General features: G+C 65.7%; 107 protein-coding genes and 1 pseudogene (1 of these 108 only partly in view). 62 read left to right on the forward strand and 46 right to left on the reverse strand.

The features are described from left to right. Together P8R42_29960 and P8R42_29965 are read right to left on the reverse strand one after the other, a co-directional pair. On the reverse strand, nt 1–137 hold the 5' end (the start) of the coding sequence (locus P8R42_29960) for an MFS transporter (protein ID MDG2308828.1). 1,081 nt of this gene lie to the left of the window's left edge; 137 of the gene's 1,218 nt are visible here — the first part of the coding sequence; it begins with the start codon at nt 135–137; its stop codon lies beyond the left edge, outside the window. 77 nt (nt 138–214) lie between these two features. Then, nucleotides 215–760 (reverse strand): HAD family hydrolase, encoded by a 546-nt coding sequence (locus P8R42_29965; protein ID MDG2308829.1) that lies wholly within the window; start codon nt 758–760, stop codon nt 215–217. A gap of 67 nt (nt 761–827) precedes the next feature. Here P8R42_29965 and P8R42_29970 point away from each other — a divergent pair, with 67 nt between their 5' ends. The 3 genes from P8R42_29970 to P8R42_29980 all read left to right on the forward strand — a co-directional run bounded on the left by P8R42_29970 (nt 828) and on the right by P8R42_29980 (nt 2,597). Continuing rightward, nucleotides 828–1,421 (forward strand): TIGR00730 family Rossman fold protein, encoded by a 594-nt coding sequence (locus P8R42_29970; protein ID MDG2308830.1) that lies wholly within the window; start codon nt 828–830, stop codon nt 1,419–1,421. 102 nt (nt 1,422–1,523) lie between these two features. Then, a complete protein-coding gene (locus P8R42_29975; protein ID MDG2308831.1) occupies nt 1,524–2,303 on the forward strand; it encodes a hypothetical protein in 780 nt (259 codons plus the stop codon). Nucleotides 2,304–2,315: 12 nt separating this feature from the next. Beyond that, entirely contained in the window at nt 2,316–2,597 is a 282-nt protein-coding gene (locus P8R42_29980; GenBank protein ID MDG2308832.1) for a hypothetical protein, read from the forward strand. A 38-nt stretch (nt 2,598–2,635) separates the two neighbouring features. Here P8R42_29980 and P8R42_29985 read toward each other — a convergent pair whose 3' ends face one another. From P8R42_29985 to P8R42_30005, 5 genes are all read right to left on the reverse strand, one after another. Beyond that, complete coding sequence (locus P8R42_29985; protein ID MDG2308833.1) at nt 2,636–3,610, reverse strand: isocitrate lyase/PEP mutase family protein; 975 nt, start codon at nt 3,608–3,610, stop codon at nt 2,636–2,638. Nucleotides 3,611–3,661: 51 nt separating this feature from the next. After that, entirely contained in the window at nt 3,662–4,081 is a 420-nt protein-coding gene (locus P8R42_29990) for an EVE domain-containing protein (protein MDG2308834.1), read from the reverse strand. Between the two features lie 507 nt (nt 4,082–4,588). Further along, nucleotides 4,589–4,738 carry a hypothetical protein gene (locus P8R42_29995; GenBank protein MDG2308835.1) on the reverse strand — a complete coding sequence of 50 codons (150 nt, stop codon included), beginning with the start codon at nt 4,736–4,738 and terminating at the stop codon, nt 4,589–4,591. Nucleotides 4,739–4,794: 56 nt separating this feature from the next. After that, on the reverse strand, nt 4,795–6,186 hold the full coding sequence (locus tag P8R42_30000) for a sulfatase (GenBank protein ID MDG2308836.1): 1,392 nt from the start codon (nt 6,184–6,186) through the stop codon (nt 4,795–4,797). Between the two features lie 154 nt (nt 6,187–6,340). Beyond that, a complete protein-coding gene (locus P8R42_30005; protein MDG2308837.1) occupies nt 6,341–6,496 on the reverse strand; it encodes a hypothetical protein in 156 nt (51 codons plus the stop codon). Between the two features lie 112 nt (nt 6,497–6,608). Between P8R42_30005 and P8R42_30010 the strand changes: the two genes are divergently transcribed. Next, nucleotides 6,609–7,496: an NAD(P)-dependent oxidoreductase gene (locus tag P8R42_30010; protein MDG2308838.1), complete on the forward strand. Its 888-nt coding sequence runs from the start codon at nt 6,609–6,611 to the stop codon at nt 7,494–7,496. 163 nt (nt 7,497–7,659) lie between these two features. Here the strand turns inward: P8R42_30010 and P8R42_30015 are convergent, their stop codons facing one another. After that, on the reverse strand, nt 7,660–8,856 hold the full coding sequence (locus tag P8R42_30015) for a thiolase family protein (protein ID MDG2308839.1): 1,197 nt from the start codon (nt 8,854–8,856) through the stop codon (nt 7,660–7,662). A gap of 146 nt (nt 8,857–9,002) precedes the next feature. On the opposite strand from P8R42_30015, the gene P8R42_30020 reads away from it, so the two are divergent. From P8R42_30020 to P8R42_30030, 3 genes are read left to right on the forward strand one after another with little or no spacing between them, the layout of a single operon-like run. Further along, nucleotides 9,003–9,176: a hypothetical protein gene (locus P8R42_30020; protein ID MDG2308840.1), complete on the forward strand. Its 174-nt coding sequence runs from the start codon at nt 9,003–9,005 to the stop codon at nt 9,174–9,176. Nucleotides 9,177–9,184: 8 nt separating this feature from the next. Beyond that, the gene (gene dtd, locus P8R42_30025; GenBank protein MDG2308841.1) at nt 9,185–9,622 is read left to right on the forward strand and encodes a D-aminoacyl-tRNA deacylase; all 438 of its coding nucleotides are present in this window, start codon (nt 9,185–9,187) and stop codon (nt 9,620–9,622) included. Between the two features lie 12 nt (nt 9,623–9,634). Beyond that, nucleotides 9,635–10,147, forward strand: coding sequence for a dual specificity protein phosphatase family protein (locus P8R42_30030; protein MDG2308842.1), 513 nt, complete (start codon nt 9,635–9,637; stop codon nt 10,145–10,147). Between the two features lie 6 nt (nt 10,148–10,153). Here the strand turns inward: P8R42_30030 and P8R42_30035 are convergent, their stop codons facing one another. Continuing rightward, nucleotides 10,154–10,303 carry a hypothetical protein gene (locus P8R42_30035; protein ID MDG2308843.1) on the reverse strand — a complete coding sequence of 50 codons (150 nt, stop codon included), beginning with the start codon at nt 10,301–10,303 and terminating at the stop codon, nt 10,154–10,156. Between P8R42_30035 and P8R42_30040 the strand changes: the two genes are divergently transcribed. From P8R42_30040 to P8R42_30050, 3 genes are all read left to right on the forward strand, one after another. Then, nucleotides 10,296–10,637 (forward strand): hypothetical protein, encoded by a 342-nt coding sequence (locus P8R42_30040; GenBank protein MDG2308844.1) that lies wholly within the window; start codon nt 10,296–10,298, stop codon nt 10,635–10,637. The two genes, P8R42_30035 and P8R42_30040, sit on opposite strands and share 8 nt — an antisense overlap. Nucleotides 10,638–11,391: 754 nt before the next feature. After that, nucleotides 11,392–12,786 carry a class II fumarate hydratase gene (locus P8R42_30045; protein ID MDG2308845.1) on the forward strand — a complete coding sequence of 465 codons (1,395 nt, stop codon included), beginning with the start codon at nt 11,392–11,394 and terminating at the stop codon, nt 12,784–12,786. Between the two features lie 82 nt (nt 12,787–12,868). Further along, complete coding sequence (locus tag P8R42_30050; protein ID MDG2308846.1) at nt 12,869–15,445, forward strand: response regulator; 2,577 nt, start codon at nt 12,869–12,871, stop codon at nt 15,443–15,445. Between the two features lie 100 nt (nt 15,446–15,545). Here P8R42_30050 and lpdA read toward each other — a convergent pair whose 3' ends face one another. The 3 genes from lpdA to P8R42_30065 are packed head-to-tail and all read right to left on the reverse strand — an operon-like array spanning nt 15,546 to nt 21,081. Beyond that, nucleotides 15,546–16,955 (reverse strand): dihydrolipoyl dehydrogenase, encoded by a 1,410-nt coding sequence (gene lpdA / locus P8R42_30055; protein MDG2308847.1) that lies wholly within the window; start codon nt 16,953–16,955, stop codon nt 15,546–15,548. A 5-nt stretch (nt 16,956–16,960) separates the two neighbouring features. Next, a complete protein-coding gene (odhB, locus tag P8R42_30060) occupies nt 16,961–18,229 on the reverse strand; it encodes a 2-oxoglutarate dehydrogenase complex dihydrolipoyllysine-residue succinyltransferase (protein ID MDG2308848.1) in 1,269 nt (422 codons plus the stop codon). Next, nucleotides 18,229–21,081, reverse strand: coding sequence for a 2-oxoglutarate dehydrogenase E1 component (locus P8R42_30065; protein MDG2308849.1), 2,853 nt, complete (start codon nt 21,079–21,081; stop codon nt 18,229–18,231). The genes odhB and P8R42_30065 overlap by 1 nt, the downstream gene beginning before the upstream one ends. Nucleotides 21,082–21,210: 129 nt before the next feature. Between P8R42_30065 and P8R42_30070 the strand changes: the two genes are divergently transcribed. From P8R42_30070 to P8R42_30080, 3 genes are read left to right on the forward strand one after another with little or no spacing between them, the layout of a single operon-like run. Then, on the forward strand, nt 21,211–23,148 hold the full coding sequence (locus tag P8R42_30070; GenBank protein ID MDG2308850.1) for a BamA/TamA family outer membrane protein: 1,938 nt from the start codon (nt 21,211–21,213) through the stop codon (nt 23,146–23,148). Nucleotides 23,149–23,168: 20 nt separating this feature from the next. Beyond that, nucleotides 23,169–26,978, forward strand: a complete 3,810-nt coding sequence (locus tag P8R42_30075) for a translocation/assembly module TamB domain-containing protein (GenBank protein MDG2308851.1) — start codon at nt 23,169–23,171, stop codon at nt 26,976–26,978. A 6-nt stretch (nt 26,979–26,984) separates the two neighbouring features. Further along, nucleotides 26,985–27,419 (forward strand): VOC family protein, encoded by a 435-nt coding sequence (locus P8R42_30080; protein MDG2308852.1) that lies wholly within the window; start codon nt 26,985–26,987, stop codon nt 27,417–27,419. Nucleotide 27,420: 1 nt separating this feature from the next. On the opposite strand, the gene P8R42_30085 is transcribed toward P8R42_30080, so the two are convergent. Then, a complete protein-coding gene (locus P8R42_30085) occupies nt 27,421–27,840 on the reverse strand; it encodes a MaoC family dehydratase (GenBank protein ID MDG2308853.1) in 420 nt (139 codons plus the stop codon). 126 nt (nt 27,841–27,966) lie between these two features. On the opposite strand from P8R42_30085, the gene P8R42_30090 reads away from it, so the two are divergent. After that, nucleotides 27,967–28,833, forward strand: coding sequence for a hypothetical protein (locus tag P8R42_30090; protein MDG2308854.1), 867 nt, complete (start codon nt 27,967–27,969; stop codon nt 28,831–28,833). A gap of 77 nt (nt 28,834–28,910) precedes the next feature. Further along, nucleotides 28,911–30,290, forward strand: a complete 1,380-nt coding sequence (locus P8R42_30095; protein ID MDG2308855.1) for a coproporphyrinogen-III oxidase family protein — start codon at nt 28,911–28,913, stop codon at nt 30,288–30,290. A gap of 7 nt (nt 30,291–30,297) precedes the next feature. On the opposite strand, the gene P8R42_30100 is transcribed toward P8R42_30095, so the two are convergent. The 4 genes from P8R42_30100 to P8R42_30115 form a co-directional block, all read right to left on the reverse strand. Continuing rightward, nucleotides 30,298–32,340, reverse strand: coding sequence for a sulfatase (locus P8R42_30100; protein ID MDG2308856.1), 2,043 nt, complete (start codon nt 32,338–32,340; stop codon nt 30,298–30,300). A gap of 55 nt (nt 32,341–32,395) precedes the next feature. Then, the gene (locus P8R42_30105; GenBank protein MDG2308857.1) at nt 32,396–35,347 is read right to left on the reverse strand and encodes an Ig-like domain-containing protein; all 2,952 of its coding nucleotides are present in this window, start codon (nt 35,345–35,347) and stop codon (nt 32,396–32,398) included. Between the two features lie 175 nt (nt 35,348–35,522). Continuing rightward, nucleotides 35,523–36,440, reverse strand: coding sequence for a hypothetical protein (locus tag P8R42_30110; GenBank protein MDG2308858.1), 918 nt, complete (start codon nt 36,438–36,440; stop codon nt 35,523–35,525). A gap of 64 nt (nt 36,441–36,504) precedes the next feature. Beyond that, nucleotides 36,505–37,224 carry a hypothetical protein gene (locus tag P8R42_30115; GenBank protein MDG2308859.1) on the reverse strand — a complete coding sequence of 240 codons (720 nt, stop codon included), beginning with the start codon at nt 37,222–37,224 and terminating at the stop codon, nt 36,505–36,507. 220 nt (nt 37,225–37,444) lie between these two features. Between P8R42_30115 and P8R42_30120 the strand changes: the two genes are divergently transcribed. The 4 genes from P8R42_30120 to P8R42_30135 all read left to right on the forward strand — a co-directional run bounded on the left by P8R42_30120 (nt 37,445) and on the right by P8R42_30135 (nt 41,596). Beyond that, a complete protein-coding gene (locus P8R42_30120) occupies nt 37,445–38,608 on the forward strand; it encodes an acyl-CoA dehydrogenase family protein (protein MDG2308860.1) in 1,164 nt (387 codons plus the stop codon). A gap of 9 nt (nt 38,609–38,617) precedes the next feature. Continuing rightward, complete coding sequence (locus tag P8R42_30125; GenBank protein ID MDG2308861.1) at nt 38,618–39,826, forward strand: CoA transferase; 1,209 nt, start codon at nt 38,618–38,620, stop codon at nt 39,824–39,826. Between the two features lie 92 nt (nt 39,827–39,918). Continuing rightward, nucleotides 39,919–40,905, forward strand: coding sequence for a hypothetical protein (locus P8R42_30130; protein MDG2308862.1), 987 nt, complete (start codon nt 39,919–39,921; stop codon nt 40,903–40,905). A gap of 19 nt (nt 40,906–40,924) precedes the next feature. Then, nucleotides 40,925–41,596 (forward strand): VTT domain-containing protein, encoded by a 672-nt coding sequence (locus tag P8R42_30135; GenBank protein ID MDG2308863.1) that lies wholly within the window; start codon nt 40,925–40,927, stop codon nt 41,594–41,596. On the opposite strand, the gene P8R42_30140 is transcribed toward P8R42_30135, so the two are convergent. Genes P8R42_30140 through P8R42_30165 form a run of 6 tightly spaced genes read right to left on the reverse strand, consistent with a single transcriptional unit; the run spans nt 41,568 to nt 46,537 of the window. Further along, the gene (locus tag P8R42_30140; protein ID MDG2308864.1) at nt 41,568–43,358 is read right to left on the reverse strand and encodes a DNA mismatch repair protein MutS; all 1,791 of its coding nucleotides are present in this window, start codon (nt 43,356–43,358) and stop codon (nt 41,568–41,570) included. The two genes, P8R42_30135 and P8R42_30140, sit on opposite strands and share 29 nt — an antisense overlap. Before the next feature lie 51 nt (nt 43,359–43,409). Further along, nucleotides 43,410–43,841 (reverse strand): hypothetical protein, encoded by a 432-nt coding sequence (locus tag P8R42_30145; protein ID MDG2308865.1) that lies wholly within the window; start codon nt 43,839–43,841, stop codon nt 43,410–43,412. Continuing rightward, the gene (locus P8R42_30150; protein MDG2308866.1) at nt 43,838–44,593 is read right to left on the reverse strand and encodes a thiamine pyrophosphate-dependent enzyme; all 756 of its coding nucleotides are present in this window, start codon (nt 44,591–44,593) and stop codon (nt 43,838–43,840) included. The genes P8R42_30145 and P8R42_30150 overlap by 4 nt, the downstream gene beginning before the upstream one ends. Before the next feature lie 14 nt (nt 44,594–44,607). Continuing rightward, on the reverse strand, nt 44,608–45,726 hold the full coding sequence (locus tag P8R42_30155; GenBank protein ID MDG2308867.1) for a hypothetical protein: 1,119 nt from the start codon (nt 45,724–45,726) through the stop codon (nt 44,608–44,610). Then, entirely contained in the window at nt 45,723–45,965 is a 243-nt protein-coding gene (locus P8R42_30160) for a 4Fe-4S dicluster domain-containing protein (protein MDG2308868.1), read from the reverse strand. The genes P8R42_30155 and P8R42_30160 overlap by 4 nt, the downstream gene beginning before the upstream one ends. Continuing rightward, entirely contained in the window at nt 45,965–46,537 is a 573-nt protein-coding gene (locus P8R42_30165) for a 2-oxoacid:acceptor oxidoreductase family protein (protein ID MDG2308869.1), read from the reverse strand. The genes P8R42_30160 and P8R42_30165 overlap by 1 nt, the downstream gene beginning before the upstream one ends. Nucleotides 46,538–46,759: 222 nt before the next feature. On the opposite strand from P8R42_30165, the gene P8R42_30170 reads away from it, so the two are divergent. The 6 genes from P8R42_30170 (at nt 46,760) to P8R42_30195 (ending at nt 54,448) form a co-directional block, all read left to right on the forward strand. Further along, nucleotides 46,760–47,716, forward strand: coding sequence for an ATP-grasp domain-containing protein (locus tag P8R42_30170; GenBank protein MDG2308870.1), 957 nt, complete (start codon nt 46,760–46,762; stop codon nt 47,714–47,716). Between the two features lie 10 nt (nt 47,717–47,726). Then, nucleotides 47,727–48,353, forward strand: coding sequence for a PIG-L family deacetylase (locus P8R42_30175; GenBank protein ID MDG2308871.1), 627 nt, complete (start codon nt 47,727–47,729; stop codon nt 48,351–48,353). A 54-nt stretch (nt 48,354–48,407) separates the two neighbouring features. Next, on the forward strand, nt 48,408–49,139 hold the full coding sequence (locus tag P8R42_30180; protein ID MDG2308872.1) for a Crp/Fnr family transcriptional regulator: 732 nt from the start codon (nt 48,408–48,410) through the stop codon (nt 49,137–49,139). After that, the gene (locus tag P8R42_30185) at nt 49,136–51,472 is read left to right on the forward strand and encodes a redoxin family protein (protein ID MDG2308873.1); all 2,337 of its coding nucleotides are present in this window, start codon (nt 49,136–49,138) and stop codon (nt 51,470–51,472) included. Before P8R42_30180 ends, P8R42_30185 begins: the two co-directional genes overlap by 4 nt. 81 nt (nt 51,473–51,553) lie before the next feature. Continuing rightward, nucleotides 51,554–52,969: a choice-of-anchor Q domain-containing protein gene (locus P8R42_30190; protein MDG2308874.1), complete on the forward strand. Its 1,416-nt coding sequence runs from the start codon at nt 51,554–51,556 to the stop codon at nt 52,967–52,969. Nucleotides 52,970–52,984: 15 nt separating this feature from the next. After that, nucleotides 52,985–54,448 (forward strand): glycosyltransferase, encoded by a 1,464-nt coding sequence (locus P8R42_30195; GenBank protein MDG2308875.1) that lies wholly within the window; start codon nt 52,985–52,987, stop codon nt 54,446–54,448. A gap of 86 nt (nt 54,449–54,534) precedes the next feature. On the opposite strand, the gene P8R42_30200 is transcribed toward P8R42_30195, so the two are convergent. Together P8R42_30200 and P8R42_30205 are read right to left on the reverse strand one after the other, a co-directional pair. Further along, complete coding sequence (locus tag P8R42_30200; GenBank protein MDG2308876.1) at nt 54,535–55,236, reverse strand: MarC family NAAT transporter; 702 nt, start codon at nt 55,234–55,236, stop codon at nt 54,535–54,537. A gap of 18 nt (nt 55,237–55,254) precedes the next feature. Beyond that, nucleotides 55,255–56,016, reverse strand: coding sequence for an MBL fold metallo-hydrolase (locus P8R42_30205; GenBank protein MDG2308877.1), 762 nt, complete (start codon nt 56,014–56,016; stop codon nt 55,255–55,257). A gap of 363 nt (nt 56,017–56,379) precedes the next feature. On the opposite strand from P8R42_30205, the gene P8R42_30210 reads away from it, so the two are divergent. Further along, on the forward strand, nt 56,380–58,107 hold the full coding sequence (locus P8R42_30210; protein ID MDG2308878.1) for a hypothetical protein: 1,728 nt from the start codon (nt 56,380–56,382) through the stop codon (nt 58,105–58,107). 7 nt (nt 58,108–58,114) lie between these two features. On the opposite strand, the gene P8R42_30215 is transcribed toward P8R42_30210, so the two are convergent. Further along, nucleotides 58,115–58,639 carry a hypothetical protein gene (locus P8R42_30215; GenBank protein MDG2308879.1) on the reverse strand — a complete coding sequence of 175 codons (525 nt, stop codon included), beginning with the start codon at nt 58,637–58,639 and terminating at the stop codon, nt 58,115–58,117. Continuing rightward, nucleotides 58,636–59,097 (reverse strand): hypothetical protein, encoded by a 462-nt coding sequence (locus P8R42_30220; protein MDG2308880.1) that lies wholly within the window; start codon nt 59,095–59,097, stop codon nt 58,636–58,638. Before P8R42_30220 ends, P8R42_30215 begins: the two co-directional genes overlap by 4 nt. A 74-nt stretch (nt 59,098–59,171) precedes the next feature. On the opposite strand from P8R42_30220, the gene P8R42_30225 reads away from it, so the two are divergent. The 3 genes from P8R42_30225 (at nt 59,172) to P8R42_30235 (ending at nt 61,336) form a co-directional block, all read left to right on the forward strand. Continuing rightward, a complete protein-coding gene (locus tag P8R42_30225) occupies nt 59,172–60,527 on the forward strand; it encodes a methyltransferase domain-containing protein (GenBank protein ID MDG2308881.1) in 1,356 nt (451 codons plus the stop codon). Between the two features lie 57 nt (nt 60,528–60,584). Further along, complete coding sequence (locus tag P8R42_30230; GenBank protein ID MDG2308882.1) at nt 60,585–60,833, forward strand: hypothetical protein; 249 nt, start codon at nt 60,585–60,587, stop codon at nt 60,831–60,833. A 65-nt stretch (nt 60,834–60,898) separates the two neighbouring features. Next, nucleotides 60,899–61,336 (forward strand): ABA4-like family protein, encoded by a 438-nt coding sequence (locus P8R42_30235; GenBank protein ID MDG2308883.1) that lies wholly within the window; start codon nt 60,899–60,901, stop codon nt 61,334–61,336. A gap of 22 nt (nt 61,337–61,358) precedes the next feature. Here P8R42_30235 and P8R42_30240 read toward each other — a convergent pair whose 3' ends face one another. Next, nucleotides 61,359–61,769: a Rieske 2Fe-2S domain-containing protein gene (locus P8R42_30240; protein MDG2308884.1), complete on the reverse strand. Its 411-nt coding sequence runs from the start codon at nt 61,767–61,769 to the stop codon at nt 61,359–61,361. Between the two features lie 160 nt (nt 61,770–61,929). Between P8R42_30240 and P8R42_30245 the strand changes: the two genes are divergently transcribed. From P8R42_30245 to P8R42_30255, 3 genes are read left to right on the forward strand one after another with little or no spacing between them, the layout of a single operon-like run. Then, entirely contained in the window at nt 61,930–62,985 is a 1,056-nt protein-coding gene (locus P8R42_30245) for a hypothetical protein (protein ID MDG2308885.1), read from the forward strand. 9 nt (nt 62,986–62,994) lie between these two features. Then, the gene (locus P8R42_30250) at nt 62,995–63,279 is read left to right on the forward strand and encodes a hypothetical protein (GenBank protein MDG2308886.1); all 285 of its coding nucleotides are present in this window, start codon (nt 62,995–62,997) and stop codon (nt 63,277–63,279) included. Between the two features lie 39 nt (nt 63,280–63,318). After that, nucleotides 63,319–63,519, forward strand: a complete 201-nt coding sequence (locus tag P8R42_30255; GenBank protein ID MDG2308887.1) for a hypothetical protein — start codon at nt 63,319–63,321, stop codon at nt 63,517–63,519. A gap of 4 nt (nt 63,520–63,523) precedes the next feature. Here the strand turns inward: P8R42_30255 and P8R42_30260 are convergent, their stop codons facing one another. From P8R42_30260 to P8R42_30275, 4 genes are all read right to left on the reverse strand, one after another. Beyond that, nucleotides 63,524–63,784: a hypothetical protein gene (locus P8R42_30260; GenBank protein ID MDG2308888.1), complete on the reverse strand. Its 261-nt coding sequence runs from the start codon at nt 63,782–63,784 to the stop codon at nt 63,524–63,526. Between the two features lie 204 nt (nt 63,785–63,988). Continuing rightward, the gene (locus P8R42_30265; protein ID MDG2308889.1) at nt 63,989–64,657 is read right to left on the reverse strand and encodes a hypothetical protein; all 669 of its coding nucleotides are present in this window, start codon (nt 64,655–64,657) and stop codon (nt 63,989–63,991) included. Continuing rightward, complete coding sequence (locus tag P8R42_30270; protein ID MDG2308890.1) at nt 64,654–65,616, reverse strand: DUF455 family protein; 963 nt, start codon at nt 65,614–65,616, stop codon at nt 64,654–64,656. The genes P8R42_30265 and P8R42_30270 overlap by 4 nt, the downstream gene beginning before the upstream one ends. A gap of 117 nt (nt 65,617–65,733) precedes the next feature. Further along, a complete protein-coding gene (locus P8R42_30275) occupies nt 65,734–66,084 on the reverse strand; it encodes a cytochrome c (GenBank protein MDG2308891.1) in 351 nt (116 codons plus the stop codon). Nucleotides 66,085–66,164: 80 nt separating this feature from the next. On the opposite strand from P8R42_30275, the gene P8R42_30280 reads away from it, so the two are divergent. The 4 genes from P8R42_30280 to P8R42_30295 all read left to right on the forward strand — a co-directional run bounded on the left by P8R42_30280 (nt 66,165) and on the right by P8R42_30295 (nt 69,808). Beyond that, the gene (locus tag P8R42_30280; protein MDG2308892.1) at nt 66,165–67,649 is read left to right on the forward strand and encodes a wax ester/triacylglycerol synthase family O-acyltransferase; all 1,485 of its coding nucleotides are present in this window, start codon (nt 66,165–66,167) and stop codon (nt 67,647–67,649) included. A gap of 22 nt (nt 67,650–67,671) precedes the next feature. Further along, nucleotides 67,672–68,958, forward strand: coding sequence for a cytochrome P450 (locus P8R42_30285; GenBank protein MDG2308893.1), 1,287 nt, complete (start codon nt 67,672–67,674; stop codon nt 68,956–68,958). Nucleotides 68,959–69,087: 129 nt separating this feature from the next. Then, on the forward strand, nt 69,088–69,525 hold the full coding sequence (locus P8R42_30290; GenBank protein ID MDG2308894.1) for a hypothetical protein: 438 nt from the start codon (nt 69,088–69,090) through the stop codon (nt 69,523–69,525). After that, on the forward strand, nt 69,512–69,808 hold the full coding sequence (locus tag P8R42_30295) for a hypothetical protein (GenBank protein MDG2308895.1): 297 nt from the start codon (nt 69,512–69,514) through the stop codon (nt 69,806–69,808). The genes P8R42_30290 and P8R42_30295 overlap by 14 nt, the downstream gene beginning before the upstream one ends. Before the next feature lie 40 nt (nt 69,809–69,848). Here P8R42_30295 and P8R42_30300 read toward each other — a convergent pair whose 3' ends face one another. Next, nucleotides 69,849–71,315: a wax ester/triacylglycerol synthase family O-acyltransferase gene (locus P8R42_30300; GenBank protein ID MDG2308896.1), complete on the reverse strand. Its 1,467-nt coding sequence runs from the start codon at nt 71,313–71,315 to the stop codon at nt 69,849–69,851. A gap of 150 nt (nt 71,316–71,465) precedes the next feature. On the opposite strand from P8R42_30300, the gene P8R42_30305 reads away from it, so the two are divergent. Further along, nucleotides 71,466–72,236 (forward strand): Sir2 family NAD-dependent protein deacetylase, encoded by a 771-nt coding sequence (locus tag P8R42_30305; protein MDG2308897.1) that lies wholly within the window; start codon nt 71,466–71,468, stop codon nt 72,234–72,236. A 32-nt stretch (nt 72,237–72,268) separates the two neighbouring features. Here the strand turns inward: P8R42_30305 and P8R42_30310 are convergent, their stop codons facing one another. Further along, on the reverse strand, nt 72,269–72,595 hold the full coding sequence (locus tag P8R42_30310) for a DUF5658 family protein (GenBank protein ID MDG2308898.1): 327 nt from the start codon (nt 72,593–72,595) through the stop codon (nt 72,269–72,271). A gap of 246 nt (nt 72,596–72,841) precedes the next feature. Between P8R42_30310 and P8R42_30315 the strand changes: the two genes are divergently transcribed. The 3 genes from P8R42_30315 to P8R42_30325 are packed head-to-tail and all read left to right on the forward strand — an operon-like array spanning nt 72,842 to nt 76,657. Next, nucleotides 72,842–73,975, forward strand: a complete 1,134-nt coding sequence (locus P8R42_30315) for a glycosyltransferase (GenBank protein ID MDG2308899.1) — start codon at nt 72,842–72,844, stop codon at nt 73,973–73,975. 43 nt (nt 73,976–74,018) lie between these two features. Then, nucleotides 74,019–75,530 (forward strand): sugar transferase, encoded by a 1,512-nt coding sequence (locus tag P8R42_30320; GenBank protein MDG2308900.1) that lies wholly within the window; start codon nt 74,019–74,021, stop codon nt 75,528–75,530. Next, entirely contained in the window at nt 75,527–76,657 is a 1,131-nt protein-coding gene (locus P8R42_30325; protein ID MDG2308901.1) for a DegT/DnrJ/EryC1/StrS family aminotransferase, read from the forward strand. Before P8R42_30320 ends, P8R42_30325 begins: the two co-directional genes overlap by 4 nt. A gap of 13 nt (nt 76,658–76,670) precedes the next feature. Here P8R42_30325 and P8R42_30330 read toward each other — a convergent pair whose 3' ends face one another. Beyond that, nucleotides 76,671–77,111, reverse strand: a complete 441-nt coding sequence (locus tag P8R42_30330; protein MDG2308902.1) for a DCC1-like thiol-disulfide oxidoreductase family protein — start codon at nt 77,109–77,111, stop codon at nt 76,671–76,673. A 507-nt stretch (nt 77,112–77,618) separates the two neighbouring features. Here P8R42_30330 and P8R42_30335 point away from each other — a divergent pair. The 4 genes from P8R42_30335 (at nt 77,619) to P8R42_30350 (ending at nt 82,170) form a co-directional block, all read left to right on the forward strand. Continuing rightward, entirely contained in the window at nt 77,619–78,026 is a 408-nt protein-coding gene (locus P8R42_30335) for a phosphatidylglycerophosphatase A (GenBank protein ID MDG2308903.1), read from the forward strand. Nucleotides 78,027–78,044: 18 nt separating this feature from the next. Continuing rightward, nucleotides 78,045–79,337, forward strand: a complete 1,293-nt coding sequence (locus tag P8R42_30340; GenBank protein MDG2308904.1) for a competence/damage-inducible protein A — start codon at nt 78,045–78,047, stop codon at nt 79,335–79,337. A 269-nt stretch (nt 79,338–79,606) separates the two neighbouring features. Beyond that, nucleotides 79,607–80,746, forward strand: a complete 1,140-nt coding sequence (gene recA / locus P8R42_30345) for a recombinase RecA (GenBank protein ID MDG2308905.1) — start codon at nt 79,607–79,609, stop codon at nt 80,744–80,746. Nucleotides 80,747–80,943: 197 nt separating this feature from the next. Beyond that, nucleotides 80,944–82,170: a PilT/PilU family type 4a pilus ATPase gene (locus P8R42_30350; protein ID MDG2308906.1), complete on the forward strand. Its 1,227-nt coding sequence runs from the start codon at nt 80,944–80,946 to the stop codon at nt 82,168–82,170. Nucleotides 82,171–82,275: 105 nt separating this feature from the next. Here P8R42_30350 and P8R42_30355 read toward each other — a convergent pair whose 3' ends face one another. Further along, nucleotides 82,276–82,407 (reverse strand): hypothetical protein, encoded by a 132-nt coding sequence (locus tag P8R42_30355; protein MDG2308907.1) that lies wholly within the window; start codon nt 82,405–82,407, stop codon nt 82,276–82,278. A 75-nt stretch (nt 82,408–82,482) separates the two neighbouring features. On the opposite strand from P8R42_30355, the gene P8R42_30360 reads away from it, so the two are divergent. Continuing rightward, nucleotides 82,483–82,995: a regulatory protein RecX gene (locus P8R42_30360; GenBank protein ID MDG2308908.1), complete on the forward strand. Its 513-nt coding sequence runs from the start codon at nt 82,483–82,485 to the stop codon at nt 82,993–82,995. A gap of 82 nt (nt 82,996–83,077) precedes the next feature. Here P8R42_30360 and thiC read toward each other — a convergent pair whose 3' ends face one another. The 3 genes from thiC to P8R42_30375 are packed head-to-tail and all read right to left on the reverse strand — an operon-like array spanning nt 83,078 to nt 88,549. After that, nucleotides 83,078–84,712: a phosphomethylpyrimidine synthase ThiC gene (thiC, locus tag P8R42_30365; protein ID MDG2308909.1), complete on the reverse strand. Its 1,635-nt coding sequence runs from the start codon at nt 84,710–84,712 to the stop codon at nt 83,078–83,080. 10 nt (nt 84,713–84,722) lie between these two features. Continuing rightward, entirely contained in the window at nt 84,723–87,068 is a 2,346-nt protein-coding gene (locus P8R42_30370; GenBank protein MDG2308910.1) for an MMPL family transporter, read from the reverse strand. Then, nucleotides 87,068–88,549, reverse strand: a complete 1,482-nt coding sequence (locus P8R42_30375; GenBank protein ID MDG2308911.1) for a hypothetical protein — start codon at nt 88,547–88,549, stop codon at nt 87,068–87,070. Before P8R42_30375 ends, P8R42_30370 begins: the two co-directional genes overlap by 1 nt. A gap of 85 nt (nt 88,550–88,634) precedes the next feature. Between P8R42_30375 and P8R42_30380 the strand changes: the two genes are divergently transcribed. Continuing rightward, nucleotides 88,635–89,111 (forward strand): pyridoxamine 5'-phosphate oxidase family protein, encoded by a 477-nt coding sequence (locus P8R42_30380; GenBank protein ID MDG2308912.1) that lies wholly within the window; start codon nt 88,635–88,637, stop codon nt 89,109–89,111. 1 nt (nt 89,112) lies between these two features. Here P8R42_30380 and P8R42_30385 read toward each other — a convergent pair whose 3' ends face one another. From P8R42_30385 to P8R42_30395, 3 genes are read right to left on the reverse strand one after another with little or no spacing between them, the layout of a single operon-like run. Further along, entirely contained in the window at nt 89,113–89,523 is a 411-nt protein-coding gene (locus tag P8R42_30385; protein MDG2308913.1) for a hypothetical protein, read from the reverse strand. Further along, the gene (locus P8R42_30390; GenBank protein ID MDG2308914.1) at nt 89,520–89,990 is read right to left on the reverse strand and encodes a MaoC family dehydratase N-terminal domain-containing protein; all 471 of its coding nucleotides are present in this window, start codon (nt 89,988–89,990) and stop codon (nt 89,520–89,522) included. Before P8R42_30390 ends, P8R42_30385 begins: the two co-directional genes overlap by 4 nt. Before the next feature lie 10 nt (nt 89,991–90,000). After that, nucleotides 90,001–91,638 carry an AMP-binding protein gene (locus tag P8R42_30395; GenBank protein MDG2308915.1) on the reverse strand — a complete coding sequence of 546 codons (1,638 nt, stop codon included), beginning with the start codon at nt 91,636–91,638 and terminating at the stop codon, nt 90,001–90,003. A 190-nt stretch (nt 91,639–91,828) separates the two neighbouring features. Here P8R42_30395 and P8R42_30400 point away from each other — a divergent pair, with 190 nt between their 5' ends. The 7 genes from P8R42_30400 (at nt 91,829) to P8R42_30430 (ending at nt 99,670) form a co-directional block, all read left to right on the forward strand. Next, on the forward strand, nt 91,829–92,815 hold the full coding sequence (locus P8R42_30400; protein MDG2308916.1) for a YCF48-related protein: 987 nt from the start codon (nt 91,829–91,831) through the stop codon (nt 92,813–92,815). Nucleotides 92,816–92,835: 20 nt separating this feature from the next. Continuing rightward, on the forward strand, nt 92,836–95,262 hold the full coding sequence (locus P8R42_30405; GenBank protein MDG2308917.1) for an MMPL family transporter: 2,427 nt from the start codon (nt 92,836–92,838) through the stop codon (nt 95,260–95,262). 39 nt (nt 95,263–95,301) lie between these two features. Then, nucleotides 95,302–96,489, forward strand: a complete 1,188-nt coding sequence (locus P8R42_30410; protein ID MDG2308918.1) for an acyl-CoA dehydrogenase family protein — start codon at nt 95,302–95,304, stop codon at nt 96,487–96,489. Between the two features lie 38 nt (nt 96,490–96,527). Beyond that, nucleotides 96,528–97,319, forward strand: a complete 792-nt coding sequence (locus P8R42_30415) for an enoyl-CoA hydratase-related protein (protein ID MDG2308919.1) — start codon at nt 96,528–96,530, stop codon at nt 97,317–97,319. Between the two features lie 212 nt (nt 97,320–97,531). After that, nucleotides 97,532–97,732, forward strand: a complete 201-nt coding sequence (locus P8R42_30420; protein MDG2308920.1) for a hypothetical protein — start codon at nt 97,532–97,534, stop codon at nt 97,730–97,732. Between the two features lie 450 nt (nt 97,733–98,182). Then, entirely contained in the window at nt 98,183–98,386 is a 204-nt protein-coding gene (locus P8R42_30425) for a hypothetical protein (protein MDG2308921.1), read from the forward strand. A 39-nt stretch (nt 98,387–98,425) separates the two neighbouring features. After that, complete coding sequence (locus P8R42_30430; GenBank protein ID MDG2308922.1) at nt 98,426–99,670, forward strand: acyl-CoA dehydrogenase family protein; 1,245 nt, start codon at nt 98,426–98,428, stop codon at nt 99,668–99,670. Nucleotides 99,671–99,683: 13 nt separating this feature from the next. On the opposite strand, the gene P8R42_30435 is transcribed toward P8R42_30430, so the two are convergent. Further along, nucleotides 99,684–100,886, reverse strand: coding sequence for a hypothetical protein (locus P8R42_30435; GenBank protein ID MDG2308923.1), 1,203 nt, complete (start codon nt 100,884–100,886; stop codon nt 99,684–99,686). 9 nt (nt 100,887–100,895) lie between these two features. Further along, nucleotides 100,896–102,314: a M23 family metallopeptidase gene (locus tag P8R42_30440; GenBank protein ID MDG2308924.1), complete on the reverse strand. Its 1,419-nt coding sequence runs from the start codon at nt 102,312–102,314 to the stop codon at nt 100,896–100,898. A 969-nt stretch (nt 102,315–103,283) separates the two neighbouring features. On the opposite strand from P8R42_30440, the gene P8R42_30445 reads away from it, so the two are divergent. The 6 genes from P8R42_30445 (at nt 103,284) to P8R42_30470 (ending at nt 110,131) form a co-directional block, all read left to right on the forward strand. Beyond that, nucleotides 103,284–106,091, forward strand: a complete 2,808-nt coding sequence (locus P8R42_30445; GenBank protein ID MDG2308925.1) for a vitamin B12-dependent ribonucleotide reductase — start codon at nt 103,284–103,286, stop codon at nt 106,089–106,091. A 400-nt stretch (nt 106,092–106,491) separates the two neighbouring features. Continuing rightward, nucleotides 106,492–106,737, forward strand: coding sequence for a hypothetical protein (locus P8R42_30450; protein MDG2308926.1), 246 nt, complete (start codon nt 106,492–106,494; stop codon nt 106,735–106,737). A 277-nt stretch (nt 106,738–107,014) separates the two neighbouring features. Beyond that, a complete protein-coding gene (locus P8R42_30455) occupies nt 107,015–107,347 on the forward strand; it encodes a hypothetical protein (GenBank protein ID MDG2308927.1) in 333 nt (110 codons plus the stop codon). 294 nt (nt 107,348–107,641) lie between these two features. Then, nucleotides 107,642–107,872, forward strand: a complete 231-nt coding sequence (locus tag P8R42_30460) for a hypothetical protein (GenBank protein MDG2308928.1) — start codon at nt 107,642–107,644, stop codon at nt 107,870–107,872. Between the two features lie 86 nt (nt 107,873–107,958). Beyond that, on the forward strand, nt 107,959–109,152 hold the full coding sequence (locus P8R42_30465; GenBank protein ID MDG2308929.1) for a serine hydrolase: 1,194 nt from the start codon (nt 107,959–107,961) through the stop codon (nt 109,150–109,152). A gap of 214 nt (nt 109,153–109,366) precedes the next feature. Next, nucleotides 109,367–110,131: an alpha/beta hydrolase gene (locus tag P8R42_30470; protein MDG2308930.1), complete on the forward strand. Its 765-nt coding sequence runs from the start codon at nt 109,367–109,369 to the stop codon at nt 110,129–110,131. Nucleotides 110,132–110,150: 19 nt separating this feature from the next. On the opposite strand, the gene P8R42_30475 is transcribed toward P8R42_30470, so the two are convergent. After that, the gene (locus P8R42_30475) at nt 110,151–110,927 is read right to left on the reverse strand and encodes a phosphoadenylyl-sulfate reductase (GenBank protein ID MDG2308931.1); all 777 of its coding nucleotides are present in this window, start codon (nt 110,925–110,927) and stop codon (nt 110,151–110,153) included. A gap of 71 nt (nt 110,928–110,998) precedes the next feature. Between P8R42_30475 and P8R42_30480 the strand changes: the two genes are divergently transcribed. Beyond that, entirely contained in the window at nt 110,999–112,147 is a 1,149-nt protein-coding gene (locus P8R42_30480) for an anhydro-N-acetylmuramic acid kinase (protein MDG2308932.1), read from the forward strand. A gap of 538 nt (nt 112,148–112,685) precedes the next feature. On the opposite strand, the gene P8R42_30485 is transcribed toward P8R42_30480, so the two are convergent. Further along, on the reverse strand, nt 112,686–112,868 hold the full coding sequence (locus P8R42_30485) for a hypothetical protein (protein ID MDG2308933.1): 183 nt from the start codon (nt 112,866–112,868) through the stop codon (nt 112,686–112,688). Nucleotides 112,869–113,015: 147 nt separating this feature from the next. On the opposite strand from P8R42_30485, the gene P8R42_30490 reads away from it, so the two are divergent. Further along, nucleotides 113,016–113,591 carry a hypothetical protein gene (locus P8R42_30490; GenBank protein MDG2308934.1) on the forward strand — a complete coding sequence of 192 codons (576 nt, stop codon included), beginning with the start codon at nt 113,016–113,018 and terminating at the stop codon, nt 113,589–113,591. Between the two features lie 67 nt (nt 113,592–113,658). Continuing rightward, a pseudogene (locus P8R42_30495) lies at nt 113,659–113,916 on the forward strand (transposase).

Consider the following 113,916-nt stretch of genomic DNA (forward strand, 5'->3'; position numbering starts at 1 on the left):
GTCGCAAGCACGACGTTCATCTGGAAGAGATCGAGTCCCTTGCTGAGAAGGAAGATCGGATAGACCGGGGTCATGAACCAGCCCCAGGTCTGGAAGCTCCCCTCGAGGATGTAGAAAGTGCGTTCGGTGCGGGTCATGATGGGGGTCGGCGACTCTAAGCCGGCAGAGGCGGTGTGTCACCGGGGCCGTGCCCACGAACGTGGAAGAACGCGGGTCAGCTCCGCCCGAGGATGTGGTTGGCGGCTGCACGAAGATCCGCGACGACGGCGCTCACGGGTGTATCCCCGAGTTGGGCGTGCTCCTCCTCGCCGTGCCCGGTGAGGACGAGGATCCCGCTCGCCCCGGCATTCGCTGCGAGTGTGACGTCCTTTACGTGGTCGCCGATCATCCAGGACTCGGCGAGATTCGCGCCGAGCTCGTCGCGGGCGTTGAACAAAGAGCTCGGGTTCGGCTTGCGGCACGTGCAGCTTTCGGACGGGGCGTGCGGGCACATGTAGGTCTTTTCGATCGTGATGTCGGCGGCGGCGAGATCGTCGAGTAGACGCCCGTGGAACTCTTCGTAGTTCTCGAGCTTGAAGATGCCGCGGCCGAGGCCGCTCTGGTTCGTGACGATCGCGAACCTATAGCCGGCATCGCGCAGATCGTGTAGGGCATCGATGACACCGGGGAGGAGGGCGTAGTCCTCCAGCCGGTGGCCGTAGCCCACCTCTTGGATCAGGGTGCCGTCGCGGTCGACGAAGACGAATCGGTACGTGTTCATGCGGCACCGAACATGCGTCGAGACTCCGCCGGTTGCAAACCGACCCGGGCACCGCGATGAACCGAGGGTGCCTGTTCTCCGTGCCGTCACCGTTTACGCTGCCTCGTCTACCCACGCGCCCGAGCGCTTGCTCGAAGTAGCGCGATCGCTCGGGTGGGGTCTCGCCGAGCGTGGTTGGACGGTGGTGTACGGCGGCGCGAAGATCGGCCTCATGGGCGCACTCGCCGACGCAGCGCTGGCGGCCGGGGGGCGCGTCGAAGGCGTGATCCTCGATACGTTTGCGCGGGTGGCGCACGCCGGCCTGCACGAACTCGAGACGGTGACCGACATGCGCAGCCGAAAGGCGGGGCTCGCGCATCGCGCCGACGCCTATGTCGTGTTGCCTGGAGGATTCGGCACGCTCGAGGAACTCTCGGAGATTCTCGTCGAGCGTCAGCTTGGAATGCACCAGCGTCCGCTGATCCTGGTGGACGAACAGGGGTTTTGGGCCCCCCTCGTCTCCCAGATTGATCGCATGGTCGAGTTGGACCTGGTGAAGGCGGAGTATCGCGACCTTTTGACGGTCGTTCCTGACGTTCGCGCCGCGCTCGATCGCCTCGATGTGCACGCGGCGGCGCCGGCTTCCGCGGCCGGGCCGGACGCCGGTAAGATCGAGGATTGACGGTCTCCGATCTTCCGTCCGTTGGGCCCGTTCGGCCGATCACCGGAGCCGTTGTCGAATCGGTTCTTGACGGCCCGGGCCGGATCGGAATAGCCAACGGGCATGTGCACGCCGAAGCGCAAAGATGATCCGGATCTCGAACCCCGTTTGCCGATCCCCCAGCAGATCATCTCCAACGGCGAGTACCTGCCAGTGCCGCAGGCGGATCCGCAGCGTCGCGTCGAGGCCCTCACGAACGAAATGGTGGACGAGCGAGCGAAGAATCTCGGCCTGTCGCGGCGCAACTTCCTTCGGACGGCCGCTGGTACCGCCACCGTGCTGTTCGCAATGAACCAGGTCGACGGCTGCGGCGATTCGTCGACGCCGGCTTCGAGTAATGGCGGCGATGTGATCTTCAACGTCTGCGAAGAAGATACGCGTGACCTTGAACAGGCGAAGGCCGTGTCCGATGCAGACTTCTTCGTGATGGACGTCCAGACGCACCATGTTGAACTCGGAGGCAATTGGAACCCGGTGCTGAAGAACGCGATCGCGGCCTTGCGGTTCACGGATTTCGGCGACTGCGGACGCGGCAACGTCGATTGCATCCTCAACACGAAGATCAATCAGGACAACTACATCAAGGAGATGTTCCTCGACTCCGAGACTGCCGTCGGTGTGATGAGCGGCATCCCCACGGGCGCACTCGAGATCCTGCCGAACACGACGATGGCGAACGGGTCGCAACGGATGATCGCCCAAATGCTTTGCGAGCCGACGCTCGCGCAGGGCACCCCGGGCCGAACGACGATCCACGACATCCAGCAGAACGTCGAGGAGCTCGGGTCGGCCGGACTCAAGTGCTACCCCGGCGGCGACATCTGGTGGCTCGACGACGAATAGGTCGCGTACCCAATGTACCAGAAAGCCGTCGACGCGGGTCTCTCGTTCATCTCGATCCACAAGGGCTTCCCGCTGCAGTTCGGTCCGCAGTCGCCGGTGCGCGTGCAGTCGATTGACATCCCGAAATTCGCTGCACCGCGCGAGAGCGATCCGCTGACGCAGGCACGGGCCGAACTTCTCGACCACGGTCCGGTAGCGGTGGTAAAGACGCACGGGCCGCGCACCCGACGCGAGTTCATGCGTCTCACTCTGCTAGACGAGAAGGTCGAGAAGTGGAGGCGCGGAATCGGCTGAGCGCGGTCGCCGCGGCTTGGTGGATCAGCGCTCAGCGCTCAGCGCTTGGTGCCGCGCGTCGGGCGCTTGAGGGCGCGCGTTTTTGGAACGGATCGGAGTGCCGGGCGCGCCGTCTTGGCGTGGGCGAGAGACGTCTTCTCACGCTTACGGTGTTCTTCGAGACCGAGCAGGTCGTTGAATTTCTCGAACGGGTAGAGCTGCTTCATGATCGAGCCCGTGTTGCCGCGGTGGATGAGCGTGGAGTACACGTCGCCGATCGCCTTGGCCTGCGCGAGAATCGCGGCGACCGGAAAGACGATGAGGTCGAACCCGCGTTGGTGAAGTTCGGCCGGCCCCAGCAGCGGGGTCTTTCCCCACTCGACCATGTTCGCGACCTTCGGTCCGGGGATGCCCATCGCGATCGCGTCGAGTTCGGCGACGGATTGCGGTGCTTCGACGAAGACGGCATCCACGCCGACATCGAGAGCGGCGCGCCCGCGGCGGATCGCCTCTTCGAGTCCGAGTGGGGCGCGCGCGTCGGTGCGTGCGACGACGAAGAGATCGGTTTTCGGTCGCAGTTCGACGACGGCGCGTAGCTTCGCGAGCCAGTCGGCGCGATCGACGACGGCTTTTCCGACCATGTGCCCGCAGCGTTTCGGCCAGACCTGATCTTCGAGGAAGATGCCGGCCGCTCCGGCCTGGGCGTAGAGTTCCGCAGTGCGCACGGCGTTCGGGATCCCGCCGTAGCCCGTGTCGGCGTCCACGAGGACGGGCATGGAGACGAGCCGGCAAAGGCGTCGAGCTGCGTCGGCCATCTCGGCTTGAGTGAGCAGCCCGATGTCGGGCTCGCCCAGAAGGGAGGCAGCGACGGCGTAGCCACCCATGAAGGCCAGCGGGAATCCGGCCTTCTCCGCCAGGCGCGCCGAGACGCCGTCGTGGAGTCCGCCCATGACGATGGGCTCTCCGCGCTTCACGAGCGCGCGCACGGCCGCGGCCGGGGGCCGCGGCGCGGTGGCTGAGGTGTTCTTCGCCATGGTCCAAAAGCCTAGGGCTCGGCGTCCGGTCCGGCAAGCGGACGGGCGGTCTCAGCCGGCTTTGGACCCGAGTTTCAGAATCCGGTCGAATTCGGGCTTAGCGACGGGCATGACGCTCAAGCGCGATTGCTTGATGAGGGCCATCTCGGACAACGCCTTGTCCTCTTTGATCTCCGCGAGAGTGACGGGGCGCTTCAGCGCCCTCTTCGCCGCGAGATCGACGACGACCCACCGATCGTCGTCGATCGTCGGATCCTGGTAGAACTCGCGCACGACCTCGCAAATACCGACCACCTCGGTCCCGACGATGGAGTGATAGTAGAGCACGAGGTCGCCCTTCTTCATCTCCTTCAAGTTGTTGCGGGCCTGGTAGTTCCGAACGCCGTCCCAGTATGTCTTCTTGTCCTTGACGAGTTGGGACCAGGGGTACTTGGTGGGTTCTTGTTTCACGAGCCAGTATTGCTTGGGCATGGTTTGGTGATTAGCCGAAATCCTGCAGCGGGGCGATCCTCTTTCAACGTCTCCTCGACCCATTCGTCGATGAGCGCTCGAAACGTATTCAGAAAATCTTCCTCCGCTTCGGGCGCGAGGTCGTCGAGTTCGTGTGGGTCGATGTCGATCGCGTAGAGCTGCTCGCGGTCGCTCTTGATGTCTTGGATGTACCGCCACTCGGGTGTCGTGACGACGCGGCCTCAGGAGCGAAGTGCATCGCTGCCGATCTGGGTTACGACGGCTTCTTTGGGGTTCTCCAGCGCGCCCCCCGGAGGCGAGGAGGGGGAGCAGGGATTGGCCGGGGATGTCCCACCGGCCGGGGAGGGAGGCGCCGGCGATCTGCGTTAGGGTGGCGTAGACGTCGGCGAGCGTGACGAGGTCCGCGTAGCGCCGGCCCTACTTTGCATCCCCTCGGCGGTGTGGGTACGCGGGATTGAAATCGTCGCGAGCGGTCTCGGCGAAGCCCCAGTCCTGTGGGCTGTACGTCTAGAGCTTGTCGAGCGTCGGCGTGATTACGCGGTCGTTCCCGAGGAAACCGAAGCCGCTCCACCCCATGTCGCCGCCGACGACCACGGCGATGTTCGGCGGTTCACATGCAGTGCAGAAGACGAGGGAGGCGAGGATCAGGGTGCGCACGAGGCGGAGCATCGGTTGGGTTGAATTCGCACGTTCTACGCGGGCAGGAAAACGGGCTACTGCAGGTACCCGAGGGACTGAAGCCTCTTCTCGACGCTCCGGCTCCGCTCGATCGCGTCGGCGTCTCCGGTTGTCTCGCCGTGACCGGCCATCCACGCGTGGAGGCCGTCCTGAAGCCGACGGTTTTCGTCCGGATGCGTGCTGGAAGCGTCGCTGCGCTCGAACGGATCGGCGTGGAGGTCGTAGAGTCGGCTAGCGCCGTTCTGAAGATCGAAGATCAGCTTGAAGCGTCCGTCGTCGACGCTGCGTCTCACCCCCTGGGAGCTGAAGGCGAGGCGAGGGTCGTTCGACGTGCCTTCGAGGAGCGGCCGCAGGCTCTCTCCTTCGAGCGCGTCCGTGGGGAGACCCGCGTAGTCGAGCACCGTGGGCATGACGTCGAGGTTTTCGACGGCGATGTCGACGCGCCGGCCTCCCGTAAGGCCGGGAATCCAAACCATGAGCGGGGTGCGGGTCACCGTGTCCCACACGCCCAGGCAGTGGTTGAGCTCGTCTTGCTCGAGGAACATCTCGCCGTGGTCCGAGGCGAGAATCACGATCGACTTCCTGAGGAGACCTCGCCCGTCGAGACTGCGGAGCAACCGTTCGATCTCGCCGTCGAGGTAGAGGATCTCTTCGTCGTAGCGATCGGAGAGGAAGGGGAGCTGATCGAGACTCACGTCTCGCTGGCCCGGCGGGCGCCCGCGGTGCAGGCGAATGATCGGGTCGGGGTCGCCGCTGCGCAGCCACACGGGCAGGCCCTTGTCGTCGCCGGCGGTGAACTTCCGGGTGTGGTGGCGCGGTGGGAGGTACGGGTGATGCACGTCCATGTAGTGGAGATAGAGGAAGAACGGGCCCGTCGTTTCCTTGAGGTGTTTCATCGCGCGTTGGTGCAGGCAGCGGGCGTTCTGCCTCGTGCAGGACTCGTCGTCGAAGACGTCGAAGCCGCGACCGAAGCCGCCGGTCCGGTTTATGTTCGACGGTGTCTTGCGCACGATCTCGCTGGCGGAAACCGCGATGGTGCGGAGGCCGGCCGCCTGCAGCGCCTCGGGTAGCGTCTGCATGCTCTCGGGAATTGCGAACGATTTACTACTCCAGCTCAGAAGCTCGGCCGGGTAGCGCGACGTCAGCAGGGAGGCGACCGAGGTCGGAGTGCAGGCGGTCTGACTGCGCGCCCGCTCGAAGACCGTCGCGCCATTCGAACGGGCCTCCAGAGCCGGCGTCGTCGCACGGTCGTAACCGTAAACGCTCATCCGATCCGCTCGCAGGGTGTCCGCGAGGAGGAGGATCACGTTCCAGGGCCCCTCGGGGGGAGGTGCCGGCCTGTCGAGATACGTTCGCAATCCGAACGCCGCGGTGCCGAGGATCGCGAAGGCGATCGCCGCCGCGATGATGGGGTTTCGTCTCTGCATCCGAGATTTGTCCGTACCAGAAGCCGCGGGGAATCCCCCGGTCGGCTGGACCGCGACGTGCCCGTCCTCCGTGTACTTCACCGCGTTGGAGAAGAGGTTCAGGACCGCCTGGCGCACACGCCTGGGGTCGCCGATGACCGTTCTCGGAACGTCCTCATTCCGTCTCCATGCCGAGTCCGAGACCCCTCTGCGCTGCTTGAAGCGCGAGTATGTCCACCGCGCTCGAGACGCAATCGACGAGGATGCAGCTGCCTACGACGAGGGCGGCGGCGAGCGGCAACGGTGTGACGGTACGGGAAGGATGCGCCACTCTGCATCCATCGGGCGCGAGCCCGGTCTCGCCGCCGGGCCAGTCGTGTGCGAAGTATCGCTCCGTGTCGAGCGTTCTTCATGTCTGGCTTTCGAACGAGGATATCCGGGCCATGAGCTTCGAGCCGGAGGACTTCGATCCGGTTCTGGCGGCGTATCCCGGCCTCGAAATCGTCCACCACGCCACACCGGCGGACCTGAAGGCGGCGTTGCCCGAGATGGAGCTCGTCGACACCTGGGGGTTCTCGCCCCGGTGGTACGAGCGAGCGCCGAAGCTACGAGCGGTGATCACGCCGGCTGCGGGGCGCGACTGGGTGGCGGACGATCCGTCCGGCCACGTCCCGGTTCACCCGGGAACGTTCCACGGGCCGCTCATCGCCGAATCGATGCTGAGCTTCATGCTGCACTTCAATCGACGCGTGCCGCAGATGCTCGAGAACGAGCGGCGCCGGGAGTGGGATCGCAACATTCAGTTTCCGAGTGCGCTGCTTCGCAATCAGCATGCGGTGATCGTCGGGTACGGGTCGATTGGGCGGCATTGTGCGAAGCTCCTCACTGCGATCGGGATGACCGTTGCCGGTTGCCAGCGCACGCACGCGAGTGGCGTCGACGCCGAGAGCGGGGCGCGGTACTGCTCTCCCGCCGACCTGCCGCAGGAGCTCGCGCGCGCCGATCACGTCGTGTTGCTGCTCCCGGGAGGAGACGCGACGAACGGCTATCTCTCTCGCGAACTGCTGGGGTCCGTGAAGCGTGGCGCTCGCGTCTACAACTTCGGACGCGGTACGACGTCGCTGGAAACAGATCTCCTCTGGGCGCTCGAGGAGGGGATCCTCTCGGGTGCCGGTCTCGACGTTACCGAGGTCGAGCCGCTTCCCGCCGAGTCGCCCTTGTGGGAACACCCTGCGGTGTTCGTGCAGCCGCACTCGTCGTGCGTCTACGACGAGTACAGACCACTCCACGTAGTGGAACTCGTGGAGCGCCTGCGCCCGTACGTAGAGTGAACTAGTGTCCTAAGTCCGAAGTTCTCCACCACTTTCGCCGGCCCTCGTCGCGCCTGACGGCGTCGCGTCGGCTCGAAAGATTGCCGATATTCCTTCGCCGCCGCTCCTTGTCAGGAGCGACGATGCCTCGCGGGAAGTGGCGGACAACTTCAGACCCAGGACACTAGTTGATCGCTTCGAAGAGACCGGCGGCGCCCATGCCGCCACCGACGCACATCGTGACGATGCCGTAGCGCTGCTTGCGGCGACGGAGTTCGAGGAGCAGCGTGCCCGCCATGCGCGAGCCGGTCATGCCGTACGGATGGCCGATCGAGATGGCGCCGCCGTTGGGGTTCACCTTTTCGGGGTCGATCCCGAGGCGGTCACGGCAGTAGACGGCCTGCGAGGCGAAGGCCTCGTTCAGCTCGACGATGTCGATGTCGTCGATCTTGAGGCCGTTGCGCTCGAGGAGCTTGGGCACGGCGAACACCGGGCCGATGCCCATCTCGTCTGGCTCACAGCCGGCGTAGACGCAGCCCCGGAAGTAGCCGAGAGGCTCGATGCCGAGCTTCTCGGCGCGCTCGGCCGACATGAGGAGGTTGGCCGACGCACCATCGGACAGCTGCGACGAGTTGCCGGCGGTGACGCTGCCGTTCTCGTCGAACGCGCCCTTCAAGGTCTGCAGTCCGTCGAGAGTCGTCTGCGGCCGGTTGCACTCGTCCTTGTCGACGACGACTTCCTTCTCCGAGATCTCACCGGTGGCCTTGTCCTTCACCTGCATGGTGACGGTCATCGAGAAGATCTCCTCGTCGAACTTGCCGGACTGCTGCGCGGCCGCCGTGTTCTTCTGCGAGGCGAGAGCGAACTCGTCCTGAGACTCGCGACTCACGTCGTAACGACTGGCGACGATCTCGGCGGTCGCGCCCATCGGCATGTAGACCTCTTTCTTGTGGTCGAGAATCCACGGGTTGAAGAGGTTCGTGGTGTTGAGGTCGTTCTGCAGCATGGTGATCGACTCGAGGCCGCCCACCATGACCGCGTCCGCACCTTCGGCCTGAATCATGTGCGCGCCGACCATGACCGCATTGAGGCCCGACGAGCAGAAGCGGCTCACCGTGGAGCCGGCAACCGTAACCGGAAGGCCCGACATGAGGGCGACGTTGCGGCCGACGTTGAAGCCCTGCGGGCCCTCGGAGAACCCGGTTCCCATCACGCAGTCGTCGATCTCCGCCGGGTCGAGCTTGGGCGTCTTTTCGAGGACCTTCTTCACGGCAGCGGCGGCGAGATCGTCGGGTCGGGTCATGTTGAAGGATCCGCGGAAGGACTTGGCCATACCTGTCCGTGCGGTGGCTACGATTACGGCTTCGCGCTTCGTCGACATTTCGACCTCCGGTCCGGCTTGCTTGGGTTGTGGACCGGGCGGGTGCCCGGCGGTTCGAAATTCGCAGTTGGCCGGGGGCGATGCAAGGCCGAGTTGGACAGGGGCGGCCCGAGTGTGGGATGCACGTTTGGCAAGGAGGGGTGGTGATGGCGGAGGCGGAAAAACAGGTGGAAAGCAGTGCAACGGCCAGCGAGATGGCGGTGCGAGCGGCGGACGGTCCGGGCTGTGACGCGTGCGGCACGAACATGCAGCCGCTGGGGCACTGCAAGTATCTCTGTCGGATGTGCGGGTTCATGCGGACCTGCATCGACACCGTCTGAGCGACGGAATGCGCGCCGTGGTTCAACGCGTTCGGCAGGCGCACGTGGCTGTCGCTGAGGAGACCGTTGGACAGATCGGCGCGGGCCTCCTGGTTCTCCTCGGGGTCGGGCGTGAAGACGGCGCCGAGGATTCTGCGAAGTTGGCGCGTAGGATCGTCGGTCTGCGGATTTTCGACGACGCGGACGGCAGGATGAACCTCTCGCTCGCCGAGGTCGGAGGCGAGATGCTCGTCGTTTCTCAGTTCACCCTTTGGGGAGACGTGAACTCGGGACGCCGTCCCTCCTGGGGGCGCGCCGCGCCGGCCGAGGTGGCGGAGCCCTTGTATCGCGACTTCGTCGAAGCGGTCCGGGCGATGGACGTGACGGTTGCCGAAGGGCGATTCGGCGCGGACATGGACGTTCATCTGACGAACCAGGGGCCTGTAACCCTGCTCTTCGACGGCTAGGATGGAGCTGTCGTGGCTGCCCGTTCCTGGTCCGGTGTTTCGCACCCGTTCATGCGCCCTGCTGGCCGTCCCGGCGTCTCGAGGATTCTCGACGGGCGCCTTCTCATCGGGGAGTACCCGACGCCGGACGACATCGATTGGCTTCGCGACGAACACGGCATCCAGGCCGTCGTGTCGCTGCAGGACGACATCGATCTCACCTACAAGAGCATCGACCTGCCGTCGCTCGAAGGTGCGTACGCAAAGGCGGGAATTCCGCTCCATCGGTTCGGGGTGATCGATGGCGATCCGGATGATTTGATCCCGTCGCTCGAGGCGATCCTCGCGAGGCTGCACGAGCTGCTCGGCGAGAACCGTCGGGTGTACGTTCACTGCAACGCCGGCTACAACCGGGCGCCCAGCGTGGCGATCGCCTATCTGCACGCGCACCATGGGCTGTCGCTGGACGAGGCCCACTCGTTCGTCAGAGAACGACGGGCCTGTGCGCCTTACCTGTCGGCGCTCAGACGACACTTCGACCAGTGAGCGCGCCTACGGGCGGAGCGCGTCGAGTCGAGCGAGCATGTCGGCCTGCACGGCGGCGTACGCGGGGTTGCCAGCGACGTTCGTGATCTCGTCGGGGTCGAGGGCGAGGTCGTATAGTTCGGTGTGCAGGGGATTCCCGGCCGTCGCGATGCCCACGAACTCGGCGAGGGTATCGGAGGACGCATGGGACCCGGATCGACTCCTCGTACGGGTTGAACTTTCCGACAAGCCCGTGTTCTCCCCACATGAACCCGTGGTCGGACGTGAAGACTACGACCGTGTTGTCCGAGAGCCCCAGCTTCTCGAATTGTTTGAGGATGCGATCGACGGCCTCGTCGACCGCCAGGAGAGTGCGGTGTTGGTCGAGTCTGAGGGCGTCGATCTTCCCCGGAAGCGCCGGACCCGCGATGAATCGGAAGAACTGGACCCATTGCGGTTTCGCGGTGACGTCGGAGAAATAGCTTGGCGGCCGATGGAGCGGGTAGTTTGAGAGGTGTCCTGCATGCCGGTTGGCCGGAATCGCGGGCGCCCGAGGCGCAAACGGGGTGTAGGTCACAAGGAAGGGATCGTTCGCGTTCTTTCGGAGGAACCGGATGGCCTCCTTCTGCATCCAGTCGGTGGAGTAGGTTCCCGCGGAGAGCGTCTTGGCGAAACCGTTGTCGTTGATGCGAGCGCCGTAGAACTCACCGCCGCTCGGGTCGAGGAGCGACTTCCATTCGTGCCAGCCCTGGGGTGGGGTCAGCCCAAGGGATTCGGAGTTGTTCATGTACTTCCCGAACAGGCCGTTCGTGTAGCCGGCTCGGAGCCGAGCACGAGCTCGGTGATCTGGGCGGGCGTGGTCCCGGCGCACGGGGGGAAGCCCGGGGTCGCGCAGGGAGGGCCGCCGGCCGCGAGGTGAAGAAGGCGGCAACTCAGATCGTCCTGGACCAACTGCCCGAGGTCCTGCAGATCGCCGGCTTCCGTGCACCGCGCGTCGGCCGCGGTGGGCGTCAGAGCCAAGAGGAGCAATAGGTAGGGCGGTCGAGAAGGCGGCCGCCGCGGGGCCCAGCATGAGGACCTCCCCGGTCCGGATATGCAGGCATACGGCCAGTGGGCATTACGCCGAGGTGTTCAGATGCAGCACAATCGTGTTTCTCCTAGGCCGCGTTCGAGGCCGGGAGGCCGCACTGGCGGGCGCCCGAGCGGTCCCCGGGTGCGGCGGCCGCAGGCGCTCGTTACGCAAAAGGGCAGGAGGAGAGACCTGAATGAGCACCCGCACCGAAACCGACAGCCTGGGCCCGATCGAAGTCCCGAATGAGGCGTACTACGGCGCTCAGACCCAGCGCGCCGTCGAGAATTTCCCGGTCTCCGGGCAACGTTTTCCCCGCCGGTTCATCCAGGCGTTGGGTCTCGTGAAATGGGCCGCCGCGCTGGAGAACGAGGCTCGCGGGACACTCGAGCCCGAGCTCTCCCGCGCAATCGCGGACGCGGCCGAGGAAGTCATCGGAGGGGGCCGTGATGCCGATTTTCCCCTAGACGTCTTTCAGACCGGTTCGGGTACGTCGACGAACATGAACGCGAACGAGGTCATCTCGAACCGCGCGATCGAGATGCTCGGTGGCGAGATGGGTAGTAAGAAGCCCGTTCACCCGAACGACCACGTCAACATGGGACAGTCCTCGAACGACGTCATCCCTACGACCACACACCTCGCCGCCTTGCTCGCGCTGAAAGACGATCTCCTTCCAGCGCTCCGGAAGCTCCACGCAAGTCTCGGCAAGAAGGCCGGTGAATTCGCTTCCATCGCAAAGACCGGTCGGACGCATCTCATGGATGCGGCGCCGGTGACCCTCGGTCAGGAGTTCAGCGGCTATGCGGCTCAGATCGAGCGGGGCATTCGTCGCGTCGAGAGTACAGAGGCGCACCTCGCGGAACTCGCGCTGGGCGGAACCGCGTGTGGCACGGGTCTGAACGCGCCTGAGGGATACGCTGCCGCGATCATCGCGCGGGTCGCGGAACGCACGAAGCTGCCGCTCGTCGAAGCGCCGAACCACTTCGAAGCGCAGGGCGGGCGCGATGCGTGCGTCGAGACGAGCGGAGCGCTGCGCACGATTGCGGTGAGTCTCATGAAGATCGCGAACGATCTTCGATGGCTCGGCTCCGGTCCGCGCGCCGGCCTCGCTGAGATTCAACTGCCGTCGCTGCAGCCCGGTTCCTCGATCATGCCCGGCAAGGTGAACCCGGTCATCCCTGAGATGTGCCGGCAGGTCTCGGCTCAGGTCATGGGGAACGACACTGCGATCTCCGTCGGTGGTGCCCTCGGCGACTTCGAACTCAACGTGATGATCCCCGTGATCGCGCACAACCTCCTGGGCTCGATCTCGATTCTCACGAACGCCTGCACACTTCTGGCCGACCGATGCGTCGATGGGATCATCGCCAACGAGGATCGCTGCCAGCACGACGCCGAGCGCAACCTCCAGGTCGGCGCCGCCCTCAATACGGTGATCGGCTACGACCGGGCCGGTGATCTGGTGAAGGGAGCGGTCAAGACTGACCGGTCGATCCGGGAGGTGGCGGAAGAGGCTGGGGTCATGCCGGCCGACCGGCTCGCCGAGGTACTGGATCCTCTGAAGCTGACCCGCGGCGGGGTTATCTGAGCCGGAGGGACCGGACACACGTTGACTAAGGCTGAGGTCGCTCTCATAGTTGCCGAAGCCTACGCCGCAGGCGGCATTATAAATGAGTGTTCAGCGAGGCAGCCTCGACTCCGCCAAGCAGGCTCTGGTGCGCCCAGTGGCCGGGGATCCAGCCCGGCTCGTGCGGGTCTTTCGCGCCCTGCAGGAACTCGGAGTCAGTGGGCACGGCGACCTCGCAGAGCAGCTTCACGACGTGCTCGTCATCGGATGTCGAGAGTTCGATCTGCCCGTCGGGGTGTTGCTCAAGATCCGTGGGACGACGGCGTCGGTTCTCGGTGCGGTGACCCCGGACGATTTCATCGTCAGCTACTCGGCGTTCCCGCTCGCCGATAGCTACTGCGGCGCGATCGTGGAGGCGGGTGCTCTGGTCGGCTTCCCGGACACGGCTCAGGCGGTTTTTCCGACGTGGCCCAGTGATCCGGTTCTCCACCTCGAGTCGTACATCGGTGTGCCGGTTCGGGTGGCAGGTGAGGTGTACGGCGTCGTCAGCTTCGGTGGCCCGGAGCTTCGGAAGGAACCCTTCTCTGCGGAGGAGAAGGAGATTCTCGAAGCACTCGCCAAGCATCTCGAGGTCGTCCTCGGTGGTCAGGAGTACTTCGCGCAGGCCGTGACGGCGCTCAACGAAATATCGAGCGCGCCGATCGAGAGCCTCTTCGAGGCGCTCGCGATCAAGGCTGCCGAGCTTCTCGATGTCGAATACGTGCTCGTTTGCGAGCTTGACGGTCACGGGAAGGATCAGCTCAAGACGCGTGCCTATTTTGGCAACGGCACGATCCACTCGACGTACGAGCATACGCTCGCGGGGACGCCGTGCGCCGAGGTGATCGCGCACGGTGGGTTCCATTGTGCAGAGGGGGTCCGGGGTGCTTTCCCCGACGATCATGACCTCGTGACGCTGGGTGCCGAGAGCTATCTGGGTGCGGCGATTAAAAACAGCGAGGGCGTGACCGTCGGCCAGATCGCGACTCTGAGCACTTCGGTTATGCCGGCTTCGTCGCGCAGGGATCTCCTGATCGGGCTCCTCGCCTCGCGTGCCAGTGGTGGGTTCGAACGGGCGCGGATGGAACGCGAGCTCAAGGAACAGAGAGAGCTCTTCGAGCTCGCGTCGGAGGCCGGTCACATCGGTCTTTGGGACATGGATCTGATTTCACGGACCCTCCGGATCGACGCGACCGCGCGGGATATGCTCGGCATCGACGAGAATTGCCCCGACGCGCTGCAGGCATGGCGCGACGCGATCCATCCCGCCGACCGTGAGGAAGTTGGGGAGGTCATCGGCGCACACATCCGGGGCGAGACGGAAGCCTTTCTGGTCGAGCACCGGGTCGAGCGCAAAGACGGCACGACGCGGTGGGTTCTCGTCCGCGGGCGTGCGGTTCGCGACACAGCCGGCCGCGCCATCCGGACCGTGAGCACCGGCTTCGACATTACGGACAAGAAGGATCTCGAGGGCGAGCGTCAGCGGCTGGAAGCGAAGGTCCAGCAGGCCCAGCAGCTGGAAAGTGTGGGCGTCCTCGCCGGCGGTCTCACCCACGACTTCAACAATCTGCTGATGGGTGTCCTCGGGAACGCGGGCCTCGCCCGGCGCTCGGTTCAGCGCGGTTCTACGATCGACCAGAAGATCGCCGAGATCGAGATCGCGGCCCAGCGAGCCGCGGAGCTCACCAATCAGATGCTCGCGTACTCGGGCCGAGCACGCTTCACCGCTGACTCATTTGATCTGAACGGACTCGTCGAAGAGATGGCGCGGCTCCTGCGGACGGTCGTGTCGAAGAAGGCCGCGTTGTCGCTTCAGCTGGGGAACGAATTGCTGCCGATCGAAGCGGACGCGGCGCAGGTACGGCAGGTCGTGATGAACCTCATCACGAATGCCTCGGACTCCCTCGCCGATCAGCCGGGTGCCGTCACAATGGCGACCGGCATGAGGCACTTTGATCCGCACTTTCTCTCCGGCGTCGTTCCGGACGCCGATCTGACCGAAGGCCAGTACGCGTATCTCGAAGTGGTCGACACCGGTGTCGGCATGGACGACGACACGCTCGGGCGCATTTTCGATCCGTTCTTCACGACGAAGTTCACGGGACGTGGGCTCGGGCTCGCCGCGGTGCTCGGCATCATGCGAAGCCACGGCGGCGGAATCCGGGTGCAGAGCGCTCCGGGTGAGGGCACGCGCGCCACTGTGATCTTCCCCCCGTCGGAAGCCGAGGAGTCGATGCTCGAGGACGATCCCGGCGTCGACGACGACGCGTGGGAGGGGCAGGGCGCTGTCCTCGTCGTGGACGACGAGGAGCTCGTCCGGAACCTCATGGTCACCATCCTCGAGGACGCGGGGTTCGAGGTTCTGACCGCGAACGACGGCGTCGAGGCGTTGGAAGTCTTCGAGGCCAACTCCGACCGAATTCGGCTCATCCTGCTCGACATGATGATGCCGCGGATGAACGGGGAGGAGGTCTACACCGAGATTCGAGCCAAGAATCCCGAGACCTCGATCATCCTGATGAGTGGTTTCTCCGAAGAGCAGGCCACCCGCGGCATTCTGGGCGACGACGCCAAGTTCCTGAAGAAGCCGTTCCAGATCAACGCGCTCCTGGACACGATCCAGAGGATCCTCGACTCCTAGGGCGTTGTACTAGGACCCGGCAGCGACTCCCGCGCCCCGATCGTGCACATCAGACCGGGTCTCGGTGCCCGGCCGGACGCGTTGCGGGGCGGGGGGCGTCCTACACGTGGAGAGCGCGTCCGTCGACGGCCAGGGCTGCTTCCCTCAGTGCTTCGGGGAGCGTGGGGTGCGCGTGCACCGATCGCGCGATGTCTTCAGCCGACGCTCCGAACTCCATCGCGACGGTGGCCTCCGCGATCAGGCCGGAGGCCCCCGCTCCGACGATGTGGACGCCGAGAATCCGGTCGGTCCTGGCGTCGGCGAGGATCTTCACCGCTCCATCCGTCTCGCCCATCGTGCGCGCGCGGCCGTTGCCCGCAAACGGGAAGCGGCCGATCCGCACCTCGACGCCGGCGTCGCGCAGTTGCTCTTCGGTCTTGCCGACGCCCGCGAACTCGGGGTGCGTGTAGACCACGGCGGGAATCGTGTCGTAATTGAGGTGCCCGGCCTTACCGGCGAGGAGTTCAACGCAGGCCACGCCTTCGTCTTCGGCCTTGTGGGCCAACATGGGTCCGGGGATGACGTCGCCGATCGCGTATACGCCGGGGACGTTCGTTGCGTAGTGGTCGTCGACCGGGATGCGGCCACGGTCGTCGAGGGCGACGCCGATGTCTTCGAGGCCGAGCCCGGCTGCGTAGGCTCGGCGGCCGACGGCGACCAGGACGACGTCTCCCTGAAGTTCGGATGCGACGCCTTCCTTGTCGGTGATCTCCAGCGTCACGCCGGCGCCCTTGGTCGTTGCGGACTCCACTTTGGTTCCGAAGTGGAAGGAGATGCCCTGCTTGGTGAGCGACCGTTGAAGGAGGCCGGCCATCTCGACGTCCATCCCGGGCGTTATGCCCGAGGTGAGTTCGACGACGGTCACTTTGGATCCGAGGCGTCGCCACACCGAGCCGAGTTCCAATCCGATTGCGCCGGCGCCGACCACCAGGAGGTGCTCGGGCGGGCTCTCCAGGGTGAGGCCTCGGGTGGAGTCGATGACGCGTTCGCCGTCGAACTTCAGACTCGGCAGCTCGATGGGTACGCTTCCGCTCGCGAGCAGGATGCTCTTAGCGACGAGCGTCTTGCCGGCGTCGTCCCCGTCTTCGATCGCGACCTGGTTCGGACCGGAGAGCCGCGCCCGGCCCTTCACGTGCGTGACGCCGTTCTTCTTGAACAAGCCGGCGATGCCGCGCGTGAGGATCGTCACGACCTTGTCCTTGCGCTTCATCATCGCGGGGAGATCGAGCGAAACCTCGCCGATCTGGATACCATGCTCCTTCATGCCCCGGGAGGTCTCGTCGAAGAGGTGGCTCGAATGCAGGAGCGCCTTGCTGGGAATGCAGCCGACGTTCAAGCAGGTCCCGCCGAGCGATTTTTCCTTCTCGGCGCAGGCGACGCGCATCCCGAGCTGAGCGGCGCGGATGGCGGCAACGTAGCCCCCGGGCCCGGCGCCGACGACCACGAGGTCGAACTCTTCGTTGTTGGACATGGAACTCACAGACTGAGGAGAAGGCGAGCCGGATCTTCCAGCGCCTCTTTCACTCGGATGAGGAAGGTGACCGCCCCCTGGCCATCGACGATGCGATGGTCGTAGGAGAGGGCGAGATACATCATCGGGCGAATCACGATCTGGTCGTCGACCACGATCGGGCGCTTCTCGATCTTGTGCATCCCGAGGATACCGCTCTGCGGAGGGGTGAGGATCGGTGTGGACAGGAGCGATCCGTAGACGCCGCCGTTCGAGATCGTGAACGTCGCGCCCGAAAGATTTTCGATGGAAAGACGGTTGTCGCGCGCGAGGCCGGCGAGTCGACCGATCTCCTGCTCGACGCCGGCAAACGAGAGATCATCCACGTTCCGGACGACCGGAACCACCAGGCCTCGCTCGGTGCCGACGGCGACGCCCATGTGGACGTGCTTTCGATACACCAGGTCGGTGCCGTCGATCTGGGCGTTCAGCTCCGGTACCTCGGCCGCGGCGGCGCAGCAGGCTTTCACAAAGAAGGACATGAAGCCGAGACTCACGCCGTGCTTGGCCTTGAAGTCGTCTTTGTACTGCTTGCGCAGGCTCATGACCGAGGTCATGTCGACCTCGTTGAACGTCGTGAGGATCGCCGCGACGTGCTGCGCCTCGACGAGTCGCTTCGCGATGACCTGCCGAAGGCGACTCATGGGGACGCGTTCTTCGTCCGGGCCGGCTGGTGTTGTGGGGGTCGCGGCGGCCTGGCGTGCGACGGGCGCTGGCGCTGCCTTCGCGAGCGGTGCCGGTTTCGGCTCGGCGCCCGGCTTCGTGGCGGCCTCGAGAACGTCGCCCTTGGTGATGCGCCCCCCCGGCCCCGTGCCTTTGACGGTGCTCGGGTCGATCTTCTCCTCGACGACGATCCGGCGTACGGCGGGGCTCAGCGGTTTGGTAGGGCTCTCCGAGGCGGGCGCCGCTTCGGGTTCGGTGGCTGCTTCGCGTGTCGGTGCTGCCTCGGCTTCCGGCACCGCCTCCACCTTGGCGGGCGTCGGTGCAGCAGCGCTACTCGCTCCTTCCTCGATGGTGGCGACGACGTCGCCCACCGAGACGACCTCGCCCTCTGGGCGGAGGAGCTTCAGCGTGCCGGCGCACTCGGCGACCAACTCCATGTTGGCCTTGTCGCTCTCGAGTTCGAGGATGGGCTCGTCCATGGCAACGGCGTCGCCGTCCTTGCGCATCCACGTCCCGATGGTGGCTTCGGTGACAGACTCACCAAGCGATGGGATCTTTACTTCGAACGGCATCAACTGCCTCCGGCTTCGGCTCGCTTGGGTGTTTTCGTACCGGCTTGTGCGCGCTTCTTGCGCGCCGGCTCGAGGCGGGCGGGGGTGGGTGGGCCGTCGAAGATGGATGCGACGAGCGCGTTCTGCTCCCGCACATGGACGGCATAGGATCCCGCGGCCGGGCTCGCCGCGTCGTCGCGGCCGGCATACCGTAGCGGTCGCCCGTCTAAGACGGAGGGGAGCTTTTGTGAAATGTACCACCACGCGCCCATGTTGATCGGCTCGTCCTGCACCCAGACGATGTCGTTCGCGTTCGGATAGCGATCCAGTGCCTTGCGGATCTCGGTCTCGGGCAGCGGGTAGAGCTCCTCGACGCGCAGAGCGGTCACGCCGAGATCGGCGCGGTCCTGGCGGGCCTTCGCGATCTCGTAGAAGACCTTGCCGCTGCAGAACGCGATCGTGCGGACCTCTTTTTCCTCGAGTGTGACCGGGTCGGCGAGGAGCGGTTCGAAGCGTCCTTCGGTGAGATCCTGAAGCGCAGAGGTGGCCGGCTTGAAGCGCAGCAGGCTCTTCGGCGACATGACCACGAGCGGCTTGCGGAACCCGCGGAGCATTTGGCGGCGCAGGAGGTGGAAGAGCTGGGCGGCGGTCGTCGGTTGCACGACCTGGAGGTTGTCGTCGCCGCAGAGTTGTAGGAATCGCTCCAGACGCGCACTCGAATGCTCGGGGCCCTGACCTTCGTAGCCGTGCGGGAGGTAGAGTACGAGGCCGCTCGCCCGCTGCCACTTCGATTCCCCCGCGGCGATGAACGAGTCGATCATGATCTGAGCGCCGTTTGCGAAGTCGCCGAACTGGGCTTCCCAGATGCACAGAGTCTCCGGGGCAGCAGAGGAGAAGCCGTACTCGAAGCCGAGGGCTGCTTCTTCCGAGAGGGGGCTGTCGATGACCTCGAAGCGCGCCTGTGCTTCGCCTTCTGCGGTGATCGCGTTGAGCGGCGTGTGCGGCACTCCCGTCTCCTGGTCGTAGACGACGGAGTGTCGGTGACTGAAGGTTCCGCGGCGGCTGTCCTGGCCGGCCAAACGGATGGGCGTCCCTTGGCGCAGAAGCGCACCGAACGAGAGCATCTCGGCGCAGCCGAAGTCGATCCCCTTACCGCGGCCGATCATCTCGATTCGGTCGTGGTAGACCTTCGCGACCTTCGGGTGCGGGATGTGGCTCTCGGGCACTTCGCCCGCGCGTCGTGCGATGTCGGTCAGAAGTTCGGCGGAGACCTTGGTCTCGGCTCCCCGATCGTCGCTGGCCGGGCCGAGGCCCTTCCACGCGTCGCCGAAGCTGAACACTTCCTGGCGGGGCCGGAACTCGCGCGCGTAGTCGAGGGCGAGGTCGAGAACCTCGCGGACCTCCCGGTGGATGGCCGCCAACTCGGCTCCGGTGAACGAGCCTTCGGCGATCAGTTGCTTCTCGTAGATGTCACGCGTGCCGGGGTGTTTGGCGATACGCCCGTACATCACGGGCTGCGTGAAGGTGGGCTCGTCGGTCTCGTTGTGGCCGTGCTTTCGGTAGCAGGTGAGATCGATCACGGCGTCACGCTTGAAGCGTTGCCGGAAACCGACCGCGAGCCTGATCGCGTGCACGGCCATCTCGGGGTCGTCGGCGTTTACGTGGAAGACCGGTGACTCGATGATGCGGGCGATGTCGGTGGTGTACCGGGTCGGCCGAGACGCCTCGGGCGACGTTGTGAATCCGACCTGGTTGTTGATCACGACGTGAATCGTGCCGCCGGTGAAGTAGCCGGGCAGGTGGCTCAGGAGCAGCGTTTCGGGAACGACCCCCTGACCGATGAACGCGGCATCGCCGTGCGCGAGGACGGGCATCACCCGGCGGCGGGCCTTGTCGCCGAGCAGGTTCTGCTTCGCGCGAACCTTTCCCTCCACTACGGGATTCACCGCTTCGAGGTGGCTCGGGTTCGGCGTGAGCGACACATGGACGACCTGGCCTTCGCGCGTGTGGTGATCGCGCGAGTACCCCTGGTGATACTTCACGTCGCCGTCGCCCTGGACCCAGTCCGGTAGGAGGCTGCCTTCGAACTCGGCGAGGATCATCTCGTACGGCTTGCGAACTACGTTCGCGAGCACGTTGAGTCGGCCGCGGTGGGCCATGCCGAGGACGACTTGCTCGACGTCCTGGTTGGCCCCCTCTTCGATGAGGGACTCCAGCATCGGGATGAGGGTGTCGCCGCCCTCGAGCGAGAACCGCTTCTGGCCGGGGAACTTCTTGTGAAGGAATTGCTCGAAGGTCTCCGCCTCGACCAGCTTCGTGAAGATCTGGAGCTTGTCTTCGCGCGTGAGATTCGGCCGGTTCCGCGTGGGCTCCATCCGGTCTTCGAGCCACCCGCGTTGCTCGGAATCACGGATGCCGGTGAACTCGACGCCCATCGTCCCGCAGTAGGTCTCCTTCAACGCGGTCACGAGGTCGCCGAGCGTCGCGGGAGGCTCGCCGTGCAGGCCGCCGGGCTCGCAGGGGCGACTCAGATCTTCTTCTCGCAGGGAGTACTGACCGAGGTCGAGCAGCGGGTGCCACTCGGGCGGATCGCTCAGGGGATCGACGTTCGCGAGGAGGTGTCCAAGGTCCCGGTAGCCATGGACGAGCCCGAAGGTTCGCGGCCTGGGCGTCGTGCCGCTGGAGAGAGGGGAGGTCGCCACGGTGGGCGCGTGGACGGGGTCTCCCCCGCCGGCCTCGTTGCGGCCCAACTCGAGGCCTTGGAAGAACGCACGCCAGGTCGGATCCACGGATTCCGGGTCCTGTTGGTACTGCTCCTGGAGCTGGTCGATGAACTCCGCGTTGGCGCGATTCACGAAGTCTGGCGTTGACAAGTGTTCTCCTCTGCCGGCCGTTTGGCTCGGGTGGGACTGGTATCGAGAATCGTAACGGTTGGGTGCGGTGCAGACCAATCCATGACTCTCTTTTCTCGGCTCCCGGGCCGTGTTTGTTAAGGCCACTGAGTGTTTCGAGTCTGGGCAAGCCGAGCGGCAGTTCTGGTCGCGGGGGTGATGCTCCTGGCCACGGCCCAGCCACCGCTCTCGCTCGCGGAGGAGGCCGCGGGGGGCGAGTCGGCTCCTCGGACCGTCTCGCTCTCGGATTTCGATATCCGGGGTCCGTGGCGGCTGACTGGCGTCTCGATCGAGGGGCTGGGATGGTTCGAGGCCTGGACCATCGGATCCTCCCTACAGACCCAGGCGCGTCCCTGGTGGAGCTTCTGGAGCGACCACCCCGCGTTTGTTCCGGCGTACCTCTACGGGGACCTGGACATGATTCGTTCTCGGATGCAGGCCGAGGGCTACTACAGGGCCTTTGTGGAGGAGAAGATCGTCATCGTGAAGCCGCCCGGAAGGCGGCCGTCCTTGGCGAAGGAGGGAACGCCCGGCGAGATCGAAGTGCGGATCGAGGTCGATCCCGGACTGCCGGTCGTTGTGTGCAGCCTCTACGTTGACCTCGAGACCGTCACGCTGCCCGCAGATTCAGCAGCGGAGATTGCCAAGAAATTTCCGCTCGAGGTCGGCCAGCCGTTCACACGCGCCGGCTACCAGGCAGCTGCTCAGCGTTATGCCCAATATTTGGCAGACCACGGCTACCCGCAGGCCACCGTCGAACGACACGCCCGCGTGGACGTGCTAAGCCGCTGCGCCGAGGTGGCCTACGGACTCGCGGCGGGGCCGCACGCAGTCTTCGGAAAGACCACCCTCTCGGGACTCACCACGATCCCCGACGAGATTGCGCTGCGGGAGGTCGCTTACGAGGCGGGCAAGCAGTACGACGAGAAGCGGATGCGGGAGACGCAGAGTCGTCTCCGCGGCACCCGACTCTTTTCCGTCGTCCGCGTCGAGAAGGGGAAGGTCACGGACGACGGCGAGGTGCCGGTCGGCATTGAACTCACTGAGGGCCCGCCGCACGAGATCCGTCTCGGCGTTGGCTACGGAACCGACGATGGCGTCCGGGGGCTGGCGTCGTGGTGGAACTACAACTTCCTTGGTGGCAACCGACGACTTGGCTTCTCGACGAGGATCTCGCGGATCAATCGGTGGGTCGAAGCCTCGTTCGTGCAGCCGCACTTCCCGCGCCGGCGCGACACTGCCTCGATCTCGTTCACGCTCGGTCAGCAAGACGAGTCGACGTATCTCGACAACAGCTTCGTTGCGACGCCGAAGGTGAGTTGGTGGATCAACAAGAATGCGACCGCGACGACCTACTACACGTTTAGGTACGACAGCCTCTCGGACGTGACCGACGAGACCGTTGCAGACCTGGGCCCCGCCGGTCAGTTCCAGAACTCCGGTTTCACCAGCACGATCGGCCTCGGCATGCGCTGGCTGGGCTTTAACGATCCGGCGAATCCTACCAGTGGCCTCGGCCTCGCACTCGCCGGCGAGCTGTCCGGGGGGCGGCTGGGCGCGGACTTCGACCTGTTCCGGCTGCTCGGCCAGGCCGCGTACTACCAGCCTCTGTGGGGGGACCTCGTGTTCGCAGTGACCCTGCGGGGGGGCTCGATCGTGCCGTATGACGAGACGCCTCAGGTGCCGTTATGGGCCCGGCTCTACGCCGGTGGGAACGCGTCGTTTCCTCTGCGCGGGTACGGCAGGCGGCGTGTCGGTCCGCTGTCGGGTTCGGACGATCCCCTGGGCGGCCGAACCGCGATCGTCACGACGACGGAACTTCTCTACCCGATCGGCGGGCCCGTCCTCGGCGTTCTGTTCTTCGACGCCGGTGACGTCGAGTTGTCCGCTTGGACGATCAAGCCGGAGAACGTACAGAAGGGCGTTGGCGCGGGGCTCCGGGCGGTCACGCCGGTCGGTCCCGTCGAGATCGACTTCGGATTCGGACTGGATCACCCCGCGGGCGATTCGGTGTTTCAGGTGAACTTCACAATCGGGCCCCAGTTCTGATCATGTCTGCGCGTCGCCTAATGAGCTGGTTGTTCGTCGCCGTCGTGACGGTCGTCGTCGCGGTCGGTCTGGCGATCGCGCTCGTGTTGATCGTTCTGCCGATGCCGGCCACCCGCGAGTGGGTTCGGGGGGAGTTGGAGACGGTGTTGTCGTCGGCTCTCGACGATGAGGTGAGGATCACCGCCGTGCCCTCGCTTTGGCCGACGTGGATCACGCTGCAGGGCGTTTCGATCGGCGGCGACGACGCGGTCGTGCGCGCCGAATCACTGACGCTGGAACTCAGGATTCCGAGCCTTACGCCGCCGCGGCTCCGGGTGGACGTGGTGCTCGTTCAGCCGGATCTCGACCTCGTCCGCGAAGCCGACGGTCGGTGGAACGTCGAGAAATGGGCAGGCCCGGACGAGAGTCCGGAGCCCGCGGACGGGGGGCTCGGAATCCCGCGTTGGCTCGGGCGCGTCGGACTCGAGCTTCGCGACGGGCGAATCAGGCTCGCCGGGATGTCGCCGGAGCCGCTGCGTCTCTCGTCCCTCTCGGTCTCGGGACGCCTCTGGGTCGGAGTGGTGCGCGACTCGGTCGTCGAAGTCGACGCCCTGTCGGTCGCGCTTGGCGACGCCTCGCGCCTTGGACTCCACGGAACGTACGAGCTCGAGGGCGAGCAGCGCTTGCATGCCGTCCTCAAGGTGGACCCCCTGGTGGGCGCCGACCTCGCGGGGCTGGTTCCGGAGCTTCGCGACGATGCGAGAGTCGCAGGCACGGTGGAAGCAGAAGGAGCTGTGGATTATCCGAAGCTCGCGCTCGACCTTACGAGTGGCGACGCGCGGCTGGTCGGGCACGGAGCGCTCGAGTCCGAGAACGGGGACCAGGCCATAACCGTTTCGTTCGACGCGACCGAGATCGATGTCGCCGCATTCGTACACGGCGCGCCCGCCGGGGAGGTGACGGCAAAAATGGATACGTCGGCGTCGCTGCGCGGCGATGAGGTCCAGCGGATCGAGGGTCAGCTCACGGTGACGAAGAGCCGCCTATTCGACGTGGAGGTGGAAAACCTCAGCGTCCACGCGACCACGACGGACGGCGATGTCGATTTGAAGGTCGATGCGGCGACTCCCGACAACGGGGTGCGCACGTCTCTGCGTGGTTCGGTGCAACTTGCGGCTCCGCACCGCGCGCGGGCATCGGGAGACGTCGAGTTAAACGACCCCGCCGCACTCTCGGAGGCTCTCGGGACCTATCTGTCCGCAAGCAACCTGAAAGCGACGATCACAGCGGAGGTCGACGACCCGACGACCGACAGTCCGACGGGGATGCTCGACCTGAAGTTCGCGCCGGGCCGCCTACGTGGCGTGCCCGTGGATGGCGGTGAACTCAGCGCGAGGCTTCGGCCGGATCTGGTGAGTCTCGAGCGGCTCTGGATCGGCGCTGACCGTACGAACCTCGAAGGCCATGCGTGGGCGCAGCTCCAAGGTCCGCCGGATCAGCGCGCGGTGGGCGGCGAGATCCGCGGCCCGCTCAGCCTCGCGCTCTTCACGAATGCCTACGGCGTGGTCGAGACCGATCTCAAGTTTTGGGGACATCTCGAGGATCTCGGTCTCTCGGCTCTCGTCCAAACGAGCGGTCCGGTCGAGCTGCCGGGATTGGAAGGGACCTTCTCGTCGCGGATCGAGGCGACCGAACTTGGCGGAACCGGGGGGAAGGCCGATCTTGAGCTGACGGGCCTCTTCGCACCGGACGCGTCGGTGTCCCGGATCTTCGGTCGCGACGACAGGCAGACCACGGTGCGGGCCTCGTGGGCACGCGTGCCCACGGGCGACACCGCCGGACCGCCGCTTGACCGCGTCGAGTTCGATGCCCGTATGGGCGATGCGGCCAAGAGTGGAGGGAGCTTCCAGGCGGTGGTGCAGCGGCGCGGCGACCAGGCGCACGTCGAGGTGCCGGGATTGGAGATCCGTCCGGTGGTCGGGCCGGCGTGGCGCCTGGTGTCCCCCGCCAAGGTTGACGTCACCGCCGACGGCGTCGCGGTGCAAGACGTGCGCGTGGAGGTCGGGGGCGGTCGAATCGAGGCACAGGGGCACGTCGCGGGAGAAGCCGGGCCGCGCAACGACCTCGCCGTTCGGGTGAACGACATCGACCTCGCGTTGCTCTGCGAGCTTCTCGTCGTGGGCGACGAGTGCTCGGGGAAGCTCGGGGCGAGTCTCGATGTCCAGGGCTCGGCGGCACGGCCGAACGTCATCTTCGATCTCGGGATCGACGAGCTCGCCGCTTCCGGGCAAGACTACGGAACGCTGCGGGCGAGTGCGCGCACGGAGGGCTCCGGGCTCGCGATCGCCGCACGTATCGAAGGGGGCGACGCCGGTACGCTCGATCTGAACGGCCAGCTTCCGCTCGAGGCGGGAGGGCGGGCCCCGGCGGTTTCGATGAATCAGCCCGCGCGCGTTCAGCTTCGGGCGACGGATCTTCAGATCGACGTTTTTCGCGCGCTGGCCGGTCGCGCCGTGCGCCGGCTGGACGGCCGAGCGACTGCGCAGGTGGATCTTCGCGGGCCGCTTGCGGATCCGCGGCTCGACGGGAGCCTTACGATCGAGGACCTCACGTTCAGCGCGGCGGCTATCGGTGCGACGCATCGCCACGGGCGCGTTCGTCTGTCGATCGACTCGAAGCGGTTCAAGCTCGAGGAACTCACACTCGATGAGGGTGCGATCACGGCGGGCGGCGAAGTCCGGTTGGCCGGGGGCTTCCCGACAGCGTTCGATCTCTGGCTCGCTCTGGACGGTGCCGAGGTCGTGAGTCGGTCCGAAGCTGACGCGACGGCGAGCGGGCGCGTCGCACTCACCGGACCCGTCGATGCCCCGCATCTTGAGGGCGACGTGACGATCGATCGCGCGACCATCCGTCCGACGATCGCGCCCGGAGGCGGGAAGCCCGAGCCCGATCCGAGCGTCGTAGTCGTCCGAAGGTACGGAAGCGAGCCGGCGTGGACGTCCGGTGTTCCCCCTTCGCTGGGGGGCGAGGCCGAGAGCCGGCCGGTGCGTTCTCCTTTGGCCGATCCTCGGGCGAAGGCGGGCATGCCAAACCTCTACGAAGATCTCACGATGATCGTCGCCGTTCGGCTGGGGGGTCCGGTCGTCGTGCGCCGCTACGATGCGAACATGCGGCTCTCGGGTGAGGTGTATCTCACGAAGAAACCAGACGACGAGTTGCGGATTTCCGGCGGCATCGGCGGCAGGCAGGGCTGGTACATCTTTCAGGGACGACGGTTCGAGATTCGCTCGGCGTACGTGACCTTCAGCGGCGAGACGCCGCTCGATCCCTATCTCGATGTCTCGGCCCAGTACCGCACCGGTGACTATCTCGTCCGGATTCGCATTGCCGGAACCGCGAAGCACCCGAGCCTGGATCTCTCGAGCGATCCCGCTCTCGACCAGAGCGATATCTTGTCCGTCGTGCTGTTCGGCAAGCCGGCATCACAGCTGAGCGACTCCCAGGGGCAGGTTCTTCAGAGTCAGGCGTTCGCGCTTCTGGCCTCGTACGTGGCGCCGGCACTGCAGCGGTCCGTGCTCGACACCTTGGGCCTGACGAGCCTGACCTTCTCGATGCCGACCGGTGACACCGCCGGTACGATCGGGGTCGGGCGCTACATCGGCGAGGACCTATTCATCTCCGTCGCGCGTGATTTCGGTGGTCCGAGTGGGGGCACGAGTCGGCAGCTCCAGGGGCTCGTGGGTTCGTCGGTGACGATCCAGTACTACCTGACGCCGTCGGTGACCCTGCAGGGCGCGTCGTCGACCGAGGGCGAGAGCAGTGTAGACGTGATCTGGCACCGGCGGTATTGAAGACACATGAAGGGTCGCATCACTCAGGTCGATCATCTCGGAATCTACGTCACCGACATCGATGCCGCCGTGCGATTCTGGCGCGACGTCGTCGGTCTCGAATGCACGGGTCCGGAGGACAATCCCGAACACGGCATCCGGTTGGCGCACGTTTGCGTGAACGGACTGGAGTTGGAGTTGATCGAGGCGCCCGTCGAGAAGACGCAGCTTCGGCACATGCCCTACCAGGGGCCGGGGATCTACCACGTAGGTCTGCGCACCGACGACGTGCCGGCTGCGATGTCCCGCCTACAGGAGGCCGGGCTTCGCGCGCTCGACCCCGAGCCGCGAGAAGGCGAGGGCATGCGCGTTCAATTCGCGTCGCCCGACGGGCCGAGCCAAGGTGTGATGATCGAGGTCGTGGAGCGCCTGCGGCCCCCACCGGCGGACCGGAAAAGCTGAGCTACTTCCCTTCGAGTGCGTCGCCGACGAGTACCGAATCGCCGTCCTGATTCGTGCAGGTCGTGCGACAGCGGAGGCGGCGCTGTTCGGGTAGGAGCTTCACGATCTCGGATGTCGCCGTGATCGTATCGCCGATGAACACGGGGCGCAGGAACCGGAGCGTCTGCTCGATCGAAATGGCGCCGGGCGTTCCCAGCAGGAGTCCGTTGGTCGTCGACAACAGACTCGCGGTCAGCATCCCATGGACGACCGGGCGCCCGTAGCGACTCTCGCGGGAGTAGTCGCCGTCGCGGTGGGCGGGATGCTCGTCTCCGCAGAGCGCGGCGAACTGCGCGACATCCTCGGCTGTGAACGTCTTCGTGAACGAGGCGCGGTCGCCGATTCGGAACGCCTCGAAGGGCTTGTCGTTGTAGGGGGTCATCGTTCTGCGGCAGAGCGCGCTCCGCTCTGGGCGAGAAGGTAGCCGGGACCGGCTCGGGCGGTCAATCGGACGTGGGGGGCTCGCGCCATGACATCGCTCGCGCGGCATGCGAGTACAGGCCCGAAGATGAGTCTCGTGGACCTTACCCGTGCGCGGCTGCGCTATGATCTGCTCCTCGGCTGGGCCGGGCACGGGCGTGGCCTGGGGCGGACGTACGCGGCGGCGGTCGCGCGTGCAGACCTTGCGCTCGATGCGGCCCGAACACGCGTCGCCGTCGAACGCATCCAGCGTTGGACGGGGATGTCGGCCGCCGCGGCACGGGGCACGTATTACAGCTCCCTCGTCTCCGAGGCCCGAGAGGAGGCGGACAGCGCCCTCTTCATGCGCGATCCCGGCGCCTTCGCGCGCTGGCTGCCCGACGCAACGGACGTGCCCCGCCCGGAGGGCCCGGTCCTGTATGCGACGCTGCACTTCGGACACCCGGTTCTGAGCTGTGTCTACCTCCGTCGCTGCGCGGGTATCGACGTGCGTCCGATCATTCGCGGGCTGGACGATGGCAATCCGATGGCGGATCCGAAGCGCGGGTGGGGACAACGGAAGGTGGGTTGGACGCGCGATCTTCTCGACGGGGCCGTCTTCGGCGTGGATGGTCTCGCGACCGTGCGCGCGCGTGAACACCTGCTGAACGGCGGCGCTGTGTTCGCTGCGTTGGACGTGCCCGGTGACGTCTCGGACCGCAGCAGCACCGTCGACGTCGGCGGAGAGCGGCTTCGGTTCTCGACGGGAGTCGTGTCGCTCGCGCAGATGACCCGGAGTACGATCGTTCCCGTCGTCGCCGTAAGTGGGACGGAGCAGATGGGCGTCCGCTTTGGCACCCCCGTGGTCTCCACGGACGGAGATCCCTTCCCGGAGGTCTTCGCCGAGCTCAGCCGGTTCATCCTCGAGGATCCGGGCGAATGGTGGCTCTGGCCCTTCGTGCACGGGGACGGGTGAGGCCGCGTGGAAGTCGGGCTGGTTCCCAGGTACCGTAGAGACGCGAGTGGGATCCTGTACCAAACAGCGGAGGCGGCATGTCGGTTGAAGATCTGTACCCGGTCGACCGGGTGCGACACATGCCATTCTTCTACTATCCGACGGTCAACACCGATACGGATGTGCTGACGGATGACACACGAGGGGCCTTCACTCGTGACCTGACCGTTCGCAACGAGGGCCGGAAGGCGATCCTCTACCTTCACGTGCCGTTCTGCCGCACGCACTGCTCCTTTTGCTTCTACAACATCAACGTCGTCCAGGAGGAAGACCCGGTGATGCGCGCGTACACCGACGCGCTACTCGCCGAGATGAAGTTCTACAGCAAGACTGCCTACGCGCAGGGGCTGTCGATCGAGCACGTATTCATCGGTGGCGGGACGCCCACGCGTCTCCCGGATGCGCAGCTTCGCCGGGTTCTCGAGGGCCTCCGCGAGCACTTCGATCTGAGCCGCGTCGTCGATTTTACGATAGAGATGAACCTCGAGACGATGAGCCCGTCGAATCTCGAACTCTGCCACGAGCTCGGCGTGAACCGCGTGAGCTTCGGCTGGCAGACCTCCGTCCCTCGACTGCGGAAGTTCCTCGCGCTCGTGCCGTCGGAAGAGACCCTGGCGGATCGCCTGAGCCATCTCGAGCGGCTCGGCTACCCGCTGATCTGGGACATCATGTACGCGCTGCCCGGGCAGACCACCGAGGACTGGAACGTCGACCTGCAGCGATCGATCGAGCTCGGCGTTGCGTGCATCGACATCCACCGAACCGACCTCGTACCGCCGGCGCCTCTGTACCACCTGGTGCGGGAACGGAAGCTAGAAGTCCCGACGCAGGCCGAGGCGCTCGAGCAATATCTGCTCGCGTACCGCACGCTGATCGATGCCGGCTACGAGTTCAACACGTTCCAGCAGTTCAACCGGCCCGACGTGCCGAGCGCGGTGTCCCACTACGGACGCTACTACTATCGCTCGTCGCACGACCTGCTCGCACTCGGACCGGGCGCCATGGGCATCGCGAACAACTGGGCCTACATGAACGAGCGCGACATCGCGCAGTACGCCGGGCTCGCGAAAGAAGGCGGGCCCTTCCTGTCGTGCGCGCACCACGTGAGCGACCCGACCTGGCAGGAGCGCGACTTCGTGCTCGGCATGGGCCAGCTCTGGTCGGTCCCGAAGGATCTCCTCCGAGGCCCGCTCACGCCTCAGCAGGACGCGGCGCTCGACAAGTTGATCGGCCACGGCGCCGTCGTGGAGACCGAAGACGAGTACCGACTGGCGGATGACGCCATCGGGTATCACTTCTCGGTCGCCGGCGAATTTCAGACCAAACAGGAAGTGGGTCGGAACGTCGGCTACCTTCGCTCGATGCCGAGCGAGATCGTCTGGAATTCGTCCCGCAAGCGCAAGTCCGAGCGCGTTTAGCGACCCGCTAGTCGAGATATCCGAGAGCGCGGAGCTTGTCCTGCGTTCTCGTATCGACTTCGCGTTCCTGCGCGGTGCCGGGCTCGGCGGCGTCCATCGCGCGGTAGACGCCCAGTAGCTCGCGGCCTTGTGCGCGGAGCTCGGGGTCTTCGGCAAGGTTGTTCTGTTCGCCGGGGTCGGACCTGAGGTCGTAGATCTCGACCGGGTCTTCGAGGTTCTCTCGGCCGATCCACTTGTAGTCCTCGGTACGCGCCGAGAACAGGCGCCCGTCGGCGTGCTTCAGGGAAGGGCCCTCGGCGAAACGGACCGCGTTGCGCGGTGGTTCCCCGTGGAGCAGCGCCGGGGCGAGGCTCTCGCCGCCGAGGGCCTCGACCGGTGGAATCCGGACGAGATCGAGGAGGGTCGGCCCGAGGTCGACCAGGGAGACCTGTCCGTCCACGACGGCTCCGGCCGGGATCAGACCCGGGGCCCAGAAGACGAGGGGAACGCGGAGCACCTCGTCGTAGACGGTTCGCGAGTGGCCGACGCTGCCGTGCTCGCCGAATTCGTCGCCGTGATCGGCCGTGACGACTACGATCGTCTCGTTGGAAAGGCCGAGTCGGTCCAGAGTGTCGAACAGGCGTCGCAAGATGCGGTCGGTGTAGACGACTTCGCCCGCGTAGCGGTTGCGCATACGGGCCCAGCGCGGTTTCTCTCCGGGGAGGGGCTTTGCGTGGAAGACATCGTGCTCGGGCGGGGGCTCGTACGGGGTGTGGACCTGGTAGCTGTGGAGGAAGAGGAAGAACTTTTCGCCGCGGTGATGGCCGAGCCAACGAAGGCCGCGATCGAGCGTCTGCTCGATGTCCCCGCGCGCGTCCCACATGCTCAGGCCGCGGTTCTCGTAGTAGTCGTCGAAGCCACGTTCGAAGCCGGCTTCGGCGGCGAGCATGGCGTTCTCGGTGAAGGCGGCGGTCGCGTAGGAGTTCGCAGCGAAGATCTCGGCGAGCGTTGGCATCTTCGCCGGCAGGACGTGCTTTGCGTGCAGCACTTTGTGCTCGGCCGGATACGAGCTCGTGAAGAGACTCATGTGCGACGCGCTCGTGGAAGGGTAGGGCGCGAGGGCCTGCTGGAAGGACGCGCCCTCTCGCGCGCGGGCATCGAGTTCGGGCGTGAGCGGCTGTCCCTCGTAATCCCGGCCGACGAAATCTCCGCGCATCGTGTCCAGGGATACGAGGATCACGTTGCGCTGTCCGTTGCGGCCTCTCGACTGAAGAATCTGCGGATTGCCCCAGATGGGGACGCTCCAGTCGCCGACGGCAACTCCGGCTTCGGCCGGCTGGACTTCGGTTCGGAGCTCGAAGCGGACGTCCTGGCCGGAGAGGGCTGAGATGTCGACGCGTCGGTCGATCCAGCGCTCGCGTGTTTCTTCGGGGTGGACGACTGAGCGCAGAACTTCGCGGCTCCCGAAGTCACCGTTCGCGACGATCTGGAAGACGGTCGGGGCGGCGCCGACGTCAGCGGCGACCGAATCGATCGCCAGCCCCACGTGCAGGGTGGAACCGGGGCCGATCGCGATCTCTTTGGTTCGGAAGTTCGGGGATTCGTCCGGGATCGCCTGGCCGACGATGCGCACCCGAATCTGCTCGGTACGCTCGAGGTTCTCGGGGATCGGCAGCGTCAGGGTCACGCCCGGATGGTGCCCCTCGAGCACGATGGGAGGCGTGCTCTTCCACCCCTCGACGTCGTTGCTCATAAGGCTCGGCTCGAGCACGACGCGCCCCCGCGAGAGCTCCGCCGGGAGACGCGCCTGGACGTCGAGGGTCGTGCCTTCGGGGAAGGGCAGCGTCGAACTCAGCACATTGCGTCGCGTTGGACAGCCCAGAGCTGGTCGCGATTCGTCGGCGACGGCGCACCGGGCGGGCGCGCCCGAGGGGGCTCCGCCTTCGAGCTGCTGGGTGAGGCGCACCACGGGCTGGAGCGCCACATCGTTCGAGCTACGGCAGGAGGCCGAGCAGGCGAGGAGCGTTGCGACGAGCGCGAGGAGCGGCTTGCGGGTGACGACGAATTGCATGAAGTGCCGCGGCCGAGATTAGCCAGGGCGGTCGCGCCTGTCGAGGCGGCGGCGCCTACGGGAGGACGACTTCGATGATCGTGCGGTTGTCCGACACGATGCCGGTCGTCGGGTCGACGCTCCGGACGGTCGTGGTGCCGGGGGCGATGGCGATGACGCGGCCGGGCCGGTTCCCGAAGCTCTGGACGATCGCCACGGCGGGGTCATCGCTGATGAACTCGACGTAGCGCGTGACCGTCTTTTTGCCGTTGTCGTCGAAGTGACCGCGCGCGGTCACGCGACGATGCTTGCCGATCTCGATGACCCGACGGTCCGGCCGCATCGTGATGCTCGCGAGGAGCGAGCTGATCGTGATCTCGGTGCTGCCGGATTCGCCCGTGCCGAGGCTTGCCGTGAGCATGGCGGTGCCGATCTTCGAACCGCCCAGCGCGAGGCCTTCCTCGCCTTCGCGGTCGCTGATCCGGGCGATATCCTCGTCGGTCGACGTCCAGGTGACGTCCTTCGTGACAATGCCGTTACCGCCGTCGCTCAGTTCGGCGATGACACGAAGCTTCCGCCCGGTGCTGCCGCGGATCGTCTTCGACTTGGGTACGACGCGGACGCTCGTCACCCCGCCGGCCACGGTGACGGTCGAGATCGCGACGTGGCCGCTCGCGGCGGTCGCGAAAATGAAGGTCTCGCCGTCGCTGAGGAACTGGACGAGCCCCTTTTCGTCGATGTCGTTGACCGTGGCTACCGCCTCGTTCGTGGAATTCCAGGAGACGGTGTTCGTGGCATCGCTGCGAGCACCTCCCGCGTAGTCGGCCGCGGCACGGAAGCGGCGCTCGCGCAGGGCCTTTCCGTCGAACGTTTCGGGCGAGATCTCGAGCCCGGTGATGTCGCCGGCGACCTCCACGATACTCGAGGCGAGGAAGCCGTCGCATTCGATCCGGATGGTCGTACGCCCGCCGATTTCGATTCCGGTGACGAGCCCCTTGTCGGTGTCGTTGTTTACGGTGGCAATCGACTCGTCGTCGATGCTCCACTCGCAGCGGTCGCTGATGACGCCCTTCGATTCGTCGGCGAACGTCGCTCGCGCTTTGTACTCGCCCGGAGTGCCAACCTGGACGACCCCGCCGTTCGCCTCGTCGACTTCGACGGAGACGACGTCGCCCTGAACCCGCAGGTTGCTGACCTCGGCGGAGGCGAGCCCACGGATCGGGTCGGTCGCGGTCAGGGTGGTGACGCCGCTGTCGACGCCGAGGACTTCGCCCTTCTCGAGCGGATCCTCTTCTTCTGGTGCGGGCGACCCGTTTCCGACCTCGGCGACCGTCGTGTCGAGGACGGCCCAGTCGACGACATCGCGCAGATTACTCGTGAATTTGCCGGTCGAGAGCTCGCCCTCGGCCGTGGCTTTTCGCCGCTGGTCGCGGATGACCTTGAAGGTCGTGGGCTTCACCCGAATCGCGACGAGGGTTCCCTCGACCACGAGGGTCGCGGGCGGCGATGTGAGTTCGTCTTCTTCTCCCGGGTTCCGGATTGCGACGATGCTCGCGGTCCCGTCGGCGAGCGTGCTCAGGACGCCGTCTTCATCGATCGTAGCGATGCCGGCCGGCGCGATCTGCCAGGTGACGTTCCCCGAGATGTTGCTGCGGGTCCCGTCTGCCCGGCTGCCGTAAGCTCGCACGGGCAGCGTCATCAATCGGCCGAGCAGGATTTCCTCGGGTTCGACGGAGACATCGAGGACGGCGCCGCCGACGTTGACGACCACGGCGCCAGAGACCACCCCGGTGCTCGGTTCGGTCGCGAACAGGGCCGTTTCGCCGACGGTGATGCCCGTTACCTTCCCGCGGTCTTCGTTCGTGTTGCCGACGACGGCGACCGAGGGGTGGCTAGTGGACCACGTGACGACCTTGCGGAGATCCGGGGTGGAGAGGCCGCTGCTCAAGCGTCCGAAGACTCTGGCAGTGCGCTGATCGCCCACCGAGACACTGAAGGGGGCGGGCTCGACGTCGAGCGACACGAGGACGCCCGAGACGAGTACGACGATGTCCTCGGTCGTCGTGAGGGCGCGCTCTTCATCGGTCGCGCGGAGGGTCACGAAGCCATCTGCGAGTCCTTCGACGTCCCCCGCGTTGTCGCCGCCTTCGGTGATGTCGATTACGCCGACAGGGCCGAAGATGTCGAACTTCACGTCTTTGGTGATGTTCGTGCGCGAGTCGTCGACGCGATAGGCGTAGACTTCGACCGCCGCGACCATCCCGGCGCCGAGCGTCGTCAAGTTGGGGACCAGGAACTCGACGTCGAAATCGATGTGCGTGATCTCGGCTTTGATCTTGGTGCTGCCGTCTTCGGCCGAGTTCTGCAGTCCACTCGGTGCGTGTGCGGCCGTGATGATGACCTCTTCGGTTGGTTGAAGTGGGTTCACGAGGCCGGTCAGGCTGACCATGGCGGCGGACCCGTTGCTGGAACTCCAGGTCACGTCCGGCGTGATGTCGGCCGAGCAGCCGTCTGCGTACTCGGCGCGCGCTTTGTACTGCTCGGGGATCCCGACGTCGAGATTCTTGCTCGTGGGCCGCGTCGTGATCGCGACGATCGGCCCGGCGACGATCGTGAGGACGGTGTTGCCCTTCGTCCTGCTGCCGCCGAATTCGAGAGCGGCGCGGATCTCGACGTCCCCCGGGGCCCGCGCCTCGACGAGCCCGCGGCTACCGTGCTCCGCGCTGACCTTGGCCGTGGACGAGTCGCCGGTCGTCCATTCGGCGACGGCGGTGATGTCCTGCGTCGTGCCGTCGCTGAAGACGGCGGTGGCTAAGAACTGCCGAAATTCGCACGGCGCCATCGTTGGCAAGGCGGGCGTGACGATCACCTCGTCCAGAACCGCGGCGGTTGCCGGCTCGGGAATGCTCAGGAGGAGGGGGAGGAACGAGAGGAGGCAGAGGAGCAGTGTGGCGCTGGGTCGACCGCGGGGGCCGGTCCCGCGCCTGAGGCTACGTAGTCCCAGGTGCATGTATTCCTGCTTGCTCAACTCGAATCATCGCGAAAGTTCCGAATCGAGTGATGTTGCAAGCGCAGTGCCACGTAGGGCACGAAACCACTGGGGGAGCGTGGCTCGAAACACCGACGAATTCGCGACGTCGGGCATTTTCGCAAGCTCCGGTCCTCCTAAAGGGTCGAAATGCGGGTGTATTTGAACGCCTGTCTCAGCCGGCGGTGCGCCAAGCGAAGCGAACGGCGAGCGGATCGTGGTCGCTCAAGGGGGTGCCATCGGGGCTCGTGAACTCATCTACCGCGAACTCCCACGAGAGCGCTTCGACCTCGACGCCGCCGCCGTTGCGGAAGGCCATCTTGTCGATACGGGCGGGCTCCGGGCAGTCGAGAGCTGCGCAGGCGTCGGTGAGTCCGGCGTCACGCAGGAGCCTCTCGTATTGGCTCTTGTCGGGCTCTTCGTCCGTATGGAGGTTGAAGTCGCCGCCAATGATCACGGCGCGGCCCGCTGAGAACGTCGTCAGGACGTCGAGCATCTGGGTGATGCCCTCACCGCGAATGCGCTCGTCGTTCGCAGAGCCGCCGGCTTCCATGTGGAGATTGTAGACGTCGATCTCGACACCGGGCGCGATCTGCGTGCGCGCGTAGCTGAATCCCTTGAACGCCAGGCAGTCGGCGGACGTGATGTCGCAGTCGTCCCACGCAACGCGCGTTACGGGGTCGAACGGGTACCGGGAGAAGCGACCCAGGCCGTCGGCGAGAAGCGCATCGGGGCGTCGCGGATCGGTGCCGAGCGGCGCCTCCGCCGGAATCGACAGGTACGGATGGTCGACTCGCGAGACCAATTCCTCGTGGTACGTCCGTGTCGGCGCGAACGGGTTCGGATCCGGCGTCTGCCAACTCTCCTGAACGAGGACGAGGTCGTACGCGTTCAGCTTCGGCCCGATGAGCGGCATGAATGTGGCCGGCATGGAGCCCGAGATCCCCTCGGGGAGACCCGCGACGTTGTACGCCAGAGCGGAGATCTCCCCGCTCGCGCCTGCCGTTGCGCCGGACTCGTTGGCCGAGTCCCCGCAGGCGCCGACAAGGGTCAGAGCAACGAGCGAGGCGAGGAATTGGCGGGTGTACGTCATGGCGGTAAGCATCCGCGCAGGCGGGCCCGGAACGCAAGCGCTCCAAGCCCGGCCGCGGGCGAAGCTAGTTCCGGGCGGCGCCCTCGAGAATCCAGTTGCGGACCCAGTCGATCTGCTGGTCGCTCAGCATTCCGCCGATCGGCATGAGCGAGCCGCTGCCCTCGCCGGTCAGCTTCGACAGGAGGTAGCTCGCGTTCGCGTCGAAGGGCTCGACGCGGTTCAGCATCACCATCTGCGTCGACATCATGTCGACGATGTTGTCGTAGGCGGCCCCCGGGGAGAGATCGAGGCCGGCCGACGAGGTTATGGGGTCGTGGCAGCCGCCCATCGCGCAGCTCGCCGTGAAGGTCGGGTTGACGTTTCCGGTGAAGGTCGACTGCGTCCCGGGCGGCAGGACGAAGCTGGCCGGGAGTGGGATGTTCTGTCCGATATCAACCCAGGCGCTTGGCTCGCACGGGGCCGTGGTGCAGGCGTCTGCGCCGAGGCAGTCCAGGAAGTATTGGTTGTCCGACGGGTCGTCTGCGTAGTCGATGTTCACGAACTCGCACCAGATGAAGGAGGGCGGGGCGCCATTGGTCTTGAACACGTTCCCGGTGAGAGTACCGGCGTCGAAGTTGTACGAGATGGCCCATTCTTCGGCCCCGACGGTCCGCTGGATCAGGTAGCTCCTGGAGTCCGGGGTGAGCTGAATCTGAGCCTCGGCCTTTGCGGCGATGCCGACCGTTGCGATCCCCGCGACGGCTATGGCAACTCGGATGAAGCGTTTTCGAAGGTTCTTCTTCACTGGTCGCGTTCCTTTCTTCCTACCCCGGTAATTGGTCCTGTCTGCAGCGGGCGCCAATACGCCTTCCTGCTCGATACTGCCTAATAGAAGCGAAAGGAGAAAGTTAACTTTGGACAAAGGGTCTACGCGGTCGATTTCGAAGGGTGAATAGGGGGCCGGGCGGACTCAAGGACCCCTCCGGATTGCGGGCCGACGCATCCGGTCGATAGAGTCGCAGGTGATGGACCTCACCTTTGCCCCCGGCGCCGAGGAGTTTCGCGCGGATCTTCGGGCGTGGCTCGCCGAAAACGTCCCAGAGGGGTTCGGGACGGATGGCTTCGCGGATTTTCCCACGCTGGACGCGGAGTTCCAGTTCCTGCGCAGGTGGCAAGGTACTCTCTCGGAGGCGAAATGGGTGGGGGTGCACTGGCCTTCGGAGTACGGTGGTCGCGGGACCGGCCCCGAGGAGAACTACCTGCTCCAGGAGGAGATGGCCGCGGCGCGGGCCCCGGAGGTCATCAACCGGATCGGGGTGAACCTGGTCGGTCCGTCCCTCATGACCCACGGGACCGAGGAGCAGCGCCGGACATATCTCGCGCGGATCCTGTCCGCTGAGGACATCTGGTGTCAGCTCTTCTCGGAGCCCGGCGCCGGATCGGACCTCACGTCGCTCACGACCCGCGCCGAGGTCGACGGCGACCACTTCGTCGTGACTGGCCAGAAGGTGTGGACGAGTTGGGCCCAGTACGCGGACTACGGGATCCTGCTCGCCCGGACCGATCCCGACGGAAAGCGGGCCCGCGGAATCTCGTACATGGTCGTCGACATGCGAAGCCCGGGGGTCGAGGTGCGACCGCTGCGGCAGCTGACGGGCAGTTCTGAATTCAACGAGGTGTTTCTCGAAGGTGTGCGAGTCCCGAGGGCGAACCTGGTCGGCGAGTTGCACAAGGGTTGGTCGATCGCGCAGACGACTCTCGCGCACGAGCGCGGCACCTCCCCGCGGCAGCTCGTCATTCACCGGATGTTGCTGGACGACCTCGTGGGGATCGCGGATACGCTCGCCGCGGACGACCCGCGGCGCGCCGAAATCGCGCAGGCGGCGATCGAGGTGCAGATCGCGAAGCTGAACAACTGGCGCACGCTCACGCGGCGCGTCCGCGGCGAACCCCTCGGCCCGGAGAGCTCGTTCATCAAGTTGTACTGGAGTGAGATGAGTCAGCGGATGCACGACACCGTTATGAATGTGCTGGGCCCTGCGGGAATCCTCGACGGCGGTGCTCACGCAGTCGCGCGCGGACGCCTCCTGCGCTCCTACCTGTACTATCGCGCCGCATCGATCTTCGCCGGAACGAACGAAGTGCAACGGAACATCATCGCGCAGCGGGTGCTGGGTCTGCCGCGTTGAGGGGATACGATGGCTGATTTGCCGCTCGAAGGTCTGCGCATCATCGACATCGGAACCCGCATCGGGGCGCCGTTCGCGGCGACTCTCCTGGCGGACTTCGGGGCCGAGGTCATCAAGGTCGAGCAGCCGGGGCGCGGCGACTTCATGCGGACGATCGGCCCGTTCGAGGACGACTATTCGCTGTGGTGGGCGGTCGAGGGCCGGAACAAAAAGTCGGTCACGTGCGACCTCCGCAAGCCCGAAGGGCGGGAGCTACTGAAGAAGCTCGTCGTTCATGCCGACGCGATGGTGGAGAACTTCAAGCCCGGAACCCTCGAAAAGTGGGGCCTCGGCCCCGACGTGCTGGAGGAGGTGAACCCGGGTCTCGTTCTTTCGCGGGTGAGCGTTTACGGCCAGACCGGACCGTACGCGGCGCGGCCCGGACTCGATCGCAACGGGATCGCGATGGGCGGTTTGCTGCACATCACCGGCTACAAGGATCGTCCGCCCGTCCGACCCGGGATCATCATCTCCGATTATCTAACGGGGCTCTTCAATGCGTTCTCTCTCATGATCGCGCTTTACCACCGGGATGCGGGTGCGGGGCGCGGCGAGCGCCGCGGACAGGTCGTCGATCTCGCGTTGTACGCATCCGTCCTGCGTCTCATGGAGCACACGATCCCCGTGTACGATCGACTGGGCGTCGTGCGTGGGCGCGAAGGGAACCGGCTCAAAAACTCCGCGCCGCTCGACAACTGGGAGACGAAGGATGGCGAGTACGTGAGTCTGATCGCCGCGGGCGACGGGTTGTTCCCGCGCCTCGCAAAGGCGATCGGTCGCGCAGACCTTCTCGACGACGAACGTTTCTCGACACTGAGTGCTCGGGTGGAGCATTCGGACGAGATCAACCAGATCGTCGCGGACTGGTGTGCGGCCCGGATGGCGGACGAGATCGAAGCCGTCGCCCTAGAGAACGACGTGCCCTTTGCGCGCACGATGAGCGTTGCGGACATCTGCGCCGACCCGCATGTCGCGGCGCGGGGGGACATCGAGACGGTCCAGGATCCGGTTCTGGGGGCGGTGCGGATGCAGGGCGTCTATCCCAGGTTTTCGCGGACTCCCGGCGAGATCCGAAGCGGCGCGCCTCGCCTCGGCGAGCACAACGAGGAGGTGTACTCCGGTCTTTTGGGGCTCTCGGGGGACGACCTTACGAACCTGTCGCGCGACGGTGTGATCTAGAGCCGACGCCGCTGGTTCGGTCCGGAGCTCGTCGGCAACCTACTAGATCTCGTCTACCCCGGAACGCTCCGGGCGTGGTATCTCCCCCAGCGATGCTTCGTTTCCCGATCGTTGCGGCCTTCGCGGTGTTGGCGAGCGTCGTCCCTTCCGCCTGGGCGGGTCCGACGGATCAGGAGTATCCGCTCGACGTGGATCTCGGTGACCGGATCGATCCGGTTCGGCCGGGCGACGACATCGTCTACGAGATCGAGGTCGAAAACTTCACGGAGAGCAACGCGGAGGGCGTCGTGGTCACCGATCATCTCCCCCCGGGGACGACGTTCGTCGTCGCGCACCGTGAGCCCGACTGGGCGGTGGTGCCCGCGATCAGCGACGGGGACGAGGTTCGTTTCGAGCTCGGTGACATCGCGCCGTGCGATCAGGCCGATACGCCGCGCTGCCGCGACCTGTGGGTCGTCCTGCGTGTCGATGCGGCTGTCGCGAACGGAACCCTGCTTTTGAACCGGGCAACGGTGGAGTCGAGCGATTCGACGCTTCCCATGAACGAAGCGACGACGGTGACGATGGTGTCTTCCGCGGCAATCCGGTCGGTGAAGCTGAACGTGGGACGCCCCGGCCGCGATCGCGCCAAGGTGACGGCCGATCTCGCTCGCTCGGGTTTGCACACACCGCTCGATCCGCCGACCCCGACGGTGGACCTGACGCAGGGCCTTTCGATCCAGTTCGGTGTTCCCGGCGAGGTGCCGCTGTTCGAGTTGGACCTGCCGGCAGGGGAGATGGTGTGCTCAAACGCAGAGAATCCACTGCGCCGCGTGCGGTGCAAGCTGCGCGACAAGCGGCTGTGGAAGCCGCTGGGCCTGAAGAAGCTCGACGTCATTCTGCCGGGCTACCTCGCGGCGCAGCGCAACAACGCGCAGTTTCGCTTGAAGCTCGCGGGCCTCGACATCCCCTCCGACACGGGTCCGGCATTCGAGATCGTTGTGGAGGCGGGCGGAGCGATCTACACCCATGAGGTGATTCTCGAACCGAACAAAAGCGGCCGCACGCTCAAGTACTCGAAGGGGCAGGGAGACCTTTGACCCCGCGGGGGCGACGGCAGTGAACTCCAGGTTCCGGCTGGTCCTGTTTCTGCTGCTGGCCGTCGGTCTGCTCGTGGGAGGCCAGTGGCTTCGTGCCGCAGCCGGAATCGAGTTCTCCGCGGACTCCGTGCGGGCGTGGGTGGAACAGCAGGGCTGGATGGGCCCGCTGGTTTTCATCGGTCTCGTCGCGGGTCGGCAGTTCATCGCGCTTCCCTCCGCCCTGCTTCTGTCCGCAGGTGGACTCGTGTTCGGTGGGGTCCTCGGAACCCTCTTCGGGTCGATTGGCCTCGTGGGGTCGGCGGTAACGACGTTTGGCCTCGCTCGCGGTCTCGGTGGCGAGAAGGCGAAGGCGCAGGTCGCCGCGCGCTTCCCGTTGCTCGGTCGGTACATCGAGTCGGCCGGGCCGCTGCTCGTGTTCCTTACGATCGCCTATCCAGCGGGTCCGATGACGGCGGTCTTCTGGGCCGCCGGATTCTCGTCGGTTCGGCTCGCGTCGTTTCTGGTCGCGGTGTCTCTCGGTAGCTTGATTCGGTCTGCGGCCTACTCATTCTTCGGCGCGGCGCTCACCGACGTCGGCTCGCCGGCGTTCTGGGTCGCCAGCGTGGGCCTCGTGCTTGCGCTCGTAGTGCCCATGGCGCACCCCGGGTTGCGTCGTCGGTTGTTCAGACCGGAAGCCCCACAGACCGCATGAGTTCGATGGCGTTGCTACGGCGAACCACGCCGGGCCGCATCTGATAGTCGAACGTCATCCGACCGTCTTCGAGATGATCCTCGAAGTGGACGTTGCGGATCTTCCCGGCGTCGCCCGTGTCGATCTCTGCGAGCGCGAGGTCGTGGGTCGTCACGAGTCCGAGTGCGCCGTGCTCGAGCAGTCCCTTTACGATCGCGGCGGCGCCGATGCGTCGGTCATGCGAGTTGGTGCCTGCGAGCACCTCGTCGAGAAGGAACAGAAGAGGCGGGGCGCTCTGGGCCGTCGTCATGATGTCGCGCATCCGATCGATCTCCGCCTGAAACCGTGAGCGCCCGTCGAGGAGCGAATCCTGCGTTCGGATCGACGCGCCGATGCAGAGAGGCGAGAGGCGCAATCGTCGTGCGCGCACGGTCGCGCCGGCGAGGGCGAGAACCGCGTTCGTGCCGACCGCGCGCAGCATCGTGGTCTTCCCGGACATGTTCGAGCCGCTGATGATGACGGCGGGTGTCTCGCCACCGAAGGTGATGTCGTTCCGGACGCAGTCGGCGACGGGGAGCAGGGGATGGCCGAGAGCTTCTGCGTCGAAGCACGCCTCAGAGGTGTCGATCTCGGCGAACGCGTCTTCGGGATGCTCGTAAGCGTGGCTCGCCAGAGACGACAGCGCCTCGATTTCTCCGGCTGCGTCGAGCCATTCCGCGACCGCGGGCCCGAACTGCTGCCGCCAGCGATCGATCCAGAACGCGCCGTGAACGGGCCACAGCAGCACGATCGCGATGGGCATGAACAGGAGGTTCCGCCCCGAGTCGTGGATCTCGAGCCGGCGACGAAGGCCGTGAATGGCTGCGCTGGCCGGTGTTCCGCCGGTCCTGAGCGCGAGTTGGAGTTCGGCTCCGCGCTTCGAACCCATCGGCTCGCGTTCGAGACGCAGGGCGAGCTCCGTGAGGAGGCTGAGGTCGCTCGCCGCCCGGTCGACGCCGCGCAGCGCCTCGGCGACCGTGCCGCGCACGAAGTAGAAGAAGCCCGCCTGGGCGAACACGGCGAGGAGGAGCGGCAGGCCCGTCGTCCGCCCGGTGCCGTAGAGAAGGAACGTCACGATCGTCAGGGTAGAGGCGATCGCGGCACCGATCGGGAGGCCGGCGGACTGCAGTGCCGGGGCTGCCTTCCCCCACGCGGCGAGCCGATCGGCGTCGACGGCCTTGCGGAGCTCTTCGCCGGCGAGCGCCAGATCTTCTCGAAGGTCGAGGCGTGGGCGCAGTTCTTCGACGGCCTCCTGGCGGGCGAGGATCTCTTCGTGGACCGACGGGCTGACGAGCCACCCGGCGAGGCGACGTTCGCCGTGACGCGTTCGCGCGCGCGTCAGCAGCTGGAACAACGATCCTTCGCCGAACAGGTCGAGGTCGGCGGCGTACAGGTGCCCGTCGGGCACGAAGTCGTCGCCCTGCGCTCCCTGGCCGCGCCACTTTCCCGCAAGGCGTGCAAGGCCGGACTCGTACAGCGCGGCGGCGCGGCGCGCGCGATCCTGCTGCTTCTTCACGCTCTCGTGCCATACGACGAGTGCGACGAATGCGATCGCCGGGGCCCACAGCCACGTCGACGACAAGAGCCCCCGGTCGAGCGCCGCGTAGGCCATTGCCAGACCCACGACCGTCGTTCCGAGGCGGATCCGAGAGATCAGGCGGTGCCGCTCGTTGGCCGCGGCGAGCGTCGAGAGGCGTTCGTCACGACGATGTTCGTATTCCTGCTGCGGGTTCGAGGTCGCCATCGAACGCACCGTATACGAATCGGGGAGGTAGAGCCCAGCGCACGGGGCCGCTCAGGGCTGCAGGGCGCCTTCCAGCGCCTGTAAGAGCCTGGCCCCCTGCTCGGGGGAGATCGAGTCGCTCGGCGCGAGGAAGACGTCGAAATACAGCATGAGCGAAACGTTCTCGTCGTCGACCTTGCGCAGGGTCTCGCCGAGCGCGTCGCGGGTCGCCTCGACGAGACGCGCTGCTGCATCGCCGCGTCCACATTGGACGCGAGCGACGGACGCGTTGCTCGCCGCGGCCACGACCAGGAAGAAGATGACCGCCCGCGCGGCGGCCTCGGCGTCGCCCAGGTCCGACACTTCGAGGACAGGCGTCTCCAACTGAGTCTGCGTGAAGCCGCCGATGTGGAGCTCCGCGCTCGCGCGCTCGCGCATCCATGCAGGCGCGCGCTCGGCGAGCGCACGGACGGCAGCGGTCCAGCAGGGCGGTTCGTCGATCACAGGCCTTCGGGGCGCTTCAGCTCGCCGACCGGGAACACGGGCAGGAGATTCTCTTCCTGGAAGCGTGGACCGTCGGCCGTGGGGACGAACCAGCCAGTCGGGCACATGGTCACGATCTCGACGAGCGAGAAGCCGAGGCCCTGTCGTTGGGTCTCGAGCGCCGCGCGGAGCAGCTTTTTCGTTTTTTTTACGCCGACGGGCGTGTGCACGGTGCCGCGTGCCACGTAGGCAACGCCCTCGAAGTCCTTCAGCATCTCCGGGAGGCGAATCGGGTGACCGTGGACGGCCGGGTCCCGGCCGCCGAGCGTGCTCTTCGTCTTCTGCCCCAAGACGGATGTGGCGGTCATGTGCCCGCCCGTTTCCCCGAACGCGGCGTTGTTCAGACAGATCGCCGTGATCTTCTCGCCCCGCGCGGCGGCGTGGATCACTTCCTGGATCCCCTCGGTCACCATGTCGCCGTCGCCCTGGAGCGTGAACACGAGTCGGTCGGGCAGAACGCGCTTGATACCGGTCGCCTGTGCGGGCGCCCGGCCGTGCATCGCCTGCTGACAGTCGACCTCCATCAATGCTGCGAACGCCGTGTAGCAACCGATGCCGAGGACACAGACGGCGTTCTCGCGCTCCTGCATCTCCTCGATGTTCTCCATGAGGACGCGGATGGCGCTGGGCTCGCCGCAGCCGGGGCAGAGCGAGTGGGTGTTCGTGCCGAGGAGAGGGGAGCGGGTGAAGACTTTCTGCATTTCGGTGGCCATCGTTGCTCCTTGCCTCAGGCGGCGCTGCGCGCGGCGTAGACTTCGCGCAGGCGTTCCAGAATGTGGATTGCGTCGATCTCAGGGCCGACGCCGAAACCCGAGCTGTCCATCGAGATGCCACCGATGAAGTGGACCGGTGCCCGGCCTTCCACGGCGAGCCGGACATCCTGCACCATCTGCCCGGCGTTGTTCTCGAAGACGGCGATCGGCAGGCCGTGCTCGGCGACGTTGCGGAAGGTGTCGTAAGGAAAGGGGACGAGCGAGTAGGGGCGGACGAAGCCGATCTTCATGCCTTCGTCGCGGGCGAGCTTCGCGGCGTAGCGCGCGAACCTCGCCGGAACCCCAAACGCGCTCACGACGAGTTCGGCGTCGTCGAGCCACTCGGTCTCGACCCGGACTTCTTCGGCGGCGATCTGTTCGTGCCGCGTAACGGCGATGCGCATCGGTGCGGTTACGTCCGTGCGGGTCTGGCCATTCGGGAGGGTGGAGCCGTCGGGGGCTTCTCTGATGCGCATGCCGAGCGAGGTGAGAAGTCGCGGGGCTCGGCCGCGTGCGCCGTCGGTCGCCCAGTCCTTCTCGGGCAGTGGCCCGAGAGCATCTTCGGGGGGCTCGAAGGTCACGGTCTCCGACGTGTGACTCAGGATGAAGTCACCGAAGATCATCACGGGGTGGCGCCATTTCTCAGCGAGGTAGAACGCGCGGTAGGCGGACTCGACGGCCTCTTGGCCGGTGGACGGTGCGAGAACGATCGCCCGATTCGAGCCGTGCCCGCCGCCGCGGGTGCACATGTTGTAGTCGCCCTGGCCGCGACCCATGTTGATGATCACGGCCGGGATCCGCCCGAGGACCATCTCGGAAAGGCTCTCTTGCATGAGGCTCATGCCGTTGGTCGTCGAGGCGATCATCGACCGAACGCCGGCGCCGGTCGCGCCCCAAACCATGTTGATGCCTTCGAGCTCGGACTCGACGTTCACGCACACGCCGTCGACCTCGGGCATCCTCTTGGCCATGTACTCGAGGACCTCAGTGGACGGGGTCATCGGGTAGCCGCAATAGAACCGGCAACCGGCCCGCACGGCCGCTTCGGCGATTGCGTGTCCCCCTTCGAGAAACGCGCGCTTGGAATCGCTCATGCGGAAACCTCCTCTTGGGTGCCAGGACGTCCACGGTAGACCTCGAAGCAGTAGTCCGGGCAGATCTCGGCGCAGAGTTCGCAGCCGGTACACCCATCCTGCAGCTCCGGATAGCGGAACCCGATCTGGTTCACGGTCTTCGACATCACGAGAACCTTGGGCGGGCACACCGGGATGCAAAGCTCGCAGCCTTTGCAGACATCGGTCAGAATGCGGACGGAGCCGACGGACTTGGCCATCAGTTTATCCAGGCCGGGTATCTGTCGGCGAGAGCCTGGGCGGCTTCGGCGCCCGCGGTCAGGCATCCGGCGTTGGTCGGAATTGTGTGGTGGCGGTACGGGGGCAAGAGCCCGGGCAGCGACTCGACCAGAGTGTCCACGGCGACGAGGCCGGTGAGTGTCGCAAACGCGCCAAGCGCGACCAGGCTCTGTCCCTGTGGGTTGTTCCGCTCGGCGGCGATGCCGGCGGCGTCGACACCGAACCACTCGCAGTCGGGCCGGCTCGGCGGCTCCGCGATGATGGATTGATTGTAGAGGATTGCGCTGCCGGGCCGGAGCTTGGCCTCGATCATCCCGAGTGCGGTCGGGTGCATCGCGATGGCCGCCCAGGCATGGGGTACCACCGGTGGCGCTTCCACCGGTCCGTCCGCGACCACGACGGTGCACTCACTCGAGCCGCCGCGCATCGTCCCGGAGAACATGCTGAATTGCATCACCTCGCGTCCGGCCATCATTCCGGCCTGCGCGAGCATCTTGGCCGCGAGCTGAACGCCCTGGCCCCCGATCCCGGTCAGAAGAATCTCTCGATCCATTTCTCGATTACCCGTCCTCGGCGGGGTGGAGCGTCCGCCGAACGTCTCGACGCACCGCTTCGCGCCGTCAGACCTGCTTGCACAGGCTCTGCGACCCTCGTATACCGGATTTCCACAACGTCGAGCAGTGCGTGCAGTGTGCCCTCGGGCACATTTAGGACGCTTTCCGGCTCGGCTCACTCCCATTTCCAGTCTACTGCCTCCCCGAGAAGAAACGTCCGAATGAGTCAGGATTCGCTCCCTACCGTATTGCTGCCCGGCGGCGGCGGCGACGCGGCGATCGGTGCCATGCGATCGCTTCGGCGCGCAGGCTTCGAAGGTCGCATCGTTTCGACCGACGCCAACCCACTGTCGACTGGTCTCTTCCTGGCGGACGCACAGCATGTACTGCCGCCGATCTCCGACAGCACCTTCTTCGAGCGCGCGCTCGAAGTGATCGAGAAGGAGAAGATCGACGTGATCTTCCCCACCTCGGGCTTCGACACGCTGATCTACAGCCAGAAGAAGAAGGAACTGCAGGAGCGTGGCGTCGTCGTCGCGATGAGCGATTGGCCGGCCGTGGAGTCGTGCGTCGACAAGTGGGCGTTTTACGAGAAGACCCGCGATCGCTTCCCGATGCCGAACACGACCATGAAACCGGCCGAGCAGACCGAGTTCCCGTGTTTCGTGAAGCCAGTGCGGGGCAAGGGCGCCCGAGGCATCGCGATGTGCAAGGACGCAGACGAGCTCGCCTACCAGGTCTCGCAGCGCGATGATCTCATCATCTCGGACTACCTGCCGGGAGAGGAGTACACGATCGATTGCCTGTCCGACCTGAACGGCAAGCCGCTCGTGGCGGTTCCGCGTGAGCGCATCGCCGTCAAAGAGGGAATCTGTGTCAAAGGTCGCGTCGTTCGCGACCCGGAGATGGAGAAGGCCTGTTCCGATCTGGCGGCTTTCTTGGGCCTCCAGGGGCCGTCGTGCATTCAGATGAAGCGCGCCGCCGATGGGAAGATGCGCTTCCTCGAGGTCAATCCCCGCATGGGTGGTGCGACGATCTTCGCGACGCTCGCCGGGGTGAACATCGCCTGGCTGCTGCTCGAACTAGCGCAGGGGCGCGAGGTCGAGATCAAGCCGTTCCGCGAGATCACCATACTGCGCCACTACGAAGAGGTGGTCGTGGAAGAGAAAACGAAATGAGGAGTCTGAGATGAACGTGCTGGTTTTTGGAGCGCATCCCGACGATCTCGAGATCGGAATGGGCGGAACCATCGCCAAACACGTCGAAGCGGGCGACGAAGTCGTCATGGTCGTCGGGACGGTTCCTTCCCAGGCCGCGCGGCGCAAGGAAGAGGCGCGCAAGGGGGCGAAAGTCCTGGGCGGCAATCTGCGCTTTCTCGAAGTCGAGTCGGACGAATTCGAGTATAACCGCCGTCTGGTGGGCCAGATCGATCGGCTTCTGAAGGAGATCGACCCGGAGCTGATCTACACCCACTGGGATCAGGATTCGCACCAGGACCACAACAATCTGTCGCGGGGCGTCATGTCCGCTACGCGCAAGAATCGCTGTTCGGTGCTGATGTACGAGCAGACGATCCCCGGCGGGATCGTACCAGGTGGCTTCAAAGCGCAGTCGTTCGTCGACGTTTCGGCGCACATCGATCGCAAGATCGAGAGCATCCAGGCCCACGAGTCTCAGCACGAGATCAACGGTGATCTCTGGCTCCAGGGCGTGCGTGGCCGCGCGAGCTACCGAGGCTTCCAGATCAACGTCGCCTACGCCGAGGCTTTCGAGATCATCAAAGAGATCGAAACGAACTTCCGGTATCGATCGTAGAGAGAGACCCACGAGTTCGCTTGTCGCAGCTTGGGCCGTCAGTAGAATGTGTCGATGGGCACCATGGACACGCGGCCGGCTGTCGATCTCCCGCTCAGGGGGCAGGTCCGCTCGGCGCGCAAGCTCCAGGCGGGGCTTCGCCGCCTGGGCTGGCCCGACGACTGCATCGAAGAGCTGCTCGACTCCGCCCGCTCCTTGCGCTTCGAGCGCGGCCGCGTCCTCTACCGGGACGGAAGCAGCGCGACCGATCTCTACTGGATGCTCGAAGGCGTGGCGAAGCTGTCGGTGCCGGGGGCCCTCGGGAAGAGGGTCCTGGTCGCGCTCGCGAAGCCGGGTGCGCTGCTCGGCAGCCATCTCGTGGTCGGTGGAAAGCGGCTCGACGAGGCGGCGGCCTTGACGCCGTTGCATGCCGCTGCGATTCCGAACGCGAGGTTTCGCGAGATCACGGCGGGCCTGCCGGTTCCGGTCCTGCAAGAGATGACCCGCGTCACGCTCGACTATCTCGCCAAGACCTTCGCGCGGACCGTGAAGCTCCTCACACTCGACTTGCGGGGAAAGCTCGCGCTCGGACTGCTCGACGTCGCAGACGGGTTCGGCGTGATCGACGCGGACGGTCGGCTCTTGAAGATCCGGCTTACGCACGAGGAACTCGCCGACCTGACCGGGGTTTCGCGAGCGCGCGTCACGAAAGCATTGCGTGAATTCGCGGAGCAGGGCCTCGTCGTGCGCCGCGGCCGCGACCTCGTGATCCGTGCGCCGGAGCTGCGCGAGGTGTGTGACCTATGACTCGCCCGTTCCTCGTCGCGCTCGCCTTCGGCGTCTTGCTCGGCTCGTGTGCGCCGAAGCCGATGTACGTTCGCCCGTCCTCGGAGAGCGGCGTTGCCGCGACCGTCGACCCGTCGCGGGTGCATGCGGTTCTCATCAACGGAGGCGCGGGCAAGAGGATCAACTACCAGTCGCACGTGATTCACCTACGCCAGGTGCTCGAGATCCTCGAGTCGAGCGGCGTCCCGGCCGGCCAGGTCGCGGTCTTCGCGAGCGACGGATCGAATCCCGACCCGGACCTGGCAACGCGAGAACTCCGCGCCGAAGGCGACGACGGCTGGTTGCTCGACGGAACTCTGCTCGAGAGCCCGATCGGGCGACCGATGGAGTTCGTGAGTACGGAGATCGACGGCGTGTCGCTGCGCCCGGCGACCAAGGCTTCGCTCGCCGAGTGGTTCGCGTCCGAGGGCGAGGCGCTCGAGCCGGGGGATGTCGTCTTCTTGTACGTGACCGACCACGGCACGCCCGGCAGCGAAGAGGCGGGTCCGCGGGCAAATGCGATTTCGCTTTGGGGCAAGCGCGAGAACCTCAACGTCGACGAGCTCGCCGATCTGATCGAAGGCCTGCCCACGGGCGTCCAGGTCGTCACGCTGATGTCGCAGTGCTTCTCCGGTGGGTTCGCGCAGCTTGCGTACGGCACGGGGGAGGCAACGCCCAACGGTCGCGTCTGTGGTTACTTCTCGACCACCGCCGATCGAGAAGCCTACGGTTGCTACGCGGAGAACCGCGGCGACCAGAACGTCGGCCACTCGATCCGCTTTCTGGAGGGTCTGGAGGGCAACGGCCGGATGGCCGATGCGCACTTGTTCGCGGTCGTGAACGATCACACCCCGGATGTGCCTCTTCGCACCTCCGACGAGTACGTGCGCGAGCTCCTCGAGCACGCGGCCTGGGACGCAGATCAGGACCCGGTCGAGTACGCCGATGCGCTCGTCGTCGAGGCGTGGGCTGATCCGGGGAGATACCAGCGGCAGATTCGGCTGGTCGATCGCATCGGCCGCAGCTTCGGATTCGCGAGCCCGCGGAGTCTTGCCGAAGTCGATGAGCGACTGGATCAGCTGCCCAAGGTTTCGGATCGTCTCGCGAAGCATACGGAAGCGTGGGTGGCCGCGCTCCGCGACCTCTCGCGCGCGAATGTGACGCGTTTTCTCGAGGACAACCCGGACTGGAAGGAACGTCTGGCCGTCGACGAGCTCACTGGGCTCGAGGCGCAAGACGCCCGCGCTCTCGGCAGTGACCTAGTCGCTGAGCTCGGGCCCGCGACGCGGCGGGACCGCGCGACGTACCGCCGGTTGCACGGGCTCCGAGAGCGGGCCGACACGGCGAGCGGAGCCTCCTATCGCATGGACGTTCGCGAGGCGGCGCTGCTTCGCATGCAAACGGTGCTGATCGACGTCGCAGGGGAGGTGTACCTGCAGGCACGTGCGAGCCGCTCCGAGAGAGAGGCCTTCGAGGCGCTGCGCGCTTGCGAGGATCTCGCCTTGCCGCTCGCCGAAGCGGAGCCGCTGAGCGATCGCGAGCCGTTTCCCCCGTACAGCGAAGATCTAGAAGTTGCGCGCACGGTTCTTCCCGCGTGGATGGGAATCCAGTTCAAGCAGGCCGTCCCCGCCCTTCGGAAGGAACACGATCTCACGGACGGGGCCGTGACCGTTCAGAAGGTCTACCCGGATTCCCCGGCCGAGGCGGCCGGGATCGAGCCTGGCGATGTGATCCTCGGACCGCCCGGCCGCCACTTTGCCGAGCCGCGCCAGATCCGCGAATGGACCATGCTCTCGAAGGTCGACGTGCCCCGGCGGCTCGACATCCTGCGTGGGGACGACCGGATTCAGAGGACGTTGGTTCCCGGTGCCCATCCCGGGAGCTTCCCGGAGCTGCCGGCGCCGCCCGGAGCGGGTGATCCTGCGCCGCCGCTACGGTTGTCGGCCTATCGTGCCGATGCTCCGACCTCCTTGTCGGGTAACGGGCCTCATCTTCTCTTTTTCTGGGCGACCTGGTGCGTACCGTGCAAGGCGGCCGTCCCGGAGGTCCTGGCCTACAGCGAGGCCACCGGTGTACCCATTATCGCCATCACGGATGAGACGGAGGCACAGCTCGATCCGTTTTTTGAACAGTACGAAGAGCCGTTCCCGGAGGCGGTCGCGATGGATCAGAATCGCGCGACTTCCCTGGCGTACGGCGTCAGCGGCACGCCGACCTTCGTGCTCGTCGGAGAGGACGGAATCGTCCGTAGTGCTTCGACGGGATACAACCGAAAGAAGGGTCTGGCGATCGGTGGTTGGAAGTGGAGGGGCTGAACCCCTATTACCCTTTGGGCGGGGTGGGTTACCCACCCTGTAGTCCGGCTCGGGCCGCAATAGCAACGCAACGGAGGCTCAATGCTTCGTCGAAGTAATCTCTTACTCACGGCTCTCGCGTTGTTCGCGAGCGCGCTCACCGCGTCGGCGGGAACCTACAAAGTCAATACGACGGCGGACTCGCCGAGCGTGAGCCCGGGCGACGGGAAATGCGTGTCGAAGGCGGGTGGCTGTTCGCTGCGGGCCGCGGTGCAGGAGGCCAACGCCTCGGACGTCGGCTCGACGATCTCGGTCCCGTCGGGGACCTACACACTGTCGATTGCCCCCGACGGCGAGAACTATGCACGTTCCGGAAGTCTGTACCTCGCCGGTGAGATCACCATCACCGGGCAGGACTTCCTCGACACGATCATCGACGGCGGCGGGGTGGACCGCGTTTTCCAGATCGACAAAAGCTCCACGATCAACATCTCCGGCGTCACGATTCGCAACGGCGCCGCGAAGGGCGGCGACGGCGGCGGGATTCTCAACCGCGGAAGCCTGACGATGAGCGAATCCATCGTCACCGGGAACAAGGCCACGGCCGACCCGGGCCAGTCGAATGGCCGTGGGGGCGGACTTCACAACGAGGCGTCGGCGACGCTTAGGACGGTGACGTTCGACGGCAACCAGGCCGATGGCCGCGGTGGGGCGATCTACAACGCGACCACGGGCGTCCTTGAGATGACGAACGGCCGCGTCACGTCGAATGCGTCCCTTACCGACGACGGGGGCGGCATCCTCAATGCAGGGAAGCTCACCCTGGCGATCCTGCCGGTGCGAGAGAACCGAGGCTCAAACGGCGGTGGCATCGACAACGTCGAGGGCACGCTGTCCCTGTTCGACGTTCTCGTGGCCGACAATACCGCAGGGTCCAACGGCGGCGGGTTGCGAAACTCGGGTGCGGCAACGCTGACCAACGTGACGGTCGGGGCGAACCAGGCCGGCGTCTCCGGTGGTGGGATCGACAACCGGGAGAAGGGAAAGCTCGTATTGAACAACGTGACCATTGCGCGCAATACCGCTGCCACGCAGTCCAAGGGAACCGGCGGTGGCATCGAGAACGCGAAGGGCGCGAGCGTTTCGGTCGGGAACAGCATTCTTGCCGCTAACAAGGTCGGCGCTGCGAAGTCGGATTGCGAAGGAGTGCTCGGGTCCCAGGGCTACAACCTGGTCGGCACCCAGGCCGGCTGCATCCTGTCGGGCAACGCGACGGGCGACCTGCTCGACGTCGCGCCGGCGTTGGCCAGGCTCGCTACGAACGATGGTCCGACGCCGACCTATGCGTTCGGGGCGGATAGTCCCGCCGTCGACGCTGGGAACCCGGCGAAGCCCACCGGGAGTGACGGGTCTTGCGCCGAAGCGGATCAACGGGGCGTGGAGCGACCGCAGGCGGGGAGGCCAGGCGCTCCCGCACGGTGTGATATCGGAGCTTTCGAGCTGAAGCCCGGCACCTAGCCGGTTGCGATTCTCATGAGTGTATCGTCCGACGATCTGGGCCGAGGTCGAACCGTCCTCGTGCTGACGTACCGGTGGCCGCCTCAGGGCGGCGGCGGTGTGCAGCGCACGCTCAAGCTGGTGAAGTATCTGTCGCAACTCGGGTGGCGCCCTGTCGTCCACACGGTGTCGAACCCGTACTCGCGGCTGTGGGACCCGACCCTCCAGGCCGAAGTACCGCCGGAGGCGACGGTGTATCGCACGCCGACTCTCGAATACGAGAGCCTTCGAGCGGCCGCCGGCAAAGTCGCCTCCTCGGCGATACGCGCGGTACGCGGCAAGCCGACGAAGGCGAAGTCGGCGGCGACTTCGTCCGCGGTGCCCAAGGCGTCGCCGAGCGGCGGGACGGAAGGGGTCCGGGAAGGGCGACGTCGACGCGGCGTCGCCGGGCGGGCCGAGGACTGGATCTGGTCGCGGCTCCTGATTCCGGATCCACAGATCGTCTGGACGGCCGCGGCGTTCGCGTCGGGGCTGTTCATCGCCAATCGCGAGAAGCCCGACGTTCTGTACTCGAGCTCGCCTCCAAACTCGCTGAACGTGTTGGCACTGGCACTTGCGAAACGGCTGAGGCTGCCTTGGATCGCGGATTTTCGTGACCCGTGGACCGACGGGCTCAGGCGCCGTCAGTGGTATCCTGACCATCCGGCGCGTCAGCGTCGCGAGGAGAAGTGGGAGCGCTCGGTCTTCGAGTACGCGAACCACGTGTTGGTCACGACGGACCCGGCCCGCGAGACGTTCGTCTCGAAGTATCCGTGGTGTCCGCCCGAGCGGGTGAGCGTTCTCACCAATGGTTTCGACTCGGCGGACTTCGAGCACGCCGGCAGCGGCAAGCGGCTTCTCGAGCCGGGGCTGCTTCATCTGAGTCTGTCGGGCAACGTCGAGACCATGTTCGACCTCGTGCCCTTCCTGCATGCGGTGAGAAAGTTGCTCGATTCCGATCCGGAGGCCCGCAAGATCCTGCGGATCAACTTCCTCGGCACGAAGCGACAGCCGCATTACGACTCGGCGATCGAGGAGTACGGGATCGCCGACGTCGTCCGCTTCCACGCGTACATGCCGCACGAGCGGGTAGTTCAGCTCGTGGCGGAGAGTGACGCGCTCATGCTCTGCCAGATCCCGGCGAAAGAGTCCGGCGGCGTGAAGCTTCCCGGAAAGATGTTCGAGTACCTCTATACCCGCAAGCCGATCCTGGCGCTCACGATCCCAGGCGTCACGACGTCGATCCTCGATAGTGCTGGCGTCGGGCGTGTCGTGAACCCGAATGACGTCGCCGGAATCCGTGCCGAGTTGGCGCAGTTCGTCTACGAGTTCCGGCACGGTGGAATTCCGGCTCGCGCGAACGAAGAGGTGATTCAGACGTTCGACCGCCGGGCCCAGGCCGCCGAGGTGTCGCATCTCCTCGACAGCGCTATCGTCGAAGGGCGCCGAGGCCGCGGCTAGGAGCCAAGATGGGTCGCGGTGATCCTGCTGTCGCCGACATCGGGCCCTACCCGAACCATTTGGGGTCGGGCTCATAGGTCGATCGCTCAGCCCGGCGGTGGTGCCTCGGGCACGGGAAGAGCCATAGGTGTGGGCGACCAGAACGCCGGGTCGATGATGAAGTCGCGCACCCCGAAGGCGACGAACTGCACGCCGATGCAGATCAGAAGAAAGCCCATGATCCGCGCAACGGCATCGATTCCGTTCTGGCCGAGGAAGTCGACCAGCGTCCCGGCCGCGCGCAGGACGAGCCAACACACGATCGCCGTGAGCACGATCCCGAGCCCGACGACGATGTATTCGATCGGGCGCTCGATCTCGGCGGCGATGCCGAGGATCACGGCGATCGAGCCGGGGCCGGCGAGGCTCGGCATTGCGAGCGGGGTGAACGCGACGTCGTGCTTCAGCGTCGCCTCACTGCGTCCCTCTTCGGTGAGGGTGTCGTCTTGCGGGAAGAGCATCCGGAACCCGATGAAGCTCACGACGAGCCCGCCGGCGATCCGGACCCCGGAGACGGAGATCCCGAAGAAGCGCATGATGAGGGCGCCGGCGACGAGGAAGATCAAGAGAATGGCCGCCATGTATAAGCCGGCGCGGAAGGCCTGCTGGTTTCGCTCGTCGGCCGAGAGTCCCGGCGTGATCGCGAGGAAGAGCGCCGAGGTGCTGAACGGGTTCGCGATCGGCAGCAGCGATGCGACCGTGACACCGGCGTAGTAGAGCACGGCGCCGGTTCCGACGGAGAGTTCCATGGCGGGCGGAGGCGGGGTCTAGCCGACCGTCTTTTTGACGCCGTCGTCGGCGAGGGTGAGATCGATCTCGGAGCTGCGCTTGCGGACTTCACTGCCGAGATGGATGAGCATCAGGTCCTTGCACTCCAGTCGCTGTAGATTCTGCTCTAGTTCGACATAACGCACGTGTCGCGGCACCTCGCTGTCGAAGGCGGAGCACTCGCAGAGGAAGAGGTCCGCACCGCTGGACTGCTTGATCAGGTCGTCCGTCCAGGGCGTGTCGCCCGAGTAGACGATGGACGTTCCGCCGGCGGAGACGCGATGGCCGAGTGAGAGTTCCTTCTCCTGATGCGGGACGTGGAAGCTCTCGATCCTGGTGTCGGCGACCTCGTACGCGGACGTGTCCCGCATCTCGGTGAAGCGGACCGGAAAAGGGAGCGTCTCGCCACGGCGCTCGGAGTAGAGCGTTTGATACAGCGTATAGACGCGCTCTTCGAGTCCCGGCGGTCCGATGATCTCGAGGGGGCGCTGGCGGCGAGAGTCGTAGGTGTAGTCGAGGAGCATGAACGGGATCCCCGCGAAGTGGTCGCCATGAAGGTGGCTGATCGTGATCGCGTCGATCTCGCTCGGGCAGCGCCCGAGGGCCTTGAGGGCGATCAGGACGCTCGGTCCGGCGTCGAGGAGGAGCGTCGTGTGGCTGGTTTCGACCAGATAGCCCGCGTTGTGTCGGCCGAGTGATCCGAACGCGTCGCCGGTCCCGAGGCAGGTGAGGTCCATGGCCACAGTCGGATTGAACCACATTTCATGAACCAGCAGAAGCGCGGGCGCCCTTCTGGATTTGCGTGGGCATGTGGCCTCGTGGGGGGTCGTGCAACGGAACCCGCAAGGCAGACGCGAGTCTTGCGCGGTAACGTTGCTCGGCGACCGTCAATGTTTCGGCGAGGCGTTACGAGACTACCCCTAACTCACTATCGGGTATTGGGGGTCCATCTTCGTTTTTTCCCGTAGGCATTGGATGTGCCACCCTTGGCACCCCTGTTGCTGTGGTGTCTGTCCATGCGACCGAGACACGGGGAATGGGGCTTTGGACTCGCCGTCGCCATCACTCTCGTTGTCGCCGCGCCTGCGGCTGCAACGAGTTGGATCGTACCTGATCCTGAGTCGATGGCCGATTCGGCGGACGCGGTTGTGTTGGCGACCGTGGAACAGATTCGTAGCGTTGCGGAGTATGACGGTTCATCGATTACGACCGAGGTGACGCTGCACGTACAAGAGGGGTACAAGGGTGCGGTCGCGGGCGAACGGCTCGTGCTCCACGAGGTCGGTGGTCGCGTGGGCCTCGACACGCAGTGGGCGTTCGGCTCGCCCGAGTATCATGTCGGTGAAACGGTTGTCGCCTATGTGGAGCGCTCGCGGCGCGGGCGCCTTCGCACGCAGCATATGGCCATCGGGAAGCTCGATACCGAGATCCTCGAGGATGGCCGTGTCGCTCTCACGCGCATCCGTCGAGGCGGCACTCGCACCCGCGAGACGCTCTCGTCGTTCGAGCGCGGCCTCGCTACCAAGCGGCGGACGCGCGGTGCCGTCCGCCTCGCTGGCCGCTTGCAGCCGAACACGCCGCAGCTCGAAGGTATCTCGCAGGCGCAGGCGGACTTTCGACTGATGGAGCCGGGCTCGCGTTGGTTCGATCTCCCGGTTGCGATCTGGGGTGATCTCGCGGGGGATAAATCGCTTGGCAAGCAGGCGGGGAAACGCATCGTTCAGGAAGGTGCGGAGGCGTGGAACAACCAGCCGGGCTCCGAGTTCGAGATTCAATACCAGGGCAGCAAGAAGGGCCCGGGATTCGTCTGCAACCCTGGCTACATGACCGTGAGCTTCGATGACCCGAAGGACCAAGTGGGCAATCCATCGGGGTGCGGCGGTGGTGCACTCGCCGTCGGCGGATTCTGTGCGACGGCCAGCCCGAAGAGCGGCTCTCCGTATCGCGAGATCACGAGTGGCGCGGTGGTCTTCAACGACGGCTGGAATGACTGCTGGTTCTGGAACGAGACGAACCTGAAGGAGATCGTCACACACGAGGTCGGCCATGCGATCGGCTTCGCGCACTCGTGGGACGCCCACCTCGGAACGACGAACGACCCGTTCGTCCTCGACGCGACCATGTACTGGATGGCCCACTTCGACGGGCGAGGTGGCGGCTTGAGCGACTACGACAAGGGTGCGCTCGCGCTCTTGTACGACGATGGCGGTGCCTCTACGCTGCCGCCGGTCCCGACGCCGGTCCCGACGCCTGTCCCGACGCCTGTCCCGACGCCCGCGCCGAACATTGGGAGTGATCTCGACGGAGATGGCATAGACAACGCGCAGGACAATTGCCCGGATCTCCCGAACTCGCTGCAGGGCGATGCCGACGCCGATGGTGTCGGCGACATATGCGATGCCTGCGATGCTTCGGCCGACCTGGATGAGGTCTGTTCGTCGCTCGTCGGGAGTGCGCGGATCGTGGTGAACGCCAAGGGTCGGGTGAACGCGCTGGTGCGGGTCACCTTCCCGCCGTGGATCGCGAAGCTCGGCAAGAATGTCGACGTCGACCTAGATCTCGTATCCGAGAACGGCAGCTACGGCGTCTCCCTCACCGGGAGTGACTTCCGGGTGAACCGTGGCAAGACGACTGCGAAGCTTCAGACGAAGAACCTGTCCGCAACCGTCCGGAAGTACGGAGACGGGATGACCCGGGTCACGCTGCGAGTGAAGGACGACTCTCTAGCCGATCTCGTCGGGGAAGATCTGATGGTTCGGGTCGCGGTGCCGGGGCAGAGTGCCTTCGGTCAGATGTCGTGTTCCACGAGGAGCCCGGACAAGCGCCACGTGACGAACTGCAAGGTCCGGTAGGTTTCCTCTAACCGCCTGCGGGGGACGGGGCGGCGTCCCCGTCTCCCCCGGCCGCATCGGCGGTCGCTTCCACGGCAGCCGGTGTAGGTGTCGCAGCCGCTGCGAGTGTCTGGGTCGCGGCGGGCTCGGTGGGAGCTGGTTCGGTGGTCGCCCCTGCGGCGGTCTCGGGGTCGGGCGGGGTCGCTTCAGCCGCGACGGATGCTGCGGTCTTCGCGACGTCCTTCACCGCCGACGCCTCCTTCACGACCGGCGCGGCGAGGAGAGTCGCCGCTTGGGAGCCGAGATCACCGAAGCGGGTCGCCAGTGCGACGAAGCGGGACTCGAGTTTGACGAGGATCTGGTTCGAGTCGCGGAGCTGTCCGCGGAGCCATTCGCGCTCTTGGTCGGCCTGCTTGAGAGAGGTCTCCAACTCGCGCACGCGTGGGCTCGTGACGACCAGGTAGTCGCCGCCCCCGGCGCTGATTAGAAACACGGCGGTCCCGCCGATTCCGAGGATCAATCCCAGCAGCAGCCCCATGATGAACTTCGTCATCCTTCGTCCTCCTCTAACCTGAGCGGCCGGCCTAGCTGTTCGGGGCCGGCTTCGAATCCGTGTTCGCGGAGCGCGCTGCGAACCTCTTCTGCCGCGATGCCGCTGTCGATTCCAACGCAGCCACGGCGCTTGGCTCTCGTGACCGCGCAGTCCACCAGCAAGCCGAGATCCTCTCGGCTCGCCTCGTCGCCGGGGCGCAGCGCCACCATCGCATCGATCGTTGCCAGCAGTCCACCGTGGGCGAGGCTGCGGCGGTAGTGCACGGCCACGACGCCACAGAGCGCACCCTCCCGATCGACCACATAGACGTCGGCGGTGAGGGTCTTGAGAAGTCGCCGGAGCGCTCTTACCCGCCCGGCCGCGGGACCGCCGGCATGCTGGATGAGCGTCGGAATGTCCTCTCGCCGGGCCCGGCGGACCCGGGTTGCCGTCGCCTTTGCTGAACGTTTTTCACCCATGACTGCGGCACGGTCGTTAGCACAGCCGGGCGGCCGCTGAAAAAGCCGCGCCGAATGCCTACGATCGAGGAGGGATGGCGTCGCGGAGGAAGGAACGAGCCCGGCAACCCTCGGGCGAGGAATTGGAGCTCGAGGTGGAGCGGCTCGTGAACGGTCCAGGTGCGATGGGACACGCGCCGGACGGACGGGTCGTGTTCCTCTCTGAGGGCCTGCCGGGCGAGCGCGTTCGGGCGCAGGTACAAAGCGGCAAGAGCAACTACCTCCGAGCGCGGGTCGTGCGCGTCCTGGGGGAAGCCGCGGCCGACCGGCGGGCGCCGCCGTGTCCGGTCGTCACCCTTTGCGGGGGCTGTCCGTGGCAGGAGTTGGAGTACGAGGCGCAGGTGGTGGCAAAACAGGACGTCGTGCTGCGTGAAATCGAGCGCGCGTGTCGCACGCGGCCCGAAGAGGTCCACGACCCGATCGTGGGTTCGCAGTGGCGCGCTCGCCACCGGATCCGACTCGCTGTGGGGCGCGCCGGCGGTGGCGCGCCGATCGTCGGTTACCGGGGCCGCGGAAAACACGAGATCGTGCCGATCGAGGATTGCCCGATCGCCCGGGAAGAGCTCTCTGCGGCACTGCCCCTGGCGCGCGGCCTCGCCGAGCGGGAGAAGACGGTTCGAGAGATCGAGCTGTCGGTGGACGACCGTGGTGTCGTGCGCTTGCGCGGTGTCTGCTCGCCGGGAAAACCACCCGAGGCCGAGCGCCTCTTCGGGGAACTCACGGACCTCGCCCGGAGAAGTGAGCCGCCGTGCCCTGCGCCCGCGGGGATCGCGTTCGAGCCGGCGGAGTCCTCGGCGCGTTGGCGTACCGAAGCGGGAGACGTGCTTCAGCGCATCGTCGTCGCCTCGGACATGGAGATCGGCGTTCCGCTGGGTGTGTTCACCCAGGTCAATGCGGATCTGAACGCGCGGTTGGTCGCTGCGGTCGTCGGTGAGGTCGCGGGTGCGGGCGGGCGAAACGTCGTTGACCTCTACTGCGGCGCCGGCAATTTCAGTCTGCCTCTCGCGCGCGCGGGCGTGAACGTTTTCGGAATCGATGCGGACGATCGAGCGATCGCCGCGGCGCGCGCTTCAGCCGCGAAGCTCGGTCTCGATGATCGCGCGCGGTTCGACACGAGGGTCGCAGATGACCTGGCTCTTGCGGGGATCGAGAGCCCTCCGGACGTCGTCGTTCTCGATCCCCCGCGGACCGGCGCGGCTCCGGTCTTGTCGGCGGTTCTCGCGGCGCGTCCGTCCGTCCTCGTGTACGTGTCGTGCGACGTCGCGACGTTCGCCCGGGATGCGCGACGGTTTTTGGCAGAGGGCTGGAGCTTCTCGTCCTTACGGCTCATCGACCTCACGCCGCAGACGTATCGTGCCGAAGTGCTAGGTGTATTCAGGTTGACTTGGTAACGCGGCGGTCCCTATCGTGCGTAGCAGGGTGGCAGCGGAACCGTTCGGCGAGAACTCATGGCAAAACAAGAAAAATCCACGGCTCGCCCGAAGATCACGATCATCCCGGGGCGGGGTGTCGCGCAGACGATCAACTACCTGCTCGAAGATCGTGACGATCTCGAGTGGTTGGTCGCGGTGGGGCGCAACAAGAACGGCGAGATCTTCTTCTACGACACCGGTGGCGACATCGTGGAAGACCTCGGTACTCTCGACTATCTGAAGCAGCGGATCATCCGCGCGCACTTCGGCGACGAGCCGGAATAGCCGTTCGCGAATTTGGTCTGGCCCGCCGCTCACGGTCGGCCCCGAAATCCGCTACACGTCGGCACATGACTGCCGACACGCTCTTCACGATCTGCAACAATGGGGTCCTCCCCGCCTGGCTTTTGCTCGTGTTTGCTCCGGGGTGGGAGTGGACCCAGCGGATCGTTCACGGGATCTGGATCCCGCTCTTGCTTGGCGGGGTGTACACGGGCATCGCCCTGATGGGGCCTGGGGCGCCCGAGGGTTCCGGCTTCGGAAGTCTGCCCGAGGTCATGCGTCTCTTCACCTCGCCCGAGGGCGCACTCGCCGGCTGGGTGCACTACCTGGTCTTCGATCTGTTCGTAGGCGCCTGGGAAGTGCGCGATGCGCGGCGGCGCGAAATCTCGCACCTATGGGTCGCGCCGTGTTTGGTGCTGACCCTGATGCTGGGGCCGGCTGGTTTGGTCGCGTATCTCTTGCTCCGGTTTGTGCGGACGGGCGCAACAGACCTCGTCGAAGCGTAACCGGCGGGTTCGCTCGGTTGTGCTAGGACGTGGTTCCCGAGCGCCACTCGGGTGTCAGAGCGAAGACCTCGCCGTCGCGTTCGACGAGTGGGACACGGTGTAGGAGCTTGCCGCAGGGTGGTCCGGCGACGCACTCTCCGGTGTTGGGGAGGTACCAGGCGCCGTGCGTTGGGCACATGAGATAGTTGCCGTCTTCGGTGAAGAACTGGTTCTCGACCCAGTCGAGCGTCATGGCGACGTGGCGGCACTCGTTCACGTAGGCGTTCAGGTCCCCGTCATGTCGTACAACGAAACACTCGACCTGCCGGTCGCCGTCGGGCACGCGGAACTTCTGCGATTTGCCGTCCTCGATCTCGTCGGCTCGGCACACGCGGGTGCCCTTCGGGGCGGGGTCGGCCGGTGTCGTCACCCCGGGCACGATAGCTGCGAGCACGGGGGGCCGCCAAGCGGGCCTTCGGGTGACCCGTTGCGTGCATCGTGGTGGTCGGTCTACTCAAGAAGAATGGTCTGTTCCTGTCTTTCGGTTGCCGCCTTTCTCCGGTGTTTGGCGGGGAACGCGTTTGGGCGGCCCAGCCCAGAGGGGGTGAGCCTCGATGTCGACGTTTGCTGACGACGAAGCCGGCCCGGAGAGGATCGATCTCGAGGACGAGTCGCCCGAAGCACTGCAGGCTCTGTTCGACGAGCGCGGCTGGGGCGACGGTCTTCCACTGGTCGCTCCGACCGAGGCACGTGTCGCTGCGATGCTCGGCGGGCGTGACCCCGACGAAGAGGTTGCGGTTCTGCCGCCCCGGTTCGGTCGAGCGACGCGACAGGCGCTTGCCGTGAACGCGGTCCTCGCGGGTTGCTCGCCGGAGCTGTTTCCGGTTGTGACGACGGCCATCCGGGCGCTGTCCGGACCCGACGTGAACCTGCAGGGGGTGCAGGCGACGACGCACCCCGTAGCGCCACTCGTCATCGTGCACGGCGAGGCGGTCGCGGACCTGGCCTTTAACGCGGGCCTTGGTACGTTGGGTCCCGGGACGCGCGCGAACGCGACCGTGGGACGCGCGATCCGGCTGGCGCTGTTGCACGTCGGCGGCGGGTACCCCGGGCGAGGAGACCAATCCACCCAGGGGCAGCCGGCCAAGTACTCGTACTGCATCGCCGAGAACGCACCGGAGAGCCCGTGGGAGGCCTATCATCGCTGGTCCGGTGTGGATGCGGCGAGTGCCGTGACCGTCCACTGCGGCGCCGGTCCGCACAACTTCCATGACATGGAGAGCGAGAGCGCGGCCCGGATTCTGGAAAAGGGTGCATCGGCGTTTACTTCGCTTGGGAGCAACAACGCGTGCATCAGCGAAGGGGAGTGCTTCGTCGTGCTGTGCCCCGAGCATGCGGCGACGATTGCGCGGGAAGGGTGGACCCGGCGGGACGTGCAGAGCTTCCTGTTCGAGAGGGCGCGTTTACCCGTGGGCGTCTTCCGACGCGCGTTCGACCAACGGCGCTGGCGACCCTGGATGCAGGAAACACTCGATGCCGATCGGCTCCTGCCGATGACGGACCATCCAGACAATTTTCGTGTGCTCGTCGCCGGTGGAGCGGGTAAGCACTCCTGTGTGATTCCGAGTTGGGGCGTGACAAAGAGCCGTACGCTTGCGCTGGACGATTGAGAGGTGAGCATGTCGATCTGGATCCATTCTCCCGAAGGAAACGTGGGCGCGCGGCCGATGCGGCTCTCTCCTCGCGTGGACGTTCTCGCGGGTCGTCGAATCGGGTTGCTAGACAATCGCAAACCCAACGCCGGCGCTCTGCTGGAGCATGTGGGTGCGCGACTCGCCCAGCGCACCGGCGCGACCGTTTCGTTGGCGCTGCAGAAGAGCAATGCGGCCGTGCGGTGTGAGGCCGATCTTCTCGACAAGCTGCGCGCGGAAGCCGACGTGATCATCACCGGGAGCGGTGATTGAGGCTCCTGCACGTCGTGGAGTGTCCACGACCAAGTACAGATGGAACGCCGCGGGGTCCCCGCGGTGCTGCTCGCGACCGAGCCTTTCGTCCCGTTGGCGCTCCAGCAGAGTGAGTCGTACGGTCTGCGGGGCGCGCGCCTCGCCGTGATCGGGCATCCGCTGGGTGCGATCTCTCCCGCGGAAGTCGAGGCCCGGGCGGACGCCGTGATCGACGACGTGCTGCGGTTGCTGGTTGGGTAGCCCCTCAGTCGAACGAGCGGTCGAAGAAGGCGCGGGCCTCCGCGGAGAGTCGCGCGCGGATTTCTTCGTTGCGGAACAGTTCGGGTGGGGCGGGCTGGCCGAAGTCGGGGCGGGGGCCGAACCCGTAGATGATTTCGAAGGTGGGCCTCGCCGGCGCGCGTCGATAGGTGACGCGGTGAATCATCCAGGCATGGAAGAGGCAGGCGTCGCCAGGTTCCAGTTCGAGCCGATCGTCGGTTTGCTCGATTCGTCTCCTCTCGAGCACTTGGTCAGAGGCTCATCGGAGCTTCCTGCATTCCTCCTCCGGGAGGAAGCTGCGGATCACGATCCGTCCCGTGTCGGTTCAGTCGCTCACGACGCGCTGAGGGAGACGTTCCTTAATCTCGCCCGATTCTTTAATTGGCGGGCTCTCGACGGTTCTCGGTCCCGAATTCCGGCATTCTCGTGATGACTAAAGAAAACCCGGAGATTAAAGAACGTCCCCGGTGACGCCGCCGCAGGCGCGGAGGGCGGTGGTGACTTCGTCGTGGCGGGTGGTGCGGCGCTCGCGTTTTTCGTCGGTGTCGCAGATGCGGTCGAGGACTCCGGTGCCCCAGGTGACATGTTGGCGGAGCTTGCGGGTCGCGTGGTCGAGGAGTTCGATCGTGGGGGCGTCGCAGATCTGGTCGGTCTCGCGCATCGTGACCTCGTAGACGTCGATCAGGTGCGGCATGAGAACGCAGAAGAGACCCGTCAGTTTTTCGACCGTGCGGTCCGGGGATTCGGGGTTCGCGATCTCCTGGATCAGGTCGGCGTACCCTTGGTTTGCTGCTTGCGACGCGGTGGCCATATTTCGGCCGGCGCGCAACTCGGGCAGGCGCTTGCCGAGTTCGTCGGCGGCCTGGGCACTCTCCCAGATGACCTTGCCGAGCCCCGTCTTCACCGGAAGCTCAGGAATCGTGGCGAGCCAGCCGCCCATCATCATCGTCATCCACTCGTGCGTGTAACGGAAGTTGCGGACGCGCTTGGCCGTCGACTCTACGTCGTAGCGGCCGTGCAGTTCACGGAGATCCTCGGGGATGTCGAAGGCGGAGTAGGGAGCGAAGGTGGTTCGCTCGTCCATCCCGATCCCCGGGTACATGCGTTGTTCTTCACTCATGCCGAAGCTCCGTCGTTGGCGCGGGTGGCGAGCTTGGCCTTGTGACGCTCGCGCAGGATCTTGGATGCGGCTTTGATCGTTTCGCGGGACGGCCCGCCGGCCGAGAGCGTCGACAACTCGGACAGCTCGTCTTCGGTGAAGCCGGCTTCCCTGCGAACCTCCGTGGCGATTGGGATGGCGGCGTCTTCGCGGTCGGAGCGAGAGCCTCCGAAGCTGAACTGCTTGTCGACCTGGCGACGGAAGTCCTGGGCGCGCTCGTAGCGCTCCGGATCGCCCTTGGTGAATTCTCGCACCCACTCGCTGCCGAAGCGTACGTGGGTGAGCTCGTCGGCGAGGACGTAGTCGATCGCCTGCTTCATCTTCTCGTCACCGATTTCCTCCGCAAACCGGATCATGTCGCGAAAGACGTCGCACGCGAGGCCTTCGAGACCGCGGTTCACGCCCGCGACCCGCATCGCGGGATCGTCGGAGCACGCACACTCGAATAGGAACGTGCTCTCTGGGTACATGCCCGGCGTCGCACCGACGTGGTCGAGAAGCTTCTCGAAGATCTGCACGTGCCGCGCCTCGTCCCAACACTGGCGCGCCATGTTCATCTTGAATTCCCAGGGAGCGTCGGGGAAATCCCAGAGCGAGCGCCCGGCGCCCTCGAGCGCTTGCAGCTCGCCAGCGAAGATGCCGTGCATCCGCATCATGAGCCGAATGTTGACGGCCTTGTCGGTCCCCTTGAGCGGATCGTTTAGCGCGACCAGCGCGAACGAAGGTCCGTGTTCATCGTACAGGGGCTCTGCGGACGTGCCGCGTATTGCCTTCTCGATCATCGGGTCGAACGCCTCGAAGACCTCGACGACCTTGTCGACCTCGTCGGGCAGCTCCGACATGACGGTCGAAAGAGTGTTGTCCTGTCGGACGAACCGCGAATCGCGGGCGAGCTCTTGGTGATGAATGAACCGCTTCATGAATCTCTCCCTCAGATGGGTGTTGTCCAGGGAGCGTATCGCGTCGGCCTACCCGGTCAAACCGCTAATCCTCGGGCGGTCGTTTAAGGCCCCGATCGGTCGATTTCGGGGCTGAGCCTATTTCGCGAGGGTCTTGAGGTACGCCGCGATGTCGGTCCGATCCGCGGCGGAGAGGCTCTCGCCGCCGCCCGGGGGCATGCCCAGCGGGTAGTCCTTCGTGGGCGGGTGCCCGGTGGCGATGAACTTGGCGATTGCCCCGACGCTCCCGGTTTTCACGAGCGGCGCCTCTGTCAGGTTCATCCCCATGCCGGTCATGCCTTCGCCGTCCGAGCGGTGGCACTGAACGCAGATCCCGTCGAACTTCTTCTTGCCGTTGGCGACATCCGGAGCGGCGCCCGCGGGCGCCGCGGCGAAGACCAGGGCGGCCGCGAGGACGCCGGCGAAGCACGGAGACGATGGGTGGGCCATACTTACAGTTTTGCCCGTGTTGAAGGATTGTCAAGGGGCAGCGTGGCGAGGGTTCGGGGCATCGGGTACACCATACATCCATGGCACGTAGCTTTTATGAGCGGCTCACTGCGCTCGACAGTTCTTTCCTGCTGCTCGAGAAGCACAACTCCCCGCTGCACGTCGCATCGACGCTGACGATCGAGGCGGAGCCCCTGCGAACGGAAGGGGGGGGGATCGACGCCGAGCGGATCAAGAAGCACATGGCGAGCGAGCTGCACCGCATTCCGCGGTACCGCCAGAAGCTGCGCTGGATCCCGCTCACGTCACGTCCGGTTTGGGTGGACGACGATCGGTTCAACATCGACTACCACGTCCGGCACACGAGCCTCCCGCGGCCCGGCAGCGACGAGCAGCTGAAGCGCCTTTCGGCGCGCATCATGGAACAGCCGCTCGATCCGTCTCGTCCGCTCTGGGAGACGTGGATCGTCGAAGGTCTCGACGGTGACCGGTTCGCCCTGATCTCGAAGGTGCACCATTGCATGATCGATGGCGTGTCGGGCGTCGATCTCCTGAAGATCCTGCTCTCGCCCACACCGGAAGTGCACGAGCTGGACCGGCCGCGCTTCCTCGCTCGTCGCGCGCCGTCCCCGTTTGAACTGTGGCGCGATGAGATGCTGCGTCGTGCGTTCCTTCCGCTCCAACTCGTGAACGGAGTCCGCGCCCTCGTCTCCGAGGCGGAAGAGGCTCGCAGGGAGACGTTCTCGCGACTGCGGTCCGCAGCCGACATGCTGGGGTCGACGCTCTCGCTCGCTCCGGAGACGCCGCTCAATCAACCCGTGAGCCCGCACCGTCGTTTCGACTGGCTCACGATGGAGTTGGAGGAGGTCAAACAGATCCGGCGCGCCTTCGGGTGCAGTATCAACGATGTCGTCCTCGCCGTCGTGACGGGCGCGATGCAGCGCTTTCTCGAGCGGCGGAACCTGAACCCGGCGGCGGTCGACTTCAAGGTGATGTCCCCGGTGAGTGTGCGCTCGGAAGATCAGCAGGGTGCGCTCGGGAACCAGGTTTCGGCCTGGATCCTCGAGCTTCCCATCGGGGAGGTGGACCCGCGCGAGCAGATACGCCTGATCTCCGCCCGCACGAACGAGCTGAAGGAGAAGCGCAGCGCGGTAGGCGCGACGGTTCTCACCGATGCGGCGGAGTGGGGCTCGTCGACGTTGCTCGCGCTGGGCGCGCGCAACGTGTCGCGGTTCCTCCCGTTCAACCTCGTGGTCACAAACGTCCCGGGCCCGCAGTTCCCGATGTATATGCTCGGCGCGAAGCTCCAGCGGACGTATCCCCTGGTTCCCCTCGTCGACAACATGGGCCTCGGGCTCGCGCAGATGAGCTACGACGGGAAGCTCTGTTGGGGCTTCAACGCCGACTACGACCTCCTGCCGGATCTCCCGGCCATCGTTCGGGCCACGCAAGAGGCGTTCGACGAACTAAAGGCGCTGGCGGCCAGCGGGTATCAGCTCTCACCGGAGTCGCCGGCGGAAGACGGCGCGATGCCGCTCCAGGCCGTCTCGAAGATCAGCAGCTGACGTCGCGCCGAGAGAAACGGGAATGAATGCGCTCGAGGTCCTCCAGGCTTTGATCCGGCGCGAGTGGCCGGTCCGGCTCCTTTCCCCACTGATCGGTAAGTACAACCCCTTCCATCCGGACTTCCGGCGCGATCCGTATCCGAGCTACCGGCGACTTCGGGAGACCGCGCCGATCTACAAGAGCCCGCCGCTCCAATCCTTGATCTTGAGCCGGTACCAGGACGTCGCGCCGCTCCTTCAGGATCCACGCTTCGGCGTCGATCGCACGAAAGCACGCATCGAGGAGAAGCTCGGAATGTTCGACGCGCTCCCGTCGGGCCTTGGGGAAGCCGTCACGACGTCGCTCTTGATGACCGACGCACCGGATCACACGCGATTGCGCAGGCTCGTGAGTCGAGCGTTCACGCCGCGCGTGATTCAGCGTCTCGGGGATCGCGTCGGCGACCTCGTCGGCGAGTTGCTCGACGAGATGGCACACAAGCCCGATCCCGACCTGATTCGGGATCTCGCGGACCCGCTTCCGTTGCTCGTCATCGCGGAGATGCTGGGCGTGCCCGTCGCGGATCGCGCGCAGCTCAAGACCTGGTCGAATTCCGCTGTGGGCATTCTCGATCCGCTGCAGGCCGAGGGCGGCATCCGCAACATTGCCGAGGCGTTCGACGGCTTGTCCGCGCACCTCGACCGAGTGTTCGCCGATCGGCGTGCGACACCGCGTGAAGATCTCGTGAGCGCACTCGTTGCGGTGGAAGAGCAGGGCGACGTTCTCAGCGAGGTCGAGCTCAAGTCTCTGTGTCTGCTCATTCTCGTCGCGGGCAACGAGACCACGACAAACCTGATCGGCAACGGGATGCTCGCCCTCCTGCACCACCCAGACGAACGGCGCCGTCTTCAGGACGACCCGTCGCTGGCGCGTACCGCGATCGAGGAGATGCTGCGCTACGACAGCCCGATACAGATGACCGATCGCGTGGCCCTGGAGCCTCTCGAACTCGGTGGAAAGCGTGTCCGGAAGGGCGATGTGGTCGGGGTGATCCTCGCGTCGGCCAATCGCGACCCCGAGCAGTTCTCGGATCCCGACCGCCTGGATATCGGCCGAAAGGACAACCAGCACCTAGCCTTCGGCCACGGCGTTCACTTCTGCCTCGGCGCGCAGCTCGCGCGCCTCGAAGGTCAGACCGCGATCACGAGGCTCTTGGAGCGGTTCCCCGACCTCGACGGCGAGCGCAACCCGACTTCCTGGAAGCGGTCGCTGGTGCTGCGCGGCCTCACGTCCCTGCGCCTGGATCTCCGGGCCACCGCCGTCGGCTGAGGCGCCCGCCGGCCGTCCGGCGGGCGCGCGCTCACCCGGACCCCATTTTTCTCGTCGGATAGGGTTGACTACTTTGTATCACGGATGTATCACAAAGTAGTACGAAGTGAGACAGGGAGCCCGAAGCCCATGGCAGACGAGCAAGACAAGAAAGAAAAGAAGGAGAAGGTCCTGCACGCGCGGATCCCGGAATCCCTCGATGAGGAGATTCGGGAGCACGCGGCCCAGCTGGGCCTGTCCGTGTCGAACCTGGTGCGGAACGTTCTTGGGAACGCGGTCGGCCTCGTCGACGAGATCATCGCCGACACCGCCGGCGTGGCGCGCAGCGCCACCGGTGGGAAGGCCGCCCCACAGCCGAATGCGGCATCGGCCGCTGCTGCCCAGGCGGAGCCGCGACGGGTTCTCGGCTGGCAGGAAGCGATTTTGAATATGAATGCGGTCTGTGACCGCTGCAACACCATCCTCGAGAAGGGATCGCGTGGTGCGATCGCCATCGTCGAGGGGGTAGGGCCGAGACCCATGAGGTGTGTCGGCTGCATCGAGGAGAAGAGCAATGAAAACGACTGAACAAGATTACGAGCGGGATTCTTTGGGAGACTTCATTGGTGACGTCGTCGATTCGGCGACCGCCCTGGCCGAGCGCGCCACCGAGTCGGCCGCGGAACTCGCTGGGCAGGCCGTGCGCGACGCACGTCGCGTCGCCCACTCCTTCGAAGCGCTGTTGGACGCGGCTGCTCGCGAGGGTGTCGAGCTCGCGCGGGATACGATCGACGCAGTCCGTGACGCAGCGGAGCGGGCCGACGGTAGCGTTCCGCGTGACGACGACGAGCGCCCCGAAACCGTCGTCTGAGCGAGCGACCGCACCGTGCGTCTGAAACGATGGTGGTGCGCTAGGCGTCGCGGCGGGTGGCCGGCCGCGACGTCTTTTTCACTCCGGCCTCTTTGCGGTTCGCGGAAAAACGCGAGACAGGACGCAGCAGAGCACCGAGGCGCTTGATCTCGCGCCGGTGCTTCCGGGTTCGCTTCTCCGCTCGGCGGAGCGCGGCGAACGCCTGCTCCAGGTCACCTGCGAGTTCGTCGCCGTGCGGCACCACGTTGGGATCGAGGTGAGCGCAGATCGACAGGCAGCCGTCGTGCGTGAGAATTGCGAACTCGACCCCCATCCCGTGGAACAACGGGACGACGCCGTGCAGTGCGAGGACTCGGCTGCCGGCGAGGGTGCGCGCATTCTTCGGCCCTGGCACGTTGGTGCACACGGTGTTCACAATCGGGGTCGGAGGCATGAGCATGGGGAGAGCGGCTTCCACGACCGGTGGGAGCGCTCCCATCATGCGTAGACCATAGGCGGTGGCCCGAGGCTGCCCGCGTGCGTGGAGTGCCCTCATCTCCGTCGAGATGCGGTCCAGTCGCTCTAAAGGATCGGCCACGTCCACTGGCAGGCGCGGGAACATGGCGGAGATCGCGTTCCCGAGACTCGGGTCGTTGCCGCCCCCGCGCAGGCTTACTGGAACGATGGTGCGGAGGGACTTCCGCGTCGACGTGCGGTGGTGGCGCCAGAGGTAACGGCGCAGCGCTCCGGAGATGACCGACAGGGCCAGGTCGTTGACGGTGGTGCCCGTCTCGCTACAGACCGGGCCGTATTCCTCACGGTCGAATGTGGCCCAGGTCGCGCGTCGGCGGCTCGTGAGGGGAGCGTTCAGGGTCGTTGGGGGGGCGGGGTCTTCGTGGAGGAGGGAGACGACCGTCGATGTCAGTTCGGCGATGTCGCGCATGTGATTCCAGACCGGGGCGCCGTTTTCGGTGCCACCAAATGGATTTCCCCAGGCCTGCTTGTCCTCGGAGGCGCCACGCCTCGATGTGCCCTTCCGGGGTCGGCGTGCGCGAACCGGAGCGGCGGCGTCGGTGAGGAGGTCGAGGACGCGCATCCCGCTCATGCCATCGAGCATGCAATGGTGGGCCCGGAAGATGACGGCCGCTCGGCCGTCGGGGCCGCCCGCGATCGAGACGATTTCCCAGAGCGGTCGGTCGGCCCGCAGAGGCGCCGAGAGCACGGCCTCCGAGGCATCGCCGAAGCCGTCCGCCGGCCACTCCGTCGAGCGGAAGTGCCGGATCAACGAGAAGTCGGGATCGTCCTCCCAAGCCGGGCGCTCGATGTCGAGCGGAATCCGGACGGGCCGTTGTCGGAACCGGGGCAGCGCCCGCACGAGATCCTCCAGGCGCTCGAGGAGCAGCACCGGCTCGATCAGTCCTTCGAGTTCCGCGATGCAGCCCACGACGAGCGGTTGCTCCGGCCGCTCGAAGAACAAGAAGGCGGCGTCCAGCGCCGAAAGCGGCTCTGCGGGTGTGGTTTGATCCATGTCGATGTAGTGGGGTCCGGGCAGAGCGGTCGGGAACGAAGGGAAGGGGGCAGATTCCTGTTCAGCGGTCGGATGTCAAGGTTGACGAGCGGGTTTGAGTCGCTTGAGTGGTCGCGTGACCTGGCGTCGAGTGCAGGGTAGGCTCGTCTCGTGGCGGATGGAGCGACAGATCTTCTCGCGCGAGCAGTCGAACTGGTCCGGGGAAGCAAGAAGGTCGTTGCGCTGACCGGCGCGGGTCTATCCACCGAGTCGGGCATCCCCGACTTCCGCAGCCCCGGTGGTGTCTGGGAGAAGTACAAGCCTGTCGAGTACGCCGACTTCCAGAGGTCCGAGGAGGCGCGCCGCGCACACTGGCAGTACAAGGCCGCGACGATCCCTCCGATGCTCGCGGCACGGCCGAACCCCGCGCATGATGCCCTCCGTCGGCTCGAAGAGGCGGGCCGTCTACTCGCTGTGATCACGCAGAACATCGACGGTCTGCACCAGGCGGCCGGGAGTCGGCAGGTGCTCGAACTGCACGGCACCAACCGGCACACGGTCTGCCTCCAATGCGGGGCCGAGGAGTCGATCCAAACGGTCCTCGCACGCCTCGAGGCGGGCGAGGACGTCCCGAAATGCAAAGCGTGCGGAGGGGCCCTCAAGCCCGCGACGGTTTCCTTCGGCCAGATGTTGCCGCCGGATGTCCTTCGTCAGGCGATGGAGCACACCCGCCGCGCGGACTGTCTGCTGGCGCTCGGAACCTCGCTGCAGGTGCAGCCGGCTGCGTCCCTCGTCGACGTGGCGAAGGAACATGGCGCGAAGGTTGTCGTGGTCACCCGATCCAGCACGCCGTACGACTCGATCGCGGACGCCAAGCTCGATCACCCGCTGGGGACCTGCCTCCCCGCGATCGTCGCCGGCGTTCTCGACGGCGCACCTTAGCCAAGAGGAGGGCAGGGGCGGCCAAGGCCGGCTCAGCGAGGGGTGTTGGCCAAGATGACCGTCCACGGCAGTACGGCGAACAGCGTGTACGTGACTGCCAGGGACAGAAGTCCGGGCTCCACGAACCGGTGCTCGCGTCGCTGGTAGACCAGGATCAGGAGGCCCATGGCGACGATCTTCACCACGGCGATCCCATAGATCGGTCCCACCGACGACATCGCCGTAGCGACCAGCGGGTTTCCCTCGGGGAAACCCCGGCTCGTCCCCGCAAGCGTGACCCAGCCGTCCAGAAATTGGAGACTCAGGTTCGCGAGTAGGAGCGCCTGCAGCCGGGAGAGTGGAGTGAGGAGTGTTGCCACGAGAGCGGAGTTTGCAACGCTGGGACCAACCGTACCCGCGGGAAATCGAGCTTTTTGAGCGGTTCCGGTCTGGCGAATCTGCACGATCGGGCCGGCGACTCGCGGAGGTGAACGATCGCCGCCCCTGATCGGGAGTTCGCTGTGTGGTCGGGGCGTCGCACTCGTCCGTCCCGACGGGAGGGGCTTTTCAACCGCCTGCTAGGGCGACGGACGCCAGGCTTGCTATGGTGGGGGTAGGTGAGCGGGGTGGAGGATAAGGAGCGTCGGTTGCGGATCGCCGTGTTCGGCACCCGCGGGATCCCGGCCTCCTACGGGGGCTTCGAGACCTTCGCGGAGCAGTTGGGGTCGCGATTGGTCGAGCGCGGCCATTCGGTCACGGTTTTCGGCCGCTCGGGCAGCGTAGACCCGGCTCTGCACGGGCACTTCCACCGCGGAGTACGGCTCGTCGTCTTGCCGGCACCGCGGTCGAAACATCTCGAGACCGTCCTGCACACCGTCCGCGCGGCCTGGTGGGCTCGCGGGGAGAGGTTCGATCTCGCCGTCGTCTGCAACAGCGCGAACTTTCCGGCGCTGCCGCTGCTGCGGAAGACCGGAACCCCCACGGTCCTGGCCATCGACGGAATTGAGAGCACCCGTCGCAAGTGGGGCGTCGCCGGGCGATCCTTCTATCGGTTGGCGTCCTGGCTCGGTCCGCGCCTTGCAGACACGCTGATCGCCGACTGTCGCGTGATCGAGAACCACTACCGCGCTCGCGGTGCCGGTAGCGTTGAGATGATCCCCTACGGGGCCGAGCCGCCGCAGGCGACGGGGCGCGAAACCCTGGACCGCCTGGGCGTCGTTTCGGGCCAGTACGTGCTGTACGTGAGCCGACTCGAGCCCGAGAACAACGCGGACGTCGTCATTAGCGCGTTCCGTGCCTCCGAGGTTCCGGGGCACCTCGTCATCGTGGGCGATGCCCCGTACGCAGACTCGTACAAGACTCGGCTTTCGGAGTTGGCCGGAGGTGACGGCCGGGTTCGGTTCGCCGGATTCCTGTTCGGCGAAGGGTATGACGAACTTCGAGCGAACGCCGGGGCCTACGTCCAGGCGACCGAAGTCGGCGGGACCCACCCCGCGCTCCTCGAGGCGATGGCGGCGGGGCTTCCCATCGTAGCCAACGACATCCCCGAGCATCGTGAAGTTCTCGCCGATGCCGGTTGGTACTATCGAAAGAACTCCGTTCCTGACCTGGCCGAGCGACTTCGCGAGGTCCTGCTCGGAGACCAGGACGTTCGTGCGAGTCGGGCTGCGGCGGCGTTCGATCGCGTCCGAGCGGAGTACGACTGGGACCGCGTCGCGCGATCGTACGAGCGGCTCGCCGAGCGACTCGCCAAAGCGTGATTGCTTCGGTGAGGGGACTGGGGTAACGGGCGGAGCGATGGCCGTGGTCGCTAAAGGGCCCGATGGGGCAGAGGCGGGGTCGGCCCTCGGGAGCGGTCGAAGCGCCGAATCCGTCCGAGGGCGCGCTGCTGGGCGCGCGGTCGCTCGCGGAGGTCCCGTTGCGTACTTCCGGCAGCTCGCGTTGCTCGCCGATGGTCTCGTTCTCGCCCTTGCGTTCCCCCTCGCTTACCTCGTGAAGACGCGCATGCTGCCGGCGGATCTCACGCCACTCTACGCGCCCGAGGTCTACATTGCGCCCGCCGCCCTCGTCGCGATGGTGACGCTGTTCGCCCTAGAGCGCCGCGGCGCACATACTGCCGCCGAGACGCTCTCTCTCGGCGCCATCACCGGGACGGTCGTTTTGTCTGTTGGCATGGCGCTCGTCTTCGGCGCGACGGTTCTCTACACGTTCAAGCTCTCTTACGTGAGTCGATTGTTTCTCGCGATCTACGGTGCAACGAGCACGATCCTCCTGATTGGCGTCCACCTCAGCTTGCGGCCGCTGATCGTCCGCGCGCGCGAGTCGGGGGAGGCCGCACCGCGGGTTCTCTTCGTCGGCGAGGCCGATGATGTCGCGCACTTGTCGGCGGTGCTTGACGGGGAGTCGCCGTTCGGGATCGCCGTCGTGGATCGTCTCTCCGTAGCCGCGCTGCAGAGGGCGACGGTTTCTCGGGAGTCGGGGACAGAGTTCCCCGCTCTCGACGAGTTGCTCGCCCGCGAGGCGATCGATGAGGTCGCGGTTGCCACGCCAGATCTGCGGGCCGCCGACATCTCGCGTCTTGTCGCCGCGTGTGATCGCGAGGGCGTGCATCTCCACGTGTCGGTGGAAGCGCTCGGGGCCGGCCTCGAGCGCGCCCGCTTGGAGCACCTGGCCGACGTGCCGCTCCTGTCGATCAACCCGCAGGTGCACTCGGCCTGGGCACGGGCGGTGAAGCGTGCGCTCGACTTTGCGGTCGCCCCGATCCTGTTGGTCTTGTCGGCTCCGCTGTGGGTATTGATCGCGGCTGCGGTGAGCCTCGACTCGGACGGGCCGGTTTTCTTCCGGCAGGAGCGGATCGGCCTCAACAAGCGCCGGTTCGGCATGCTGAAGTTTCGTACGATGGCGGCGGACGCCGAGGGCCAGCGTGGGACGATGAGCGGCCTCAACGAGGCCGACGGGCCTATCTTCAAAGTGCGTCGCGATCCCCGCGTCACACGGGTCGGTAGTTTCCTGCGCAGGTTCGATCTCGACGAGCTCCCGCAGCTGCTGAACGTGCTCGCCGGACACATGACGCTGATCGGGCCCCGTCCGATGATCCCTGAGGAGATCGTCGACTTCGCGTCGTGGCAGCGGAAGCGGTTCTCGATGCATCCGGGGATCACCGGTCTCTGGCAGGTGAGTCACGCCCTGGGAGACCCGTTCCTGAGCGGCCTCCAGGCGGACCTGGACTACATCGATCGGTGGTCGTTGAAGTTGGACCTGACGATCCTCCTGCGCACCTTCCTCGCGGTGTTGCGCAATCGAGACGCACATTGAGCCCGAACGAGACGACGCGCGTTCCGTTCCTGGACCTGCGCCGTGAGTATGCGTCGATCGCAGGCGAGCTCGAGGCGGCGGTCCTCGAGGTCCTGCGGTCCCAGGCGTATATCCTGGGTCCGGCGGCGGCGCGCTTCGAGGAGGAGGTCGCCGAGTTCCTCGGCGTCGAGCACGCGATCGGTGTTTCGTCGGGTTCGGACGCGGTCTTGCTCGCGCTTGCGGCGCTAGACGTCGGTCCTGGGGACCAGGTCGTGACGACACCGTTCACGTTCTTCGCGACGGTGTCGGCGATCGTGCGCCTGGGCGCGCAACCTGTCTTCGCAGACATCTCGAGGGCGGACTACCTGCTCGATCCCGCCGAGGTTGCGAAGGTCGTCACGGATCGCACCCGGGCGATCATGCCGGTGCAGCTCTATGGGCAATGCGTCGATCCCGATGCGTTCGACGCCATCGGTCGCGAGCACAGAATCCCGATCATCGAAGATGCCGCGCAGGCGATTGGCGCGCGTCGTGGGAAGTTCGGCGCCGGCGCGTTCGGCGACTTTGGCTGTTTCAGCTTTTATCCGACCAAGAACCTCGCCGCGGTCGGCGAGGCGGGCCTCGTTACGACGGGGGACGATCGTCTCGCAAGTCGGGTGCGACGGCTGCGCGACCACGGCTCGGAGAAGCGATACGAACATTTGGAGGTCGGGTGGAACGCGCGCCTCGACGGCGTTCAGGCCGCGGCGCTTTCAGTGAAGCTCCGCCACCTGAAGGACTGGAACCAGGCTCGCGCGGCGCATGCCGCCAGGTACGGGGAACTCCTGTGCGACGCGGGCCTCGGGGAGACGCTCGGTCTACCGATCGTCGCTCCGGATGCGACTCATGTCTTTCATCAGTACGTGCTCCGCGCACCGCGCCGCGACGAGCTCCGCGCCCACCTCGCCGAGCACGGGATCGGCAGCGGGGTGTACTATCCCGAGCCGCTTCACGTGCAGCCCAGCTTCGAATCCCTCGGGTATGGCCCGGGAGATTTTCCTGAAGCCGAGCGCGCGGCGGCGGAGGTCCTGGCCCTGCCGATCTTCCCGCAGCTTCGTGCCCAAGAGCAGGACCGCGTCGTGAGCGCGATCATCGCCTTCTACGCTTGAACGCCTCCGCGGCCTACAGAGGCTCGATGAAGCGGTCGCGGAGCGCGGGAGTGGGGATGAGGCACTCCTTGTCGCGTCCGAACCAGCGGTCGCGATTCCGGGCGACATAGCGGTAGGCCACGTCCAGGACCCTGGAGATCCCGGGGATCTGCGCCAGCGGCGCGATCAGCGCCCAGCCACGCCCGAGGCGGCCGAGGACCCTTAGAATCGCCGTGCTGCGGCTGCTGACGCGGTTCCCTCGGTCGGGCTCGATGAAGACGACTGCTCCACCGAGGCCGACATCGCGCGCCTCCGCAGGCAGCCACTCCTCGGCGAGCGCACCCTGGAGGTGAGCGAACCGCAGTACTCCCACGGGGTCGCGTTCGGCCAGGAAGGCGACGGCGTGATTGCAGAGCAAGCACTCGCCATCGATGAACACGACTGGGCCCGGGAGAGGAGTTTTCGGATCGGGCACCATGGCCTCCGCCTATCGTAGCATGTGGCTTCGAGTCGGGCGGGGGGGGGGCACTGGTGGATCACGAAGACGCGGTGGGGAGGTGGAAGTGACTGAGGGATCGAGAGGCAGAGGACATCAGGGTACGGAAAATATGTGGGCGGAGGAGGTCGGTTTGCTCGGGTGCGTGAGCCAGGATCTAGGTTCCGGTAGATCCCCCAGTCAGCCAGGTAGAACTGCAAGCTCGGTGCCAGAAAAACCCTTGAAAAACATTAGGTTCGCATCGGGCAAAACTGCAAGAGAGGCTCCAGGCCGTGCGAAATTACGGTTTTGTGGGTATAGTTCGCCGGATCCATTGTACTCCACCAATGCACTGAACCGATTCTCTGCGGCGCCTCGCTGGGCCGTCGCGACGCGATAGCGCACGGCGTCATGTGCTTTAGTTTCGTGGACAGGCCCTGATTTCCCGGTTAGAAGCCGCCGATCGGCCACTCCCGCTTCATTCGTTTTGTCGCCTCCGGCTTCGGTCTGGGTTTTGCCCCATTTGCGCCGGGTACGTTCGGGTCGCTGCTGGGCATCCCTCTTTACCTTGCGATTTTGCAAGTGACCGACGCGGTCGTCCCGACGCTCGTCCTGGTCGCGGTCGCAATCGGGATCGCCTGCTGGATCGCCGGCCAGGCGGAGCAGGTTCTCCCGGAGCACGACAGCGGCGAGATCGTGATCGATGAGATCGTCGGGATGTTGGTGGCTCTCCTGTGGATTCCTCCAACGTTTCCGAATCTGATCCTCGCATTCGCCCTGTTCCGAGTCTTCGACATCGTAAAGATCTGGCCCGCGGGAGAGATCGACCGTCGGATGCCGGGGGGGGCGGGCGTCGTCCTGGACGACGTCGTGAGCGGGATCTATGCGAACCTCCTCATGCGACTCTTCATCTGACCTGGGAGTGAGATCTAAATGGCCCTGCGCGTAGCAATCCTGTCCACCGGCGAAGAGCTCACCACGGGCAAAATCGCCGACACCAATGCACAGTGGCTCGCCGATCGGTGCTTCGGCCTGGGGATCGACGTCGCTGCGGTGCTGGTCGTGGGAGACGACCGCGAGAGGATCACCTGGGCCTGGGAGCGGGCCTTCGAGGCGGCGGACTTGGTCGTCTGTACCGGCGGCCTCGGCCCGACGACGGACGACCTCACGACGCAAACGGTCGCCGCAATGCTGGGGGAGCCCCTGCGCTTCGATGAGGCCTCGGCCGAGAAGGTCCGCCAACTCTTCGCGGCGATGAATCGCGAGATGCCCGAGAGCAATCTGCGCCAGGCGCTGTTTCCCGAGAGTGCGACGATCCTGGAGAACCCCCTCGGCACGGCCCCCGGCTATCGCGTGACCTGTGAGCGCAGCGTCGGCGGGGCGCCGGTGATGCGTCACCTCGTGGTGATGCCCGGTGTTCCCCGCGAGATGAAGCCCATGTTCGACGAACGGGTCCTGCCGTGGCTCACGGCGCTTCCGGGCGTCGGGGCGGCCCCGGTGACGCGCGTTTTTCAGACCTTCGGCATGAGCGAGTCGGCCCTCGGGGAGCGGGTGAGCGAGCTCGCGGGAATCGGCGAAGTGCGCGTGAGTTATCGCGCGAGCTTTCCGAAGATCGCCGTGAAGCTCATCCTTCCTGGAGACGTGGCCGGCGCCGAGCAGCGGATCGAGGGGCTCGCCTGCCGGGTGCGCGAGGCACTCGGCCCGGTCGTGTACGCCGAGGGCGAAGCGACGATGGAAGAAGAAGTCGGTCGGGTGCTTCTCGAGAAGAAAGCGACGGTCGCCGTTGCGGAGTCGTGCACCGGAGGGCTCATCGGCCATCGGCTCACCGACGTGCCGGGCTGCTCCGCGTACTTCCTCGCCGATTTCGTCACCTACTCCAACGAGGCGAAGGCCTCGGTCCTCGGCGTCTTGCCGCAGACTCTGGAGGCGCATGGTGCCGTCAGCGAGGAGGCCGTGCGGGAGATGGCGGCCGGTGCGCGACGGCGGTCGGGAGCCGACGTCGCGATCGCGACGAGCGGCATCGCGGGACCGGGTGGAGGCACAGAGGAGCGGCCGGTCGGCACGGTGTGTTTCGGCCTCGACGCGGACGGCGTCCAGCTCGGGCACCGCCTGCAGTTGTGGGGCAATCGGGATTGGATCAAGACCCTCACCTCGCAGATCGCGCTCGACTGGATCCGGCGTTGGGCCCTGGGCCTTCCGGTGCTGGAATCCGGCTTTCGATCGTGATACGAACAAAAAGCGAAGATGGTTCAGAGGCATTGATTTTGTCGCCCCCGGCGATGCAATCGAGATCGAAAGCCGCCATAAAGTCGGTTGGGATCTACCGGAGGGGTATTGGGGATGTTCCCTCCCCCAGGTTCGAGCCCGATCGAGAAGCGGAAGGCCGTTAAGAGACACTGGCTGTCCGGCACTGCCGCTAAGGTTCAGGCAGATTCAGGGCAGGTTGAGGAAGGACGATGGGGCGCGACATGGCAAAACGGAAGTCGGAAGGGCCGATGGCCCAGGTGGTACAGGCAGACGCGAGCAATCGGGATCGTGCCGTCGAGCTGGCGATGAGCCAGATTGAGAAGCAATTCGGCAAGGGCGCTATCATGAAGCTTGGGGCCGACGCGGTCCCGAACGACGTGGCGGCCGTGTCGACGGGCTCGCTCTCGCTCGACATCGCTCTCGGCGTCGGTGGGGTGCCCCGTGGCCGTGTCATCGAGATCTACGGCCCGGAGTCGTCCGGTAAGACAACCTTGTCTCTGCAGATCATCGCCGAGGCCCAGAAAGAGGGCGGCGCGAGCGCCTTCATCGATGCCGAGCACGCGCTCGACACGGTTTACGCTCGGAAGCTCGGTGTGAAGCTCGAAGATCTTCTGATCTCCCAGCCGGACAACGGTGAGCAGGCGCTCGAGATCGCCGAGACGCTCGTTCGCTCTGGTGCCCTCGATGTCCTGGTTGTGGACTCCGTGGCGGCGCTAGTGCCTCGCGCCGAGCTCGAGGGTGACATGGGCGATCCGCAGATGGGCCTGCAGGCGCGGCTCATGTCGCAAGCGCTGCGAAAGCTCACCGCCACGATCGCGCGCTCGCGCACCATCGTGATCTTCATCAACCAGATCCGCATGAAGATCGGCGTCATGTTCGGCAACCCGGAAACAACGACGGGTGGCAACGCTCTCAAGTTCTACTCGTCGGTCCGCATGGACATCCGCCGGATCGGTGCGATCAAGCAGGGCGACGAGGTCGTGGGCAACCGCACCAAGGTGAAGGTCGTAAAGAACAAGGTGGCACCGCCGTTCCGCGATGCTGAGTTCGACATCCTCTACGGACAGGGCATTTCCCGTGAGGGGGAGATCCTCGACCTCGGTGCCGACGACGGCCTCGTCGAGAAGTCGGGCTCCTGGTACTCGTACGCCGACGAGCGGATCGGGCAGGGGCGTGAGAACGCCAAGGAGTTCCTGCGGGAGAACCCCGACATCGCGGCGACGATCGAAGCGGCGATTCGCGAGAAACGCGGGGTGCCCGGCGGCGCAGGGTCGGCTAGCGCAGTGCCCGCTAGCGCAGATGCTGAAGCGGATGCCGACGAGCCGCTCGAACTCTCCGACGAAGCGGAGCCTGCCGTCCAGGCGGCAGCTGCGGGGCAAAAAGACTAGCAAACCGCTCGATTCCGACGTCCCGGCCGGTGCGTTCGCGCTCCGGTCGGGTTCGTCGGGGCCCGACCGCCATTGCGCAGAAGCGTGCAATCCGTGCCGTCGGCTCATGGCCCCAGTTTGACCGTCCGATGATCCCTGAGTGAGCCGTCGCGGAGGTTAATCCGCGGCCCGAGGTTCGCGCTCGAGAGGGGGTCAGCATGTTGATGATCGACGAAATCCTGCGGCACGCGTTGGACCGCGAGGCCTCGGATATCCACCTGAAGCTCGGTGCGCCGCCGTACCTGCGGCGGTTCGGCCGTCTCGGGCCCGAGGAGCAGTTCCCGCCGCTCGGCGAACTGGATCTGCAGGACATCGTGAAGCAACTTGCGGACGAGCCACAGCGGGCTCGCCTGGCTGCCGAGCGGCAGGTCGATCTGGGCTACGGCACCGACGAACTCGGTCGTTTCCGTGTGAACATCTATCACCAGCGCGGTGAGATGCGGATCGCAATGCGTGCGATCCCGAGGTCGGTGAAGGCTCTGAAGGAGCTTCAGCTCCCCGAGATCGTTGGGAAGATGGCCGAGGAGTCGCGTGGACTGATCCTCGTCACGGGGACGACCGGCTCCGGAAAGTCGACCTCGCTGGCATCGATGATCGACCAAATGAACCAGCGCGATGCGATGCACATCGTGACCGTCGAGGATCCGATCGAGTACACGCACCGCGACAAGCTCTCCATCATCAGCCAACGTGAGGTCGGCGTCGACGTGCCCAGTTTCGCGGCGGGCTTGAAGGGGGCGCTCCGTCAGGATCCCGACGTGATCCTCGTCGGTGAGATGCGTGATCTGGAGACGATTGAGACCGCGATCATGTCGGCCGAGACGGGTCACCTCGTCATGAGCACGCTCCACACGCTCGACGCGGCGGAGACCGTGACTCGTGTGATCCAGGCGTTTCCGGACCACCAGCGAGAGCAGATTCGGATCGTGTTGTCGTCCGTCCTGAAGGGGATCATCAGTCAGCGTCTCGTCCCGCGCGCTGACGGCAAGGGACTCGTTCCCGCCGTCGAGATAATGGTGAACACGGCGCTCGTGCGCGACATCATCAAGGACCCCGAGCGCAGCCCGCGCGAGCTCACCGATGCCATTGCCAAGGGCAACGTCTCGTATGGCACCCAGACGTTCGATCAGTCGCTCATGAATCTCTACCGCCGCGACCTGATCACGTACGATGAAGCCCTCTCGCAGGCGACGAACCCGGACGATTTCGCCCTCCAGGTGCGTGGCATCAGCTCCACCTCGGACGCCCGCTGGGACAACTTCGACTCCGACGAAAACTCCGACGATGCCCTCGCCCCCACCTCCGGCGGCGCCGCCGCGGTCCCGTTGCTTGGCGCCCGAAAGCCGCCCGCCGCCCCCCCAGCCGCCCTGGTAAAGAGGTTCTAGAAGCGGAGGGGACGTTGGTTAGTCTCGGGATTTTTGTTTAGTCGCGGTTACCGAGGGCGTCGGGTCGGACCGAACCTGCATCGCGACTAAACAAAAATCCCGAGACTAACCAACGTCCCCAACCTGGTCTGCCTCGGAGACTTCTGATTCGACGAGGAGAACGTTCCAGGCGAACCAGCCGAGGGCGAGGGAGATGGCGACGGCGGCGAGGAGCTTGCGGTGGTGTCTTATGTTCACGGACTCGGTCTAGGGCGTTGACGCGGTTGACACAAGCGTTGTCGGGATCTCGATCGGATCTGATACTTCTGAGGCGTGGGGTGGAAGAAGCCGCGGGAAGGGCCGGCGGTCGGTACGATTGGGGACCGAGAGACGCAGGAGAAGCGCGCCTTTGCGAGTTCGGTGCGCTCGCTCGCAAGGCGCCCTCGCACGGCGGCCGAGATCGAGACGTTCCTGCTGCGTCGCGAGTACTCGTCCGAGGTGATCGAGTTCACGATCAACCGGCTGCGCGAGCAGGGGTACCTCGACGAAGCCGCGGTCGCCGACGTGATCGTTCGCGAGGCCGAGCGTCGGAATCTCGGTAGCCGCCGGGTGGCGCAGAAGATGTCCACGCGCGGTGTGCCCAGAGATGTAGCGGCGCCGGCTGTCGAGGAGAGTGGCGAGGGTGATCTACAGCGCGCGCGGGCGTTGCTCGAGCGGCGCTATCCCGACGGCGTCGACGGCGACCTGAAGGTTCGGGAGAAGGCCGTGCGCCTGCTCGTTCGGCGCGGCTTTCCCTACGGGATCGCGCGGCAGGCGATCGGCATGGACATCGATATCGACGGGTAGGCGCATCTCGGGTCAGAGCGCGCGCTGCCGCTGTATTGACGGGACTCGGCTGTGTCCGGGGGCGCCCGCGGCGCCCTTGCCCTCAGCGCGCCGTGGAGGTCTCGTCCTGAACGGCCTCGGCCGACGTGCGCTCGGGCTTCACGTCGCTGTGGCAGGCGTTCTGATCGCCGACCTTCGGGAGATCGGTACCGCGGCGCTCGAGGAGTCCGCGACCCTGCTCGCCCACCCCGGGGCTCTGCATCGCGCGACGCTCGGGCTGGTAGTCAGGGTCGTTCCCGCTCGCGAACTCCACGATCTCCTTCGAGATGCGCATGCTGCACCAGTCGTGGCCGCACATCGCGCAGAAATCCGTGTCGACGTCGAGATCCTCGTCGTGCAGCGCGCGGGCGGTTTCGCCGTCGAAGGCGAGCTCGAACTGGCGCGGCCAGTTCAGTGCGGCCCGGGCACGGGAGAGATCGTCGTCCCACTCGCGTGCGCCGTCGACGCCACGGGCGATGTCGCCCGCGTGGGCGGCGATCTTGTAGGCGATGCAGCCTTCTTTCACATCCTGCGGGCGGGGCAGGCCGACGTGCTCTTTCGGCGTGACGTAGCAGAGCATGGCGGCGCCGTGGCGAGCGGCCTCGGTGGCGCCGATGGCGCTCGTGATGTGGTCGTAGCCGGGGAACACGTCGGTCACGAGAGGGCCGAGGACGTAGAAGGGCGCGTCGTCGCAGACCTTCTGCTGGAGTTCCATGTTGAAGCCGATCTGATCCATCGGAACGTGGCCCGGACCCTCGACCATGACCTGCACGCCTGCATCGCGAGCGCGGTGGACGAGTTCGCCGAGGGTGTGCAGCTCTGCGAGCTGGGCGGGGTCGGATGCGTCGGCAAGGCATCCGGGGCGCAGTCCGTCTCCGAGCGAGTAGGTAACGTCATACTCGCGCATGATCGCGCTGATCTCGTCGAACAGCTCGTACATTGGGTTCTGTTTGTTGTGGTGGATCATCCACTTGCCCAGCAGCGAGCCGCCGCGCGAGACGATGCCGGTGATGCGGGGACGAACGAGCCCGAGATGCTCGCGCAGTACGCCCGCGTGGATCGTGAAGTAGTCGACGCCTTGCTGCGCTTGATGCTCGACTTCGGCGAGGATCATGTCGTGCGACAGCTCTTCGATCGAGCGGCCGATGATCATGCTGTAGATGGGCACCGTGCCGATCGGAATCGTGCTGTGGTCGATGATCGCCTGTCGGCATTCGGCGAGATCGCCGCCCGTGGAGAGATCCATCAGGGTGTCGGCGCCGTAGCGCTGCGCCCAGCGCAGCTTCTCGACCTCTTCGTCGAGGTTGCTCGAGACCGGTGATGCACCGATGTTCGCGTTGATCTTCGTCGTGATCATTCGACCGATGCCGGTCGGGTCGAGTCTCTTTTTGGCGACGTCGCCGCGAAGCGCGTCGTCGTCCTCGAGCTCGGCCTGGCGCTGCGGCGCCGTCTGATTGACCCAGAGCCCGGCGCGCTCGGTAGCGCCCGGGTGACCCACGACCGTGGAATCGCGACTCGTCGGAGTCTCGGAAGGGGGCTGGCCCGCGCTTCCCGCCAGGTGGCGGACGTTCGCCGGGATGACCAGGCGACCCCGCGCGACCTCGGCGAGGATGAGCTCTGCGGCGACGCCCTCCCTCTGGGCAACGCGGCGCATCTCCGGTGTGATCTGGCCTCTCCGAGCACTCTCGAGCTGAGTCATGCTTGAGGTTCTACGCTCGGTCCTCTGGGCGTTCAAGGACGCTTCCGAGGAGGCCCGAGCGGAGCCGGCTCCCATAGGCCAGCCGGGCCAGAGCGGGAAGCACGGTGAGAGAGGCGATGCCGGCGGCCAACAGCGTGACGGAGACCAGGACCCCGAGGCGCACGTGGATGGCAAAGGACGACAGGCAGAGCGTCGCGTACCCGGCGCTGTTCGCGCTTGCGACGAAGAAGATCGCCTTTCCGGAGGTGTCGTAGGTGGCGCGCAAGGCCGCACCGAAGTCCTTCCGGCGCGCGGTCTCCTCGCGCAATCGGAACAAGAAGTAGGCTGCGTAGTCCGCACCGATCCCGATCCCGAGCGCCGTCACCGGCGCCGTCACTACGTCGAGAGGGATTGAGAATGCGCCCATCACACCGAAGTCGACGACGACGGCGATGAGTAAGGGCACGACGACGAGAAGACCGCCGAGCGCGCTTCGCAGGAGAACGCTGGCCACGAGGAACGTGACGAGTGCGATCTGAGCGATGTTGATGAGCTTCCCGGCGACGACGACTTCTGTGAGTGCGGCGTTCGAGGCCAGGGTCCCCGCGATTCGAGCCTCGTATCCCGGAGGGAGTACGTCTTCAAGAATCATCTTGGCGTCGGCAATACGCTGCGTGCCGTACAGGGTGCTGTCGTCCTGCAAGAGTACGACGACCTTGGCGATGCGGTCGTCCGTGGTTAGCTGGGTCGTCACCGAGCCTCCGCCCGACTCGTAGAGAAAGAGGATCTGCTTCGCGAGTCGCGTGCGCTCGGGAAGCGGGAGCGTCGGGTCGTCTTCGAGCGCGCGGTACAGGAAGTGCAGCGTATCGACGATCGAGGTTGCCTTGCCGACGCCGGGAAGGTCTTCCATGCGTCGCTCGAACTGGTCGATGGCGCGCAGCGATTCGGGATAGAGGATCCCGCCCGCCTCGGGTGCCTCGATCAGGAAGACCAAGGTGTTCGTGCCGGCGAAGGTCGCGTTCAGGCGCTCGTCGTCGTCGTGGACCGTAGTGCCGGGCGCGAAGCTTCGTTTGAAACTCGTGTCGACGTGAATGCGCGAGGCGAGCCCGAAACAGATCACGACGACCACCGTCGTCGAGGCGAGGATCGGGAGTGGCCACGAGGCGAGGACGCCGTCGGCTAGGCGTCCGAGCGTGGCGTCGAGGATTGCGTGTCGGTTCTCGCGGCCGACCTCCTTCTCGCGGGGCGGGGGAAGCGCCGCCCGGACGGCGGGAATCAGGGTCAGTTCGATCACGAGGATGGAGGTGACGCCGAGAGCGCCGAACAGACCGAACGTGCGGACGGTCGCAAGATCGAACGTGACGAGCGAGGAGAGCGCGAGGGCCGCGATCGTGCCGGCGGCGACCATGACGGGGCCGATCTGCGCGATGGACTCAATGATGGCGGCGTGGTTGTCCCCCAGACGGGCGTACTCCTCGTAGTAGCGCTTCAGGATCTGCACGGCGTGTCCCGCGCCGACGGCCAGGATCAGAATCGGCGTCGTCGTGGTGAACGGATCGAGCGGCACGTCGAGCAGTCCCATGGCACCGATCGCCCACACGACCGCCAGGATCGCCGTGACGAACGGCAGGAAGATGGCCTGCATCGTGCGGAACGCGTGGTAGTGAACCAGCCCGATTAGGATCAGCGCGAGCGGCAGGTACGTAGTGACTCGGGCGGACTCGAGGCCGAGCGCCCCTGCGAGAACGACGGGGCCGGACAGCGCGTACTCGAAGCTGCTGTCGTCGAGGGACGACATCTCGTCGCGCACCCGCGTGTAGAGGAGCTCGTAGCTCGGCAGCTCTTCGGTGAGGTCGAACGTCGCGTAGATCGCGATGCCATCGCCTTCGCGTGAGGCGAGCGTCTCGATGTAGGACGGGTTCGCAAAGACGCGCTCGCGAACCTCATCGGCCTCAGTCTGAGAAGAGGGCGCGGCCGACATCAGAGGATCGATCTCGATGTCCCCGTCGATGGCGCGGATGTCGTTCATGGCCGGCGAAGCGATGCTCTGGAAGAGCGGGTGGATGATCCCAGGGAGGGCCTCGATGCGTGCGCTCACCCGGGCGACGGATGTGAGAAACGGGGCAGAGAAGGCATCCCCGCTCGTCGGGAAGAGGCCGATCAGGACCAGGTTCTTGTCGCCGAAGCGTTCGTTGAGCTCCTGGAGCGCCTGGATCGCCTCGTGGGACGGAGGGAGGTTGCGATCGGGGTCGACTTCGAGTCTCAGTCGCGGCACTCCGAGCGCGAGGAGCGCCGAGACGAGCACGAGTGCGCCGATGACGATGCGACGGTGGCGTACGACGAACGTGGCCCACTTCCTGAATGCGGGGGATCCCATTAAAATGAGTAGGTCACGCGACCGTAGAGTTGGCTGTTGCGTTCATATTGGCCGACTAGCGAGTCCTGATCTCCCCAGATGCCGAGAAGGCCCAGTTCGAGTCGCAGAGCGTCCGTCCACGCCCAACTCGCGTGCGCGCGTGTCAGCGCGTAGCCGGCCTCGATCCCCCAGACGCCCAACAGTTCCGTCGTGAGCCGTTCGCCGAACCACGGCGTTTCGAGGTTGACCGCGAGCCTCGTGTCGACGTTGCGCACGAGCAGCGGGACGTCGTTGTTGAACAGCAAGACTTGGTAGAACTCGACGAGCGCGAGCGTGTCGGCGAAGAACGTGTCGGCCGCGAGGCCCCACTCGATCGCATCGCGTTTCACATACGTTGGAAGCATGAGAGTCTCGCCGTCGAGCAGGGCGTCGACGGCGTCCGGGTCGTTCACGACCTGATCGGTGAGGCGCGAGAGTTCGAACGACCATGGCCTTCCGAACTTGTATGCCCCCTCGGCCCGCACACTCCAATCCCCAACGGTAGTTGCTGCGTCGGCGCCGACCGATGTGTATCGAAGGTAGGCGGGAAGCAGTTCGGTTTCGACCGACGGGTCCTCAATCGGATCGTTGACGCGGGCCGTCGTGTCGAAGGCCGGAGCGGTGTCGTATCCGTCGAAGAACATGAGGTGCCAATCTACGATGCCGCTGCGTCCGCCGAGCCGGACTCCGACGTTGCCGTTGTCGAACCGCCGGGCCGGCGCATCGCTGTTTCGCGCGACTTGATCGACAGGAAGGTCGCATGGGCAGGGCGTTCCGTCGATGGCGCCGACGAATATCGTGTCGGGCGCGCGGGCCGCGGGAGCGAACCAGCGCTCGCCGGGGAGAGGAAACCGCCAGGGGACGGCGATCGGCTGCCACACGAGTGAGAACTGCAGGTCGCTCGTGTGCCAGCTGGCGGGAGGCGAGGGCGCAAAGAGCTCGATGGAGACCGCGGGCACGGCGATCTTCCGATCCTTCTCGCTCACGAGGAACGGATCCTCATACTCGCGCGGGTTGAGCTGGTCGTTTGGTTGGATGACGTCGAGGATGCCCCAGAAGAACTTCTGGGTGCCGAGCCGGACCGCGGCATGCTCGGTGGTGAAATCGATCCAGGCTTCGCCGAGTTCGAGGGACGGAGAGTAGTTCTGGAACGTTCGGTCGAAGTCGAACGCTCCTGTGCGGGCGCCGAACGGGGGACCCCCAATTCGGCCGACGGCGGAGAGTTTCCATCGAAGCTGGTCTGTCCACTTCTGAGTCGCGGAGAGGTCGAGCCGCGCCAGCGGGCGTTGCCTGGGTGTGTCGTCGTCGAAACGAGCGACGCCGAGCCCTTCGATCCGGCCCGACAATTCGACGGGACCCGCAGCAGCCGAGGCAGGCTGCGCCCCTAACACCGAGGCCAGGAGACAGATCAACAGGGTGGGCGACGAGAGGACGCGGTCGTTCTCCGGACCCACCAGCAGCATGGGCCTATCTGTTCCGCTTGCACCGGAAACCGCAAGCGAATCCATCTACTGTACTTACACGGAGGTGCGCAGTAGGCTCGCGCCGATGCGAAAAGCGCTAATTTCGATGGCGATCGTGACGGCCCTGGCTGCCACGGCATCCGCGGCTTCGGCGGAGGTTGACACGGCGACGCGGAAGGCTTTAGCGGACTCGGACCTCATCTACACCGCCACCGAGCGCAAGGATGGCTCGCTGAGTTCGGCCGCGCCCATCTGGTTCTGGTCGGATGGCGAGAGCGACGTCCTCTACACCAGCACCGCTCCCGACAGCTGGAAGGCGAAGCGGCTGGAGCGCGGGAGTCCGTTGCACGTCTGGGTCGGCGAGGACGATGGGCCGTATCTGATCGGGGAAGCCGAGCGCATCGACGACCCGGAAACGGTGACCATGATGGGTGAGAAGTACTCCGACAAGTACTGGATCGCCTGGATCGGGTTCTTCCGCCCGCGCGCGGACCGCGTGACGGAGGGCAAGACGATTGCCTACCGAGTGAAGCTCCGTCCGGCTGACGCCAAGGCCGAGTGACTCAGTTGGGGAACTGAAGGGTCGCGGTTCCGATCACGAGGCGGTCGCCCGCCTCGTTCTCCATCCAGACGTCGCACTCGATGCGTCGCGTCTCGTCGTCCTTCTCGGTGATCATCGCCTGGATCTTCGCGGGGACGCCGGCGCGTGCGAGGCCCCGGAACGTCGTGCCGATGCGTTCGAGGCGCGAACCGGGCATCCAGCCCAGGAGGGTGCGCGAGAGCAGGCCGAGGGACATGTTGCCCGGCGTGATCTGGCCGGGAAGGCCTTCTTCCTGGGCGCTCTTGTTGTCCGTGAAGCGGCCCGCGTTCATGTCCATCGCGATGGCATGCTCGCGAACGAAGTCGGAAGCGAGATCGATCGTGACCGGATCGAGCTCGTCACCAGGCTCGATCGTTTCGAACGACGTGCTCATGCCGACTCCTTCTTCGCCGTCCGCTGCATCAGACGCGAGTCGACGTTCGCGATCAGCTCGTCGTTCTGATTGCGGATCTCTTGACGGAAGACGACGAACCACATCGACCCGCTCCGTCCTGTCTTCTCGTAGATCTCGGTGATTCGCGAGATCGCCGTCACCTGGTCCCCGGCGCGAATCGGAACGCCGAGCTCGATGTCCTTCCCGGCATCGAAGCCGTCGCGGGTCATGTGCTTCATCACCTCGGGAGGCATCCACTGCCCGCCGCGGAGTTTCACGACGTAGGTTGGAAAGGCGATCAGGGCGCCGTGCGGGCCGGCCTTCGCAGCTTCCTCATCGAGGTAGATGGGATCGTCGATGCCCAACGTGCGCGCGTACCGGATCAGATCCTCAGCATGGATCTGCTCGTACGTATAGCGATCGTAGACTTCTCCGATGAGGCTCTTGTCGATGTCCTCGAACGACATCGGAAGGAGGTTAACGACCGGGGGTCGGCTGCGCGAGTAGCCGCTCGACCTCGTCACGCAGCCGTTTCTTGTGGATCTTGCCGCTCGGGGCACGGGGTAGATCGGCGTGGATGACCAGCTGTTCGGGGAGCTTCCTGGTCGTGAGGTCCTTTTCGCGCAGGAACGACACGAGTTTGTCGAGGGTCGGTGCATCGGCGCCCGGGGTCAGACGGATGCAGGCGCACGCCCGTTCGCCGGTCTCGGCGTTGGAGATCGGCACGACCGCGACCTCGGCAACGGCGGGATGCGTGGCGATTAAATCCTCGATCTCCCGGGCACTGATCTTCTCGCCCTTGCGGACGATGATGTCCTTCACGCGCCCGGTCACGGTGAGATAGCCCGTGCGATCGATGACGCCGAGGTCACCGGTACGCAGGAAGCCCTCCTCGTCGAACGTCTCCGCGTTGAGGCTCGCGTCGGCGTAGCCGACCATACAGTCGGGGCCGCGAGCGCGGATCTCGCCTTCGACCCCGATCGCCGTCGGCGTCCCGTTCTCGTCGCATATGCGGATCTCCACGCCCTGGAGGGGGCGCCCCTCTGTGTCGAGCCCGCGAGACTCGGCGTCCTCGGCGTCGGTGGTGGAGATCGTGGGGAACTCGGACGAGCCGTAGACGCGCTTAGAAATCAGGCCGGGAAGCTTCTCTCGCGCGAGTCGCATCAATTCCGACGGGACACTCGCGCCGCCGCACGAGAACAGACGAAGGCTCGAGAGATCTCGCTTGCCGAGGTCGGGATGCGCGAGCATCTCTTGCAGGAAGGTCGGGGCGCCGATCATGTACGTTACACCTTCGGACTCGATTCGTTCGAGTGCGACGCCGGCATCCCATCGGTCCATGAGGATCGCACTCGTGCCGAGCAGGGCGGGCGCGAGAATGCCGTGGATGACTCCCGAGACGTGGGTGAGCGGGGAGGGCATCAGTACGCGGTCATCGGGGCCGAGCGCGTGTGCCACGCGAAGGCTCGCGAGTTCGGCGTCGAGAGTCTCGTGTGTGTGCATGGCGCCCTTCGGCGCTGCCGTCGAGCCCGACGTGTAGACGACCACCGCGAGGCTCGACGCATCGACCATGGGCACTTCCGTTTCGTCGGTCACAGCGAGAAGATGGGCGAAGTCCTCGGCCGGCGCTTCGGCGGGGCGTTCGGGTCGCGTGAACACGACGCGCGGCTCCCAGCTAGCGGCGGTCACGGCTTCCGCGAGGAGTTCGCGGTAGTCGATGTCGCCGCGTCGGTCCGGCATGACGATGACCTGCGGGGTCGTCTCCGACAGAATCAGCGCGACCTCGCGTGCCCGCAGGTGCGGGACGATCGGCACGGCGATGGCGCCGAGACGTACCGTCGCGAGAAGCGTGACCGCAGCCTCCCACCAGTTCGGCAGCTGGTAGGCCACCGCATCGCCCGGGCCGACGCCGCGGCGAGCGAGGCCGCTCGCGCATCGCCTTACCGCTCGGTCGAGTTGGTCGAAACGGAGGTGCGTTCCTCCGTCGACGAGCGCGATTCGATCGGGCTGTTGTGCGCACGTCACCTCGAACCTCTGGAAGAGGGAGATGCCGCGCCAGAGTCCGGAGGACCGATAGAGGTCGGCCAAGCCCCCTTTGGGCTTGTCATGTTTCATGCGAGCCAACGTCGTGGCTCCTACGCTTAGGTTCGCCCGAACGTCAAGAGCCGTCACTCCCACGCGGGGTCCAGCCACCGCCAGGCGATCAGGGTTGACACCATTTGTGGGCGAAATTTATAAGCCGGGGGCATCCTCCGCGCCTCCGAACTGGCGGCGGCGCAACCATTGCAAGGAATACCCACCTCTTATGAAGTTGATGCGCTTGCTGTCCGTGGCGGTCTCTCTGTTGGCAGCGTTCGCGGCGCCCTCCGGCGCCGCACGCGTCGTGGAGAACCTGTTCGCGGCAAAGCTGCTCGACGAGAATCGTGGGTGGGTCGTGGGTGCCTTCGGGGCCGTCTATCGGACGGACGACGGGGGGGCGACGTGGGATACCCAGAAGACGCCCACTCTGGATGACCTGTTCTCGATCGACTTTTCGAACGAGATGGATGGCGTCGTGGTGGGGAAGGCCGGAACAATCCTGCGCACCGACGACGGTGGGAGGACATGGACGAAGATCGATGGCGGCACGAATCGCAATCTTTTCGCAGTCGCGTTCGCGAGCCGCGACCACGTCTGGGCCGTCGGCGACTGGGGCGCGGTGTTCGAGTCGGTAGACGGCGGCGAGACGTGGAAGGATCGGACTCTCTCCGACGATATCGTGCTGACGGACATGGCCTGGGCCGATGCGCAGCACGGTGCACTGGTCGGTGAGTTCGGCAGCGTCCGTATCACCGACGACGGCGGCGTGACGTGGCGCCCGAGTGATGTTGGGACCGACAAGACGTTGTTCGGCGTGGACTTCAGGAGCCCCACCGACGGTTGGGTCGTCGGGATAGACGGCCTGATCCTTCGCACGCGGGACGGCGGCGAAACGTGGGATCTCCAGCGCGGGCAGCGCGGATCGTCTTCTCTTGCGGAACTCGGAGCCCTCGAGGCGCTTCGGAATCCGGGGCTCTACGACATCTCGTTCTCGGATGAATTCGGATACGTCGTCGGTGACATTGGCATGATGCTCGTCAGTGCGGATGGAGGAGAGAACTGGGCGGAGCACAAGTTGCCCGCCGAGATGGCGCTTCTCTGGGTGCGAGGTGTGTCGGCGGCGCCTGGCGACCACGCGGTCGTGGCCGGTGCGAACGGTCTCACGGCACGGTTCGATCGAGGTGAGGTCCTTCTCCAAAAGGGCGACGGCTGAGCCCGGGCGGGATCCACTAGATGCTCCCAAGGCACACGATCGAGGCCTACCTCTTCTTCCTGTTGCGGCACAAAGGAAAGATCACGCTCCTGATCGGCGCCATCACGGCCTTCTTCCTCTACTTCATGTGGTTTCACATGGCCGTGGCGACGAACTTCTTCGACCTCTACCCGCCGGGCCATCCGTACATCCAGCTCTACACGAAGTATCGTTCGATGTTCGGTACCGCGAACCAGTTGGTGATCGTCGTCGAGACCAAAGAGGGAACCATCTTCGACAGTCCCGAGACGTTCAAGAAGGTGGATCGGATCACGATCGATCTTCTGCAGAACGTCCCCGGTGTGAACGGCGAGCAGGTACTGTCGATCACGCATCCGAAGACGAAGACGACCCTCACGTCGGGCACCGGAATCAAGGTGGTGCCGCTCACCTATCCGCGACTCCCCGAGGACGAAGCCGACCTCGAGTTCATGAAGACCAAGGTCTACACGACCGACGGCATCCGCGGCTTCTTCGTATCGATGGACGACAAGGCGACCTTGATCACGGCCGGGTTCTGGGAGGAGTACTTCGATCTTCCGGCGATGCTGAAACAGATCGAGGAGATCGTCGAACGAGAAACCGACAGCAACCACACGATCTACGTGACCGGTCCGCCGGTGCTCTACGCGTATTTCATGTCGATGGTCCAACCGATGATGTGGGTGCTGATCGCGAGCATCACCACCATGATCGTCATCTTGTGGTTTGAGTTCCGGAGTTGGCAGGGGGTCGTGATCCCGCTCCTCTCCGGTGGTCTGAGCGCGATTTGGGGATTGGGGTTCGGTGGATTGTTCGGCCTATCCCTCGACCCGCTGGTCCTGGTGATCCCACTGTTGATCTCTGCGCGGGCCCACTCGCATTCCGTCCAGTCGATGGAGCGTTATCACGAGGAGTACGAGAAGTTGCAGGACAAAGACGCGGCGATCGTCAAGTCTTACACCGAGATCTACGCGCCTGCGATGGTCTCGATCGTCGCCGATGGCATCGCGATCCTCACGCTGATCGTCGCGCGGATTCCGATCATCCAGAAGCTCGCTGTCCTGTGTAGTTTCTGGATCATCAGCATCTTCGTGAGCGTCGTCACGCTCCACCCGATCATTCTGTCGTACGTCAAACCGCCCAAGCATCTGGCCACGCATCACGGTCAGAAGGGCATCTTCGCGCGTGGATACGACAAGTTCGAGGCCTTCCTGATCTACTGCTCGACAGGCCCGCGGCGCGGGTGGATGGCGGTGTTCCTGGTCTTTCTCCTCGCCTTCGGCTTCTTCTTCGCGCAGAAGGTGCGGCCCGGCGATACTTCGCCTGGGAAGGCCCTGCTGTACGACGATCACCCGTACAACGTGGCGTTCGACGTCGTGAACGACCGGTTCGTCGGTGCGAGTCAGTTGATCGTCATCGCGGAGGGGAAGAAGTCGGGGGCGTTGAAAGACCCGGCCACGCTCAACTCGCTCGATCTCTTCGCGCGCTACATGAAGCAGACCGACGAAACCGGAGCGGTCGGGGGCACGATCTCGGCGACGACGATGCTGAAACGCATCTTCCGGACCTTCCATGAAGGCGATCCCAAATGGGAAACCTTGCCGGTCTCGCAGGATCACGTGGGGCAGCTTTTTTTCTTGCTGACGTCGAACACGTCGAGGGGGGAGATGGATCGCTTTTTCGACATGTCGATGACGAACGCGACGCTCACGATCTTCTACAAGGACTACAACCACGAGATCATCAAGAACTCGATCGCAAAGGCGAAGGAGTTCATCGAGGGGCAGGCATCCGAGGAGGGCTCGGTCCGCTACCTGCTGGCCGGCGGCCTGCTCGGCATCCTGGCGGCTACGAACGAAGAGGTCGAGTGGTCCTACCGGGTGAACCTGGCGTTGATCCTGATCGTCGTCTTCATCCTGAGCTACCTCACGTACGTCTCGGTGATCGGTGCCTTCATCGTGATGCTGCCGTCGTTGATTTCACAGCCGCTCTCCGAGGCGTGCATGTACTTCCTCGGGATCGACTTCAACATCAATTCGCTCCCGGTCGCCGCGGTCGGGATCGGGATCGGGATCGACTACGGCTACTACGTGCTCTCGCGAATCGTCGAGGAGTATCCGAAGGACCGGAGCTTCGACAACGCGATCGTGCGGGCCTACAACACGACCGGGAAGACCGTGCTGTTTACCGGCCTCTCGCTCACGGCGAGCATCGTCTACTGGTGCTTCTTCCCGATGAAGTTCCAGGCGCAGATGGCGATCCTTCTGGTCATCCTTCTCGCTTTCCACCTGATCGGCGCTTTGCTGTTCATTCCGCCGATGGTGTCGCTTCTGCGGCCGAAATTCGCGATCAAATACGCCGACGATCACGATCGGCGGATCCTGGAAGAGGGCATCGAGGGCGACGAGACACCGGCCGACGCCTGATCGCCGGGTCGGAGCCGGTTGAGGAAATCCGGCTCAGGGATGCTACGAAACGCGGCGATGGACTTCGCTGCGTCAACGGACGAGCAGGCCTTTCGCGCGTCGGTGCGTACCTGGCTCGAGGGGAACCTGCCCTCGGAGCGGTATCCGGCGGAACCCGCCGACCGTGTGGCCTATGCGCGTCGCTGGGCGCGGACCCTGCACGAAGGCGGCTGGGCGGGGCTCGCCTGGCCGGTCGAGTACGGCGGGCGCGATCTTTCGCCGCTCGAGCATCTCTTGTTCGCCGAGGAGTATGCGGCCGCCGGCGCGCCCCCGCTGATCGACATCGGGGTGGGCCCCGCGCTGACCGGGCCGACGCTGATCCATCACGGCACCGAGGAACAGAAGGCGCGGTTCCTCACGCCGATCCTCAACGGCGAAGAGATCTGGTGCCAGGGATTCTCGGAGCCAGGCGCCGGCTCGGATCTCGCGAGTCTTCAGACGCGCGGCGTCGTCGACGGCGATGATCTCGTCATCAACGGTCAGAAGGTCTGGACGAGCTACGCGCGCTTCGCCGACTGGTGCATCCTCATCGTGCGCACGAACCCGCACGTGAAGAAGCACCGCGGGCTGACCTTCGTTCTCCTGGACATGAAGACCCCGGGGATCACGATTCGTCCTCTCGTCGAGATGACCGGGGTCGCGTGGTTCAACGAGGTCTTCTTCGAAGACGTTCGGGTGCCCAAGAAGTACATCGTGGGCGAGATCGACAAGGGCTGGGACATCACGATCACCACGCTCAGTGTCGAGCGGGGCGCCTCGACTCCATACCCCCGGCTCGCGAAGGAACTCGACGACATCGTCGCCCTCGGTCGGCGGATCGCCCACGACACCCCGAAGGTCGCGGACCCCCGGGTGCGTCAGCGGCTCGCCCAGCTCTCCATCGAGATCCACACCCTCAAGCTCACGGTGCAGCGCAGCGTCAGCGAACAGATGCGGACCGGTCGCCCCGGGCCGGAGGGGTCCATCCTGAAGTTGCTCTGGAGCGAGCTCGAGCAACGTCTCATGGAAGCCGCCTCGGAGATCTCGGGGGCCTACGCGCTCCTCGACGAACATGCACCACAGGCGATCGACGCCGGGCGCTGGCAGTACGGTCTGCTGTGGTCGCGTGCCGCCTCGATCTACGCCGGCACCTCGGAGGTGCAAAGGAACATCCTCTCTCAGCGCGTGCTGGGATTGCCGCGCGGCTGAACGCCGCTCTCACCAAGCTCGACAAGGAGTCTCACCCGATGGCCGACCTCGAAGTCAAACGCGAAAACGGAATTCTCTGGCTCACGCTGAACCGTCCGGAGCAGATGGGTGCGCTGACCCCCGACATGCGCAACCAGATCCTCGAAGAACTCGCGGTCGCTCGGGGCGACGTCGAAGTGAGAGGCATCGTCATCTCGGGGAAGGGGAAGGGCTTCTGCACCGGAGCGGACCTCTCGGCGTCGCAAGGCGCGAAACCACCGACGCCGTGGGCCGGCCAGATCCGCGAGGTCATGCGCACGGGCGGGGCGCGCATGCTGCGGGCTTTGTGGGAGATCGAGAAGCCCGTGATCGCCTCCGTGAACGGAACGGCGGCAGGCCTTGGGGCGCACCTCGCTCTCGTCTGCGATCTCGTGATCGCCGCAGAGGGCGTGCGGTTCATCGAGGTGTTCGTCCGAAGAGGGATCGCACTCGATGCGATCGGGGGCTTCCTCCTGCCGCGGATCATGCCGCTGCACAAAGCGAAGGAACTCGCGTTCTTCGGGGATAGCTTCACGGCTGAAGAGGCCGTCACCCTCGGCGTGATCAACAAGGTGGTACCGGCCGAAGAGCTTCAGGCGGCGACACAGGAGTGGGCAGACCGCCTCGCCAAAGCGCCGACCTTTGCGCTGGGATGTTCGAAGCGGTTGCTCAACCGCGGGACCGAAGTTGATATGGAGACCAGCCTGGATGATGAAGCGTTGATCCAGTCGATGGTGATGGGCTCCGACGACGCGCAGGAAGGCATCGCCTCGTTCCGCGAGCGTCGCAAGCCCGAGTTCAAGGGGCGGTAGAGCGCGGACTCGGGGAAACATCTGGAGGACTCGTTGAGCGTTCCGCCTGCCTCGGAGGATCGACCCGAGGCGCGGTCTTCCACGATGACTGGTCCCTCGCACTCATTCAGCCGCATCCGCGCACCGACTGGGCGTACGACGCGCTCGCGCAGACCTACTACTGGCGCGACGGTTCTCTGTTCACGAGCTACCCGCCCGGCTTTCCGGCGCTGTTGGCCGTTGCAGGTGTGCTCGGAGGGGAGACCGCGCAGACCGCGCTGAATCCGGCGCTCTACCTCGTCACGCTGCTGGTGCTCGCCGGGCTCACGTGGACGCTCGTGCGAGAGAAGTCACCGCCGGTCGCTCTCGGCGCCGTCGCACGGCGGGCGCCGATCTGGGGGGCGCTCGCGCTCGGCGTGGCGTGCACGATCTGACCGGACGCCGGTCGTGTTGTGTGACGCTGTGGCCCGGTCGGGTGCTCGCGCTTCTCGCAGCTGCGATTCCGCTCGCACGCGGCTTTGGGATCGCGCCGGCGTGGGTGCCGGCACCGGTCCGCGCCGGGTTGGCCCTCGCGATGGCGCTGGTGATCGTCGCGTTGCGCGGGTGGACGCCGGGACTCGTGAGTCGGCGGATCCGGTACGTGGCTCTGGCTCCGGTGGTCGCGTTTGCACTGCTCGGGGTGGTTCTCGTCAGCCGCAGCAAGGGCGCACGGGATCAGTTCCAGTATGCGCAGGTCGGCCGCGCGCGCACGGCCGTAGCGAAGACCATGCCCGCCGATTCGCTGGTCGTCACGTCGACGAGTCTGGGTCGACCGGCGGCGCAGCTTCTACCTCCTCGACGCGCGAGACCGGGAGAGTCTACGGCGAATCGCGGGGAAGGCCGAAGTGCGGGTGGTCGAGAAGCGGCAGGGACCGGACCTTCTCGAGTGGTACGTCGATCCCCGGCGCGCCCCGGCCGGCGCGGTGTTGTACGAGGTCTCGCTGTCGGAGGCCGTGGATCGACAGATCCGGCAGTTCCTCGAAGCCGGCGAGCGTTCCCGCCGTGAGCGGGAGCGGCAGAAGGCCGCCGAACGGTTGCCCGAGTTCTGAGCCTAGCTTTGCTCGGCCCGTCCGGAGTATGAGGCGAAAATGGACTTCGACGACACGAGCGAGGAGGCCGCCTTCCGTTCCGAGGCGCGTGCCTGGCTCGAGAAGAACGCGACCCGCCTCGGGCCGCAACAGCGTCCGGCCACGATCCCGGAGTTCCGCAAGCGATCCGACGCCATCCTGCGGGCCAAAGAGTGGATGGCGTGCAAAGCCGATGGCCGGTGGGCCTGTCTCACTTGGCCCGAGGAGTTCGGGGGACGCGCGGCGAGCCGCATCCAGAACGTCATCTGGGAGCAGGAGGAGCTTCGGTTCCGCACGGCGCCGAATATGTTCACGATCGGGCAGGGGATGCTCGGTCCGACAATCATGGCGCACGGTACCGAGGAACAGAAGGCGCGCTACCTTGGCCCGATGCTTCGCGCAGACGAAGTGTGGTGTCAGCTCTTCAGTGAGCCGGCGGCCGGGTCGGATCTCGCCGGGCTCGCCACGCGCGCCGTTCGTTCGGGCGATGACTGGATCGTCAACGGGCAGAAGATCTGGACGAGCGGCGCGCAGTATTGCGACTTTGGGATGCTTCTCACGCGGACCAACCCGGACCACCCGAAGCACAAGGGCATCACCTACCTCATCGTGGACATGCGTTCGCCCGGAATCGAGGTCCGTCCGATCCGGCAGATGAGCGGTGCGAGCACGTTCAACGAGGTGTTCTTCACCGACTTGCGCGTGCCGGACGGGAACCGGATCGGCGAGGTGAACGAGGGATGGCGGGGAGCGCTGACCACGCTCATGAACGAACGCCAGACCCTCTCCGGCGGCGGCGTTGGGCCCGGATTTGCGGAGCTGCTGGAGCTGGCGCGCACGGTGCGGCGGGGCGGTCGGCCCGCCGTCGAGGACGCCGCCGTTCGCGCTCGACTTGCAGACATCTACGTTCGGCAGAAGGGGGTCCAGTACGCGCGCTACCGAAGCCTGTCCGCGCTGTCGCGTGGCGCGACGCCGGGCCCCGAGAGCTCGATCGGCAAGATCGTGAGTGCGCCGCTTCGCCAGGAGATGTCCGGGTTCGCACTCGAGCTCCTCGGCCCCGCCGGCGCCACCGTCAATGCACGGGAGGTGCCGCTCGGTGCGAGCTTCGCCGAGAGCTACCTGGCTTCCCCGGGCGGCCGCATCGCGGGCGGAACGGACGAGGTGCTGCGCAACATCGTGGCCGAGCGGGTCCTCGGGCTTCCCCCGGAGCCCCGCGTGGACAAGGGCGTACCGTTTTCGAAGATTCCGACCGGCTCCGACAGCTGAGGTTGCGCCGGGGCTACCGGCCGCGCCGCGCGCGTTGATCTTCGGCCATCGCCTGCTGCGGCGTCACGACCAGCGAGCTCTTCTCTTCTTCGACCTTCTTCGTCTCGCGGGCCCGGAGACCCAGCGCCAGGCTGCGGCGTGTGATCTCGGCGAGTACGGGTATCTCGAGGATCGGTTTGCCTTCGCGCGCGGCGATTCCCGCGGCGAGGGCGCTTCGGGCGTGTGCGTTTGCGCCGCGCTTCGCGAGGAGAAAGGCGCTCTCCTCGAGGCGGTCGGCGAAGCGGTTGCGGCGCGCCTCGTCGTCGAGCAGTTGGGAGATCGCGTCGTCGAACGCTTCGGCGACTCGCTCTTCTTGAGCGCTCGGGCTGACCACCAGCACGGAACTGCCCGTGTCGGAGAGCTTGCCGAGCGTGTCTTCCATCCATGGGAGCGGCAAGAGCCACGCACCGACTTCGGGCTCGGAAAGCAGCTCGGCCGAGGCTGTGAGGGCCGCCTCGTCGGCGGCGACGGTTGCCCGGTCGAGCAGGCTGTCGACGGCAGGCGGTGGTGCTGCGGTGGCCGCGTCGGGTGCGATGGTCTTGAGCACGCTCGGGACGTCGGGGTGACGGCCTCGTTCGGTCTTTTCGTGGGCGCGACGCAGAAGGTCGTGAACCCATTCCCACGGAGCGTCAGTGAGGCCGATGCCGCTGCGCTGCGCGATCTCCCGGTGGGCCTCGCGCAGGGCCTTTCGAGTCGTCTTCCCCGAGTGGAACTCGCGGATGCCGTGATCCTCGTCGATGACGGCCGAGAGCGAAGCCATCCCTCCACCGGTCCGACGTGCCATCCACACGAGCCGGGTGCCGGTGGGATCGATCGGGCTCAGCCAACCGAGTGGGGCATCTTCTTCGGGGCCGAGCAGGTCGCGCGCGCTGGGCGGGGCCTCGGTCGGTGTCTTCCAGTGGCCGCGCTGCTCGAGCTTGTAGAGAGCACGTTTGATCTCGCGACGGACGTCCTTGCTCGGCGTGGCGTCTTGGAGCTGATGGAGGATTCCACCGACTTCGTGGTCGTCGAGGCCGCCGACCTTTCCGACTACCCAGGCCTCGAACTCGGGCTCGGCGCCCCAGTTCTTCGCGAGCGTAGCGAGAACGGCTTTGGGCTCGGCGGGGTCGAGTCCCTTGGCGGCGAATTGTGCGGCGTCGGGAGCCGATGGCTCGCGGGTCTTCTTCTTGCGGCTCATGGCCGGAGGCTACCGACTCGAGGCGTCCTGCGGAAGCGCGTCGCCGCTGCCCGCTTCGGCGAGGGGCTCGAGAATCCGGAGGCGCACCCACCGCGGGTCCCACCATTCGATCGGGTCCACGTGCTGGCCGCGCACGAGGACGCTGAAGTGAAGATGGTCACCCGAGGCTAGCCCGGTCTGCCCACTGCGTCCCACGGGCTGTCCGGCGACGACGGAATCGCCGGGCTCGACGTTGGAGCTGCTCAGGTGGGCATACAGAGAGGAGAGGCCCAGGCCGTGGTCGATGAGAACCACGTTGCCGTAGATCCCGAGATCGATGGAGGCCGAGATGGTGCCGTCCTGCGCTGCGAGAATCGGGGTTTGCTTGACCGAAGCCAGGTCGTACCCGAGGTGATATTGGTGGTCGACGATGCGGTCGCCGTACAGATAACTCCGCCGCTCGGCGAAGCGTGAGCCGACTTTCGTACCGGGCTGCTGGCGGAAGGCGCCGCTCAGCGCGAACGCGGGGTTCGATTCTTTCGTGAGCTTTTTGAGTTCCTTCTCGCTCGCGCGTCGCATCACGCGGTTCACCGCGAGGAAGGCCTCGACCGGATCGTCAGGGATCGGCTTGTCGGACTCCTCCAGGAGGGGGCGCACGGTCGCGTCGATGAAGCCGTCGCTGACTCGGATTTCCTCCGAGGGAAAGGTCTTTGGGCGGACTTGAACAGGAAAAGAGACGACCCGTCCGTTGCCGGCGGCATCGGCCGCGATCACTTTGGGGACGACGCTCGCTTCCGCGTCGTGGGGCACGGCGTACAGCGCCACCCGGATGTTCTGGGGCAGCGACGGTGGGTGCTGGCCTTCGAACGTGAAGTCGCCGACTAGCACGCCCGACGTGACGGCGTCGTCCCCGACCTCGTAGACGACGAGATCACTGCCGCCGCGAGCCACATAGTGCTGGCCGCCGAGGACGCGAATCCGGGGTGGGCTCAGGTCGACGATAATCGGGACCTGAAGAAGGGGCTCTCGGGGATTCAGGAATCCCGTGGGGGCGTAGTCGGTCGCGTAGACCTCGATCTGGCCGGAGCCTTCGGGGAGACCGAGCGCCTTGGCGTTCAGGTCGAGTCGCACCGTCCGATCCGTCACGCCGCTGCCCAGGAAGCCGGCGTCTGGGATCTGCTCTTCGGCGAGCAGGACCAGTGTACCGTCGGGCCGCCGGGCCATGATCTCGTAGCTCGCGAGGCCGGCCCGGCCGGTGGTGAGGGCGACCTCGAGCGGGGTGGCGGTGCCGACCAGGTCGATCGGGCGCGCGAGTCTCGCACTTGGCCCGCCCGTCCCGGACCACAACACCCACCCGCCTCCGGTCACCACGATGATGAGGGTGGTCCAAAGGAGAAGGCGCCGCCCGAGACGACGGGGGCGTTCGCGTCGACCGAAGGTATCGCGCATGGCGCCGACCTATAGGTGACCGCCCGCCGCCCGTCGACCCGGGTCGCCCGACTTTTCCTGACAAGCGTTTCAGCGCCGCGGGCGTCGCCGTCCGCGCTCCAGGGCCCTTGCGGCCCGGTCGTCGGCTAGGCGCGTCGATCGGGTGGCGGCCAGTGCTTCCAGGGCGGCGGCGATTCCTTCGGGGCCCTCGGCCGTGGGGCTTCCGCTCGGGCGGGGCGGGGCGGGTAGGGCCTCCGTGGGGGGCGTGCCCGAGCCGCGGGAGCGCAGCCTGCGGCGGCGCCCGGTGGTGTCGGGGCTCGCCATCGGGCCCGACACCAGCCGAATTCGCCGAACGACGTTTTTTCCTATATTTTGATTGATCTTAGCTGCAATCTCGGGGCCGAGCAGAGTTAGTTCTTGACGCCAGACAGCGTCTGGGGCGGATAGCGTCAGTTCGTCGCGGCGGAGTCGGATGGGCGCGGCGCGTGCGGCGACACGTGGTCCGACGATATCGGCCCAGTTTTCCGCGATTCGCCAAATGATCGAGGTGGCCTCGAGCCCAGCCCCCCGAAGGGCGCCGTCGAGTAGATCGGAAAGCTTGAGAATCATAGCTTGACAGGCACCCTTCCGGAGTCAAGAGGCCGGGGGAGGCAATCTCGTTTGACAGCACTACATCTTGTGTGGCTTATGCACGCTGCACACAAGATCGGGTGACCGCTCGGGGGGGCGGCATCAGATAGGCGGCCCTCGAAACGACGTTTTCTGGTACCCTGGAGACAGGGGCCGGAGGGCCGGACCCGGTGGCGGCCAGGACGAAGGACGACAGGGAAACAGGCGAAGGAAACGGCGCGGGATTCGGTAGGGCGCGGGTGGGCGATGCCCCGGCCGCCGTCGGACCCGGGCCGAACACCGGGCTCACGAGGAGGGGGACAGTACGTGGAGACTTCGACGCAGAAAGATCGACGAGGGGCTTCGGCAGGCGAGGCATCGGTGGGAACCCCTTCGGGGGCGACTGGTGCGGCTGTAGCGCCGAACCGGGCGGCTCGGCCCGCCGGCGGGAAGGGCATTGAGTTCGAGCGCCGGTTTACCCTGGCCGATGACGGGTCGCGGATCGACCCGATGGGCAGCGAGGACTGGGAGCGTCGAACCGCGATGATTTCCGGCGAGGGCGGCGACGTCGTCTTCGAGCAGAAGGATGTCGAGGTTCCTGTGAAGTGGTCCCAGTTGGCCACCAATGTCGTCGCGTCGAAGTACTTTCGGGGCCAGCTCGGCACTGACCAGCGAGAGACCAGCGTAAAGCAGCTCATCGGCCGAGTGGTCGGGTCCGTCCGGACCTGGGGCCTCGACCAGGGATACTTCAAGACGCCGGCCCAGGCCGACATCTTCTCTGACGAGCTGTCCCACCTGCTGCTGAAGCAGAAGGCCTCCTTCAATTCCCCGGTCTGGTTCAACGTCGGGGTCGAGAAGAACCCCCAGTGTTCGGCCTGCTTCATCCTGTCGGTCGACGATACCATGGACTCGATCCTCGACTGGTATCGCCGCGAGGGTGTGATCTTCAAGGGCGGTTCGGGCTCCGGCGTGAACCTCTCCAAGATCCGCTCCTCTCGCGAGGCGCTCGCCGGTGGCGGGACCGCGTCCGGGCCCGTTTCGTTCATGCGGGCGGCCGACGCTTCGGCCGGAGTCATCAAGTCGGGCGGCAAGACGCGCCGTGCGGCCAAGATGGTGGTCCTCGACGTCGACCACCCGGATATCTTCGACTTCGTGTCGTGCAAAGCCGACGAGGAGCGCAAGGCCTGGGCCCTGATTGATGCCGGCTATGACGGCTCGCTCGACGGCCCCGCCTACAGCTCGATCTTCTTCCAGAACGCGAACAACTCGGTGCGCGTCACCGAGGACTTCATGCAGGCCGTCGAGGCCGACCGGGAGTGGACGACCAAGGCCGTGACCAACGGTGCCAAGATCGACAGCTACCGCGCCCGGGACCTCATGACGAAGATCTCCGAAGCCGCGCACTTCTGCGGCGATCCGGGCATGCAGTTCGATACGACGATCAACGAATGGCACACCTGCCCGAACTCCGGTCGGATCAACGCCTCGAACCCCTGCAGCGAGTACATGCACCTGGATGACTCGGCCTGCAATCTGGCGTCGATCAACCTGATGGAATTCCTGAACGAGTCAGGCGACCTGGACACCACCGCACTCAAGCACGCGGTCGATATCCTGATCACGGCCATGGACATTCTAGTAGACGCGTCGAGCTACCCGACCGAGCAGATCGGCAAGAACGCTCACGCGTTCCGCGAGCTCGGCCTGGGCTACGCGAACCTCGGTGCCCTGCTGATGGAGCTGGGTCTGCCTTACGACTCGGAGGCGGGACGCCAGTACGCGGCGGCCATCACTGCCCTCGTTTGCGGCCAGGCGTATCTGCAGTCGGCGCACGTCGCCGGCGAGATGGGGCCCTTCGAGGGCTACGAGGTGAACCGTGAGCCGATGGACGGTGTGATCGAGAAGCATCGCGCGCATGCGATGAAGCTCTCGACCACGCACGTACCTCTCGAGTTGCTGCACGCCGCCCGGACCTCTTGGGACCAGGCGCTGGCTGCGGGCCGTCAGCACGGCTTCCGGAACTCTCAGGCTACGGTTTTGGCGCCCACGGGAACCATCGCATTCATGATGGATTGTGACACGACGGGCATCGAGCCGGACATCGCGCTGGTGAAGTACAAGAAACTCGTCGGTGGGGGCATGCTCAAGATGGTGAACAACACCGTCCCGGGCGCGCTGAAGCGACTAGGCTACGATTCGAAGGACGTCCAGGCGATCGTGGAGTATCTCGAGAGCGAGGACACGATCGAAGGGGCGCCGGGCCTGCTCGACGAGCACCAGCCGATCTTCGACTGCGCGTTCAAGGCGGCACGGGGAACTCGGACCATCGCCCCCGACGGGCACCTGCGGATGATGGGTGCGGTCCAGCCGTTCCTCTCGGGTGCCATCTCCAAGACGATCAACATGCCGACCGACACCACGACGCAGGACGTGCAGGACGCGTTCATGCTGGCCTGGAAGCTCGGTCTGAAGGCCGTCGCGATCTATCGCGACGGCTGCAAGCGCACGCAGCCGCTCAATACGTCGCGTAGCGCGGATTCGACGAAGGAAGCGGCCCCGGAGGCCGCGGCGTCGGCCGTGCCGGCGGAGGCCGTGACCGCGGAGGCGCAGGCGGTTCGTCGCCGGCTGCCGTCCGATTGTCGGTCGGTCCGGCACAAGTTCGATGTTGCCGGGCACGAGGGGTACATCCACGTCGGTTTCTACGACGACGGGACCCCCGGTGAGATCTTCATCAAGATGGCCAAGGAGGGCAGCACGATCTCCGGTCTGATGGACACGATCGCCACGCTGACGTCGATGTCCCTTCAGTACGGCGTGCCTCTAGACGCTCTGGTGAGCAAGTTCGGCCATGTGCGGTTCGAGCCGTCCGGCTTCACGAAAAACCCGGAGATCCCATACGCGAAGTCCATCACCGACTACATCTTCCGATTTCTGGGGGTGCGCTTCCTGGCCGCCGAGAAGCGGAGCCTGGCGGGGCTCGCTACAGAAGGCGAGTCGGCTGACGCGACCGATGCAGGCACGGCGGAGACGGTCGTCGGCACGACGGTCACCGGCGTGGCCGATCAGGGCGCGGTGGCCTTCCAGCCTCAGTCAGATGCGCCGAGCTGCTCGGACTGCGGATCGATCATGATCCGAAACGGCTCCTGCTACCGGTGCTCCAACTGCGGGGCGACGAGCGGCTGCTCGTAGAATCGAGAACGTAAAGCGTTGCGGCTGCGGAATACCCGGCGCAGCTGCGATTGAGGAGGACACGGTGGTGAGTGGGGTCGTGTGGGTCTTCCTCAGGGGTGGTGTGGTTGAGGTGACTGGGTAGCTAGGCGGGGCGGGGCGCCCGAGAGGACGCCCCGCCACCGTTGCGGCAGTGAGCACGAGCTGCCGAACTCTGTGCCGGACTCCGCAGCTTCTCAGGGTCTGGCGGTCTAGATCAACCCCCGCGGAAAGTTGCGTCGCTCAGGAATCGTGATCGGAGCTGCCGCCTGGGCGGGCCCTGTGACCATCTCCCCGGAGCACCGCAGCCGGCGAGCTTTTGGGCGTCGCCCTAAGGATTCGTTGGGGGCAGCCGGTACAGGATTTCGCCGGGTCGAACGAGATGGGCCTGGCGGCGCGCCGCGCGCTCGAGGGTCGCATCGTCATTTTGAATGGCGCGGCTCTCTTCGCGCACCCTGGAGATCTTCTGGACAAGCTCAAAATTCTTTCGCTCGGCCTCGGCGACTTCGCGGTCGAGCTCCCAGAGGCCCAGCAGTCCGCGGTCCCCCGTGAGGGCCGACAGAAGCAGGGCCAGGGCGACCGCGCCGAGCAGCAGTCCGGGGCCGCGGTCGCGCGCCTTCGTGAGTAGGTTGCCGATGGGCTGATCTAATCGGGAAGCAGGGGATGTGGCAAGTATAGGTCCGGAGCAGAACGCCATTCTTCAATTCCGTTTTGGAATTGTGAACGGCATTTTGAATCGGGCGTCCCGGAAGGCCCTTAGGTACCCACTTTAAAATGTCATCCTCCTGTTGACAGACCAAAACGGGTTAGAGTAAAATGCTGTTTATCAATTGTGGTGGTGGATGTGGGGTGGTGTTCTCGCCTGAGAGGGGAACGAGGTTCCTTGTGAACCAAAGGAGGGTTTCATGGCGGTAAAGAGGAAGGCGGCCAAAAAGAAGGCCGCAAAGAAGAAGACCGCGAAAAAGCGGACTGCGAAGAAGAAGACCGGAGCTCGTAAGAAGAAGAAGGCTCCGGCTCGCAAGAAGAAGAAGGCGGCCAAGAAAAAGACCGCTAAAAAGCGTGCCAAGAAGAAAACGGCCGCTCGCAAGAAGAAGAAGACAGGCGCCCGTAAGAAGAAGAAGGCCCCTGCTCGCAAGAAGAAGAAGGCGGCTAAGAAGAAGACCGCTAAAAAGCGTGCCAAGAAGAAGACTGGCGCACGCAAGAAGAAGAAGGCTGGCGGCCGAAAGAAGAAGCGCTAGAACGCGCTTGATCCGGCCCCTGGTCGGGTTTTGCGAGGGGCCTCGGGTCTCTCGACTTCTACAAGAGGTTAATTACCAGAACTAATTGATTCTGGTCTCAGGCAGAGAATGGGGAAGCCCCCGTGTCATACCGGCACGGGGGCTTCTTTCGTTTTGGAGAACGGGACCATGACGACGTGACCCTCAACCGAGCCACTGTCCGGACGGGGAGAGGCGATCCAGAGCTACAAGGCCCGGGCGAATGACGAAGGCGCCGCAGCATGGGCGGACGTTCCCTGCGCCGACGGCATCCAGATGCACGTGCCGAGGTTCGGCGTGGGGGCCGTCGGTCCATCCGAGATAGCCTCGAAGGCCTTCGGGCTGCTCGCCCCCTCCGGGATCCGCCACAGACTGGTGGAGATCCGGGAGTTCGGCACCTACGTTTCATGCTTCCGGCGCGTGAGTGACGGGGGCAAGGAGTGGGACGCGGTGGGGGTCTTCCGCTTCGACGAGCAGGGCCGGGTGGCAGATATCTGGGCATGGTAGATGACAGCCACGTCTCGAAACTAGGTAGAGCTACTTTTTACGAACACCTCGATCGGGACAGCACCGACCAATCGCCGATCGACGACATGCCGGCCGATACCGGCTACAGGGTGGTCCTCATGCATCCCTCTTTTTCGGCGATGGTCTTGGCCAGTGCTCTGCTCGCCTCCAACCTGATCGGCTGCGGCGACGGCTCGACGTCGGGATCCCCCGGTGGCCTCGAGGCCTGGCCCACGCCGGGATGGCGCGTCGAAGCTCCCGACAATCACCACATGGACGCGGCGACTCTCGACGGGGCTCGCGCCTATGCCTTTGGGGAAGGGAAGAACACCCAGGGTGTCGTGGTCGTGCGGGGCGGTGTGATCGTCGGGGAGTGGTACGAGGAGGGGCGCGACGAGACGTGGTTCGGCACGAGTTGGTCGGTTGCGAAGAGCTTCACGAGCGCTCTGATCGGAATTGCCATCGGCGAGGGCCTGATCGAAGGCGTCGACGTGAGTATGGCGGACTTCATCCCGCAGTGGCGCGGGACCGAGAAGGAGGCGATCACGCTCTACGACGTGCTCTCCATGGCGTCGGGTCTGCAGTGGAACGAGAACTATGATCCGGGGAACCTGACGGACTCCGACGTCATCCAGATGATCCTGCTGTCGGAGGATCAGCTCGACTACGCAGCGTCGCGCCCGCTGGAGGTCCCGCCCGGTACTCGTTGGAGCTACTCGAGCGGCGACACGATGCTGCTCTCCGCAGTGCTGGAGGTCGTCACCGGCGGACATGCCGCTGCCTACGCGCGCGAAAAGCTGTTCGGTCCGATCGGAATGGACCCGGTCGATTGGTGGCTCGACACGGTCGGTCGGACCGCGACCTACTGCTGCATCGACACGCCGACGCGCCAGTTTGCGAAGTTCGGTCTCCTCTATCTGCGGGGCGGGACCTGGGACGGCACCCGGGTAGTGTCGGCAGATTGGGTCGCGGCGTCGACGTCGCCCAGCGTGGTCGGCCACTACGGATACCAGTGGTGGCTCGGCTCCACGCCGGGCGGACGCGACATGTTCAGCGCCATCGGTGTCGACGGCCAATACATCTACGTGATCCCGGGTCTCGACCTCGTCGTGGTGCGCAATGCGCACTACGACAAGTACGACGGCGAGCCGCAGGCGGATCCGTCTCTGTGGAGTCTGCTTCCTAGCGGCGGCCTCGTGCCGGGGCTCGGCAGCATCCCGCCCGACAGTTGGAGCGACGATGAGTTCCTGGAGCACATCGAGGGGGCCGTTCTGCGCTGAAGGCCAGGAGGTGATCGAAACCCCGTTCGACCCCGTCTATCAGTATGCCGGCGCGTTCGGCTACTGGCGCAACTCCCTCGTTCGGGTGACCGAAACCTGAACGTGACGGGGTAGAGGATCCGCCCCGGCTCGCGAGATCGCGCGGCGCCGAGGTCCAAAAGGGGCTACGTCGCCGGTCCGCCTGTCGCGGCCGTTCGTGTTAGGAAGCCGACTGATGGCGTCGCTGAGTTTCATCGAGGCAGAGAACGAACGGTACGCGGCCACTCTCGTGTTCCTCCACGGCCTGTGGGCCGGACCCGAGATCTGGCGAGCTCTGGCCCTCGGCTTTGCCCACCGTGGCTGGCGGTGTGCGGTGGTGGATGCGCGCGAGACCGCCCCGCAGCGGCCGTCGTTCGGCGAGTGGTGCGACGACGTTGCGGAGCAGATCTCCGGGCTTGAGCTGCCCGCCATCACCATCGGGCACGACGCCGGCGGGCTCGTCGGGTTGAACCTCGCGACGCGCGGGGCTGTGATGGCATCGGTCGCCGTCGCACCTCTCCTCGCTGGCCCGAAGGCGCTCCTCGATCCGGTGACGCGCGTGCGCGCTCGGTTGGGATTGGGCGCGGTCGAGCCGCCCGCAGTGCAGCATGCCTACCGCAACGCTGGCACTCCCGAGGTGCGTGAGATTCTCACGAGGGCCCTGACCCTGGAGCCTGCCGCGCGAATCGGTTCGCTGCGCGGTGCTGCGATTCAGCCCGGTGCGGCTGCAGTTCCGTCGCTCCTCGTGGCGCAGGCCCAGGACGCAATCGTCCCGTCGGCATTGGTCGAAATCACCGCTGCGGGAATCGAGGCCGATGCGCTGGCCTTGCCGGGAAGTCACTGGCCGATGTTGGAGCCGAACCCGGATGCGTGGATCTCGCCGATCCATAGGTGGCTCGTGCGGAAGATCGGCCCGTCGCTGCTGTTGCTACGGGGAGACGAAGATCTGGTCGACGAGTGAGTGCGGGCGGGGCCGCGCGTCAGGACGGTTCTTTGTCCGGCTGCGCGGACTCGCTCTCGCCGTCGGTGTCACTGTCTTCGACCGGCTCCAAGAACGTGTGCAGACCGCACTCGGTTTTGCCGCTTCCGGCCCAGCGACCGGCGCGCTCGTCCTCTCCAGCCAGGATGGGCCGGGTGCAGGGGAAGCAGCCGATGCTGGCGTATCCCTGCTCGAACAGCGGGTGGGTCGGGATGTCGTGCCGAGTCATGTACTCGTAGGTGTCTTTCGACGTCCAGTTGGCCAGCGGGTTCACCTTCAAAATGTCGCCCTGCAGGCGCTCGGCGATCTTCATGCCGGCGCGGGTTCCGGCCTGGTCACGGCGGCGTCCGTTGATCCAGGCGCGAACGCCGCGAAGCGCGAGTTGGAGCGGCTCGACCTTGTTGATCTTGCAGCATAGATCGGGATCGCGCTGATGGAGCTCGTCGCCGTACTTCGCGATGAACTCCGGACGTGGCATGGTCGACGACAGGTTCTGAATTGGCAGGCCGAAGCGGGAAACCAACTCGTCTCGGTACGCGAGGGTCTCGGGAAAGTGGTAGCCCGTATCGATGAAGAGGATCGGCGTTTCCGGGGCGATGTCGCGCAACATGTGCGCGATCGCGACGCCTTCGTGCTGGAATGACATCGTGAGGACGGCATCGGGCGCGAAGGTATCGGTGATCCAACGAAGGATCTCTGCGGGCGGCGAGGTCTCGAAGATCTCGTTCCGGCGGGCCAGATCCAGGCCCGCGGCGCCGCCGTTGCCGGATTCCGCCATATCGACGGGCTACCACAGCCCCGGAACTGCGGCAATTCTGGCGGTTCGCCGCCTGTAGGAAGGGAGATTTGGTGCGCGCAATCGGTTTGATGTCCGGAACGTCGCTCGACGGGATGGACGCTGCCCTGGTCCGGGTTCGGCGGCGCGTCGGTGCCGGCCCTGGGGGCTATCGGGCGAATCTCGAGGCCTTCCGGACGCTCCCGTATCCGGCGGCATTGCGCCGGATCGTTAGTGAAATCGCGCACGGCGCCGCCGTGGATGCCCGGACGCTCGCCGAGGCCGACCGGGGCGTCGCGGAACTGGGGGCGAGGGCCGCTGCCGCCGTCGCGCGAAAGGCAGATGTCCCCCTCGGCGGGGTCGGTGTGATCGGGAGTCACGGCCAGACAGTTTTCCACGGACCGGCAATCGACGCGGGGCCGACGACGATGCAGATCGGGTCGCCCGCACGGATCGCGAACCTCACCGGCGCGACGACCGTCGGCGACTTTCGCACCGCGGACCTGGCTGCCGGAGGATGTGGCGCGCCTCTGATGCCGATTGTGCATCGGATGCTCGCCGCCGACGCGAAGAAGCGGCGCGCCGTTCAGAACATTGGCGGCATCGGCAACGTGACCTGGCTCGGTCGCGGCGGTCGGAAGATGACGGCATTCGACACCGGCCCGGGCGTCATGCTGATCGATCGAATGACGGGCCGCGTGTCGCGCGGACAGCAGCGGTTCGATCGGGGGGGACGGTTTGCCCGCCGCGGGCGTATCGACCGGGAGCTCGTCGCGGAGCTCCTTCGCGAGCCGTATTTCCGGCGGCGTCCGCCGAAGGCGACCGGCCGTGAGGCATTCGGCGAGGGGTTCGCGCGAGAGTTCGAAGAACGCGCTCGCACCCGAGGAGCGCGAGGCGCAGACCTCGTCGCGACGGCGACGGCGTTCACGGCCGCCTCGATCGCCGATCAGTACCGGCGGTTCCTGTTGCCGCGTCTGGGGCTCGACGAAGTCCTGCTCGCGGGCGGCGGTGCGCGCAACCCCGCACTCGTCGCAATGCTCCAGGATGAGCTCGGCGAGATTCCGGTCCGCCCGATCGAGTCGATCGGCGTCGACGGCGACGCGCTCGAAGCGATCGGTTTCGCCATCCTGGCGGTGGCGGCGCTCGATGGCGCGAAGTTCGACCTCTCAGGGGTCACGGGATCGAGGCGGGCAGTGCGGCTCGGGGTGATCGCGCGACCGTGAATCCCCCCTGACCGAGGAGGGGAGACAGGCGGTCGTTCTCGTCGCGTAGACCCTTCACCTCGGGGGCGTGTCTTGCGCTGAATGTCACGCACGACCTTCTCTGCATTCTCGCCCTTACCCATTGGATTCTCCTTCCCTTTGGGCCGGGAGTGTCTCCTATTCCAAACCCCTAGCTGGTCTAACTTCTGCTGAACCCGAACAAATAATCGATTGGTCCGAAGAACTCGGGCAGGTCAGCAGCGACGCTCATTTTCCGAGCTTCATCGGGATCTGCGTCACGGAGTTCGAGGATGACGTCGCCGACAACGAATCCCTGGTCGTCGCGCTGAAGCGGGACGGCACACGGCCGTCGACTTCCGCCCGACCTCTGGCTGAGGGCGACCGTGCGCCGTTCGCTTCAAGCGCGATCGAGGAAGGTCGGATCGAGATCCGCGGGGGAGCCGCTCCTGCGGGCCGGACATCCCGACAGAACGAGGCTGCTGACCACCGTGATGGCAAGAACGAGAATCAGTGCTGTGCCCCTGCGACGCATGCGAGTTCACCCATACACGACGATTGTCCGAGTGCGAACCGGATCCCGACCCTGGGAGAGCCGATGACACAGGCCCGGCCGCATCGGCACCGCGAGCCGACCACGGGCGTTCGCGTCGATCTCGAACTCGGCGCTTTGAAGGCCGTGCTCGGACTGCTCCACACCCTGCCGCCCGAGGGAGGGAGACATCTCGTGGGTCCGATCGTGGCCGCCGGGGGCAAACGTGTCGGAAGTGCCTCTTATAAATCGACTCTATCTGTCCCGACGTCTTTGACGATGTACAGTCGCCGGCAGCCTGCTTTCGGCTCAGGCCGGGAAAAGGTACCGTCGCGCGCGATGCGTATCCGTGCGCTCTGCCTCGTCTCGTTCTTGGCCCTCACCTGCGGCAACGGTGCTCGAACCGGCTCGCTCTCTCCCGGGGACATCCTCGCGGCGCTCGGTGCGCGAGGCCGCGAGGGCCGCTCCGCCGAGCAACTCGATGCCTACCGGCAGACCTTCGGGTTCCTCGACGCCGACGGCAGCGGCGGAGTCACGGTACAGGAGTACGTCGCAAATTCCATCTTCCCCAACCCGACCTCGGCCCGCGGCGTCTTCGCAGCTACGGACCGCGACGGGAGCGGCACGGTCACCATCGACGAGTACGTCGAGAACCGCATTATCACCGACGAGGCGAACGAGATATTCTTCGCCCTCGACACCGACGACGACGGACGCGTCACTCCGGCCGAGCTCGGGGACGGCTCGCCGTTCGAGGGCGACCAGCTGTCCGACGTGTTCCGACGCTTCGACACCTCCATGGACGGCGCCATCGAGCAGGTGGAGCTGCTTCGCGTGTGGGGGGACTGGGCGCGCCTTCGAGGGGCGCGTGGTATGGGGGGCGTGGCGGGGCCTCGAAAGAAGCGGACGGGTTGACCCTCCCTCCGAAAACCGGTCCGGCCCGAATGATTAGAGAAGGCCGGTCGGAGAAGGAGGGATCGCGATGGCAAGCAAGCGACACGACGCGGCGCAGATCATCGCGAAGCTGCGCGAGGCCGAGGTTGAACTCGGACGTGGCAAGAAGACTGGCGAGGTGTGCCGGAAGCTCGGCGTCACCGATCAGACGTACTATCGATGGCGCAAGGAGTACGGCGGCCTTCGGACGGACCAGGCGCTGGACAACGCGATCCTGAAGGAAGCCGCGAAGGGAAACTTCTGAGCCCGCCGAGGAGACGCCAGGCCGTGGATCACGTGCGGAAGA

The sequence above is a fragment of the Candidatus Binatia bacterium genome (assembly GCA_029243485.1).
Taxonomy (GTDB): Bacteria; Desulfobacterota; Binatia; order UBA12015; family UBA12015; genus VGTG01.

Excerpts from the sequence above, each read along its gene's own strand:
- P8R42_30395 (MDG2308915.1), bottom strand. The coding sequence starts at position 91,638 with ATGAAACATGACAAGCCCAAAGGGGGCTTGGCCGACCTCTATCGGTCC.
- P8R42_30175 (MDG2308871.1), top strand. The coding sequence starts at position 47,727 with ATGAACGTGCTGGTTTTTGGAGCGCATCCCGACGATCTCGAGATCGGA.
- P8R42_30090 (MDG2308854.1), top strand. The coding sequence starts at position 27,967 with ATGAGTCTCGTGGACCTTACCCGTGCGCGGCTGCGCTATGATCTGCTC.
- P8R42_30140 (MDG2308864.1), bottom strand. The coding sequence starts at position 43,358 with ATGGCGACCTCGAACCCGCAGCAGGAATACGAACATCGTCGTGACGAA.
- P8R42_30460 (MDG2308928.1), top strand. The coding sequence starts at position 107,642 with ATGCACGTGCCGAGGTTCGGCGTGGGGGCCGTCGGTCCATCCGAGATA.
- P8R42_30465 (MDG2308929.1), top strand. The coding sequence starts at position 107,959 with ATGCCGGCCGATACCGGCTACAGGGTGGTCCTCATGCATCCCTCTTTT.
- P8R42_30275 (MDG2308891.1), bottom strand. The coding sequence starts at position 66,084 with ATGGCCCACCCATCGTCTCCGTGCTTCGCCGGCGTCCTCGCGGCCGCC.
- P8R42_30085 (MDG2308853.1), bottom strand. The coding sequence starts at position 27,840 with ATGACCCCCTACAACGACAAGCCCTTCGAGGCGTTCCGAATCGGCGAC.
- P8R42_30205 (MDG2308877.1), bottom strand. The coding sequence starts at position 56,016 with ATGTGGTTCAATCCGACTGTGGCCATGGACCTCACCTGCCTCGGGACC.
- P8R42_30165 (MDG2308869.1), bottom strand. The coding sequence starts at position 46,537 with ATGGATCGAGAGATTCTTCTGACCGGGATCGGGGGCCAGGGCGTTCAG.
- P8R42_30040 (MDG2308844.1), top strand. The coding sequence starts at position 10,296 with ATGCCCACGAACTCGGCGAGGGTATCGGAGGACGCATGGGACCCGGAT.
- P8R42_30125 (MDG2308861.1), top strand. The coding sequence starts at position 38,618 with ATGGCTGATTTGCCGCTCGAAGGTCTGCGCATCATCGACATCGGAACC.
- P8R42_29980 (MDG2308832.1), top strand. The coding sequence starts at position 2,316 with ATGTACCAGAAAGCCGTCGACGCGGGTCTCTCGTTCATCTCGATCCAC.
- dtd (MDG2308841.1), top strand. The coding sequence starts at position 9,185 with ATGCGCGCCGTGGTTCAACGCGTTCGGCAGGCGCACGTGGCTGTCGCT.
- P8R42_30470 (MDG2308930.1), top strand. The coding sequence starts at position 109,367 with ATGGCGTCGCTGAGTTTCATCGAGGCAGAGAACGAACGGTACGCGGCC.
- P8R42_30215 (MDG2308879.1), bottom strand. The coding sequence starts at position 58,639 with ATGACGAAGTTCATCATGGGGCTGCTGCTGGGATTGATCCTCGGAATC.
- P8R42_30045 (MDG2308845.1), top strand. The coding sequence starts at position 11,392 with ATGAGCACCCGCACCGAAACCGACAGCCTGGGCCCGATCGAAGTCCCG.
- P8R42_30250 (MDG2308886.1), top strand. The coding sequence starts at position 62,995 with ATGTCGATCTGGATCCATTCTCCCGAAGGAAACGTGGGCGCGCGGCCG.
- P8R42_29965 (MDG2308829.1), bottom strand. The coding sequence starts at position 760 with ATGAACACGTACCGATTCGTCTTCGTCGACCGCGACGGCACCCTGATC.
- P8R42_30405 (MDG2308917.1), top strand. The coding sequence starts at position 92,836 with ATGCTCCCAAGGCACACGATCGAGGCCTACCTCTTCTTCCTGTTGCGG.
- P8R42_30230 (MDG2308882.1), top strand. The coding sequence starts at position 60,585 with ATGGCAAAACAAGAAAAATCCACGGCTCGCCCGAAGATCACGATCATC.
- P8R42_30110 (MDG2308858.1), bottom strand. The coding sequence starts at position 36,440 with ATGACGTACACCCGCCAATTCCTCGCCTCGCTCGTTGCTCTGACCCTT.
- P8R42_30455 (MDG2308927.1), top strand. The coding sequence starts at position 107,015 with ATGGCGGTAAAGAGGAAGGCGGCCAAAAAGAAGGCCGCAAAGAAGAAG.
- P8R42_30100 (MDG2308856.1), bottom strand. The coding sequence starts at position 32,340 with ATGCAATTCGTCGTCACCCGCAAGCCGCTCCTCGCGCTCGTCGCAACG.
- P8R42_30370 (MDG2308910.1), bottom strand. The coding sequence starts at position 87,068 with ATGGGATCCCCCGCATTCAGGAAGTGGGCCACGTTCGTCGTACGCCAC.
- P8R42_30155 (MDG2308867.1), bottom strand. The coding sequence starts at position 45,726 with ATGAGCGATTCCAAGCGCGCGTTTCTCGAAGGGGGACACGCAATCGCC.
- P8R42_30170 (MDG2308870.1), top strand. The coding sequence starts at position 46,760 with ATGAGTCAGGATTCGCTCCCTACCGTATTGCTGCCCGGCGGCGGCGGC.
- P8R42_30440 (MDG2308924.1), bottom strand. The coding sequence starts at position 102,314 with ATGCGCGATACCTTCGGTCGACGCGAACGCCCCCGTCGTCTCGGGCGG.
- P8R42_30410 (MDG2308918.1), top strand. The coding sequence starts at position 95,302 with ATGCTACGAAACGCGGCGATGGACTTCGCTGCGTCAACGGACGAGCAG.
- P8R42_30265 (MDG2308889.1), bottom strand. The coding sequence starts at position 64,657 with ATGAGTGAAGAACAACGCATGTACCCGGGGATCGGGATGGACGAGCGA.
- P8R42_30015 (MDG2308839.1), bottom strand. The coding sequence starts at position 8,856 with ATGTCGACGAAGCGCGAAGCCGTAATCGTAGCCACCGCACGGACAGGT.
- P8R42_29975 (MDG2308831.1), top strand. The coding sequence starts at position 1,524 with ATGTGCACGCCGAAGCGCAAAGATGATCCGGATCTCGAACCCCGTTTG.
- lpdA (MDG2308847.1), bottom strand. The coding sequence starts at position 16,955 with ATGTCCAACAACGAAGAGTTCGACCTCGTGGTCGTCGGCGCCGGGCCC.
- P8R42_30475 (MDG2308931.1), bottom strand. The coding sequence starts at position 110,927 with ATGGCGGAATCCGGCAACGGCGGCGCCGCGGGCCTGGATCTGGCCCGC.
- P8R42_30050 (MDG2308846.1), top strand. The coding sequence starts at position 12,869 with ATGAGTGTTCAGCGAGGCAGCCTCGACTCCGCCAAGCAGGCTCTGGTG.
- P8R42_30435 (MDG2308923.1), bottom strand. The coding sequence starts at position 100,886 with ATGAGCCGCAAGAAGAAGACCCGCGAGCCATCGGCTCCCGACGCCGCA.
- P8R42_30285 (MDG2308893.1), top strand. The coding sequence starts at position 67,672 with ATGAATGCGCTCGAGGTCCTCCAGGCTTTGATCCGGCGCGAGTGGCCG.
- P8R42_30295 (MDG2308895.1), top strand. The coding sequence starts at position 69,512 with ATGAAAACGACTGAACAAGATTACGAGCGGGATTCTTTGGGAGACTTC.
- P8R42_30350 (MDG2308906.1), top strand. The coding sequence starts at position 80,944 with ATGTTGATGATCGACGAAATCCTGCGGCACGCGTTGGACCGCGAGGCC.
- P8R42_30220 (MDG2308880.1), bottom strand. The coding sequence starts at position 59,097 with ATGGGTGAAAAACGTTCAGCAAAGGCGACGGCAACCCGGGTCCGCCGG.
- P8R42_30300 (MDG2308896.1), bottom strand. The coding sequence starts at position 71,315 with ATGGATCAAACCACACCCGCAGAGCCGCTTTCGGCGCTGGACGCCGCC.
- P8R42_30235 (MDG2308883.1), top strand. The coding sequence starts at position 60,899 with ATGACTGCCGACACGCTCTTCACGATCTGCAACAATGGGGTCCTCCCC.
- P8R42_30000 (MDG2308836.1), bottom strand. The coding sequence starts at position 6,186 with ATGCAGAGACGAAACCCCATCATCGCGGCGGCGATCGCCTTCGCGATC.
- thiC (MDG2308909.1), bottom strand. The coding sequence starts at position 84,712 with ATGACTCAGCTCGAGAGTGCTCGGAGAGGCCAGATCACACCGGAGATG.
- P8R42_30080 (MDG2308852.1), top strand. The coding sequence starts at position 26,985 with ATGAAGGGTCGCATCACTCAGGTCGATCATCTCGGAATCTACGTCACC.
- P8R42_30385 (MDG2308913.1), bottom strand. The coding sequence starts at position 89,523 with ATGAGCACGTCGTTCGAAACGATCGAGCCTGGTGACGAGCTCGATCCG.
- P8R42_29990 (MDG2308834.1), bottom strand. The coding sequence starts at position 4,081 with ATGCCCAAGCAATACTGGCTCGTGAAACAAGAACCCACCAAGTACCCC.
- P8R42_30195 (MDG2308875.1), top strand. The coding sequence starts at position 52,985 with ATGAGTGTATCGTCCGACGATCTGGGCCGAGGTCGAACCGTCCTCGTG.
- P8R42_30120 (MDG2308860.1), top strand. The coding sequence starts at position 37,445 with ATGGACCTCACCTTTGCCCCCGGCGCCGAGGAGTTTCGCGCGGATCTT.
- P8R42_30490 (MDG2308934.1), top strand. The coding sequence starts at position 113,016 with ATGCGTATCCGTGCGCTCTGCCTCGTCTCGTTCTTGGCCCTCACCTGC.
- P8R42_30210 (MDG2308878.1), top strand. The coding sequence starts at position 56,380 with ATGGCCGATTCGGCGGACGCGGTTGTGTTGGCGACCGTGGAACAGATT.
- P8R42_30160 (MDG2308868.1), bottom strand. The coding sequence starts at position 45,965 with ATGGCCAAGTCCGTCGGCTCCGTCCGCATTCTGACCGATGTCTGCAAA.
- P8R42_30290 (MDG2308894.1), top strand. The coding sequence starts at position 69,088 with ATGGCAGACGAGCAAGACAAGAAAGAAAAGAAGGAGAAGGTCCTGCAC.
- P8R42_30200 (MDG2308876.1), bottom strand. The coding sequence starts at position 55,236 with ATGGAACTCTCCGTCGGAACCGGCGCCGTGCTCTACTACGCCGGTGTC.
- P8R42_30340 (MDG2308904.1), top strand. The coding sequence starts at position 78,045 with ATGGCCCTGCGCGTAGCAATCCTGTCCACCGGCGAAGAGCTCACCACG.
- P8R42_30095 (MDG2308855.1), top strand. The coding sequence starts at position 28,911 with ATGTCGGTTGAAGATCTGTACCCGGTCGACCGGGTGCGACACATGCCA.
- P8R42_30190 (MDG2308874.1), top strand. The coding sequence starts at position 51,554 with ATGCTTCGTCGAAGTAATCTCTTACTCACGGCTCTCGCGTTGTTCGCG.
- P8R42_30390 (MDG2308914.1), bottom strand. The coding sequence starts at position 89,990 with ATGTCGTTCGAGGACATCGACAAGAGCCTCATCGGAGAAGTCTACGAT.
- odhB (MDG2308848.1), bottom strand. The coding sequence starts at position 18,229 with ATGCCGTTCGAAGTAAAGATCCCATCGCTTGGTGAGTCTGTCACCGAA.
- P8R42_30225 (MDG2308881.1), top strand. The coding sequence starts at position 59,172 with ATGGCGTCGCGGAGGAAGGAACGAGCCCGGCAACCCTCGGGCGAGGAA.
- P8R42_30130 (MDG2308862.1), top strand. The coding sequence starts at position 39,919 with ATGCTTCGTTTCCCGATCGTTGCGGCCTTCGCGGTGTTGGCGAGCGTC.
- P8R42_30185 (MDG2308873.1), top strand. The coding sequence starts at position 49,136 with ATGACTCGCCCGTTCCTCGTCGCGCTCGCCTTCGGCGTCTTGCTCGGC.
- P8R42_29985 (MDG2308833.1), bottom strand. The coding sequence starts at position 3,610 with ATGGCGAAGAACACCTCAGCCACCGCGCCGCGGCCCCCGGCCGCGGCC.
- P8R42_30415 (MDG2308919.1), top strand. The coding sequence starts at position 96,528 with ATGGCCGACCTCGAAGTCAAACGCGAAAACGGAATTCTCTGGCTCACG.
- P8R42_30075 (MDG2308851.1), top strand. The coding sequence starts at position 23,169 with ATGAGCTGGTTGTTCGTCGCCGTCGTGACGGTCGTCGTCGCGGTCGGT.
- P8R42_30375 (MDG2308911.1), bottom strand. The coding sequence starts at position 88,549 with ATGCTGCTGGTGGGTCCGGAGAACGACCGCGTCCTCTCGTCGCCCACC.
- P8R42_30150 (MDG2308866.1), bottom strand. The coding sequence starts at position 44,593 with ATGGCCACCGAAATGCAGAAAGTCTTCACCCGCTCCCCTCTCCTCGGC.
- P8R42_30280 (MDG2308892.1), top strand. The coding sequence starts at position 66,165 with ATGGCACGTAGCTTTTATGAGCGGCTCACTGCGCTCGACAGTTCTTTC.
- P8R42_30270 (MDG2308890.1), bottom strand. The coding sequence starts at position 65,616 with ATGAAGCGGTTCATTCATCACCAAGAGCTCGCCCGCGATTCGCGGTTC.
- P8R42_30020 (MDG2308840.1), top strand. The coding sequence starts at position 9,003 with ATGGCGGAGGCGGAAAAACAGGTGGAAAGCAGTGCAACGGCCAGCGAG.
- P8R42_30180 (MDG2308872.1), top strand. The coding sequence starts at position 48,408 with ATGGGCACCATGGACACGCGGCCGGCTGTCGATCTCCCGCTCAGGGGG.
- P8R42_30485 (MDG2308933.1), bottom strand. The coding sequence starts at position 112,868 with ATGTCTCCCTCCCTCGGGCGGCAGGGTGTGGAGCAGTCCGAGCACGGC.
- P8R42_30400 (MDG2308916.1), top strand. The coding sequence starts at position 91,829 with ATGAAGTTGATGCGCTTGCTGTCCGTGGCGGTCTCTCTGTTGGCAGCG.
- P8R42_30010 (MDG2308838.1), top strand. The coding sequence starts at position 6,609 with ATGAGCTTCGAGCCGGAGGACTTCGATCCGGTTCTGGCGGCGTATCCC.
- P8R42_30450 (MDG2308926.1), top strand. The coding sequence starts at position 106,492 with ATGGGCCTGGCGGCGCGCCGCGCGCTCGAGGGTCGCATCGTCATTTTG.
- P8R42_30255 (MDG2308887.1), top strand. The coding sequence starts at position 63,319 with ATGGAACGCCGCGGGGTCCCCGCGGTGCTGCTCGCGACCGAGCCTTTC.
- recA (MDG2308905.1), top strand. The coding sequence starts at position 79,607 with ATGGCCCAGGTGGTACAGGCAGACGCGAGCAATCGGGATCGTGCCGTC.
- P8R42_30245 (MDG2308885.1), top strand. The coding sequence starts at position 61,930 with ATGTCGACGTTTGCTGACGACGAAGCCGGCCCGGAGAGGATCGATCTC.
- P8R42_30430 (MDG2308922.1), top strand. The coding sequence starts at position 98,426 with ATGGACTTCGACGACACGAGCGAGGAGGCCGCCTTCCGTTCCGAGGCG.
- P8R42_30380 (MDG2308912.1), top strand. The coding sequence starts at position 88,635 with ATGCGAAAAGCGCTAATTTCGATGGCGATCGTGACGGCCCTGGCTGCC.